Source organism: Herbinix hemicellulosilytica (assembly GCF_002904165.1).
Taxonomy (GTDB): Bacteria; Bacillota; Clostridia; order Lachnospirales; family Lachnospiraceae; genus Mobilitalea; species Mobilitalea hemicellulosilytica.
Map to the genome: position 1 here is coordinate 230,686 of NZ_CVTD020000008.1, position 115,343 is coordinate 346,028.

The following is a 115,343-nucleotide window of genomic DNA, read 5'->3' on the forward strand; positions in this document are numbered from 1 at the left end:
AATACCCGTTTATAATACTTCAGTTAATTTTGTATATTTCTTTCCTTTACCTGGATATTACGGGCGGAAATATTTTATTATCCAATTATATAAAGTTTACGGTAGTCGCCTTATGCTTTTTGTATGTCTTACTAATAAGAGCCAAAGACAATTCTAAAAAAACGCTGCTTTTTCTTCGGCTGGCTCTTTTTTTTACTTTAATATCCGATATGCTTATATTACTGTTAGACCTGTATTTTTATGGAGTTTTGACTTTTATAATAGCTCAACAGATGCACGGTATTCGCATATCACTTCTGGGAAAGAGAAACCATCTATTCAATGAATTGTTAAGAAGATTCTCATATCAAATCTTGTTCACTTTTGCTGTTTGCCTATTTTTATGGAAGCTTAACGTTTCAATAAACGCTCTTTTGACCGTAAGTATCTTTTACTTTATATGTATATTATCAAATACAATCAGAAGTTTACACCTGGCGGCAAATTTTCGTGAGAGAGGATTTATATATTTAGCTGCAGGCTTAGTTTTATTTTTGCTGTGTGATATAAACGTCGGATTATTTAATATGTCCGATTTTCTTTTGGTAGGTCCGGTCTACGGCAAAATATATCTTATTTCGTCAGTACTTATGTGGACATTTTATGCCCCTTCACAGATTTTGATAGCTTTAAGCGAGGATAAAATGTAGAATGAAGATATTCAGATATTAAAAATGTAAATAGATGTAAATATATGCTTGATTTTGGTAAATTTCTTTGTTATAATATGTCTACAAACAATTCATTATCTGCTAATGGCATGTTCGTTTTATCACATCAAACTATTTCTGGGAAAAAATCATCCGAAATCCAAGTGTTTGAAAATTAAATAAGGAGGTATATTTATGTTTAAGGCAGTAAAGGAAGAACTGCTGGATTATGAATCATTTGTTAGTTATATTAAAAATACTATTTCAAAGACCATGGGAAAAGATTATGATGTAGGGATTAATCATGATAATTTACCGGATACGGATATTCTGACAGTCCTTAAAGAAGGCAGAAATATCGCACCCAATATATGTTTAAATGCTTACTATGAATCATATATGGCCGGGACGCCCATGACAGAAATTTTAAAAAGGCTTTTAATGATATATAGACATTGCTCAATACCGGCAATTTACGATAACTATAATTATACTCTTGATACCATAAAATCTCATATATTCTTTCGTATTGTTAATTATAATAGAAATATGAAAATTCTAACACAGATTCCGCATATTAAATTTTTTGATATGGCCATTACTTTTTATTGCTTGGTACGCAGTTATGACGATAGTATCTGTATGGACAAAATAACAAACGAGCATTTAAGACGTTGGGGTACAACAGTTGATGAGTTGCAAAAACTGGCATATGACAATACCAGAAAACTTTTTCCACCGTCATTAAAAACCTTGGATGAAGTTTTGGATGAATATTCAAGCAACAACGATAAAGATGATGAAAGCAGGGACAACTGTCATTTGTACATACTTTCAAATGAAAAAGGTGTCTATGGAGCTTTCTATATACTTTATAAAGATATAATCCGAGATTTTGCACGTCTGATTAACTCAAATCTTTATATTTTACCCAGTAGTATTCATGAATTAATATTGATACCTGTAAAAAACAGTCCGGAAAAAGAGTATTTAAACCGGCTGATTATGGAGATAAATGAAACAATGATATCTGACGATGAGATTCTGTCGGATAAGGTATATATTTATTCCATTGAAAAGGACGAAATAACCGTTTAATTATGATATAGATAATTGAAATCTTATAAGCATAAAAGACTTAATTTATTGTTAAACGGTAAGTATAATTGCTGATGCCGTATAGGCTTCAGCAATTTTTAGGTTCGGTAATTTGTCAATAAAGACGAATCAGAGATTTTTATATGTTCAGTTTTGACAAAACTATTAAAAAAGGGAAATAAAGGAATTAGAGTTTTGTGACAGAAATATATTTTTTTTCAAATATTATCGACAAACATGTAATAAATATATATATTTTTCAATTATAGGAAATAATTTTATTTTTGTTAAAAATCCTACTTTAAATATTTTATTATTTTTTGTAATGTGATATAATAATGAATTGACGAATAAAAACAATAATTGAGTGCAATGCACAGCCTCAATTTTTGTTTGTATTAAATATAAGGAGGACATTTCAATGGCAAGGAAAATGAAGACAATGGATGGAAATACTGCAGCTGCCCATGTGTCATATGCATTCACTGAAGTTGCAGCTATCTATCCGATTACCCCTAGCTCTGTTATGGCCGAAGTGACTGACGTATGGTCAGCACAAGGAAGAAAGAATATTTTCGGGCAAGAGGTTAAAGTTGTTGAGATGCAGTCTGAAGCAGGTGCGGCAGGTACCGTTCACGGTTCATTGGCAGCCGGAGCATTAACCACTACCTTTACCGCATCACAGGGTTTATTATTGATGATACCTAATCTTTATAAAATCGCCGGTGAGTTGCTTCCGGGTGTATTTCATGTTTCTGCAAGGGCTGTAGCCAGCCATGCATTATCCATATTTGGTGATCATTCCGACGTATATGCATGCCGCCAGACCGGTGTTGCTATGCTTTGCAGCAGCAATCCTCAGGAAGTTATGGATCTGGGTGCGGTTGCACATATGTCCGCTATTAAAGGAAGAGTTCCTTTCCTGCATTTCTTTGACGGCTTCAGAACATCTCACGAAATTCAAAAGATTGAAGTATGGGATTATGAAGACCTTAAAGAAATGGTTGATATGGATGCTGTAGACGAATTCCGTCGCAGAGCATTAAATCCTGAACGTCCTGTACTTCGCGGTTCTGCTCAGAACCCTGATGTATTCTTCCAGGCAAGAGAAGCCTGCAATACATACTATCAGGCAGTTCCTGCAATTGTTGAAGAGTACATGAATAAGGTTAACGCCAAGATTGGCACAAATTATAAACTCTTTAATTACTATGGTGCAGAAGATGCTGAGCATGTTATCATTGCAATGGGTTCAGTAACCGATACCATTGAGGAAACCATTGATTACCTGACAGCTCAGGGACAAAAGGTAGGTCTTATAAAAGTTCGTTTATACAGACCTTTTAGTGCTGAACATCTTCTTGCTGCAATTCCTTCAACAGTTAAGAAGATTACCGTACTTGACAGAACAAAAGAGCCCGGTTCTATTGGAGAGCCTTTATACCTGGATGTTGTTACTGCTCTTAAGGGCTCAAAATTTGAAAATGTTCCCGTATTTAACGGACGTTACGGTCTGGGATCAAAGGATACAACTCCTGCTCAGATTATTGCTGTTTATAACAATACCGAGAAGAAGACATTCACAATCGGTATTAAGGACGATGTTACCAATCTGTCCCTTGACTATGAGAATATTTCCTACACATCACCTGAAGGGACAATCAGCTGCAAATTCTGGGGTCTTGGTTCTGACGGTACCGTTGGTGCCAACAAGAACACCATTAAAATTATCGGTGACCATACCGATATGTATGCCCAGGGTTATTTTGAATATGACTCCAAGAAATCCGGCGGCGTAACCATATCTCACTTAAGATTTGGTAAGAAACTTATTAAGTCTACATATTTAGTATCAAAGGCCGACTTTGTTGCATGCCATAACCCTTCATATGTAAGAAAATACAATATGGTTCAGGAACTTAAAGACGGCGGCACATTCTTGTTAAACTGCGGCTGGGATATGGAGGGACTTGAAAAACACCTTCCCGGTCAGGTTAAACGTTATCTTGCCGAGCATAATATTAAGTTCTATACCATAGACGGTATAAAAATCGGTAAAGAAATCGGTCTTGGCGGCCGCATAAATACAATTTTACAGGCAGCATTCTTCAAGCTGGCAAATATTATTCCTGTTGAAGATGCCGTAAAATACATGAAAGATGCTGCTACAGCTACTTACGGCAAGAAAGGTGAAGCAGTAGTAGCCATGAACCATGCCGCAATTGACCGCGGTATTACCGATGTTAAGGAAGTTAAGGTTCCTGAGCACTGGAAGAATGCCGTTGATGAAGAGCTTCATACCAAGGTTACGGAAGGCCGCAAAGATGTGGTAGATTTCGTAAACGATATTCTGATCCCTGTAAATGCTCAACGCGGTAATGAGCTTCCTGTTTCCAAGTTCGTAGAACGTGCAGACGGAACACTGCCTCAGGGTACTTCAGCATATGAAAAACGCGGTATAGCAGTAGATGTTCCTACCTGGATTCCTGAAAATTGTATCCAGTGTAACTTCTGTTCATACGTATGTCCTCATGCCGTAATCCGTCCTGTAGCTATGACCAAGGATGAAGCTGCAAATGCTCCCGAAGGCATGAAGAAGACCGCTATGACAGGTATGCCTGATATGGAATTTGCCATAACCGTATCCGTACTTGACTGTACCGGCTGCGGCTCCTGTGCTAACGTATGTCCGGGCAGAAAGGGCGAAAAGGCACTGGTTATGAAGCCGTTGGAAGAAAATCTGCATGAGCAGAAGAGCTTCGACTACGGATTCTCACTTCCTGCAAAACCTGAAGTTAACGAGAAATTCAAAGAAAATACGGTTAAAGGCAGCCAGTTTAAACAACCTCTCCTTGAGTTCTCAGGCGCTTGCGCAGGCTGCGGTGAAACTCCGTATGCTAAGCTGGTAACTCAGTTGTTCGGTGAGAGAATGTTTATTGCCAATGCAACCGGATGTTCTTCAATCTGGGGCGGCTCCATGCCTTCCACACCGTATACCGTTTCCAAGAACGGAAGAGGTCCTGTTTGGGCTAACTCCCTGTTCGAGGACAATGCAGAATACGGTTATGGTATGATGCTTGCTCAAAAGACTATAAGAGAAAGATTAAAAGGTAAAATAGAAGCTCTGCTTGCCAATACAGACAATGAAGAATTAAAGGCAGCAGCTCAAAGATACCTTGATACATACAATAACGGTAAAGAAAACTCCCAGGCTACATCTGCTCTTATCAGAGCTATGGAAGCTTGCGGATGCGAAGCTTGTCAGGAAATCTTAAAAGATAAAGAGTACCTGTCCAAGAAATCCCACTGGATATTCGGCGGTGACGGTTGGGCTTACGATATCGGATTTGGCGGACTGGATCATGTTCTGGCAAGCGGAGAAGATGTCAACATCCTGGTATTCGATACTGAAGTATATTCCAATACCGGCGGACAATCTTCAAAGGCTACTCCTACCGGCGCAATCGCTCAATTTGCTGCAGCAGGTAAGGAAGTAAGAAAGAAAGATCTGGCTCAGATAGCTATGAGCTACGGTTATGTATATGTGGCTCAGGTATCTATGGGTGCAGATTTCAATCAGACTCTTAAAGCATTTATCGAGGCTGAAAGCTACAACGGACCTTCATTGATTATCGCATATGCTCCTTGTATCAACCATGGTATCAAGGGCGGTATGGGTACTTCTCAGACAGTTGAAAAGAATGCCGTACTTTCAGGTTACTGGAATATCTTCCGCTACGATCCTCGCTTGATCGCAGAAGGCAAGAATCCGTTCATGCTGGATTGCAAGGCTCCTTCACAGAGCTATCAGGAATTCTTAAAGAACGAGGTACGCTTCAGTGCCCTTATGCGTCAGAATCCTGAAAGAGCAGAAGAGCTGTTTGCTGCAGCTGAAAAACAAGCCATGAATAAGTACGAGCATCTTAAAAAGCTTGAGGCTTTGTACTCCGTAAATCAGGGTGAATAATATTAAAAAATAATATTATAATACCTAATAGATAGAATAAAAGGCAGTTTCAGACAGTTGAAACTGCCTTTTATTATTCAGGTAATTCTTATACAAATTTTTAAGCCAATCAGAAAATGCCCCGAATATTAATTTATAATACATTGTTACAGATAATAATCCGTGATAAAATCTATTTATTGATACCCGGACCATAGACCAGAGAAAGGAAATGCAATATGACAGACAGACAAACAGAAATACTGATTATGACTGACCTTTACTTTAACATAAATGAAGAACAGATAAATCTGGTAAAAGATATAGCAAATAAGGCGGCAGTTACGGTTGTACCGAATAAAAATGCGACGGATGAAATGATCGCAAGAGCTGAAATTATATTCGGATCACCGAAACCTTCTAAGCTAATACTTGCTCAAAACTTGAAATGGCTTCAGTTACCCAGTGCCGGAGCTGACAGGTATGTCAATAAAAACTTATACTTTAATAGGAATGTGATTTTGACCAACAGCAGCGGTGTGTATGGAATTCCCATAGCCGAACACGTATTTGCTATGATTTTATCCTTTAACCGTAACCTGCCGGAGTATACCCTGCAAAAGAATGAAAAAAAATGGCATATAATATCCGAAACCAGGGAATTTTACGGTTCTACTCTGGGTGTAATCGGCCTTGGAGATATTGGCCATGAGGTGGCTAAAAGAGCAAAAGCATGGGGAGCAAAAGTACTTGCGGTAAAGAAAAATATTTCAAATAAACCGGATTATGTTGATGAACTTTATACTACCGAAAATTTAGATGAGGTGTTAAAGCAATCGGATTATATTGTTTTAACTCTGCCGTCTACGGAAAAAACCAGGGGGATTATATCGGAAGACAGACTAAAAATGATGAAACCCAATGCATTTTTGGTAAATGTAGGCCGAGGTGACTTAATAGATCAGGAAGCCTTGGTAAAGGCTCTAAATAATAATTGGATTGCGGGAGCCGGGCTGGATGTAATGACTCCCGAACCCTTACCGCAGGACAGCCCTTTATGGGAACTTTCAAATGTTTTAATAACCCAGCACAGCTCCGGTTTGTCAAAGGTAAATGACGTAAGACGGTTGAAAATATTTATTGAGAATTTGAAAAGATACTTAAATAACGAAAAACTGCTCAACACGGTAGATTTTAATGAGGGGTATTGATTTACTGATATTTATTACCCGATAAGTTTAAATACTTTTTGAAACGGTGTCAGGTTATATCTCGTCTAATAACCAGGAAAACATATTAATAACAATAGGATGTTTAAATATTTATAATATCCAGCTAAATAAAAGGAGGATTAATATGAGAAAAATAACATTTGTTATTTTCCTGGCAATTATGTTTGGCATCGTTTTAGGCGGGTGTTCAAAGAGTGCAACTTTAGATATTGATAAAGACGAAAGCGGTAATGAATATCAGATTTTTGAAGCGAATGTCATAGATTCGGGAGAAAGATTGCTGGTATATCCCGATGAAGAAAGTACGGAATTTAAGTCTGCCGATAAAATATCCGTAGGACTGTCTAAGGTCAAAGAAATGCCGGAGGCAGTTAAACCGGGTGACAGGATTAAAATATTCTATGACGGCATTATTGCAGAATCTTATCCTGCCCAAATAACCGCAGACAAAATTGAATCAATAGGACATAATCATATTATTGACGGGTTCTTTTTAATGATAGACGACATCTATAAAGAGGACCCAGGTTTAAATAGCAATATTACAATGATAGCTTTTGATTTCGGAAATACAGAACTTTTGTCAAAAGCCGAAATCGAAACTCTCTTGGCTATGGCAAAAAAGGAATATGGACTTGAAATTATTCAGGGGACATTTGATGAATTAGCCGAGCAGGGATTGATTGACAAGAAAAATCTGTATTTTGAAACCGGAGTTTTGATTGGACTTAAAGATATTGAAATTGACAGGGATAAAAATAAAATCACCTGTTCCATCGAAAAATGGCGAAGCGGACTGGGAGCAGTCGGATGGGAAGTTAATGCCGAAATGGACAACGGCAAGTGGAATATTGAGAGAGAGAATTATTGGATAAGCTGAGGTAATAAGATGGAGAGTTTCAATTGCATAATCGTTTTAAATAAGGAAAGAGACCGTGTATTGTTTTGCAAAAGAATGAACGATCCTTATAAAGGCCTTTATAATTTCGTAGGCGGCAAATTAGAAGAAGGGGAAGACTCCCTTCATGCCGCCTATCGCGAATTATATGAGGAAACCGGTATATCAAAAAATGATATAACATTGTATCCTTTTATGGACTATATTTGGCATTTTCAGCAAATAAGGATGGAAGTGTATGTCGGAGTACTTAAAAAAGAGGTAGAACTTCGTAGCGAAAAGCATCCTCTTTACTGGCTGGATATGTCTCATGATTTCTTTGATATGAATGTATTTGCCGGTGAGGGCAATATAGGCCATATGATTGAAATTCTTAAAATGACTAAAATTCCTGAGTAAAGTTAATCATTTGAATTATTATAATTATTATCCATTTCCCAAAACTGTCCGGTTTTGCCCATATGGTAGGCAAGCCGGATAATTTCTTTTTCTTCGTCTGTCATTTCTCTTTTAAACATTTTTTCAAACTGGGCAATTAATTTCGGAAAATTCAAAACCATCCTGGGTTGACTTTTCGGTTTTTCCTCCACGGATTTTTCTGTTGAAGGTAAATACAGATCCGGTTTTATTGTGGAATTAAATATCTTCCTAAAAATTTCTGCAGTATACATCGCATCATGCAGGGCATCATGGAAAGTGGAATTAATTTCAATACCCAAAGCTTCTGCGCAGTATTTTAAGTTAAGCGGCCTTTTCTTTGACTGTCCGAGATAAACCGAAGTATAGGGCTGAATGTTAATGTATTTTTTCGGTAATAAATTTTCATCAAGATTATGGTATTTTACATTCTTATAAAGAGTCTTAATGTCAATAATCCCCCATACGCATAGGATGTTTTCTTTATCTTCCATAAATTCTGTAAATTCATCATATACTTTTTCGAATGTCTCTTCCGTTTCAAGCCTTTCTAAAGTAATACCGGTAAGGTCGGTGATATGAGGAGTGATAGACCCATAAATAGTAGGTTTTACATAGCGGTTAAAAGTAGTTTCCGGTCGCAAATTCTCATCAAGCTTTACCGCACCGATTTGGATGATTTCATAAGGATACCTGATTTTTGGGGAAGGATTATTCAAATCGGAATCCGTTCTTTTTATAATTTCCGAATTAATTAACGAATCAGGGTCTTGATTGAATTCGAGGTCAATAACTATATATTTCATGGTATACCTGCTTTCTTTAGCAAATTGTGTCTAAAATAAAACGGTATAATTATTATAGTACATTGTATCATTTTATTGCGTTTTACGAAATAGTTTAATAGTTAATTATTACTAATATACAGTTAGTTCATTAAGCAGTTTTAAAACCTGTTCTTTATATGTATAATGATAAAAAGCAGATAATGTTGCCGAAAATTTGGATTTTACCGATCCAACAGCAACAGATATCATCAATGACTGGTCTTATAATCAATGATGATGTTACTGATACAATTCTTTTTATAGGTAAAGTCATCAGTATCAGAGAATAATTAAAGAGACTATTTAATCCTATATATTGGTATTGGAACATGAAGTGTGTTATAATTATCAGGCAAAATTTGTACAGGAGGATAAAATATGCCAAATTACAGGCTGACTATACAATATGACGGCGGACGCTATAAGGGCTGGCAAAAGCTTGGGAATGATGAAAATACCATACAGGGGAAATTGGAAAAGGTTATTACTCAGCTTGTAGGAAAGGATACAGAGATAACCGGATGCAGCAGGACCGATGCTGGTGTGCATGCTTTGCATCAGGTGGCAAATTTTAAGACCGACAAGTATTTTACTGAAAAAGAAATCAAGGATTACTTTATACGGTATTTACCTAAAGATATAAGCGTAACAAACGTGGAAATAGTTCATGACAGGTTTCATGCCCGTTATAATGCTAAATCAAAGACTTATTTATATAAGATTTGGAACAGGGAATATCCCAACCCATTCATGAGAAAGTACAGCATGCATGTGGAGAAAAAATTAAATCTGGAAGAGATGAGAAATGCTGGCAGGTTCTTTTTGGGTGAACACGATTTTACGGCATATTCCAATGCCAAATCCAAAAAGAAGTCAATGGTAAGAAAAATATTTTCCGTTGAAATTAATGAAGAGGACGGCTTTGTCAATATCCGTATATGCGGCGACGGATTTTTATATAACATGGTGCGAAAGATGGTCGGAACACTGATTGAAGTAGGATTAGGTTTAAAAAAGGCGGAAGATATACCAGCTATCATAGAATCCAAGGAAAGAAAAGAAACAGGTTTAATGGCTGAAGCCTGTGGATTATATTTGGAACAGATTGAATATTGAAAGTAAATTAGCTTTTAAAATTTGCCTAAACAGCCTGATTGGATATAGATATTAATTCTAAAAGCAATTTCATGATTATTTAACACAGCTATACGGCAGAAATTAAATCGCAAATAAAAAATGCACCTGACTGGATTCGAACCAGCGGCCTTTCGCTCCGGAGGCGAACGCTCTATCCACTGAGCCACAGGTGCATGTTTTAATGTTTAACCAAAAGTTATTTATATTGCTCATGGAGATTATACGCTTAGCATACATATATATTGTAACGCAAAAACAAGCTTAGTAAACTTAAATTTGTCTTGAGGTTATATCTCCATGACTGATATAATATATTCATTTGATCAATATTTATTGCCTGATTTAAGGAAAGACTTAACGTGAACATTATATACTAGAAAGAATATAATGTAAAGTTTTAAATCAATCAAAATTGTTACAAATATGTTAAATGTATTACATAAAAGTTAAATAAAGCTTGACTTTATGTAATCGTTTTGCTAAAATACCAGTAGCAATAAGTATATAAATAATTTATCGGGCTATAAAAATGACTTAGACTATGAGGAGAAGCCATGAAACTAAAATATAAGAAAATAATTTTGTTAACATCTTTAAGCACAATGGGTATTGGGTTGTTAACATTATCGATAAGTCAAAACGGTCCCAAAACTGAGGGACAATTAAATAATACGGCAAGAATTGAAGCCGATAATTTTGAAAATGAAAATCCTGATGAGGTAAGAATTAACGGTGAAATATCGGATAATAACAGCGAAACGATGACAATGGCTGCTATAGAAGGAACAGAAGAAGCCGGTATTTCTGCAATGTCAGCGCTTCTATCACCTTCTCCTACACCTACTCCGGTACCTGTATACCCCCTGGAAGAGGTTGAAGGTATGGATGAATTTATTGAAGAATTTTACGTTGCAAAAACAGCCTGCGACGTAGATAAACTTAAAACCCTTTATGCAGATCCCTCCAAGGTAGAAACAAGAGAGCAGCTTCAGTCAATGGTACAATATATTGAAGAATATAAAAATATAAAAACCTATACGAAGAAAAGTATAGAAGACGGAGCTTATATTGTATATGCATACCATGAAATAAAATTTTCAAGCATTAATACTTTGGCTCCCGGTCTGTCTAAGTTTTATGTAATAACCGATGCAAACGGTAATTTTAAAATAGCCAGTGAAATGGAGCCGGATGTTGAAGAATATTTCAATGCCAGAAATGATGATGAGGATGTTCTGGAATTAATAGATATGACTAATAAACGAAGTGAAGAAGCAAAAGCAAAAGACGAAGACCTGATGCTGTTTTGGAATGCTCTTGATGAGCTGGCAAAAAAAACTGATAATAATCAGGGACAGAGCAATTAAGTAAATTATATTAATTAATAATAAGCTGTTTCAAAATTTGAAGGGATAGTCTTCTTCCTTAAAAATTTTGAAACAGCTTTTTATATGGATAGTTTATTCATTAATTGAAGTAGACTAATAATATAAAATAATATATAATTACTTTCGAACCATATATAGGAAGTTAGTTATAGGAATTATAATTATTTTCATATATTTTAAAATACTCATATGCAAATCTGTTATATACTGATTATCGGAAAGAGCAGGTAATATGGACAGAAGCAAAATTGAATCCGAAGGAATTAGAATAAACAAATTTTTAAGCGATGCCGGAGTTTGTTCAAGAAGGGAAGCGGACAGGCTTATTGCCGAAGGTAAAGTAACGATTGACGGAAAGCCTGCAACGTTAGGCTCAAAAGTATATCCTAACAGTAAAGTCACCTTTTGCGGCAAACCGGTAGGTATTACGGAAAATAAGATTTTAATAGCCTTTAACAAACCTAGGGGCATTGTATGCACTACCGATTCGAGGGAGCCGAATAATATTGTAGATTACTTAAATTTTCCTATTAGAATTTATCCTGTCGGCAGGCTTGACAAAGACTCCGAAGGTTTGATACTACTTACAAATGACGGGAGTATAGTAAACGGGATATTGAGGTCCAGATATGGCCATGAAAAAGAATATATTGTTACGGTAAATAAGGAAATAACAAAGGAGTTTGTTACCAGCATGTCTGAAGGAGTTCCTATACTTAATACGGTAACAAAACCCTGCAAAGTTACAGTTATTAATAAAAACACATTTCGGATTATCCTTACTCAAGGCCTAAACAGACAGATAAGGCGAATGTGTGAATACCTGGGATATAGGGTAACAAAGCTGGTAAGAGTACGAATAATGAACATTACACTGGGAAATCTTAAGACAGGTGCCTGGAGATACGTAACCGGAGAAGAACTTAAAGAATTAAAACGCATAATAAAGAAAGGTGAATAAGCTATGTCTGACATTAAGAAAGAGATTGAAGAGTTAAGAAAACTTATAGAATATCATAATGACCGGTATTATAACCAGGATGATCCGGAGATATCGGACTTTGAATATGATCAATTGACTTTAAGACTTAGAAAACTGGAAGAAGAATACCCTGAGTATAAAAGTGCTGATTCACCGACACAGAAAGTAGGAGGAACTGCTAAAAGGGAAGCCGGGGTCTTGGTTAAACACAATGTTCCTATGCTTAGTTTGCAGGACGTTTTTTCAAAAGAAGAGGTATACAGTTTTGTTGATAGAATTTTAAAAGACAGGAAGGATACGGAATTTGTTGTAGAAAGAAAAATTGACGGTTTGTCGGTATCCTTAAGATACCAGGACGGAAAATTTGTTCAGGGAATAACAAGAGGTGACGGAATAAATTACGGTGAAGATGTTACAGAGAATATAAGAATGATAAAAGATGCAGTATTTACCTTGAAAGATCCCGTACCTTATCTGGAGGTCCGTGGAGAAGTTTACATGAAAACCGAAGACTTCGAAGCGGTAAATGAAAAACTGGAAGCTGAAGGAAAAAAGTTGTTTGCTAATCCGAGAAACTGTGCAGCAGGTACTTTAAGGCAACTGGACCCCCAGGTGGTAAAGGAGCGCAAGCTCTCTTTGTTTGTATTCAATGTCCAGGATGTTCGGGGAATTGAATTTGCAAATCATTCCGAAAGTTTGGAATGGCTAAAGAAGCAGGGATTTAAAGTTATAGAGGACTATAAGGTTTGCAAAACGGCGGATGAAGTATGGGAAGCTATTTGTCAAATCGGCGATTCCAGGGGGAAATTTGCCTATGAAATTGACGGTGCGGTTGTAAAGGTAAATAACCTGGCTGACAGGGAGTATTTCGGAGCTACTTCAAAAGTACCAAGATGGGCGGTAGCATACAAATATCCGCCCGAAGAGAAAGAAACAGTAGTTAAGGAAATCCGCCTTTCCGTAGGAAGGACAGGAAGAATAACGCCGACTGCTATCTTTGACCCGATCCGTTTGTGCGGAACTACTGTTGAAAGGGCAACCCTTCATAATCAGGACAGGATAGATGAACTTGATGTAAGAATAGGAGATACCATTATTGTAAGAAAAGCAGGCGAAATTATACCTGAGGTAGTTTCCGTAGTAAAAGAAAAACGTCCGGAAAATGCAGTACCTTTTAAAATACCCATGATATGCCCTTCCTGCGGCGGACCCGCAAGCAGAGAGGAAAATACTGCTGATATAAGGTGCAACAATTTAAATTGTCCGGCCCAGCTTACTCAGCGAATCCTTCATTTTGTAGGCAGGAACGCTATGGATATAAAAGGGTTTGGTGAAGCATATGTTGAAGCGCTTATCAGGGAAGGGTATGTTAAGGATATTGCAGATATTTACTATATTTATAAGTACAGAGATGAGATGATTGAAAAAGGCCTTATAGGCAAAGAAAAAAATACCGATAAGCTGCTTAAAGCTATTGAAGACAGCAAAAATAATTCAATAGACCGTCTTATTACGGGGCTTGGCATCAGAAATATCGGACCGCAGGCAGCGATTTCGCTTATGAACCATTTTAAATCAATCCATAAGCTTAAAGAGGCTACTTATGATGAACTGATAGCCGTAAAAGACATGGGTGATATAAGCGCTAAAGCTGTAATAGAATTTTTCGCCAATCCTGTAAATATAGATATTTTATCTAGGCTTGAGCAGGCCGGGGTGAATTTTGAAGCAGCAGATGATATGGCTGATACTGACGGCAAATTATCCGGCTTGACTTTTGTTATAACAGGAACCTTACCGTCTATGGGAAGAAGCCAGATGGAAGAGCAGATCAGAAAACACGGAGGAAAAGTTTCCGGCAGTGTATCCAAAAAGACGGATTATGTTATTGCCGGTGAAAATGCCGGAAGCAAATTAACAAAAGCACAAGAGCTGGGAGTAAAAGTTATTACGGAAGATGAATTTTTTAAATTGGTTGAATAAAGAATTTCCGTTATTATATGTACCTTTAAAATAGATATTATTGACGATTATTGGATCGAAAATTAAAGAATATTCAGAAAATATTTATATTTTGATAAAAAAAGAAAAACATGAATCCTAAACTGTTGATTTATTCTAATAATCATGTTATTATTTGTTTTGTTATTTTAAATTTGTATAAAGTTGGTGATTAATCATGCCTATCAAAGTACAAAGCGATTTACCCGCAAAAAGGATTTTAGAAGAAGAAAATATATTTATTATGGACGAATACAGGGCATTGCATCAGGATATTCGTCCGCTTCAGATTGCTATATTGAATTTAATGCCTAACAAACAGGAAACAGAAGTTCAGTTGCTGCGCAGTCTTTCCAATACACCTTTGCAAGTGGATATTACATTTCTGACAACGGGTACATACGTTGGTAAAAATACCCCCACCAGTCATCTGGATCAGTTTTATCTGACATATAAGGATGTATGTAATCGCAAATTTGACGGACTTATTATCACAGGAGCCCCTGTTGAGTTAATGGAATTTGAAGAAGTGACATATTGGGATGAACTGGTAGATATAATGGAATGGTCAAAAACAAATGTAACATCTACTTTTCATATTTGCTGGGGTGCGCAGGCAGGATTGTATCACCATTATGGCATTCAGAAAAGAAAGTTAGACAGGAAAATGTTTGGCATATTTAAACACCGGGTTTTAAAACGCAGGGAACCTTTGGTCCGGGGCTTTGACGATATTTTCTATGCACCACATTCCAGGCATACAACAGTTGATAAGGAAGATATTCTAAAATATGAAGATTTGGAGATATTGGCTGAATCGGAGGAGGCCGGAGTATTTATTGTAATGGCTCAGGACGGAAAGCAGATTTATGTTATGGGACATCCTGAATACGACAGGTTTTCTTTGGATAAAGAGTACAGAAGGGATATTGACAGGGGACTTGATATAGATTTGCCGGTCAATTATTATCCCGAAAATTGTCCGGATAATCGTCCTGATTTGGTTTGGAGAGCCCATTCCAATGCTTTGTATACAAATTGGTTAAACTATTATGTATATCAGGTTACTCCATACGAATTAAATTAAATATGCCGATGACAGAACATTATTTGCATAACAATTTGGGGGAAGTATAACTTGTAATTCAACACATTTTCAACTATGATGGGGGAAATATGATGGGATTATTTAAAATATTACAAAGCAATTTTAATTTATTCATGGTATCTGTAATTGCATCGGCGTGTTGTTGTACTCTACTTTATCTTATTTTTAAATATAGGTTTGAGAGAAAGATTGCAAAATCGGCAAATGAACTTAAGAATATAGCAAACAACATACGTGCCGGCCTGGTTCAATTTATTCCCGGTGATTCGTGTAATATTCAATACGCAAGCAAGGGATTTTATGAGCTTTTAGGTTATTCAAAGAAAGAGGACAAGATTGAAAATAATACCGGTCTTATAGATTTTGTTTATTCAAAAGACAGAGATGTCTTTGTAAATAAAATAAATAATAATGAAAGCTCCTCCATTAATTCGGAAGTGCGTTTAGTTAAGAAAGACGGGTTTGTAATTTACTGCCTTATGAACGGAAACTGCGGTGTTGCCAAAGACGGCAGACCGTCTATTTCGGCTGTTTTTGTTGATATAACCGAGCAGAAAAAAATGCAGGAAATGCTTAGAATGGACAGGGAACGCTACAGAATTGCTGCAGAACTTTCAAATGATATTCTATTTGAATATTTTATAGATACCGATATGATGGTTTATTCTGACAGGTACAAGTATTTATTCGGAAGGGACCCTGTAATTCATAATTTTGCTAAGGATTGTTTTAAACGCAATGATTATGTCCATCCCGATGATTTCGGATTATTTATAGATTTTTGTACGAAGCTGGCCAAAGGCCAAGAGTTTGTATCGGCAGAATTACGCATAAAGAGATATCATAACGATTATATATGGTGCCAGATAATGGGTAAAACCATTTATGATGAAGATAAAAAACCCAATATGGTTATAGGGAAGCTGGTTAATGTTGATTATCAAAAGCGGGAACTGGATGCATTGGAATATAAAGCTACCAGAGACCCTTTGACCGGAGTCTATAACAGGGAAATTACAATTAAGAAGATTGAAAAATATATTAAAGGCAATAAGAACGGCAGGCATGCCCTTTTATTCATAGACTTTGATGATTTTAAGAAAGTCAATGATACTTACGGACATTTATTAGGCGACAGGGTGCTTACATATGTTATAGGTAAAATTAAAAATGCATTTACAGAAGGCGAAATAATAGGCAGGATAGGTGGAGATGAATTCGTAATATTTATTGGCTATGTAGAAAGCGACGATGAGATTGTCCGTAAGGTTAATACTATAATCAACGTTCTTAATACAACCTATACTGACGATGAATTTACCATTAGTATATCAGGAAGTATAGGTATTGCAATGTATCCCGATGACGGACTTCATTATGAACAACTTATACAGAGTGCCGATAAAGCATTGTATTATGTAAAAAACAAAGGAAAGAACAGTTATATGTTCCATAAAGCGATTACCTGAAATCTGTTTTAGAAATTGTTCTTGTTATAACGAATAATATGGTACAGATGACGCAGAACATCAGGCAGAAAGAAAGCAGGAATACTGTCTGATGGATCTGCGTTATTTTATAAAAATATTCATAAATACTTTTTATCAAAAATCCTGCCATAGCTACAATTATACCAGGTTTAAGCAAACTGTTTACCGCATCAAACTGCAGGCGGACATTACGGATTATAAAATAAGAATCCATAAAGGTTACTATCAGCTGGCCTAATAGCAAAGCAATCAGGTAGCCGTTGATACCTTGTTTTGGTACCAAAATTACGGTTAAAGCTATTTTTATTAAGGTTCCGGTTACGGAATTAATAAATGTAATATGGGCTTTGCCAAGACCGTTAATTATACTTCCCAGTGTGGTTGTAAGATAGATTAACGGGCAAAGCCAGGCTAGTGTAATCAGATATCTTCCGGATTCTTTGTTGTTAAATACGCTTAGTCCCAGGTTTTCACCGAAAATAAGGAAAACGCCGGTACTTAATATGCCGATGAGAAAACTGTATTTTATAGATACGGAAGATGTTTTACCGATAAGATATTCATTTTCCATAGCCTGTGCTTCGGATACCGTAGGAAGAAGAAGAACGGCAAGAGCATTAATCAAGGCAGTTGGAAACATTATAAAAGGCATTGACATTCCGGTCAAAGTACCATATGTACTTAAGGCCTGTTCGGTACTTAACCCGGATCTTCTTAACATAGCAGGTATAAGTACTGATTCTATGCTGTGAAGGATATTGATAAGCAGGCGGTTTGTCGATAAAGGGATGCTTAGTACCAGTAAATTTTTTAGTATTGTCTTACTCTTATCAGCCTTTGCATATCTGTCCGGCTCCGGATACAGCATTTTTTTCGGGGGTTTTGTAATAAATAACGAAACAAAATTATAAAGGCCCGAAATCATTTCTCCTATTACGAGACCCAAAACCGCCATTTCGCAAGTGACTTTTTGATTCTCATTTCCGATAGTATAAGCAGCAATATATACAACTATAACTCTGATTATTTGCTCAACCAGTTGTGTAGAAGCCGGAACTCCGGCTTTTTTTAAACCGTAATAATAACCGTTTATTGAAGAGGTTACAGCGCAAAACGGAAAAACAGCCGACAAAATTCTTAGGGATGATGCACTGCGCGGCTCCAGAAGGAAATGATAAGCAACTGCATCAGAAAATTTATATAAAAGAAGGGACAAAAAAGATGCAATCGATACGGAAAGCAGCATACCGATTTTTAATATTTTACTGATATTTTTATGGTTTCTTTTTCCCATTTCGGCCGCAACCAGTCTGGATATGGAGGTCTGAATGCCTGTAGCATATATGGTAAATGCAATTCCGTAAACGGGAAATACCAATTGATAAATGCCCAGCCATTCCGCACCCATTATTTTAGATAAAAATATTTTATAAAAAAATCCTATAACTCTGGTTATAAAGCCTGCCAGGGTAAGAATTAAAGTTCCCATCAGAATATTTCTTTTTCCGATTTTTTTGATACTGTTTATTGATATCCTATTTTTCGACATTAGGTACTCCTGTCAGTCAAGTTCTTTATAAATATATTTGAATGATTAACAACTTATGTATAAATAGAAGGAATCTTAGTAACATAAAATAACCTAATTTAAAAAAGGAATTTTTTGTGAAGTTTTCTTATTGACAAATTAATTATCAAGTGATATATTAAATCCGAGTATTTTAATAGGAATTAATTTAGTAGGAATTAAATATTATTTTTATGTGAATATATTTTATAAGAATATTTGCAGATTATTTAATCTGCCTATTATCATAGTTAAATGTAAGCGCAGTGACTGACTGCGGCACATGCTTAGCAGGAGGTTATATTATGAAATTAACTACCAGGGGAAGATACGGATTAAGGGCAGTACTTGACTTGGCTGTCAATACCGGCAATGAGGCAGTTTCACTTAGCGAAATTGCCGAAAGGCAGGGTATTTCCATGAACTATCTGGAGCAATTGATAGCAAAACTAAAAAAATCTGGTATTGTTCAGGGAATCCGTGGAGCACAGGGTGGTTATGTACTGGCAATGCCTCCGGAAGAAATATCGGTAGGAGATATATTGAGGGCTTTGGAAGGAGACTTAATTCCGGTGGATTGTTCCGAATTAAATAGTGGGGATACACCATGTATTAATTCGGATACCTGTGTAACAAAATATGTTTGGAAGCGTATAACTGATAGTATAAATGACGCTGTTGACGGTATTAAGCTCTCCGATTTGGTTGAAAAAAGTAAAGAAATTCAAAAAGAGGCTGGTATTGCTGAAGCAAATAAAACTAAACAGACATGCTGAATATTTCGATAAGCGGATTTAGATATATTCGTTTATCTTATAAAAATCTTATATTTAGGAGATGACCACATGGAAAAGAAGATATACCTTGATAATGCGGCTACTACAAGAACCAGACCTGAAGTTGTTGAAGCTATGCTACCTTATTTTAGTGAAATGTTTGGCAATCCTTCCAGTATTTATGAATTTGCCATGCAAAATAAAAAGGCAATAGATGATGCAAGGTCGATTATCGCAAAAGCTATCGGTGCCGAAACCAACGAGATATATTTCACCGGCAGCGGTACAGAAGCCGATAACTGGGCTCTTATAGCTACAGCAGAAGCTTTTGAAAATAAAGGAAAACATATTATAACTTCTAAAATTGAACATCATGCGGTATTGCATACCTGTGAGTATTTGCAGAAAAAAAGAGGTTTTGAGGTAACTTATATAGACGTTGATGAATTTGGATGCGTTAAATTGGATCAGTTGGAAAAAGCCATCAGGCCTGATACAATTTTAATTTCTATAATGTTTGCAAATAATGAGATAGGGACAATCCAGCCGATTAAAGAGATCGGCCAAATTGCCAAAAAACATAACATTATTTTCCATACGGATGCGGTACAGGCATTCTGTCAGGTTGATATAGACGTAAATGAACTGGGTGTAGACTTACTTAGTGCCAGTGCTCACAAAGTTAACGGTCCGAAAGGAATCGGATTTTTGTATATCAGAAAAGGGGTAAGAATCGGTTCCTTTATTCATGGAGGAGCTCAGGAACGCGGCAGAAGAGCAGGTACCGAAAATGTACCTTATATAGTCGGATTTGGCAAGGCTGTTGAAATTGCCATGGCCAATATGAAGGAAAGAACAAAAAAGGAAACGGAACTTAGAGATTATCTTATCAAACGGATTCTTGCCGAGGTTCCGTATACCAGGCTTAATGGGCACAGAACAAAGAGGTTACCCAATAATGCCAATTTCAGTTTTCAGTTTATTGAGGGTGAATCACTACTGATTATGCTGGATATGAACAATATCTGTGCTTCCAGCGGATCGGCATGCACATCCGGATCATTGGATCCTTCCCATGTCCTTTTGGCGATAGGGCTGCCTCATGAAATTGCCCACGGTTCACTTCGATTGACTTTAAATGATGAGATTACTTATGAAGATATCGACTATACGGTAGAAAAAATAAAAGAAATTGTCTATAAGCTGCGACAGATGTCTCCTCTTTATGAAGATTTTATCCGCAGCAGTGCAAGATAATATAATTAAAATATTTCTTAGGAAAAAATAAAATCCGGTGTGAAAAAATATAAACCGGAATTAATAAATTAAGATACAAATTTATTTCAGACAAAGAAATAATAGAAAGCATATTATATTGCATGATTTAACATTTATAAAATAAGCGTTGATAACTGGAGTAATTGTCATTGAATGCTTAATTAAATAACGGAGGAAAAGCTATGTATACGAAAAAAGTTATGGATCATTTTACAAATCCCAGAAATATGGGCGAAATAGAAAATCCCAGCGGTGTAGGAACCGTTGGAAACGCCAAGTGCGGTGATATAATGAGAATGTATCTTGATATAGATGATAACGGTGTTATCCGTGACGTTAAATTTAAAACTTTCGGCTGCGGGGCAGCTGTAGCCACCAGCAGTATGGCAACCGAACTGATAAAGGGAAAGACCATTGAAGAAGCCTTGAAGGTTACAAATAAGGCGGTTATGGAGGCACTGGATGGGCTGCCGCCGGTAAAAGTTCATTGCTCACTGCTGGCTGAGGAAGCAATTCATGCCGCTTTGTGGGATTATGCCGAGAAAAAAGGCATTAAGATTGAAGGTTTAAGAAAACCTAAAAGTGATATCCATGAAGATGAGGAAGAGGACAAGCAGGATTATTAAACATAAGTTAGATTGGAGTTACTAATGCAGAAAGTAGTTGTTGGGATGTCCGGAGGGGTAGATTCCTCCGTGGCAGCATACCTTTTAAAAAAACAGGGATATGATGTCATAGGTGTTACAATGCAGATATGGCAGGACGAAGATGTCTGCACCATATCTGAAAGCGGCGGCTGCTGTGGCTTAAGTGCGGTTGAAGATGCAAGAAGAGTGGCTTCGGTCCTTAATATTCCGCACTATGTAATGAATTTCAGAAAAGAATTTAAGGAAGCGGTAATAGATTATTTTGTGTCGGAATATGTTATGGCAAGGACACCTAACCCTTGTATCGCATGTAACAGATTTGTCAAATGGGAAGCACTGCTTACCCGATCTTTGTCAATCGGTGCGGATTATATTGCTACGGGTCATTATGCGACCATAGAAAAGCTTAAAAACGGCAGATTTGCCGTAAAGAAATCCGTGACCGCAGCCAAGGATCAAACTTATGCTTTATACAATCTGACTCAATTTCAGCTTGAACACACCCTTATGCCTGTCGGAGCGTATACCAAAGATGAAATACGGGCTATAGCCGCTGAATTAAATCTTCCCGTTGCAAATAAGCCGGACAGCCAGGAAATCTGTTTTGTTGCCAATAACGATTATGCCCAGTTTATAAAAGAGTATCTGGACGATGAAGAAAACAGAAAAATAATAGAGGAAAAAAGAAGACAATATTTAAGTGAAATGGATAAAGCCGGATATGGTTTTACGCCCGGTAACTTTGTAGATACCAAAGGAAATATACTGGGACAGCATAAAGGACTTGCCCATTATACGATCGGGCAAAGAAAAGGATTGAATCTAGCCTTGGGAAGGCCTGTATTTGTAATGGAACTAAGGCCAGAGACCAATGAGGTTGTTATTGGAGATGCCGGTGATGTATTTACCGATCGTTTTTATGTCAATAACCTCAACTTTATGGCCATAGAAGATTTGGAAGATGAGATGGTGGTAACGGCAAAAATCCGCTACAGCCATCAGGGAGCAAAATGTACCATAAAAAGAACAGGCAAAGATGAGGTGTTATGTATTTTTGAAGAACCTCAAAGGGCGGTAACCCCCGGCCAGGCAGCAGTCTTTTATGACGGAGATTATGTGGTTGGCGGAGGAACCATCCTGGGTAAAAGATAGGAATGAAAGTCAGAATTTGGTACAGAAATAGATAAAGGCTGTCGCAAACATTGTTTGCGGCAGCCTTATATAATTTGATATTATTTCATTAGCAGGCTAAATTTATATTTTTTGAAGTATATTACTCAAATTACAATTATGAAAACGAAGCAAATATTTATTACAGATAAAAGATGGCAAAGAATAATAAAACATATTAAATTTATTAAGAACAGGATTGTTTTAATTATAGTCGTATCGAATAAAAGGCGGCTTTTATGTTTAATGAGCAGATTATAAAGAAAATGGTTTTTACTTTTACAGTTTAACCATTACGGGCTTGCCTTCTTTAAATACGGTATAATATTTATATCCTAACTCTTTTAAAAGAGCTTCAGCCCTGTCAAAATCATAGCAAAGGTGTTCTGGCTTGTGGGCATCGGAACCAATGGTAATTATTTCACCGCCCAGCTCTTTATATCTTTTTAAGATCTCGGTTTTGGGGTGCGGATGTCCAAGACCGTATTTATATCCGGAAGTATTTAATTCTATTCCTTTTTGATGTTTTAAGAGTGTCTTTAATATCTCATCTATAATATCCGCATAATCGGAATAAGAATATTCCGTATAGTTTACTTTGCTGCTTGGGGCATAACGGATGATATAATCGATATGACCGCAGACATGAAAACCCTGATACATTTCGCAGCTTTCTTTAATAGCTTTAAAACATTTATATATACCTTCTTTTTCACTTATTTTTTCCCAGTAATGTGGATAAAAAGGGTCCATATGGTCCACCACGTGGATAGATCCGATTATGAAATCAAAGGGATAAGCGTTTATGAGCTTTGTCATCGAGTCGGTTACCTGGGGTTGCAATCCCAGTTCAACTCCGAATAGAATCTCTATTTGCGATTTATATTTTTCTTTTAAATATTCCAGTGTTTTAAAATAATCTTCAGGGTCAAATTCAAATTTAAAACCATACATTTCTGGATAATCATAATCCATATGGTCGGTAAAGCATATGGTTTTTAGGCCTGATTTTATTGCTTGCGTTATCATATCTTCCATCCGGGCTTTTCCGTCAGCGGAAAAATCGGAATGGACATGAAAATCGGCTGTTATCATATGGTTCTCCTTTCTTGGTGTGTCTGTTTTTCCGGCTATTCACCGATACTTTGTATTCCTGATATATCGGTATCCGCTATCATGGAGTAATTGGTATAATATATGACAAAACCGGGCTTTGAGCCTTTAGGTTTTTTTATATTTTTTACCTGAGTATAATCGACTTCCACTTTTTTGGCATCCTTTAAAGAACTGTAGTAGGCAGCTAGTTTTGCAGCTTCTTCAAAGGTCCTGTCCGGAAGTTCGTCCCCGCCGCTTTTAACAATCACATGGGAACCGGGCTGATTTTTGGCATGGAACCACCAATCGTTTTTGTCCGCCAATTTAAATGTCAGTTCCTCGTTTTGATAATTGTTCTTGCCTACATAAATATGATATCCGTCCGATGAGATATAATGAAATGGCTTACTTTTGCCGTTCTTTGAAGAACTCTTTGATGCCTGTTTCTTATCGGCGCTTTTCTTTTTAATATACCCGTATTCCATAAGCTCATGTTTAACATCGGCTAAATCATCTTCGCTTGTAGCAATTTCCAGGGCATTTTGAATTGATTTTAAGTGATCGATTTCATCTTTGGTTTCCTGTATAAGTTCGGACAGGGCTTCGTAAGTCCGCTTCATCTTATTGTATTTTTCAAAATAGCGTTTGGCATTATCCATAGGTGACATGGTGGGGTCCAAAGGAATACGAATTTCTTCATTATTATTATAATAATTTTGAGCAATCAGTTCTTTTGCGCCGGGTTCCAGATTATACCCGTAAGCTGTTATAAGTTCCCCGTATATTTTATATTTGTCCCTGTCTTCGGTATCTTTCAGTTGTTTTAGCTGTAAGTCATATTTTTTTATGCTTCTTTCTATTGCATTGGCGACTAATTTTCTTAATTCTGCGGATTTCTGTTTCATAACGGAAACCGCATTTTTTGAGGCATAATAAGCCTCCAGCATTTCGGAAACGGTTGTGAATTTTCGTATTTCATATTTCGGATCAGAATAAGTAGTTAGTGGAATGCTTGAAAATTCCACAGGACCGTCTTCACCGACAATTATATGAGGAAAGAATTCCTTATCCTTAACCAATTGAATGATTCTTTCAAAGTTTTTAAATAAATGCAAACCCATATCTTCATTGAGAGCAGAAGTTGAAGATCCGGAATCAAGGGAAGCCCGATGGCATATTTCATTGGCTATCAAAGGGCTAATACCTGTTATGCCGCTGTAGATGGCTTTTCCGATTGGTTGAGCTTTTGATAAAACATTTTCTCTAAAAGATGCAAAATCTATGTTAAACGGGTCTAATTTATCGGCGGTTTGAGGAATGAAATATTCCCTGCCCGGAAGAACTTCACGGATTGAACTCATAAACTGGTTAACTCTCTTGATACTGTCTATTATAACCATTTGGTCATCGCAAAGAATTATATTGCTGTGTTTGCCCATAAGCTCAATTATCAGATATTTAACCTTCAGATCTCCGAGTTCATCCAGGTGTTCCAGTTTTATCATTACAATCCGTTCCAAACCAGGCTGGACTATATCAAGTATTTTTCCGTTATTCAGATATTTGCGAAGAAGCATGCAAAAATTAGGTGCCGTTAAAGGATTTGGCTTGGTATTTTCGGTCAGGTATATTAACGGCATACCAGCAGCAGCCGAAAGAAAGAGCTTATACACATTTCTGTCCTGGCCTTTTATTGTAATGATAAGTTCATCTTTTTCGGGCTGGGAAATTTTGTTTATCCTTCCGCCAATAAGGGTATTTTGCAATTCATAGACTATATTTGCAATTACAATTCCGTCTAATGCCATAATAACCTCCGTTAATGTAAGGTAGTACGATGTTTATGCAGCCGACATTAAATCGTCCGTTTATCCCGGATATTATAGCATATACTAACGAAAAATTATATAGTTATCATGATAATTATATAAGACTTTATTATTTAAAAGGGATTGAAGCTCGCCTGAAGGGTTGATACCATTACCCCTTCTGCCACTTTATGGAAATGATGAAGAAATTTCCAGGTGTATTTAATGCGGGTTTATTGTATAATATTTTTGTAACAATTTTGTAATAATTTATACGTACTAAAAACTAATTCCCTATGGAGGTTTAATATGACCAGAAAAGTACATAAGATTGCTGCTTACTGTATGATAGGTTCATTGACATTTATGAGAGGAGTAAATACTGCATATGCATCAACAGAACCGGTTGCAGGTATAACGGTATTATTGGACGATATCAGTACAAACGCAAAAATACAGGATCAGGAAATAGGAGATATTCTTAATCCTATCATTAAATATAAAGATTTGGCAATAGCAAATGTAAGTAATTACGTAAATATCAGGAGCGAAGCAAGTACAGACAGTAAGATATTGGGGAAGCTTTATAATAACGGTACTGCTACAATTCTTGGCATTGAAGGAGAATGGCTTAAAATAAAATCGGGTGATGTAACCGGGTACATAAAATCAGAATATTTGATAACAGGTTTACAAGCATGTGAACTGGCTGATGAGGTTAAAACTAAACTGGCTACCGTAAAAGCAAGAACATTAAATGTCAGATCGAAGGCAGATATAAATTCTTCTGTGGTGACACAGGTTCCCCAGGGTGATAGGTTTGAAGTTTTAGCAGAGTATGAAGATTGGATAAAAATATCCTTAGGAGATAAGATAGGTTATGTGTCTTCCGATTATGTGGATATAAAGACGGATTTTAAAAAAGCTGTTTCTATCGAACAGGAGCAGGAAAGGCTTAAACTGGAAAAAGCACTGAAAGAAAAAAATAATTCCACAAGTTCCAATGCCACAAGTTCCTTAAGGCAAAGGATAGTTAATTTTGCTTTGAAATTTAAAGGGAATCCTTATGTTTGGGGAGGAACAAGCCTGACTAAAGGAGCGGATTGCTCAGGCTTTACCCAATCCGTATTTAAAAATTTCGGTATTTCAATTCCCAGGACTTCAAGAGCACAGGCAAACTCAGGCAAGAGAGTTTCAATGGATAAAATTCAACCGGGTGATTTAATTTTTTATACAAAGAACGGAAGGATCAATCATGTGGCGCTTTATATAGGTAACGGTAAAGTAATAGGTGCTGCCAGCAGAAAAGAAGGTATAACAATAAAGGCATATAATTATAGAACACCCTATAAGGCGGTAAGCTACATAAATAATTAGTTTACAGTTTGTTTACACTTTGTTAACAATTTGTTCATGGTGTCAGGCACCCTTAAAAGGTAACATAATACTGAAAGGAGGGTATTTATGGAACCTAAAAAATTATATCGTTCAGCCACTAATAAGATGATTTGCGGTGTTTGTCAGGGTATTGCGGAGTATATAAATTTGGATCCTACTATAGTCAGGTTACTGTGGGTACTATTTTCATTGGCCGGAGGTGCCGGCATCATTTTTTACATTGCCGCTGCAATAATTATGCCGGTTAAGCAGGAGTATTAAGATGTGAATAATGATTCATTTAAATGGGGTATACCGATAGGTTTTAAAGTTGTTACGGTATACCCTTATAATTTACCCAAGTGCACTTGATTAGTGTACCCGGTTTATTATCTCTATTATTTGTTCTGCTTCAAAAGGTTTGGTAAGAAATTCTGCGGCTCCGTATTTTAGTGCATCTACCATTTTGGATTTTTGGCCTGCTGCTGTTACCATTATTACTTTGGCATCCTTATCAATTTCTCTTATTTCTCTTAAGGCCTCCAATCCGTCCATAACGGGCATTGTAATATCCATTGTTGTAATGTCGGGTTGCAATTCTTTGAATTTGCTAACGGCATCTTTACCGTTTATGGCTTCACCAATAACTTCATGGCCGTTTTCTATAAGAATATTTTTCAGAATTTTTCTGGAAGTAATGGAATCATCAACGATAAGTATTTTTGCCATCTTTAATACCCTCCTAACATATTTCAACCTTTTTATCTACAACGACCAATAAGTCAGTTTGCTTTCCGTTAATTATTATAGGAATCACGTAAATATCACCGTCAGACTTTATGGTTTTGTTTTTATCGAACTGAGGAGGTGTCATATCAATATGTATGTCGTCTGTAATTATTTTGGAGGCGTATAATCCGTTGCTGACATTTAAGAATTCGCAAACCGAGTCGAAGGCTTCCTCATTCATAACCTTAAATTCTTCTTTAGCGAAAGGACTTGCAATATTAATCAGTGCTTCATCTTCACCTGCCAAACCGACAAATAAATCATGGCTTCCTACAAGCTGTTGATAAGCTACGGATGGGAAGGTATATTTTTTTACCGTATAATATTTTTTCAACATGATATTATTATTTATAAAGCGGATAATATTACGAATCACCAAAGCTATGCAATCAGCGAAAGGAATATTACTATCTATAAACACAGGGATTATCTGGTCAATATCACCTGATTTTAAGGCATTAAGTTCCAAATCGGTTAGGCCGTAATCCTTTTTAAATTCCTCTATACATTCTTCAATTTCATTTAGATTCATTATATTCATGTCTATAAGAGACTGTATAAATTTCAAATAAGGGTTCCCTTGAAGCGTAAGCAAATAATTTACTTCTTCTGCCAGCAAATAACCTTTTTCAATAGCTATATCACCAAAACGGCTGTCTTTTTTCTTTTGAAGCTCATTGAGTTCTTCAGCTTGTTTGGGCGTCAACAGTTTTTCTGCTACAGCTATAACCCCAAGTTTAGCACGAGAAGTATGTTCTTTCATTATTGCTTCCAGTTGTGAATGAGAAATCTTATTTTTCTCCAACAGGTATTCCCCAAAGTAAAGCCCGAACATGATGTTTCTCCTTTCGTTCATTGATTGTTCTCAGATTTGGTATAATAGGTTATATATCAGAACTGGAGTATGATTACACCTATTACATTAAAAATCCATATATGTATAATATACAACAATTTTTATAAAAAAAATAGTCTTTATTTGAAAATATTCTTTTTTTAATTATAAAAATAAGACAAAATAATTAATTTGCTCAAAAAGCTTTGTTTAAGTATGCAAATATATACAATTTACCCTTGTAAAGTATAGCGGATTTTTATATAAAAAATAAGATGACAATTGGTATTTCCTATGTTAAAGTATTGTTTAAGCTAAAATAGTTGGAGGTTGCTATGAAGAAAATAGTCGACTTAATATCAGAAGACGTAAAGCAGGCGTTTGCTTCGAAAGGATATGAGGAGAAATATGGATTTGTTACTCTGTCAAACAGGCCTGATTTGTGCCAATTCCAGTGTAACGGGGCATTACAGGCAGCAAAGGCATACAAAAAAGCACCGATTATAATTGCTCAGGAAATTGCAGATATTCTTAAAGAAAATGCCCGTTATAAAGAAATAACTGCTATTGCACCTGGATTTATAAATATAACATTAAGCGATGAGTTTCTTGCCGGATATTTGAACGGGATGCGCAAAGAAAAGGATTTCGGATGCGAAAAAGAGCCCAATCCGATGAAAATTATTATTGATTACGGCGGCCCGAATATTGCAAAACCCCTTCATGTAGGGCATATGCGTTCTGCGGTAATCGGTGAAAGCTTAAAGCGCATTTTCAGGTTTATGGGAAATGAGGTTATCGGAGATGTTCACCTGGGAGACTGGGGAACCCAGATGGGACTGGTAATTGCAGAATTAAAAAGAAGGAAACCGGACTTGGTTTACTTTGACGATAACTATACCGGCGAATATCCTGATGAAGCTCCTTTTACCCTTTCGGAACTGGAGGAAATATATCCTGCGGCCAGCGCTTATTCCAAAGAAAATCCCGAGTTTCGCGAGGAAGCCAAGAAAATTACCTATCTTATGCAAAACGGACACAGAGGGTACATGGCTTTATGGAAGCATATGCAGGATGTATCCGTAACCGATTTAAAAAGGATATATGAAAGGCTTAATGTTTCCTTTGAACTTTGGAAAAAGGAAAGCGATGCCCAGCCTTATATTCCTGATATGGTTAAGTATTTAAAAGAAAACGGTTATGCAAGAATAAGCGACGGAGCTTTGGTTGTTGATGTAAAAGAAGAAACAGATACCAAAGAAATACCGCCTTGTATGATATTAAAATCCGACGGAGCCACCTTGTATAATACGACCGATTTGGCAACCATTGTAGAACGGATGGAGCTATTTAACCCCGATCAGATTATATATATTACAGATAAAAGGCAGGATTTATATTTTGAAACCATATTCCGCTGTGCAAGAAAGACCAAGCTGGTAAATGAGAATACAAAGCTTAAATTTATAGGCTTTGGAACTATGAACGGCAAAGACGGCAAACCATTCAAGACCAGGGACGGCGGGGTTCTTCGTCTTGAATATTTAATTGATATGGTTACCGATGAGGTATACCGCAAAATCATGGAAAACAGAACCATGGATGAAGAAGAAGCCAGAAAAGTTGCAGAAAAGGTAGGACTTGCAGCCCTTAAGTATGGGGATTTGTCCAACCAGATTTCCAAGGATTATATCTTTGATGTGGACAGGTTTACTTCTTTTGAAGGTAATACCGGCCCTTACATTTTATATACAATAGTAAGAATAAAATCCATACTTGAGAAATTTAAAGAAACAGGTAAAACGGTAAATCCCGGTCTTGAGATACTGGAAGCCCAGTCAGATACAGAAAGGGATCTGATGCTGCAAATTACGAAGTTTAGTGACACGATTCAGGGGGCATATGAAGAAATGGCACCCCACAGGATTTGTCAGTATATATATGAATTATCGGATAAATTCAGCAGTTTTTATCATGAAACCAAGATCATATCCGACGAATACGACGAGAAAAGACAGGCATCCTTAATACTTTTAATTACGCTTGTACAGGGAATATTACTGACATGTATTGATCTTCTGGGATTTACAGCACCTGACCGTATGTAAAAAAGAAAAAGCGAGGTATCCAAAATTCCCTATTAAGCGAAAGGGGAGAGGATGTCCTCGCTTTAATGGCATAGGAGGGGATAATATGTATAATTTGATTTCCAAACTGGTAGTATATAAAAATCTCGGTGATAACTGTCTGCTGGTAAAACTGGCTGATGTAATCAAGGAATTTGATTACCTGTCTGAAAGCAGAGAAAAGATAAACCATATTGATAAGGAAAATATCATATCCAGGATTTACACTCTTATAAATGAACTTTTGGATATAGCCACCGTATATGGTTTTGATAATAACCTGTGGCAAAATTATCTGGCCTATCTGCTTATAAGTACAGAAAATCCTTTCAGCATTATCTGTGAAAAATCGGGGTCAAAAGAAGGAACTGTAAATATATTTGCAAAATCGGACTTTAAAATATTTAAGGACTTGTTTCATTATGACTTTACCGGGCTTGAAGAAAAACTCGGTATTAACTGTTTTTCTATAATTACCAACTATAAAGCCATAGAGAAGAACAGCACCAGATACAATAAAAATGTCAGTGACAAAGTAAAAATGATATGTGACAAAATAGCTGCTGCAAAAGACGAGGATGAAATTTTTAAGATTGTCACCGATTTTTACAGGGATTATGGTGTGGGCAAATTTGGCCTTAATAAAGCTTTCCGTATATCAAAAGAAAAAGGAGATTTGGAAATAATACCGATAATTAACACCCGGGATGTACGGCTTTCGGATCTGGTAGGTTATGAGATGCAAAAACAGAAACTTGTTGAAAATACAAAAGCTTTTGTGGAAGGGAAAAAGGCCAACAATGTCCTATTATACGGTGACAGCGGTACGGGAAAATCCACATCGGTAAAAGCTATCCTGAACGAATTCTACGACAGGGGCCTTAGAATGATAGAAATTTATAAGCATCAGATTAAGGAACTTCCCGAAGTTATTTCTCAGATAAAAAACAGGAATTATAAATTTATTTTATACATGGACGATTTGTCCTTTGAAGAATTTGAAACAGAATACAAGTATCTTAAGGCGGTAATAGAAGGAGGTCTGGAAAACAAGCCGGACAACATACTTATTTATGCCACATCCAACCGCAGGCATTTAATTAAGGAAACCTGGAAAGACCGGTCAGATATGGAATACAATGAAGACATCCACCGGTCCGATACTATAGAAGAAAAATTGTCATTGGTACAACGTTTCGGAATTACCATAAATTATTCGGCTCCCTCCAGGGACGAATACATAAAGATTGTAAAAGAATTGGCGGCAAGAGAAGGTATAAGCTACCTTTCTGAGGACGAACTTATCGCCCAGGCTAACAGATGGGAATTATACAACGGCGGTTTATCGGGAAGGACTGCCCAGCAGTTTATAAATTACCTGGCCGGTAAGGAAATCTAATATTTTCAGTCATGTAAATTATGTAAATATAAAGTATTATAAAGTTTTATTTATAATAGCTGAAAGGAGAATACTCCTTGAATATTTTAATAAAAAACGGATATGTGATAGATCCTAAATCTAACTTGGAAGGTTATTATGATATCCTAATAAAGGACGGCATGATATGGAAAGTATCAAAAAACCTAGCTACGGAGAATGTTCATTATATTACCGCAAACAGGGTTATTGACGCATCCGGAAAATATGTTATGCCGGGCTTTATTGATCTTCATGTGCACCTTAGAGAACCGGGATATGAATATAAGGAAGATATATTAAGCGGTTCCAGGGCTGCTGCAGCAGGAGGTTTTACTACTATATGTGCCATGCCAAATACCAATCCGCCTATGGACTGTGAAGAAATAATAAAAGCGGTTATTGATAAGGCAAAGGATGCTTTTGTAAATGTCCTTCCGGTTGGAGCCATAACCTTAGGGCAGGAAGGTAAGGAGATTAGCGATATACCTGCACTGGTTAAAGCCGGTGCCATAGCCATAAGTGAGGACGGCAAGTCGGTTATGAATTCGGATCTTTATGCCGTGGCTTTAAAACAGGCAGCAAGATTAGGTATCCCAGTCTTTGCCCATTGTGAGGACAAGGCATTGTCAAAAGACGGAGTTATCAATGAAGGAGATAAAGCGAAGAAGCTGGGGCTTCCGGGGATATCAAACAGTGTAGAGGATATTATCGTAGCCAGAGATATAATCCTTGCAAAAGAAACCGGAGCAAAGCTCCATCTTTGCCATTGTTCGACCGAGGGAAGCACATATATGCTTAAAATAGCCAAAGAACTTGGCATAAATGTTACCGGTGAAACCTGCCCTCATTATTTTACTTTGTCTGACAGTGACATACCGGGAGATGATTCCAACTATAAGATGAATCCGCCTTTACGTTCACGTAAAGATGTGGAAGCAATAAAAAATGCCCTTAAAAATGATATATTGGATATCATTGCTACGGACCATGCTCCTCATTCCGAGGAAGAAAAGAGCAGGCCTATGAAAAATGCTCCCTTCGGTATTGTCGGACTTGAGACTGCATTTTCGGTAACATGGACTGAACTTGTAACAACGGGAATTATTAGCTGCAGGCAACTGGTGGAAAAAATGAGCGTAAATCCCGCAAAAATCCTAGGCATTGAAAAAGGCTGCATTGGTGAAGGGCTTACAGCCGATGTTGTGATTGTTGATCCCGAAACTGAATATGTAATTGATAAAAACAAATTTTTGTCCAAGGGCAAAAATACTCCCTTCCATGGGAAAAAAGTAAAAGGTAGGGTTTTATATACTATCGTATCCGGATACATAAAATATGAACTAAATTGATAAATCCCGATTTATAAGTGAATTAAGATACGTGAGCAAACGTAAAATATCGCAGTATAAGCATTCTATGATATTGAATTAGATCCATTTACCTTTTAACCTTATTGATTTTTATATTTATAAATCGAGCCGAGTTAAACATTTTTCTAATGGAATGTGTAGATAAGAACTGATTTAAAAGACTATGGAATGTGATTTTACCTTAAACTTCACTGATATGGAGGGATACCATGATAAATAAACTTATAAACAGAATAGGGGAACTTGAAGCACCTATTGTGGTAGGGCTTGACCCCATGATGTCTTATGTTCCGAACCATTTAATTGAGCAGGGATATAAGGATAAAGGCGAAAACCTTGAGGGAGTTACGGAAGCCATATGGTTATATAATAAAGGAATTATAGATGCCGTCTATGATCTGGTCCCTGCCGTTAAGCCCCAGATAGCCATGTATGAGCAGTTTGGCCTTGAAGGAATGAAAGTTTATGTAAAAACACTTGAGTATGCCAGGCAAAAAGGTTTAATTGTAATAGGGGATGTAAAACGGGGAGATATCGGCTCGACATCCGAAGCTTATGCAACCGGTCATCTGGGGAAAATAAACATAGGCGGCAAAGATTACAGGGGTTTTGACGAAGATTTTATAACAGTAAACCCATATCTGGGCTCCGACGGTATTCTTCCCTTTATTGAAGTTTGTAAGCAAGAAAAAAAAGGTTTGTTCATACTTGTAAAAACATCAAACCCGTCCAGCGGAGAATTTCAGGATCAGCTTGTGGACGGAAGGCCTTTGTATGAGCTGGTAGGAAAGAAAGTAGCTGAGTGGGGAGAACTGTTCATGGGGGAATCCTACAGTTATATCGGAGCCGTAGTAGGGGCTACATATCCGGAAGTAGGAAAAGAATTAAGAAAGCTTATGCCAAAAACCTTTATCCTTGTACCGGGCTACGGGGCCCAGGGAGGCAAAGCAGAAGATTTAAAATTTTATTTTGACAATAACGGAATGGGAGCCATAGTCAATTCTTCAAGGGGAATTATAGCGGCATACAGGTTGCCCCAGTACGCATCATACGGTGAGAAAAATTATGCAGATGCGGCAAGACAGGCTGTTATCGATATGAAGGAAGACCTTAAAAAGGCCTGGGTTAAAAAGAGTGTTTAATTATCATAATATATAAAAATTCAAAAATAATAAAGCGAAGTATAAGCAGATAAAAAGTTAAGAATATGAATAAGTGATAAACTAAAAAACGAACAAAGGTTGTCACCCTTTGTTCGTTTTTTAGCTAAAATACGCATTCAATACTTTGCAGTAGAAAAATATTTTGCTGTTTTAGGTATTTTAAATTCTTTAATTGATTATACGATATGTCGGTTAAGCAAGTTCTTGTTTCTTACATATTAAATTACAACAGCTTTTTACATAATTTTTTCAGGTTCGGGATATTCTTTTCCGAATGTTTCAACGGTAACTTTCGTCATTATTTGAGGTTCAAGAGGTTTATCGTTGTAATCTGTTTTTGTCTCGGCTATTTTATTAACCACGTCCATACCTTCAATTACTTTTCCGAATGCAGCATAAGAACCGTCAAGATGAGGGGCATCTTTATGCATTATAAAGAACTGAGAACCGGCCGAGTCCGGTCTTTGGGTTCTGGCCATAGATATGACTCCTGCTTTGTGCTTCAGATTGTTTTCAAAATTATTGTAAGTAAATTCACCTTTAATGGTATAACCGGGCCCGCCTGTCCCGTTTCCCAGAGGATCTCCGCCCTGAATCATAAATCCGCGGATAACTCTGTGAAATGTAAGTCCGTTATAAAAACCTTTGTTAATCAGAGAGATAAAGTTGTTGACTGTGTTGGGGGCAACATCGGGATAAAGCTCAATTTTAATGACATCTCCGTTTTGCATTTCGATAGTCACAATTGGATTCATGCGCCTTGTATATCCTTTCTTATTGGAATATGGTTTGTCCGTCGCTGGTAAATATAACACAGGCAAAAGTTTTTTGTCAAGGGACATTCCTAATTAAGGGATTTTATGTTGCTAACAGGGCATGGTTTTGTTACTTAATCCAACTTGCATTTTTATATATGTTATTTTATTATTAGTTTATTATTGCAAAAATGGTAATATGAGGGAGATTATATGGAAGACATTATTAAAGTCGAACATCTGGTAAAGCATTTTAAAAATGTAAAAGCTGTGGATGATATTAGCTTTTCGGTAAAAAAGGGGGAACTGTTCGGTTTTCTGGGAGTTAACGGAGCCGGTAAATCTACGACCATAAATATGCTCTGTACCTTGTTTGCCCCGGATCAGGGAAAGGTAACGATATGCGGATATGAACTGGGAAAAGATAATAATGCTATCCGCTTAAGGCTGGGAGTGGTTTTTCAGCACAATACACTGGATGACAGACTTGCCATAAGGCAAAATTTATTAAGCAGAGCCTATTTATACGAAAAAGATAAAAGTATTATAAAGAAAAATCTGGACATGGTATGTGATACTCTGGACATAGGACCGCTGCTTGACAGGCAGTACAGGCATTTATCAGGCGGTCAGAAAAGGCGTTGCGAAACCTGTGAATATATCATAACAGCTCAGCTGCCCATAAGAAAAAGTCAGTTATTTTGGATGTTTTAATACGTAAATTTTACAACCAAAAAAAATATGTAATCTTAAAAAAGAATACGCTGAATTTGCGACAGGTAAAATATGCCCGTTAACAAGCAAATTCAGCGGTTTGTATGGTTAAATAACGCCATATTTTTGACACATATGAATTGAGCAAAATAAAATACGCGAATTTTAAATTAGAATTTTCTACGGACGATACCTGACCTTGCTCATAATAAAACGGCTTTTTGGTATGGCAGGCATTCTTCGCAAACTAATACTTAAATCCTGGGGCGGAACTACATATGATAAATGCTTTGCTATAAACTCCATACCGGTTTTTAAAAGGGTAATTACAATCCATTCTCCCGGACAACGATGGCCTTTTGCGGGATCACCGCCCCCTTGAGGGATGAAATCATAGGGATTGCCGTCCATAAAGGTAAAACGTTCCGGAAAAAATGTGTTGGGGATTTCCCATATCCGGCTGTCATGATTGGTACCATAAACGTCCAGGAAAACAAGGGTGCCTTTTTTGAAAAAGTAATTATTAAATATAAAATTATCTCTTACCTTAGCACCCAAAAAAGGTGCAAAAGGATAAAACCTTCTGATTTCCTGGGCAAACATATGAGAGTAATTCAGTTCGCCTTTAATTAACTTCTCTTTACAGTCCGGATATCGTAAAAGGGCCAGGGCACCGAAAGTAATATAAGTTGCTATGGCAGTAATAGGTCTTAAGATATTAATTAATTCTATACCGGCAGTTTTTGAATCCAGTAATCTGCCGTTTGGGTCTTTGTAATAGGCTATCTTATATATGGCGGAATCTTCGGGAACATATTTTTTTCCGTTTCTTAGTTCCGTTATCAGTTTTTCCATTTTACATTCGGTTCTGATTCTGGCAAGCCTGCCTTTTAAATACCGGGGTCCTATTGCACCGAAGGCATCTATCATGGCAGAAAGGTCCTTTGCCAATATTTTTGCGTCTTCTTTTGATATAGGTATGCCAGCCCAGATGCATGCGGCCCGGCAATGGAGGGCGGCAGCTTCATCAAAAAGAACTATGCTTTTATTTTCCCATTCTTTAGCGTAGGCTTCCCACAATTTTTTGACGATATCATTCAACTCATCGATTTTGTCCGGTTTAGTTATAGAAAGGAAAAGTTTTTTTCTGTGCCTGTGATTTTTACCGTCCATGGATTGAATTGCATTCATACCAAATAAGGTTTTTTGAATCCTTTTTGGCAAGGCTTTCTTTCTTGTAAAAAGCCTGTTGTTGTAAAATAGTTCGGCACAGTCTTCGCCGGTCATGCATATAATCTTTTTGCCCATCATACGAGTGATAAAAACATCGGAATTATATTTGCGGCATCGGTTTGATATAAACAAATATCCTTCCATAAGAAGGTTAAGAGTGCTGTCAAGACATTTGTCGCTGGGTATCTTTAAATGTCCGGTCATAAGCATCTCTCCTGATGGCTCAATAGTAAAATTTACGGATTAATAAAATGATTAAATCCATGTATTACTTATTTATTTTATTATTATTCCAATATAATTCAGCGATTATTATGCCTTTCCCAATATAATTTGATAAATTGCTGTTTAGTAAATTTTATACCTCATATATGCATGTTCGGATTCATAGGGAACAAACCCCAGTTTTTGGTATAATCGGTATTGGGGTAGTGTATAAACATTCATTATAGTTCCGGTTATACCGGTTATAAAGGATGGGTTTGCGGGTTTTTCCTGTATCAGCAGAAAAACCGTTGAAACTATAATGGCATTATCTTCACATACATATACAAATAAGTCCCGGTTTAGATGTTTCGAAAAATAGTCCTTAAGTTGAGACCTTATTGTCTTTATCTGCTCATCCGACAGTTTGCCGTAATCCTCGGCAAAATAAGCTAAATGCATATTTATAAGCTGTAAAATATCCGATTCTTTAGCCTGCCTGTAAATCATATCAGTCTTTCCTCTCTGTAAAAATAATTGTTTGTAATTGTATAATCTAAATTATAACTTACCAATAACGCAGAAGACATATACATAAAACATAACACAAAAAGCTAAGTATGACCAAACAAGGTATTTTATAATTATAAAATATTTTATATTATATTTGAATAAATATACATTTTCAAGAATAAGTTTACACAACTTTTATAGGAACAATACATGGTAAATAACGGGGTTATATTGATGAATATCTTAGACAGGCAATGTTAAGCATATTTTTATGTTATTTTGAAACAGATGTATTCTTATACTTGTATTTTACATGATGCTTGATTATAATTAATTGAAAAAAGAAAAGGAACAATAAACCAATGAAAGGATAATCGGCCGTGGATAAGTTTTATACTTTTAATGTTAAGACTTCACAAACAACCGAAATGATAAATATTACATCAAAAGTTCAGGAAGCAGTATCAAACAGCAAGGTAAAGGACGGATTATGTATAGTTTTTATTCCCCATACCACTGCGGCAGTTACCATTAACGAGAATGCCGATCCCGATGTGGTACGGGACTTTTTGATGGAAATAAACAAGGTAATACCTTTTTCCGACGGGTATCATCATATTGAGGGAAATTCTGCAGCTCACATAAAATCAAGCCTGATGGGCTTTTCTGAAACCGTAATAATTAAAGATTCCAGACTTGTTCTTGGAACCTGGCAGAGCATTTATCTGACTGAATTTGACGGGCCCAGAGTCAGAAAAGTCCATGTAAAAATAATTGAAGGGTAAATTTAAATATACACTGAATTTACATGAACTATTATCGGGGAGAATACCATGACACTTGCTGTAAAAAGAACCAACAAAGTATTGAAAAATGAAAAAATAGCAGAGGGAATATATGATATGTGGCTGGAAGCAAAAGATATGGCATCTTTTGCAAAACCGGGCCAGTTTGTATCCCTCTACTGTAATGACGGCAGCAGGCTGCTTCCGAGACCCATAAGCATATGTGAAACAGATCAAAGCACAGAAAGCCTGCGACTTTTATACAGGGTTGTGGGGAAAGGAACGGAAGAATTCTCAAAACTTAGACCCGGTGATATGATTGACTGTATGGGCCCTTTGGGTAACGGATTTACTTTTGAAGGGACCAGGGCTTTAATTATAGGCGGAGGAATAGGAATTCCTCCCTTGCTTGAACTGGCAAAGAGGCTGTCTTGTGAGAAAACTATTGTACTGGGATTTAGGGACGAAACCTTTCTGGTTAAAGATTTTGAGAAATACGGCAGTACATATGTGGCTACAGAAAACGGCAATTTAGGCACCAAAGGGAATGTCCTTGACGCTATAAGGAAACATAGGCTTACGGGAGATATTATATATGCATGCGGACCTGCCCCGATGCTAAGAGGCATAAAAGAGTTTGCCATGGAAAGTAAAATTAAGGCACAGCTTTCCTTGGAGGAGAGGATGGCATGTGGTATCGGCGCATGCCTTGCTTGTGTATGCAAGTCTGTTAAAACAGATCCTCACACCAATGTAAACAACAAAAGAATATGCAAAGAAGGCCCGGTATTTTATGCCGAAGAAGTCATATTATGAGGTTTAGTTTCTTAGTTTCGTTTTGAATAATATCAGTATTGGAAAGAATGTCTATACTTTTGAACAATGAAATTAAAAAGTTAATTTAAGCTAAAGTCAAAGATAGAAAACTAAAATAAAAGATATAAGGAAAGAAACTCAAAGATAAAGCTTAAGATATCACGATAGATATAACGATAGATATAACGATAGATATAACAGATATAACAATAGATATACGGTATATGGAGTGTTCGGATAAAATCATGAAGAATGCAGATATAAATTTGAAAGTAAATATCGCAGGTATAACATTTCAAAATCCGGTTACCACTGCCTCAGGAACTTTCGGTTCGGGCATGGAGTACAGCGATTTTGTGGATCTATCAAGGCTTGGAGCCTTAACAACAAAGGGGGTATCCCTTGACCCCTGGCCGGGCAACCCCACACCCAGAGTCGCTGAAACTTACGGTGGAATGCTTAATGCCATTGGCCTGCAAAATCCCGGTATAGATGTTTTTATAAAACGGGACTTGCCGTTTTTAAAATCTTATAATACCAGGATAATCGTAAATGTGGTAGGAAAGACCGAAGAAGAATACTGTGCGGTTGTTGAGCGGCTTTCGGACTGTGATGTGGATATGCTGGAGGTTAACATATCCTGCCCTAACGTAAAAGAAGGCGGTATAGCCTTCGGCCAGGACCCAAAAAGAGTTGAGGCCATAACAAAACAGGTAAAGAAGTACTCCAAAAAACCGCTTATAATTAAGCTTAGTCCCAATGTTACGGATATAGGGGAAAATGCAAAAGCGGCAGAGGCAGGAGGAGCCGATGCAATATCACTGATAAATACCCTGACCGGAATGAAGATAGATGTGGAAAGAAGGGCTTTTGTTCTTGCCAATAAGACAGGAGGGCTTTCAGGGCCTGCCATAAAACCTATAGCCGTCCGTATGGTTTATCAGGCGGCATGTGCGGTTCAAATACCTATTATAGGAATGGGAGGAATCATGAACGGTGAGGATGCCCTTGAATTTATAATGGCAGGCGCTACCATGGTGGCTGTAGGAACGGCAAATTTTATAAATCCGAAAGCCACAATGGAGGTAATTGATGGAATAGAGGCTTATCTGAAAAGGAATAATATAAAGGATATTAATGAATTAATCGGTTGTGTACGATAACGGAAGTGTTTTATAGATGATATGAATATTTTAGTTAATGGCGTGTCTAAAATTCGGTTCAAATGATGCATTAAAACAGCATCAGCAATTGAGTTATAATTAAATAGTTATTTTGATTAATAAGGGAAATTACGCGGGAGGATAATGATGGAGCAGTATAAAAAGGAATTTATAGAATTTATGGTTGATTGTGGTGTATTAAGATTTGGGGATTTTGTTACAAAAAGCGGAAGAAAAACGCCGTTTTTTATAAATACCGGATTTTATCAGACAGGAATGCAGCTTCGCAAATTAGGAGAATACTACGCCAAAGCCATAAAAGAAAAATTCGGCCTTGACTTTGATGTACTCTTCGGGCCTGCATATAAGGGTATCCCTTTAAGCGTGGCAGCATCTATGGCTATCAGTGAACATTATCAAAAGGAAGTAAGATACTGCTCTAACCGTAAAGAGATAAAAGACCACGGGGATAAAGGAATACTTCTTGGGTCTCCTATTAAAGACGGTGACAGGGTTATAATAATTGAAGATGTGACAACGGCCGGTACATCCATAAACGAAACCATGCCTATACTTATGGCTCAGGGAGACATAAAAGTGTTGGGCCTTGTGGTATCTGTAGACAGGATGGAAAGGGGTCAGGGTATGTTAAGTGCTCTAAAGGAAATAGAGAATACGTACGGAATAAAGACAACAGCCATAGTTACCATGGCAGAAGTTGTGGAACATCTTTATAACAAGCCTTATAAAGGCCAAATAGTAATAGACGACAATTTAAAAGAAGCGATAGATGAATATTATCGGCAGTACGGTGTTAATAAATCTTAAATCAGGAGGCGAGGAATATGATGGAAAAAATCTATAACACAATGAAGTCGGTAGGGGTTTGGAATCTCGTGCTTGGTATAGTTTTGATTTTATCAAGCCTGACAGCAGGTATCTTTCTGATTATAAACGGGGTAAAATTACTGAGGAAGAAATCTGATCTGTTGTTTTAGTGAATTTTTCAACTCTGACTCTGATTTGCAGCTGTGCCCGGTTTCCGGTGTGGCAGCTGTAAATTTTGCTTAAAGATAAAATTTTTAATTAAATATAAGTGGCAGCTGTATTTGGGTTTATAAATAAACTAAATCAGGCTAAAGTTTTAAATATAAAATAGGCAAAAAAGCAGCCTGACCATAGTTAATTACTTATGCAGTAAATTCTCTTAAAACAAATAAAGCAGATTTTTATAAAAATAAATTGAAAAGAAGGAATAATTATGAAAACAAGTGACTTTTACTATGATTTACCGCAGGAATTAATAGCCCAGGATCCCCTGGAGGACAGGTCCTCTTCAAGGCTTATGGTCCTTGATAAGAACACGGGTAAATATGAGCACAGGATTTTTAAGGATATTACCGAATATTTAAGGAAGGGAGACTGTCTGGTACTTAATAATACCAAAGTAATTCCCGCCCGTTTAATCGGTGAGAAAATAAACATGACAGGCGAAAATTCCGGTGAGCCCGGCCGTGGCGCCCGTATAGAGCTTTTATTATTAAAGAGAAAAGAAAACGATATATGGGAAACATTAGTTAAACCGGGAAAGAAAGCAAAACCGGGAACAAAGATTTCTTTCGGTGACGGCATACTTTTTGGAGAAATACTGGATGTTGTCGAAGAAGGCAACCGTTTGGTAAAGTTCTATTATCAGGGCATATTTGAAGAGATTTTGGACAGGCTTGGCCAAATGCCCCTGCCCCCCTATATTACCCGGGAGCTGAAAGACAAAAACCGTTATCAGACGGTTTATGCAAAGTACGAAGGGTCAGCGGCAGCCCCGACGGCAGGTTTGCATTTTACAAACGAACTTTTGGAAGAAATAAAAAGTATGGGTGTCAATATAGCTTACGTTACACTGCATGTGGGACTGGGGACATTCCGTCCGGTTAAAGTGGATGATGTGAGCAAGCATCATATGCATTCGGAATATTATCAGGTCCTTAAGGAAGAAGCAGACAAGGTAAACGAAGCCAAGAAAAACGGGGGCAGGATTATATGTGTGGGAACCACAAGCTGCAGGACTATCGAATCTTCCTGTGATGAAAACGGCTATTTAAAAGCAGGAAGCGGAGAAACTTCCATCTTTATTTATCCGGGCTACCGCTTTAAAATAATGGACGGGTTAATTACGAATTTCCATTTGCCCGAATCAACTCTTTTAATGCTGGTATCTGCTTTTGCAGGAAGAGAGAATATACTTAATGCCTATAAAGAAGCGGTAGATAAACGTTATCGTTTTTTCAGTTTCGGAGATGCTATGTTAATAATATGAATAATTAAGATGCATTATATATAAAACTTTTCCCGTTTCCAATATACATTTAATATATAAACGTAAAATTTTAATCAAAACGTATTATTCTAAAGTAAACCCGCAATATGTCTAAACAGAATGGTATTGACATTTTTTAATATGTCATTTAAGATATGTTAAATAAGAAGATTATACGCTAAAAACTGTGAAGGTGAGTCAGTAGGGTATTTCTTCCCCACAGAGAGGATGTGTCACCGGCTGAAAGCACATCCGGGGTTCAGACTTATCCCGAATTTCGGCACCGGAGTTGCCTTTAAGATATCTGATTTTTGTCAGGTAGAAGAAAGGCCGGATAAGCTCCGTTAAAGCTACAGAGGAGTCTTTACATGCATTTGTAAGGGCTTGAATTTGGGTGGTACCACGATACTCTCGTCCCATGGGAACGAGAGTTTTTTTATTATTCTTAAAGTTATTGGCAATATTAGCCATAAAGCGTTTATATCAATACACTAGGGCAGCTTATGATTTATTGCGAAATCTTATTATTAAATTCTGATTACAAATATAAATTGAGATATTAAGGAGGAAGAGTAATGTTAGAGAACCTGGAAAAAATAAGGCAGCAGTTTCAAGAGGAATTGAAGGCGGTAAATTCTAAGGATGAACTTGAAAAAATCAGGGTTGCATATCTCGGTAAGAAGGGGTTGGTTACGGAAGCTCTTAAAAATTTGCGTAATCTGTCCAATGAAGAGAAGAAGACTGCTGGTATGCAGGTCAACAGCCTGAAAAATGAGATTGAGGCTGCAATAGTTGAGCATCAAAAAGTCATTGAAGAGAAGGAATACCAGCGGGAGATTGAAAATGCAGAAAAATATGATTTTACTATCCCAAGTAACAGGGAACCAGGAACCTTACATCCCATAACGATTGTTCAAAAAAAGATTGAAGATATATTTAAGACTATGGGCTTTATAATCGAGGACGGACTTGAAATTCAAACCGAATACAACAACTTTGAGGCTGTTAATATTCCCAAGAACCATCCCGCAAGAGATATGCAGGATACTTATTATCTTGAAAACGGACAGCTGCTTAAAACCCATACATCAGCGGCCCAAAATACCATCATGAGAAAATACGGACCGCCGAAGAAGGGAGAACCTTTGAAGGTACTCTTCCCCGGCAGGTGTTTCAGAAACGAAAATATAGATGCCAGTCATGAAAATACCTTCTTCCAGCTGGAAGGAATGATGATAGGTGAAGATATTTCCATATCCAACCTGATCTATTTCATGAAGGTATTGCTTTCCGAAGTATTTGAAAGAGACGTTAAAGTGCGTTTAAGGCCGGGCTTCTTTCCTTTTGTGGAGCCGGGATTTGAACTGGATATTAACTGTGCCATATGCGGCGGAAGCGGATGCCCTACCTGTAAAAATTCCGGATGGCTGGAGCTTCTGCCTTGCGGAATGATACATCCGAATGTACTTGCCATGGGTGGAATAGATCCGGACCGTTATATAGGTTTTGCTTTCGGACTTGGACTTACAAGACTTGCCATGATGAAATACAACATCAAGGATATTCGTCTGTTTAACAGCGGTAACCTTAAGCTGTTAAAGCAATTTACAAGATAAACATTTTTGATAAACATTAAATTGACTAGTTATAATGGCAAAATTAAATTGTTATAACGGTAATCCGGTTATAGCGACTGGCAAATTTCTTATGAAAGATAAGGAGGATAATGATGTTAATATCAATGAATTGGATTTCCGAATTTGTGGATCTTAGCGGAGTAGATATAAAAGATCTTATCAACCGTTTTACCTTGTCCACTGCGGAAGTTGAAGATATATATGAAAAAGGAAAAGACATAAAAGACGTTGTTGTAGGTAAGATTGTGGAAGTAAACGACCATCCCAACTCCAAAAAACTTCATCTGGTAAAGGTGGATATAGGATCGGAAGTCGTGGAATGCGTATGCGGAGCACCCAATGTATATGTCGGAGCCGTAGTACCTTTTGCAAAACTCGGAGGCCGGGTGGGAGACCTGGAAATTAAAGAAGTACCCATAGCTGGTGTCATAAGCCGGGGAATGTGCTGCTCTGAAAAAGAGCTGGGCATAAGTGATGACAATTCAGGGCTTATGATAATAGAAGAAGATTATCCTTTGGGAACAGATATAAAAAAGTTCATGCAGCTTGAGGATATTGTATTTGAAGTGGATAACAAATCTCTGACAAACCGTCCCGACCTGTGGGGCCATTACGGGATTGCCAGAGAAATAGCTGCTATCCTTAAAAGACCTTTAAAACCTCTGGAACTTGCAGACACCAGTGTATATAAAGATTTACCTTCTGTTGATGTTAAAGTGGAGGATACCGACAAGGTATACAGGTTCAGCTGCATAACCATGGATAACATTACTAAAAAGAAATCCCCCGTTAATATGAGAATCCGCCTGACATACTGCGGTATGCGCCCGATTAATCTTTTGGCGGACTTAACCAACTATCTTATGATGGAAATCGGTCAGCCCATGCATGCATATGACAACAGAAAAGTTAAGGAAATCAGGGTAAAGACATTTAATGAACCGGTTGAATTTTTAACTTTGGACGGGGTGCTTAGAAAAATTGATACAGAAACCCTTATGATTTGCAATGCAAAAGAACCTATTGGTATTGCCGGAATTATGGGTGGTGAACTGTCCTCGATTGCGGACGATACCACATCCCTGCTTCTTGAATCGGCCAATTTTGACGCAACCAGTGTACGTAAATCTGCAATGAGGCTGGGACTTAGAACCGATGCCAGCTCAAGGTATGAAAAGACTTTAGACCCGGAAATGACCGTAACTGCTATAGAACGTTTTATGAAGCTCCTTATGGACATTGATCCCGGAGTTAAGGTTACTTCAAGCCTGACAGATAATTATGTAAAACATTATGACAAGATAACGATAGACTTTGACAAAGCATATATTGACAAGTATACCGGAATAGACATTTCTTCCGATATGATGGAAGAAACTCTGAGAAATTTGGGATTTGAGGTTAACCGTCAGGGAGATAATTTCAGTGTAGTAGTACCATCCTGGAGGGCAACAAAGGATGTTACCATAAAAGCCGATATTGTTGAAGAAATAACCCGTATATATGGCTATGACAATTTTGAAATCAGATCGACCAAGAGCCTGCTTACTCCGGTCCGCCACAGCGTTGAAAGGGACAATGAATACAGGATTAAACAGTTATTGTCCACAAAATATGATATGAATGAGGTCCACAGCTATATTTGGTATGAAACCAAATTAAATAAGGAGTTAGGAATTGTAACTGAACCCAACATCCGTATTATCAACTCCGTAACGGCAGAAAATGATACCATAAGGGCTACCATGATTCCTACCCTGCTTGGCTTTGTTTATAAAAATGTAGATACCTATCCGGAAATGGGTATGTATGAGATAGGCCGTGTAGCAGACGGACTTAAGGAGGACGGTCTTTGCAACGAAAGGAAACGTCTGGGTATTGTACTTGCCAGCAAAAAAATGAGCGAAAAGGATGTATTCTTTAAATTAAAAGAAGCAATTGAACAAGTAATGATTGACATAAAAAATATAACTCCGGTTTTTGTTGAGAACAACGAAATTAACAAATATAATTATGTTCATCCCGTAAATTCAGCAGGTATACTTCTTAAAGAACAGGAAATCGGTTATATTTCAGTCCTGAATCCTAAGATCAGAAACAATATTGATAAAAAACTGAATGTTGTTTTTGCTGAAATTGATATCGATGATATGGAAAAAGTAAGTGCGGTTCCTCTTAAATTCAAAGAAGTTTCCAAGTATCCCGGAGTAACCGTGGATTTAAGCCTGCTTGTGGATAAATCCATGCGTTATGAAACTCTGGCAGGATATATTAATGAATATCCTTGCGAATATTTGAGCAAATATTACTTAATTGATATTTTCGAGGATGAAAAGCTGCTTCCCGGAAAGAAGAGTATGACAGTCCGCTTTGAATTTGTTTCCATGGAGAGAACTCTGGAAGGCAACGAAATTCAAAGCATGGTAGACGGGCTTTTGGCTTCACTGAAAGATAAGAATATAGAACTAAGATAGTTAATAAAAATAGCAGATCCAAAATACTCAGGATCTTATTAAGCCGGCAAGTTTTGAAAAGACAGAATCCTTATAACCTTAATAATCTGCCAATTTAAACTTAATAAAAGGAATAATAAAGCAGGTCCCTGTATAATCATTTCCTGAAAGGGTGAGGAAATGAATTATATAGGGACCAATTCTATTGAAACGCTTCGTTTAGTACTCAGAAGATTTACACCCGATGACTGTTATGATATGTTCAAAAACTGGGCAAGTGACGTAGAAACATTAAAATATCTACCCTGGGGGCCCCACATGGACATAAACGTAACAAAAAAACGGATTCAAAACTGGGTTGAAAGTTATAAGAATCCCCGCGTTTATAATTGGGCTATATACCTTAAGGCAGAGGGAAAGGTAATCGGGTCTATAAGTGTGGAAATATCCAATGATAAGGAAGAAACCTGTGAGGTAGGATATTGTATAGGAAAAGCTTTTTGGGGAAGGGGAATTATGCCTGAAGCATTAAGGGCTGTTATGCATTATTTGTTTTATGAAGTTGGTTATAAAAAAATAATTGCCAGGCATGATGTGCAAAACTACGCATCAGGCAGGGTCATGCAGAAAGCCGGAATGAGGTTTGATAAAATAATATATAATGCCGGCATAAGACGGGACGGAAGCATATATGATGTTGCCGTATATGTGAAATACAGGGATGACGAATATTAGGATTTTTTTCTTTTGTCTTAAGTTCGGTAGTGATATAATATACTTAATACTTAAAAAATGTTTTATCCGCTAATAATCTGTAAAATATCAAAGTTTTATCTTTTATAAGTATTACTTTTTGTTGACATCTTTTATCTTGTTATATCGGCTGTTTTGTAAACTTAAAGTATTTATTGACAAACAAGAATGGGATGATAGGAAATGAATCATAATAAAAAGGAACTAAAGATAATTAAAAATCAGGAAAAAATCCTGAAAAAGAATATGAGAGAAGGTATCAGTATGCTAAAGGAATTTAAAAAGTTTGCCCTTCGGGGGAACATGATTGATTTGGCAGTAGGTATAATTGTGGGTGGTGCTTTCAACTCTATCGTAAATTCTCTGGTAAATGATATCATTATGCCTCTTTTGGGAGTATTTACAAAAAATATTAATTTCAGCGATTGGTTTGTAGCCCTTGACGGCAAGGATTATGCAACCCTGCAGGCAGCCGAAGCAGAAGGGGCAGCTGTTGTAAAATACGGTCTGTTTCTTTCGAACATATTGAATTTTATTATAATGGCTTTTGTTGTATTCCTTATAGTAAGGTGGATAAATAAGCTGAAAAAACACACAGAACAGGCGGCTCCGGCAACAAAAAAATGCCGGTATTGCTATTCCGATATTCATAAAGATGCCACCAAATGCCCTCATTGTACTGCGGATTTGGACAAGTAACTGTTTTAATCGGAATTCGGACAATCTATAAGATACTGCATGATATATACTGTTTGCTCCATTGATATCATAACGGAAAAATACTAATATAAAACAGGAAATTCTGTGAATTTTCTGTTTTTATTTTTTAAGCAAAAGTATTAATAAATTTAAATGTACGTTTATTTAAAACAGGACTAAAGTAATTTTGTTTAAAACAAAGCTGCGGTATTTTAACATAAACAGTCTCTAAGTGCTATAAAAAATAAGAAAAGTCTATTATTCCGATATTTTATAATGTATAAGAAAAGAGGTTTACTTATGAAAAAATTTGATGGATTTTTAGCAGGTGTTAATCTAGGGGGATGGATTTCTCAGTATCGCATAGCAAGCAAAGAACACTTTGATTCTTTTATAACTGAAGCGGATATTGCTCAGATTGCATCCTGGGGCATGGATCACGTAAGGCTTCCTATAGACTATATGGTCCTTGAAGATGATGATAAACCCTTTGAATATAAGGAAGATGGCTTTGCTTATGTGGACAGTTGCATCAGATGGTGTGAAAAATATAATCTGAATATTATATTGGATTTGCACAGGGCACCGGGATATGCTTTCCATACATTGAATGAGAATAAATTATTTGAAGACGAACTAATGCAGAAAAGGTATATCGGATTATGGAAAGCTTTTGCCGATCGTTATAAAAATTACGGCAAAAATTTAGTTTTTGAGCTTCTTAACGAAATAGTCGAACCGGACAGTACCAGATGGAACAAGTTAAGCAAAAGAGCCGTTGAAGAAATTCGCAGCATCGATAAAGATAGGGTTATTATTATCGGTGGCAATAATTATAACAGCGTACATACCATGCATGAACTGGATATTATAGATGACAGTAACCTGGTATATACTTTCCATTTTTATGAGCCTCACATTTTTACCCACCAAAAAGCGAGCTGGGAGCCGTTACTTAAGGATCTGGAATTTGAAGTTCCTTATCCGTCGGGCAAGGAGGTATATGAAGCATATCTTGCCAAAAACGAAGAGTTCAGAAATAAATATCCTTACAGCGGGATCATAGACAAAGAATATATAAGAAGCAGACTTAAACCCGCTTTAAAATTTGCTAAAGAGCGAAATGCCATCCTATATTGCGGAGAATACGGAGTAATAGAAAATGCACCCGCAGAAAGCAAGCTAAAATGGCACAAAGACTTAAGTGACCTGCTTATTGAATACGGAATCGGCCGGGCGGTATGGTCTTATAAACTTATGAATTTTCCTATGGTTGATAAGAATTCCGTAGTTGTTAATAAGGATCTAATAGAAATTGTAAGTAAAAAAAATAATTAATAGACGAAAGCTACCGTATTACTGACGAAAGACTTATATGTTTTAAAGTCAGGTTTTACGGTAGTTTTTGTTTTAGTGGATCTTAAAAATGAACAAGATAATTAAGGCGGTATCGAATTAACCGTAGAACTGCATTTGATTGTGAAGAAAACCGGCATTATCATCCTTTAAGGGAATTTAGATTTTAATATTGTTATAAATACGGAAAAATGCTATATTGGTGAAAAATACATATAATAATATTATATATTTTTACAGTTTGGAGAGATGATATGTTAAGAATATTCTACCCGAAAAGGATAGCAGATTCTGCCTATGATATTGATTATGTAAGCTTGTATAAAGAGGGGTACAGGGGGATTATTTTTGATATAGACAATACTTTGGTAGAACACGGGGCTGATGCCAGTCCCAGAGCAGTTGAACTTATAAATATACTTAAGGCAATAGGATTTGAGGTATGTTTAATTTCAAATAATAAAGAAGAAAGGGTAAAAAGATTTAACAGGGAGATTAACGTAAAATATATATACAAGGCCAATAAACCTGCCAAAAGCAGTTTTATTAAGGCAACAAGGCTGATGGGTACCACGATAGACAATACGGTTTTTGTAGGAGATCAGTTATTTACCGATATATTTGGAGCAAACAGGATTGGGATGATGTCTTATTTTGTAAAACCGATAGGGGAAGATTATGAGATACAGATATTGCTGAAGCGTAAACTGGAAAGAATCGTTCTGAAATTTTACCGAAGGGATTTAAAAAAAGGGAAAATTAGGCAGGTATAATATTTTTAGTGTAAAATAATTTAGAAAGCTTATTGTATAAAATATGTCGGGTATAAAACAAAATGTCAGTCCAAAAGATAAATAATTGATATAAGTGGTGAGATACAAGATGAAAGGGAAGAACATCATATTGATAGGCTTTATGGGATCGGGAAAGACCAGTGTAGGAAAGATTTTATCCGAGAAATTAAACTATGATTTTAAAGATACGGATGAAATGATTGAAACTTTGGAAGATACAACAATTAATAATATTTTTCGGCTGCATGGGGAAGAGTTTTTTCGTGACTTAGAGACAACTCTCCTGCTATCTTTAAAAGATACCATGAGAAATACAGTGCTTTCCACCGGGGGCGGTATGCCCGTCAGGGAAAGTAACCGTAAGATTCTTAAAGAAATGGGACAAGTTGTATTTCTGCGGGCATCGGCAGATTCAATTTTAAAAAGGCTTTCAGGTGATACTACAAGGCCTCTTCTAAAGAACAAAAATCCCAAAGAAACAGCAGAAAGACTTCTTGCACAAAGAACACCTTACTATGAAGAGGCTGCCGATGTAATTATAGATACGGATAATAAAGCGATAGATGATATAGTCGGAGAAATTTTAAATGCTATTAAGTAAGGAGGAATTTTATGAAGATTTTGGTTGTTAACGGGCCGAATTTGAACTTTCTTGGAATAAGAGAAAAAGGAATATACGGCAGCAGGGACTATGCCTCATTGGTTGATATGATTGAGAAAAAGGCAAAGGAAATGGGTATAGATGTTGAAGTTTTTCAAAGCAATAATGAGGGAGAAATAATTGATGCCCTCCAAAGGGCTTACAATGAAAAGGCTGACGGAATAATTATAAACCCCGGAGCTTATACCCATTACAGTTATGCCATAAGGGATGCTTTAGCAAGCCTTACGGTACCGAAAATTGAGGTACATATTTCAAACATTTATCAAAGGGAAGAATTCAGGCATACATCCGTAACCGCTCCCGTCTGTAACGGTCAGATAAGCGGGCTTGGTTTTGATGGATATATACTTGCGATGGAAGCCATATTTAGTATATATAATAAGGCTTCTGAAGTCTAAAGTTATCAGTTAAACTTATTATCTGTTAGTGATTTTAAAATTAATTATAAAATAATGATGATAACTATTTCTATTTAAATTTTGCTTCCTGACAGACAGAATTTCTTTTTTAATATCTGATATGTTGCAATATTATTTAATATAGTTAAATGTTAAAATAAGATATTTTTAAATTTATTTGTAATTGATAGAATAATGAAATTTGCTTATAATAATTGATGTGCTGATAAAAGCCATATTATAAATTTGGGATCAGAAAATTTTAAGTGTTTGAACCTTTTGTTAACATGCATTAATGCAAATACATACGGACAGGAAGGTATGATATGGATAATTTTAAAAGAGTTCAGGAAATTAACAGTAAATTAAATATTGATGCGGTTTTGATATCCAACGGTAACAATATGCGTTATATAAGCGGATTTGCAGGAGAAACAGGATATGTATATATCTCCGGTAATCGCCATGCGGTAATCACTGATTTTCGTTATACCTATCAGGCTGAAGCCGAAGCAGAAGGTTATGAAATAGTAACCATAGGGTCAGGCGGTTATGAAGAGGCCATTGGCAATCTGATAAAATCAGATAATGTAAAACGCCTTGGGTTTGAATCCGAAGATATGCTTTTTTCTGATTATGAAAAGTTAAAGAATGCTTTGGATTTTGCAGAATTGGTTCCTATAAAGGATGAAATAACAAGGTTAAGGAGAATTAAAACACCTAAGGAACTTGAACGCATACGAATTGCCGAAAGTATAGGAGATAAGGTTTTTTCTGAGATACTAAACTTTATAAAACCCGGTGTTACCGAACTGGAAGTAGCCGCAAGGATTGAGTATTTGCTTAAACTTTACGGAGGAGAGAAAACCAGTTTTCCTGCCATTGTGGCATCAGGTGTAAATTCATCCATGCCTCATGCGGTTCCCACGTCTAAGAAAATTGAAAAAGGGGACTTTGTCACAATGGATTTCGGTTGCGTATATGAAGGATACTGTTCGGATATGACAAGAACCATAGTAGTCGGAAAGGCAACCGATAAGCAAAAAGAGATATATAATATTGTGCTTGAAGCCCAGCTTGCGGCCCTTGATACTCTAAGAGCCGGGCTTAAGGGTAAAGATGTTGACAAAGTGGCAAGAGATATCATATACAATGCCGGATATGAAGGATGCTTCGGGCACGGGCTTGGTCATAGTGTAGGTCTGTTTATACATGAGAATCCGAGACTTTCAGCTACGGAAGAAGATATAATAGAAGCAGGAATGGTAGAAACCGTAGAACCCGGTATATATATCAGGGGCTTTGGCGGAGTCAGGATTGAGGACCTGGTAGAGGTAACTGAAAACGGTATTGTTAATTATACCCATTCGGATAAGTCCTTAATTGAATTATAATTGTCATATAAAAAATTGTTGCAAATAATGTCGGTTTATTATACACTTATGTGTAGTCAATTGTTAAGGAGGAATAAATTGCATGATTTCAGCAGGCGATTTCAGAAATGGGCTGACAGTTGAAATAGATGGTGTTGTTTATCAGGTAGTCGAGTTTCAGCATGTTAAGCCTGGAAAAGGAGCTGCTTTCGTAAGAACAAAACTTAAAGATATTATGAACGGTGGTATTACGGAGCGTTCATTCCGTCCTACCGAGAAATTTGAACAGGCTCATATCGAGAGAAGCGATATGCAATATTTATATAATGACGGTGAGATGTATCACTTTATGAATACAGAAACCTATGATCAAATCGCTTTGGATCAGGAGACTGTAGGAGATTCACTTAAGTTTGTTAAAGAAAATGATATGGTTAAAATTCTTTCATATAAGGGTGTTGTATTCGCTATCGAACCTCCTTTGTTTGTAGAGTTGGAGGTTACTCATACAGAACCCGGATTTAAAGGAGATACCGCAACAGGTGCTTCAAAACCTGCAACTGTTGAGACCGGTGCTGTCGTACAGGTTCCTTTGTTTGTAAACATTGGTGACAGAATCAGTATCGATACAAGAACCGGTGAATACATGAAGAGAGTATAATAAGATGAAAAAATGTAGTCCGAATAAAATTTCCGGACTACTTTTTTTATATAAATTAATATGTAATAAGTATATTTTTCCAGTTATCAGGGAATCCCATTACATCTAAAACATCATTGACTGAAATTGTTTTAAGTTGTTTACTTAATTTCTTTATTTCTAATTCAAGAGCGGATATAAACTCATTTAAATCTTGCTTACTAAGTAACTGACGGAAAATAATTACTATTGCATATAAATCGCATAAACCTTTAGTATAAGAGCCACTAGCGTTTCTAGGGAGATTAAGGCTTGAGAAATAAGGAATACTTCTTGTGTGTATGAGTTGCTTAAATCTTATATCAAAAAAACGTTCATCATGGGCACATTTATTTCTTGCAAATCCAAGTATACTCATGTATTTATGTAGTTCTATGTAGTTAATATGAAATTGCCTAGCGATTTCTATTTTGTCATCGTCTTTCATGTAAAGATAAAAGGTAGTCACTTTACCAAACGTGAGAACATTTACTAAAACCCATAAAGGTATATAACCATGTTTTATCATGTAATGAGTGACCATAGGATGATGTTTATTAAGTTGACGAGCGATTTCTTGATGTATATCACCAATTAGACGAGTTATGTTAGCAACATTTTCTTCTTGACTAATTCTTTTTATTTCAGAAATGTCATTAATAAGATCTAAATTATATCTTTTTGCGATCTTCTTTAATTCAGACACAGAATTTGATGCTGTACAATGGAAATTATCAATTTTAAGATAATTATCGTATCCATATTTTTTTGAAAAATGATGTGATACTATAGACTTAAAATGATTTTCAAGCTTAAGTATATACTTAAGATATATTATACGTATTTCACGGTCAAATGTATATAGAGCATATATTTCATCAAATTTTGTTCCGGGTTTATAGACCTCTTGATTGAAATTTGAAGCAGAACGGTCAATAAAGAGCTCTTTGTAACCATTTATAACATTATAGTAGTTCTCTTTTTCTAATATACGAATAACTCGTGATCCTGCAGAGCCCTTTTTAATATTTATACCTCTATTTCTTAAAAGAGAAATTAACTGTTTATAGGATTTAAAAACTTTCTTTTCCATTGGTTAATATCTCCTTATTATAACAAGCCCCCGGGCCCGAGGGACACCGGAGGACAAACTGGCACATCTTCTGCAATCTGATTGTACCATTTACAGTATATTTTGTCAACAAAAAATGGTTATACAGACTGCTTTAGACGTCCTTATATATTATATGCAGTCGAAAAAATTGTAGTCATTATAATTCGAAAATATTATTAAATTAATTTCACATATTATACGTTTTCATAACCTAAATGTTTAAGCAGTTCTTCGGTAATGGTTTCTATTATATCATCATCAAGTTTTATTCCCCTGAAATGTTCCTGGGCCTGCTTTGCCTGGGCTACCAGCATAACAAGGCCTGTAACTGCTTTAATGCCAAGACTTTCTGCTTGTTGTGCAAGTTTAGTTTTTAAAGGGTTAAAGATTACGTCAACTACAGCAATACATGATTTAAAAGGGGTTAAATCAAGGGGAGATGCATCCATGTTGGGGTACATTCCTACCGGTGTAGTATTAACTATAATCTCGGCATCCGTATGATTTTGCCGGCAGTCTTCATAAGAAATTACACCACCCGCAGGGTTTCTGCTGACTGTAAGTATTTCTTTGGCACCCAAGGTTTCCAAAACTGTGCGGGCTGTTTGAGATGTGCCTCCGTTACCTAAAATCAGGCATTTTTTTTGATTTACACTAATATTATTGCGGTTAAATAGATACTTAAGCCCATAAAAATCGGTATTATATCCGGTAAGCCGGCCGTTTTTGTTGACGACGGTATTGACGGCTCCTATTTTTTTTGCCAAAGGATCAAGTTCGTCAAGATAAGCTATCACTTTCTGCTTATAGGGAATAGTCACATTTATTCCGGCAAATTCTTTCTTTCTCATAAACTTATCAAACTCTTCATTGTCTAAAGGAATCAAGTCATAAGGTTCGTTTATTATTCTTTCATGAATGATTTTTGAATAACTGTGGCCAAGCTTTTCTCCGATTAAACCGTATCTCATCTTTATCCCCTTTTTATTTGATTATTTTTATGAAATATACATTCTTATGTATGAATATCACATAAGAAACTATATATGCTTTTTAGTTATTGCTTTTATTATAGTAAATTTTACATATAATGCAATATATTTGTTCTTCTGTCTTAATTTCCTGATTCTTATCATTAAGAAATATTATAATCAACGTCATATTTTCATAAGGCAGGAATATATTGTTTTAGAAGAAAATGGATAAGCCATATTGGTACGGGTACCGGTAAGGGGGTGGCGTTTATGGAAGAAAAAGACGAGCTTCTTAAGATTTTCTCAATGAAGCTAAGGATGACACTCGGCAATATGCGGATTAATTTTGATGATTTGCAGGAAATACGGCTTAGGATTAATTGCCCTCTTATAATAAATTACAAAAACAAGGAATATTTTGTATCGGAAGACGGATCTTTGGTAACTGATCCTCTTAAGGGAGTTTTGGTTTCGAAAAATGAAATAAAAGAAACTATGGAATATATCAGCAATTATTCTTTATATGCATTTGAAGAAGAAATAAGACAAGGGTTTATAACCATAAGCGGAGGTCACAGGATAGGTATTGCGGGAAAAACTATCATACAGGGGAATCATATTAAAGGAATGAAGTACATATCCTTTATAAATATAAGACTTGCCCACCAGGTGAAAGGCTGTGCCGATAAAGTGATGCCTTATCTGATTGACGAAAAAAACCGTAGTATTTATCATACATTGATTATCTCACCGCCCAAATGCGGCAAAACAACTTTGCTTAGGGATATTATCAGGCAGGTTTCCGACGGGGGGCCTAATTTTCAGGGTATGAATGTCGGAGTAGTGGACGAGCGTTCGGAAATCGGGGCCTGCTATATGGGAGTACCGCAAAACGAACTTGGTATAAGAACCGATGTGCTGGACTGTTGTCCGAAAGCAAAGGGAATGATGATGTTAATAAGGTCCATGTCGCCACAGGTTATAGCTGTTGACGAAATCGGGTCCAAAGAGGATCTTGAAGCAATAAATCATGTAATTAACTGCGGATGCAAACTGATAGCTACCGTACACGGCAGTTCCCTTGAAGATGTAAAAAGTAAGCCGGTATTGGGAGAGCTAATGCAAAATAAGATATTTGAGCGCTATATAATACTGAATAATATTAAAAGCATCGGAAATATCGAAAAAATCTGTGATGCTGCCGGAAATAAAATATGGGGATAATTTCAGACTGATGCGAAGGAGGAAATAAGGTGATTTTTAAGATAGTCGGATGCATTCTTATTATTCTTTCCTCGACCTTAATGGGCTTTTATTGTAGCTGCGAACTTAAATCAAGAATTGATGATTTAAAAGAACTTAGAAAAATTATTATGCTGCTTAGGGGAGATATCCGTTACGGCAATACACCCTTGCCTGAAGCGATAAATGCTATTGCCAAAAGACATGACGGAAATTTTAAAAATTTTTTAGTCAAAGTTTCGGACAGCCTAAGGGAACGTTTGGGCAATACATTTTCCCAGATATGGGCGCAAGCCGTAGAAAAGGAATTACATATAACCTCCTTAAATAAAAGGGACAAGTACCAAATGATTCAATTCGGTGAACATCTCGGGTATCTCGATAAGGAAATGCAGCTTAATACACTGGATCTTTATATTGCACAGCTTGACGAGGAAATACGGGAACTTTCGGAGACCGTAAAGGAAAAAACTTACCTGTATAACAGTCTTGGAATTATGGCCGGCATATTTATAGCCATTATACTGGCATAATATTTAATTTTAAATAAGAAGCTGATAAGGCTTATATATCAATAAATTATGAACATTGAGGTTAACAAAGGAATGCATGGGGGTTAGGGATGGAAATTTATTTGATTTTTCGGATTGCAGTAGTTGGAATATTGGTTTCCTTATTAAATCAGATTTTAAAGCAATCAAACCGGGATGAACTTGCCTTTTTGACAAGCCTGGCCGGTCTGCTTTTGGTTATGTTCTGGCTTCTTCCGTATATTAATAAGTTATTTTCCACAATTAAAGATCTTTTTGCCATGATATAAAAAGACTTAAAAGAAGGTGCTAAAAATTTATGATTACTGTGGCTGTTATCAGTATAATCGCGGTTTTACTTGCCATTATTTTTAAAAAGGGAAAAGAAGAATATTCTTTATATATAAGTATTGCTGCCTGTTTTATTATTCTGATGCTGGGAATAGAAAAGCTTGATGTTATCCTTGATGCCATAAACCGCCTGCAGGGGTATATAAGGATAAATAAGGCGTATATAAGCATACTTGTCAAAATAATAGGCATAACTTATGTAACGGAATTTGCCGCATCCCTATGCAAGGACAGCGGTTATAATGCCATAGGTGAGCAGGTTGAACTGGTGGGGAAGCTTTCTATACTGGCAATCAGTATGCCTATTTTACTTGCGCTTCTTGATACCATAAATAACTTCCTGAACGTAAGGTAAAAAGAAGATGTTAAGGCTGGGGAGGCCGGATGTGTGATATGACAAAAAGAAAGGGCAAAGTATTTGATAGTAAAAAAATAATCAGATTAAATTGCTTATATAAATTGGTTTTTGCCTTTATATTTTTTTTATTTATATCTGCAGCTTTATCTGGTACAGCATATGCCGCAGATAATTATTATGAAGATATAAGCTATGAAGAAATTCAGGAAGTAATAGATAACATTTTGGAACGCAATAAAGAAGTAAATTTTGAAGATTATGTAAAAAAGCTGATGTCCGGAGAAGAATCATTTTCTTTGGCAGCCATAGGAGATAAATTGATTAAAGCCTTAAGTGAAGAAATTAAGGCTCACATAAGTACCTTTACACAGTTAATATCTATTGCCCTGATAGCCGCTATTTTTACCAATCTGGCCAAAGCATTTAAATATCAGCAGGTATCTGAAACCGGATATTATGTTACATATCTGCTTTTATTCGGACTCTTAATTAGTTCTTTTATAGGCGCATCAGCCATAGCATCCAAAGTGATCGGGCAAATTCTCGATTTTATGAAAGCCTTGGTACCTGCCTATTTTATGGCCGTATCATTTTCAACCGGAAGTATGTCTTCACTGGTGTTTTACAAGGCGGCTCTTATGGTAATAACGTTGGTAGATTTTATAATAATAAAATTTATAATACCTATGGCAAACTTCTATCTGATTATAATGCTTGCCAATAATCTGTCTAAAGAGGACATGCTGTCAAAGCTGGCGGGACTTATAGAAACTTTAATTCAGTGGCTGCTTAGAAGCCTTTTAGCAGCCGTCATAGGCTTTCAGACTATCCAGGGCCTGGTAGTACCCGTGGCAGATCAGGTGAAGCGCTCTATAATTTTTAAAGCATCTTCTGCTATTCCCGGAATCGGTAATGCCATAGAAGGTGTTACGGAAACAGTTATAGGTTCCGGGATTTTACTGAAAAATGCAATTGGAGCAGCCGGTTTAATTGTAATATTAATTATTTGTTCGGTTCCGATTATACAACTTACCGCTATAACATTAATCTATAAAATAAGCTGTGCAGCTTTGCAGCCTATATCCGACAAGAGGATTATTGAATGTATTAATGCTTCCGCCAAATCTGCTCAAATGCTTCTTAAATCGGTAATGGCAGGTGCAGTCTTATTTCTTTTGTCCATAACAATTGTTGCTATATCGACAGGGAAAGGAATTTAAGAGCAAAACGCTGGAGGGATTTCATGGGGGAAATTTATGAATGGGTGCGCAATATTGTTATTTATCTTATCCTTAATACCATAATCATGAACTTACTTGGAAATAGCAATTATAAAAAGTATATCAGTATTGTATCCGGGATGATTCTGCTGATTATAGTTACAACCCCTTTTATCAAGCTCTTAAAACTTGGAGATATTATGGACTATTATCTTAATGCAAACATATACAGAACCGATATTTCGGATTATAAGAATAAACTGATTCTCATGGAGGAAAAGCAAAAAGAGGCTGTAATCAATGAATTAAAGAACAGGATAAAGGATCATGTATCAGAATTACTGGCTGAAGAAGGTCTTTATTTATACGATTTTGATATTGCAATAAACCGGGATGAAAACAGCAGAAATTACGGAGAGATTGAAGCCATGTATATTACGGCGGGATATGAGGAAAGTGAAAACATACCTGTGCAAAAAATCAATATAGAAAGAATTGTTATTTCTGATCTAAAGAAAGATTCAAAATCAGCAAAAGAGGACAGGCAAAAAATACCATCTCCTGAGGAAATTCATTTAAAAAATAGGTTATCGGACTTCTATAACCTAAAGAAAGATAATATAAATATTAGTATACAGGGAGGATAATATGGAAAAAAAGAAAATATCCCTGAAAGATATCGGAATGCCAAAGCTTATATTTATGTTTGCGGCAGGAGTTCTGCTGATTCTTCTATCATTTCCTGGATTAATAGGAGGGGATAAAGAAAGCAAGGATAAAGAAATTAACACGGAATCTTCGGATTATAAAAATGATATGAATACGACAAGCTATGATTTGAATACCTATATATCAGAATTAGAAAGCAAGCTTAAAAACATCCTGCGTAAAGTACAAGGTATCGGAGATGTTGAGGTTATGATTACCTTAAAAACTACCGGAGAAAAAGTTCCACTAAAAGATGTACCGTATATACAGGAAGAACTTGACGAAGCTGACGGAGAGGGTGGTAGCAGAACAAGCAACCGTATTCAAAAGGAAGAAAGTACGGTTATGATTACCGATGAAGAGGGAAACACAGAGCCTTACATATTACAAGAACGTATACCTGAGATAGAGGGGGTTGTGGTAATTGCCGAAGGCGGCGACAATGTCTTTGTAATAAAGGATGTTATTGAAGCTTGCGAGGTATTATTTAATATTCCAGCGCATAAAGTAAAGGTGATGAAGATGGGTGATGGTATCAAATGATCAGGAGGTTTAATATGAAAAATATATTTAAGAAAAATCAAATCATAATCACCGCACTGGCGATTATGATTGTGATTGCCGGTTATTTAAGCTTTACCAGCAAGGATAAACCGGACGAGGAAGATTCGCTTGTTACTGCGAATCCGGATTATGAGGTAATTTCTGGTATGGACGGGGAATTGTTCGCCCAGGATGTAGGTACTGATGATACAACCACCGACGATACCAATGATACAACAGACGACACAACAGACGATACTGCCGATACAACGGACACAGATCAGGATGTTACCGCTACCGAAGAAGATGACGATACACCCGTTGATGTTGACGAAGATACTGATAATCAGGAATTGGGAGATATATCGGATGAGGATTTATTGGCTAGCGCCAATGATGTAAAAGACACAGGAGAACTTGATATCAAAGAACAAGGCGTACCCGGAGAAGCTGTTCTTGCAAGCACAACTTTGGACGGAAATTTCTTTATAAGCAAGAAACTTGAAAGAGAACAGGATAGGGCAAGAAGTAAAGCTGATCTTCAGGCTATGATTGAAAGCAACAGTATTTCGGAAGATGCCAAACAGCCTATTATAGAAAGAATGATTGAGCTTACAAGGATTGCTGAAATTGAAAATAATACGGAAATAATGCTGGAAGCAAAAGGTTTTGCTGACGCTATGGTGACAATGAATGCCGACGGAGATGTTAACGTGGTTATCAACGCGCCATCGCTTTCAGACCAGCAACTGGCTATTATAGAAGAGATAGTAATGAAGGAAACCAATGCACCTATCGAAAAAATAACAATTAACCCTGTTGTGGTTGCAGAATAGCATTACATATTCAGTATAAAGATTAATGAGATTTTTGATCCGATAAAGAAACGTAAAAAAAGAATACTTATGTTTAAAAGGCTGTCACATAAATATCTGTGACAGCTTATTAGTTTTTACGATATATTTTTATAAAGTGTAAAACTTAAAAAATACCTAAAAAGATACTAGGAACATAAAAAATATTATTAATAATTGCAAAAGATGATAAGTTTGGTATAATACTATATAATATGTTATATTGTAATCTATAAATAAGTATATAGGTTATGCCAAACCTAAATGGAACATAGGAGGTATCTACCGTGAATAAAGAACAAGAAATCAGGAACACATATAAAATACACGAAAACGGAAGAGTAGGAGAAGTACAGATTGCCGATGAAGTTGTAGCGGTTATAGCCGGGCTGGCTGCAACTGAGGTTGAAGGGGTTGCTTCCACCGGCGGAAATGTTACCAATGATTTGGCAGGCAAATTCGGAAAGAAAAACATATCAAAAGGAGTAAAAGTTTCCGTGAGTCCTGATTCGGTATCGGTGGATATGGCTCTCACCTTGAATTATGGATACGGAGTTTTGGAAACTGCCAAACAGGTACAGGAGAAAGTTAAATTAGCTATAGAGAATATGACCGGACTTCATGTAAATTCGGTGAATGTCCGGATAGCCGGAGTTAATATAGTTAAAGAGTAAGTTGTACCAAACCAGGGGGATGTTGCAGACTAATCATGTACTGTCAAAGCAGGCAGTATTTGCAGCAACCCCTTTTATTCTGGACGCTCATAGGAGGAAATAAAGAGTGACAAGAAGAGAACTTAGAGAGCATGTATTTTTGATGATGTTTCGTAAAGAGTTTCATGACAAGAATGAATTGCCTGAACAGATAAAGTTATATTTATCTGATTTAGAAAACATTTCACCGGAAGAATATGATTATTTGATAAAACGGGTTAATGCAATAATGGAAAAAGTGGAAGAAATAGATGACATATTGTCAAAAACGACAAGCGGCTGGTCAATAAAGCGGCTAGGCAAAGTTGAGCTTACAATTCTTAGGATAGCCGTATATGAGATGCGCTATGACGATGAAATTCCGGTTAAGGTAGCCATTAACGAGGCTGTTGAACTGGCTAAAACGTTCGGAGGAGACGAAACGCCGGCATTTATTAACGGAGTACTGGCAAAATTGGTTTAATACCAAAAGAGAGGTAAATATGAGGCAGGCTTTTACAGTTACCGAAGTAAACAGATACATTAAAAATATGTTTATAAAGGACCCGTACCTGAATAATATTTATGTAAAAGGAGAAGTATCCAACTGTAAATATCATACATCCGGCCATATCTATTTTACCCTCAAAGATGCAGAGGGCCAGTTGGCATGCGTGATGTTTGCAGGCCAAAGAAGAGGCTTGACCTTTCGGCTGGAAGAAGGCCAAAGTGTTATAGTTTTAGGAAGTATCAATGTATATGAAAGGGACGGAAAATATCAGTTATACGCAAATCAGATAATTCTTGACGGACTGGGCAGATTGTATGAGCAGTTCGAAAAACTTAAAAAAACTTTGGAAGCAGAAGGACTGTTTGACAAAGCCCATAAAAAGCCGATACCTCCTTATCCGAAAAGGGTTGGCATTGTTACGGCAGCCACCGGAGCCGCTATACAAGATATAAGGAATATATCAAGACGCAGGAATCCTTATGTTCAGCTTGTTTTGTATCCTGCCCAGGTTCAGGGGGAAGGAGCGGCAGAAAGTATTGTACGGGGCATAAAAATTCTGGATAAGTTAAAACTGGATGTAATAATAGTAGGAAGAGGCGGAGGCTCTATCGAGGATTTGTGGGCTTTTAACGAAGAAATTGTTGCCCGGGCCATTTATGCCTGCAATACTCCCATAATATCAGCGGTGGGGCATGAAACAGATTTTACCATAGCCGATTATGTGGCAGACCTTCGGGCACCGACTCCTTCGGCAGCGGCTGAGCTGGCTGTAAATGATTACATAGCTTTCAGCAATAAGATAGAAGACTATAAAAGAAAAATGCAAAAAGCCGTAATGCATAATGTGGCACTACATAGGTCAAAACTGCGGGAATATAAGCTTAAGCTTTTTTATGCCAGCCCCTCATATCAAATCAGGCAGAAAAAGCAAAGGCTTGCGGATATAGAAGAAAAGATGGCATATCATATGGAACGTAAGTTAAAAGAAGTACGCCATAAGATGGAAATATATATTACAAAACTGGAGGGGTTATCACCCCTGTCCAAGTTAAAGAAAGGATATGCCTTAGTTTCAGGTAAGGAAGGAAAACCTATACAAAGCATCCGTGAAGTTGAAAAAAACGATTTGCTTCGTATCTCGCTTTTGGACGGTGACATAATATCCCGCGCTGAAGAAATTACAGAAATTAAAAGATAAAGTATATGGTATGGATTCTTTATAGAGAATGTAATAATCGCAACGGAGGTTAATATGGCGGAAAAAGACTTTAAATTAGAAGAAGCCTTTGAAAAACTGGATAAAATTATAGAAGAACTGGAAAAACCGGATATAAGCCTTGAAAATTCATTTGCCCTTTATCAGGAAGGAATGAAGCTATTAAAGGCCTGTAATGATTCCATAGACAAGGTGGAGAAAGAACTTATTATATTAAGTGAAAGCGGAGAAAATGATGAACTTTGATGCTGAGTTAAAGCAAAAAACCGGTGAAATCGAAAATATAATTCTTAAATTTCTTCCGAAAGAAGAAGGTATATACAAAAATCTTATGGAAGCCATGAACTACAGTGTTTTGGCAGGAGGAAAAAGGCTTCGTCCGATGCTTATGCTGGAAACCTTCCGTTTGTTCGGCGGTAAAAATGAAAGCATCCTTCATCCTTTTATGGCAGCTATAGAAATGATTCATACCTATTCCCTTGTTCATGATGATCTGCCGGCCCTGGATAACGATGAACTTCGCAGGGGCAGAAAAACCACCCATGTGGTATACGGAGAGGCTCTTGCCATCCTTGCCGGTGATGGCCTTCTTACCTATGCCTTTGAAACCGTATCAAAGGCATTTGAAGCAGTAGACGATAACGATGACAAAGCTCATACGGTTTATAAAAGAATTTTAAAAGCAATTAATATATTGGCAGAAAAAGCCGGTATTCACGGAATGATCGGTGGACAGGTAATAGATATCGAATCTGAAGGTCGCCGGATTGAAAAAGATACACTGGATTTAATGTATCGGTTAAAGACCGGAGCTTTGATACAGGCTTCCATGATGATAGGCGGGGTTATAGCAGGGGCTAAAGATGAGGAAATCAGGACTATAGAAGCTATTGCAAAAGACATTGGCCTGGCTTTTCAGATCAGGGATGATATTCTTGATGTTATCAGTGATGACAAAACCCTCGGAAAGCCCGTTCACAGTGACGAAAAAAACGAAAAATGCACCTATGTTTCGCTAATGAATATTGAACAGGCAAAAGAAGAAGTGGCAAAGGTTACCGAACGGGCAATTAAAGCCTATAAATCTTTGCCTTATAAGAACGAATTTTTGGAAGAACTGATTATTAAGCTTATTAACAGGGATAAGTAGAAAAATTTATCTGTTTATATGTTGAACGTTCGGACGAAAATAAAAGTCCGGAAATGAGGTGTGCGAAATTGCCCAATTTATTGGATAAAATAAATAAAGCCAACGACATCAAAAATATAAACCCGCAGGACTATAAGAAGCTGGCTGATGAAATCAGGTATTTTCTTATATCAAATGTCAGCAAGACAGGAGGACACCTGGCTTCCAATCTTGGGGTTGTGGAGCTTACCATGGCCCTGCACCTGTTTTTGGATTTACCCAAGGATAAACTTATATGGGATGTGGGACACCAATCATATACTCATAAGATTTTAACCGGCAGAAAAGAAGGGTTTGCAAAACTTCGTCAAATGGGCGGAATAAGCGGCTTTCCGAAAAGAAAAGAAAGCGAGTGCGATTCATTCGATACGGGGCACAGCTCAACCGCCATATCTGCGGCTTTGGGTATGGTTAAAGCCAGGGATTTAAAAGGAGAAAACAATAAAATCGTTGCCGTAATAGGTGATGGGGCTTTAACAGGCGGCCTGGCGTATGAAGCCCTGAACAATGCGGGAAGGTTAAAATCAAATCTTATTATAATTCTTAACGACAATAAAATGTCCATATCAAAAAATGTGGGCGGTATGGCCAATTACCTGGCAAAACTAAGAACCAATACCAAATATACGGATTTTAAAGAAAATATGGAGAATATTTTAACTTCGAAGCTGCCCGGCGGAAAGGATATAGTAAGCCGTCTGAAACGGTCCAAGGATGCAATTAAGCACTTTATGCTTCCGAATATGTTGTTTGAAGATATGGGGCTTACCTATATAGGGCCTATAGACGGCCATAATATAAACAGCATATTATCTGCTCTTAATACAGCTAGCAGAGCTAATAAAGCGGTGGTTATCCATGTAATAACCAAGAAGGGCAAAGGTTATGTTCCTGCCGAAAAGCATCCGAGCAAATACCATGGTATTGATCCGTTTTATATAAATAACGGAAAGACAAAGGGAAAGGCAAAAGCAGAAACCTATACCAAGGTTTTTTCATCCGCCCTGATAAAAGCAGCAGAAAAGAACGAAAAAGTGGTGGCTATAACGGCTGCCATGCCTTACGGTACGGGATTACATGCGTTTAAAAAAGTTTTTCCGAACCGCTTTTTTGACGTAGGAATAGCTGAAGAACATGCGGTTACCTTTGCGGCAGGCCTGGCGACGGAAGGACTTAGGCCTGTGGTTGCCATATATTCTACATTTTTACAACGATCATATGATCAGATAATCCATGATGTATGTATAAATAATCTTCCGGTTGTATTTGCCATAGACCGGGCAGGAATTTGCGGTAAAGACGGTGAAACTCACCAGGGAATTTTTGACTTGTCTTTCTTAAGCCATATACCGAATATGGTGGTTATGGCGCCAAAAAACAAATGGGAACTGGAAGATATGCTGGAGTTTGCCCTGGCTTATGACGGCCCTGTGGCTATAAGATACCCCAAAGGGGAAGCTTATCAGGGCTTTGCTGAATACAGGGAGCCGGTAATATTAGGCAAGAGTGAGATTCTAAGTAAGGCAGAAAAAATCGCCATTCTTGCGGTGGGAAGCATGGTTAAGACTGCGGAAGCAGTATTAGAAAAGCTTAAAGAACATGATTTAGATGCCACTTTGGTTAATGTACGTTTTGTATCTCCTATAGATTATGAGATGATAGATGAACTTTCAAAAGATCACCATATTTTTATTACTATGGAGGATAATGTAAGAACCGGAGGCTTCGGCCAGATGGTATCCGACTATATTTGCAGAAATAATATACAAAATATCAGGCATATAAATTTCTCTATACCTGATATGTTTATAGAACATGGAGAAGTAGATGAGTTGTTCAGAAAGTATGGGCTTGATGCTGACAGCATATCAAGAAAGATACTTGATGAACTTGAAAATGAGTAAATAGACGAAATGATAAATAAAGCGGAAAGTGTGATTTTATGAAGGAACGGTTAGATGTACTTTTGGTGAATCGAAATCTGGCTCCTTCCAGGGAAAAAGCTAAAGCTATAATTATGGCCGGAAATGTATATGTGGACGGACAAAAGGAAGATAAAGCCGGAAGTACATTTCCCGTGGATGTAAAGATAGAAATAAAAGGAGAAAAACTTAAATATGTAAGCCGCGGAGGCATAAAGCTAGAGAAGGCATTAGAAGTTTTTCCCATAAGTCTTAGCGGAAAAATCTGCATGGATGTAGGGGCGTCCACCGGCGGGTTTACCGATTGTATGCTGCAAAACGGTGCCAAAAAGGTATATGCTGTTGATGTAGGTACCAATCAGCTGGCATGGAGCCTAAGACAGGACGAACGGGTCATATCCATGGAAAAAACAAATATACGATATCTGACCCGTGACCAAATTCAGGATGATATTGCTTTTTCATCAATTGATGTATCGTTTATCTCGTTAACGAAAGTCCTTTTGCCTGTAAAGGAATTATTGGCTAAAGACGGGGAAATTGTGTGCTTAATTAAGCCCCAGTTTGAAGCAGGCCGGGAAAAGGTAGGCAAAAAAGGGGTTGTTAGGGATAAAAAAGTGCATATGGAAGTAATCAGGACAGTTTCTTCATTTGCAAATGAAATAGGATTTGACTGCCTTGGGATTACGTATTCACCTATTAAAGGGCCGGAAGGTAATATAGAATATTTATTACACCTGAAAACGGCAAAAAACTCGGATGGTTTATCGCAGCAGGATTCAAGAATAGAATTACAAGATGAGGCAATTGAGGAAATTGTTCTAAATGCTCATGAACAGCTTCAATAATTAATGTGAATGAGTGTATGTAAAATTATGTTTAAATATACTCAAAATATGATTAATAATACTAAAAATAGTAAGGTTTGCTTGAATTTCATTATATAATATGATAAACTTTTATCGATAATCAGGGGAGCAAGCTTATATGGACAGATTTTTAATTATCACAAATGAGGACAAAGATAAAGATAATATTATTACGGAACATATATCCCGGTATATTAAAGAATCGGGGAAAAAAGCTGTTCTTGCCAATGTCCGGTCTCTGGAGGAAAGCAAAGAGGCGTACGATAGTCTTGATGTTGAATGCGCCATAGTATTGGGAGGAGACGGGACTATAATTCGGTGTGCAACCCATCTGATGAACATGAATATCCCTATTCTTGGCATTAATCTGGGGACGGTAGGTTTTCTTGCAGAAATAGAAAAAAATCATACTATCGATGCTTTAAATAAGTTATTTGCTGATGATTATGTGGTAGAAAACAGAATAATGCTTAGAGGGGAACTTTATAAAGGGAACTGTCATATAAGCTCGGATGATAAGTATTTTTATGAAGGTTATGCACTAAATGACATAGTTATAACAAGGATGGGTTTATCAAGAATTATAAGTATGCAAATATTCGTAAATGACCAATTGATTGACGATTATAGGGGAGACGGGGTTATTATATCGACACCGACCGGCTCGACAGCTTACAATTTATCCGCAGGAGGCCCGATTATAGCTTCAAAAGCGGATGTCATGGTTATTACTCCGATCTGTCCTCACTCCCTGAGTCCAAGAAGCGTGGTTGTATCGGCTGAAGATAATATTATGATTGTAATAAGGGAAAGCAAAAAGACCCAGCCGGATGAAGCCATCGCAACTTTTGACGGGCAAAATGTGATTGAACTAGGCACAAATGACAAAATAATAATTAGGAAGGCAGAACATGTCACAAAACTGATTCGGTTGAACAATACCAGTTTGTTTGAGGTTTTGCGTTCAAAGCTTAATAAATGAAAAACTATGATAGAAAGGCATTGATAAACAATGAAACTGAGCAGACAAAGCAAAATATTGGAGCTGATTAACAAATATGATATTGAAACCCAGGAAGAACTGGCAGAATGGTTAATGAAAGAAGGATATAATGTGACCCAGGCCACAGTGTCCAGGGACATCAGAGAATTAAAACTGACCAAGGTGGCTGTTGACGGCGGCAGACAAAAATATATTGCCATACAAAAGACAGAACCGGGACTTAGCGAAAAGTATACCCGGGTACTTAGGGAAGGATTTTTGTCCATGGATATGGCTCAAAATATCCTTGTGATTAAAACCGTATCAGGTATGGCTATGGCTGTAGCTGCCGCTTTGGATGCTCTGCAGATGAACAGTATAGTAGGCTGTATTGCAGGAGACGACACTATTATGTGCGCTATAAGAACAGCCGAAGAAACTGTATCTGTTATGGAAAAGCTAAGAAAAATTATTGACAACGTGGAATAGCAAAAAACTATTCCACCTGCTACATATGATCTTTTTTTGAGTATGGGCAGAATATAAAGTGTAACGGGACATATTTTTCATTAAGACAATTGATATTTAAGATTAACAGACTTTAACAGGTAAGGAGAGTTTTTATGGCTGGACATTCAAAGTTTGCTAATATTAAACATAAAAAAGAAAAAAATGATGCAGCAAAAGGTAAAATATTTACGAAACTTGGGCGTGAAATAGCTGTAGCGGTAAAAGAAGGCGGACCGGATCCTAATACCAACAGCCGTTTAAGAGATGTTATCGCAAAAGCAAAGTCCAATAATATGCCCAATGATACAATAGAGCGCAGTATAAAGAAGGCAGCAGGAGATATAAATGCCGTTAACTACGAGCCTATTACATATGAAGGATATGGGCCTAACGGAACGGCAATAATAGTTGAAGCCTTAACCGACAATAAGAACAGGACTGCGGCCAATGTCAGGGCAGCCTTTTCAAAAGGAAACGGTAATGTCGGCACAACAGGCTGTGTATCCTTTATGTTCGACCGCAAAGGCCAAATTATAATAGACAAGGAAGAATGCAGTTTAAATTCTGATGATCTGATGATGATTGCTCTGGATGCAGGAGCTGAAGATTTCATAGAAGAGGAAGACAGCTACGAAATTTTAACCGATCCGGATTCTTTCAGCGCAGTTAGAGAAAAGCTTGAAAGCGAAGGTATACCTATGGTACAGGCCGAAGTCACCATGATTCCTCAGACCTGGGTACAGCTTACCGACGAGCAGGATATTAAGAATATGAGAAGAATCCTTGACCTGCTCGAAGAAGATGATGACGTACAGGAAGTGTACCATAATTGGGATGAGTAATCGAGACGGTAAAATAAACTTTAAATTAGGATTTTCACGATAAAATATAATAAAGATCACCAATAAGATTACTGGTTTAATTATTTTAAAATATAGGGCAATTAAAATCCTTCTTTTATCACTACTGAACGGAAGTGGTAAATGAAGGATTTTTTTATAAAAATAGGTTCTATAATAAATGTTGGGGTAAGTGAATCATTTAGTTCACAACCCCAGCATTTTAGTTTATAATAAAAAAACCTCCCAGTGCCAGTCAATAAGTAGACCACCAGGAGGTAAATAAATATGCTTAATAAGCATATCACATCTTTATTAAATTTGGAAGGTATTTTTGTAAAAAAAATCAACCACGCAGATAATTATTTAAAAATTTATATTGAAACAAAAGCCACAACACAGATTTGCCCTTGTTGTCATCAACAAACTAAACAGATACATGATTACCGTTATCAAAAAATTAAAGATTTACCTTTACAGTTCAAAGACTGCTATCTAATTCTTAAAAAAAGGCGGTATCGTTGTAAGTGTGGAAAACGTTTTTATGAAAAATATCCCTTTTTAGCTAGATATCAGCAACGAACCACTCGTCTTACTCAATACATAGCTAATGAATTACGAAATTCGGTTTCTATAAAAGCTGTTGCTGAAAAATCTAATGTATCTCATTCAACGGTCACTAGAATTCTGGATACTATTCATTATTCTAGTTTCCCTTTGAAAGATGCTATTGCTATTGATGAATTTAAAGGTAACGCTGAAACAGGTAAATATCAATGTATTATTGTTAATCCTAAAAAGAATTACATTATGGACATCCTACCTGACAGAACTCAATCTCATCTTTCTGCTTATTTTAGAGAAATGAATCGTAATGAAAGGCATCGGGTAAAATTCTTTGTTTGTGATATGTGGCAGCCATATGTTGATTTAGCTTATAGTTATTTTCCTAATGCTGTAGTAATTATTGATAAATATCATTTCATAAGGCATGTAACCTGGGCAATAGAAAATGTACGTAAAAGAATACAAAAATCCATGTCTCCTACTTTGAGAAAATACTACAAAAGAAGCCGTAAATTAATTCTTACCAGGTATTATAAGTTAAAGGATGAAGATAAAAAAGCCTGTGATCTTATGCTGCTTTATAACGATGATTTAAGGAAAGCTCATATGCTTAAAGAATGGTTTTATGATATTTGTCATAATGAAAAGTATTCTATTCAAAGAAAAGAATTATTTGAATGGATAAAGAATGCAGAAAACTCAGGCATTAAAGAGTTTAAAAAATGTGCAGCAACTTTCCGACATTGGTCAAAAGAAATACTAAATGCATTTAAATATGGCTTAACCAATGGTGTAACAGAGGGATTTAATAATAAAATAAAGGTACTTAAGCGTATATCATATGGTATAAAAAACTTTGAAAGATTTCGTACACGTATCTTACATTCTTGCAATTAAATAAAAATAAATATGACTGGCACGAGGTTTATTTGTCATGCCCAAAAACAGGTATTGGTGAGTCAATCATAAAAATAGGCTCTAAGCCTAGTGTTTTAGCATGATTCAAACATATCATACCCCAACACTTGACAAAGAGCCTAAAAATAATTAGTTTGGACATGTAGCTTGTCATATATTTTCTATAATGCTTAACTTTTTTCAGGTTAATGAATTTTAACTTGATAAAAGATTGAAAAAAATAAAATCATGATATATAATGTCAAAAAAATATATAGGGGGAAAATATGGTACTACTCTCTAATATTATATCAGTTAATAAATTCATTCTAAAAAAGTATAAGAAGCTTAAGTTAGAAAAAGATTTAATGTGTCTAAAATTAGAATTTAATAATAATAGGTTAAGAAAAAAAGATAAAAAGAATATAAAAAAATATGTTAAATGTAATTATAATTTAAAACGTGCGAAAAGTGTTGAAGAAATTAAGGCAATATATAAAAAATTTTTAAAAGGTTTAGTAGAAAATGATTTAGTAAAAAAAGATTTAGGAGAAAAAGATTTAGAAAAAAAAGATTTAAAAGTATTAGATATAATGGAGAATATTTTAAAAAGATATAAAGATTATTTGGACACATATAATATCGATAAAACTATAACCTTAGCTTTGGCAATACTTAGTATAGGCTTGTCGATTATATCAATTCAATTTGATAATCAAAATAAAAATCATAATCAAAATAATATTCAAATTCAAACTATTTACCAAGATCAATTTAATTATCAATATCAATTAGATAACCATAAAAAGTTAGATAATCAAAGTCAATGGCGTTCTTCAGGCTAATATACAGCTTTCTAAAGTAAGTGATTTTGTTACTGAAATATCAAATGAAGGTTCAAGTGTCTATGTTTTATCCAGACAAAAGACTGTACTAGCTAATCCTAACATCGATTATGTGCAGAACCAGGAGGATTTCAGTGTTCTGGAATTTGTCCAAAAAGAACATGACGGTCAAAATTCAAGTATGCGCACAGAAAATATCAGCGGTGAAAAAGTTATTGTCAGTTCCTGTTTGGATGATTTAACAGGCTGGTTAATAGTTGTGGAAACTCCTGTTTCAACCGCAATGAAATCTGCCTATAGTTTAATTGGCTTATCTGTAATTATGTTTATAATTGCAATAATAGTAGTTATTTTTCTTGGAGGTATTTTTTCAAATAGTTTTACAAAACCCCTTGTCAATTTATCATCTGTTATCAAAACCATATCTGACGGAGAACTGAAAGATTTTGATATCAGCATAAATAGGGATGATGAAATCGGTCAATTATATAATAGCTTTAAGACTATGACCAAAAATTTAAGGGACCTGGTAGGCAGTATACAGACGGTTTCTACATCTTTGGCAGCCCAATCACAGCAATTATTCAGGGCAACTGATGAAAGTACTCAAACCCTGACACAAGTAGTTACAACTATAAATGAAATGGCTCAGGGTAACAGCGACCAGGCTATGATGCTACAAGGGACAACAGATGCTATTAAGGAAGTTAATAATATTGTTTCAAATGCTACTGAAAAGACTGTTATTGCGGCGGATAAGGCTAAAGAATCAATAAATTTAGCTATGGCAGGTCAAAAAGCTCTGGAGCGTCAAAGTCAAAAAATTGAAGAAAACAACAAGTATACGAATTCTGTCGGAGATTCTATACAGGAACTGGCTGCAATGGCAGATGAGATACATAATATTATAGGAGTAATAAATTTCAGGTCAAACAAACCTTCTTTCCTTAAATGCATCAATTGAAGCTGCCCGCGCAGGAGAGGCAGGACGCGGTTTTGCTGTTGTTGCGGATGAAATACGAAAGCTGGCAGAACAATCGAGCAATTCTACAAAAAAGATAGAGGAAATAGTCAATAATATAAACAGTAAAATTGAAGAAACCGTTAAGAATATGAACAAAGTTAAGGACAGTGTTCAGGTAATGGAGACATCAGCAGCCGACACTAATGAGAGTTTTGACAAGATTTTTGCTTCTATTACCGAACTTGCCCAAATTGTACGTGATGTTAACGAAGCATTTGAGGAAATCAGTAACCAGACACAAGAGGTAACAGATCAGGCGGCAAATATTTCCGCTGTAGTTGAACAGGCATCAGACAGCATGGAAGAAATTGCAGCTTCATCGGAAGAACAGCTGGCATCTATGGAAACGATTTCTCAGTCTACGGGCCAGTTGGAAAATATGGCTAAAGAACTCCTTGATTATGTAAAGAAATTCAAATTAAAATAATTAAAAATGAAGTTTCAAATTGTAAGATCCTGCATTTATTTTAAATTGATAAATGCAGGATTTTATCATAAAAAAGAAACTTTAAAAAAACAACAAGATAAAAATAAAAAGGAATAGCTAGTATCAAAGGTGAGATGTTTCAGCTAAATAATAAAATATTGTTGATATTTTAATTGACACATTCGAACATTTGTTTTATCATGAAATAAAATATATAAATGAGGTGGATATAGTGATAGAGATACCGGAGAGTTATACAATTGCCAAACAATTAAATCAGACAGTTAAGGGGAAGACAATCAGTTATGTTAAAGCAAACCAATCGCCCCATGCTTTTGCATGGTATTTTGGAAATCCGGAAGATTATAATGATTTACTGTCAGGAAAAACCGTAGGCTTATCATCTCCGGTCTCTGGATTGATAGAAATAGAAATAGAGGACTGCCGTTTGGTTTTTGGCGACGGTGCTGCAGTCCGCTACTATGATGATTTAAAAAAGGTACCTAAAAAACATCAATTATACGTTGAATTTGATGATTCTACTGCTATAGTTTGTACGGTTCAGATGTATGGCGGTATGTGGGCATTCCGGGATGGTGAGTTTAAAAACTTGTATTATCTTGGAGCCAAAGAAAAACCATCACCGCTTTCTGAAAAATTTGATAAGGAATATTTCCGGTCATTAAGGACCGAAGATACAAAGAAGTTATCAGCCAAAGCTTTTCTGGCAACCCAGCAGCGTATACCCGGATTGGGAAACGGAGTATTGCAGGACATTCTATATCTGTCAGGAATACATCCCAAGAGAAAAATGTTTGATATTTCTGATGAGGAATACGACAGGCTATTTGAATCTATTAAAGATACCCTGAGAAAAATGGCTGACCTTGGTGGAAGGGATACAGAGAAAGATTTATTCGGCAATCCGGGTGGTTATAAAACCTATCTGAGCAAGAAGACTTTAATGACTCCCTGTGTGAAATGTGGACATGAATTGCACAAGGAAAGTTTTATGGGTGGAACCATTTATTATTGCGAATATTGTCAGGTATTATAACAGATATTTATATCCTCCAAAAGTCACAACATAAGAGTGATAATTGGAGGATTTTTAGATCTTATTTATAAAATTAAATACATTTTAATATTTATCTTGATTTTTTTTAAAATAAGTCATAGAATATAGAACAATATAGTACACAAAATGTGAATTTATGGGACATTGCGACAAAGGCAAACTTAGCGAAAGCTAGGGACGCAAAGCTATGGGCCTTCCAGATTATGCTGATGGCTGCCAGGCTGCCCAATTCCGCTATAACTATGTCGCATAAGCGACTTTTTTTATTTTATTAACTATGCAATTACTGTTGGGGTTACAGTTACATAAATATCTTTTTTATGTATTGTGACATCTTGCAGACAGTTGGGCTAAATTTATTAAAGGAGGGATATAATTGAAGCTCAGGACGAAGCTTTTATCATTTTTCTTGGCTATTAGTCTTATTCCGTTACTGATACTGTCTACAGTATCACTTTCTTCTTTTGTTTCAAAATCACAAAAAGATACATACGAGAAAAATGAGTACAAATTGAAAATAGCAGAAGCTGAAATTAACTGGATGCTGGAGGAGAGCTTCAATATACTTTATACTATTTCAAATCAGCCGTCAGTCCGGAATTTTGATGTTACAAATGTGAAAAAGATTCTTAGAGAAGTTATTGCAATAAATCCCAATATTGTAATTGCTCTTGACAATATCAAAGGAGATCAGGTTGTAAAAAGCAATGATGATGAACTGACGAATGTAAGTGACAGGGATTTCTTTCAGCAGGCTATAAATGGAACAGAGAAATATATATCGGATGTAATACAGGCAAGAACTACGGGACAATCGATGATTGTTATATCAACCCCTGTCCGCGACTTGGGTGATAAAATAGTAGGAGTCCTTCAGGCAAATATTTATCTTTCTGTAATTAATGATCTTATTACGGAGCTATCACAGGACGGTTCAAGTGTTTACGTTCTTTCGAAAGAGGGTAAAGTCCTTGCCCATCCTGTAACCGAATATGTTCAAAATCAGGAAGATTTCAGCGGTTTGGATTTTGTTAAGGCAGGGCTTGAAGGACAGACAGCAACTTCGAATACAAAAAATATTACCGGAGAAAAAGTAATTGTAAGCTATAACTTAAATGAAACAACCGGGTGGCTAATTGTTGTTGAAACACCGGTTAAGACTGCGATGCAGACAGCTTACAGGCTTCTTAATTTATTTATTGTTATGTTTGTTGTTGCGGTCATAGTTGTTACTATTTTAAGCAGGTTCATTTCGAAAACTTTATCCAAGCCATTGGTTGAATTATCAGCTGTAGTTAAATCAATCGCTGACGGAGACTTAAAAGATTATGATATAAAAATTAAATCAAAAGATGAAATAGGACAATTATATCATGGTTTTAAAACTATGACTCAGAATTTAAGAAATCTTGTAGGAAATATCCAAAATGTTTCCACATCGTTAGCAGCCCAGTCACAGCAATTATTCAGGGCTACCGATGAATCCACCCAAACCTTGACTCAAGTCGTTACAACCATAAACGAAATGGCTCAGGGCAACAGCGACCAGGCTTTGATGGTTCAGGGGACGACAGATGCAATTAAGGCCGTTAATGATATAGTTTCAAAAGCTACGGTTAAGACGTCAGTTGCGGCAGACAAGGCTTCAGAATCCATAGATTTGGCTGTGGCAGGACAGAAGGCATTGGAGCGTCAAAGTCAAAAGATAGAAGAAAACAATAAATATACCAGTTCTGTCGGAGAATCGATACAGGAACTTGCGGCTATGGCAGATGAAATTCGCAATATTGTGGGTGTGATTGACCAGATTACAGGTCAGACCAACCTACTCTCCTTAAATGCATCTATTGAAGCAGCCCGTGCTGGGGAAGCAGGGCGCGGATTTGCGGTTGTTGCGGAAGAAATAAGAAAGCTTGCGGAGCAATCCAGTAATTCTACTAAGAAGATAGAGAATATAGTAAATAATATAAACAGCAAAATTGAAGAAACAGTCCATAATATGAACAAGGTTAAAGAAAGTGTTCAGGTTATGGAAATGTCGGCAGCAGATACAAATGATAGCTTTGACAAGATATTTTCTTCAATTACCGAACTGGCTCAAATTGTACGTGATGTAAACGATGCGTTTGAAGAAATCAATAACAAGACTCAGGAAGTGGCAGATCAGGCGACGAATATTTCAGCTGTGGTTGAAGAAGCTGCTGCAAGTATGGAGGAAATTTCAGCTTCTTCAGAAGAACAGTTGGCCTCAATGGAAACAATTGCTCAATCATCCGGACAATTAGAAAATATGGCTAAAGAACTCCTTTCACAGGTAAAAAGATTTAAGATACAATAAATGATTTTAACTTATGATTATATTTAATATCTATTTGTAATAAGTCTAATACCGATAAAATATAAAAGATTAAAAGTACCTCTCGGTGCTAAATATTAACTGTCACCGGGAGGTATTGTTTTTATGAACAAAAATATCAAGGCTTTGAATAAATTGGATTAACACAGCCTGATATATCGACAAATTTTACATAAATAAAATTATATAAATATAAATGTCTAAACAATGCGAGAAGGAAATTGAAAGACTTTGATTATGGCACAATTGCAAAATTATATAACTAAACAGTCGAATTAAAATGACGATGAAACATTTTAAAGAAAGAAGGTAAAGTATAAATGGTACGTTTAGAAATTGTCTCTGAAAATACTTTTTTTCCTGTTTTAAAGCTGAAAGTTAGAACAGAGCAGGAAGAATTTGTGTCATCTAATTTAATATCCCTTGCACAAGCCTGGCTGTATTATGATAAAGCTAAGCCCTATGCCATAATGGATGATGATACTGTTGTCGGTTTTCTGATGTTTGATTGGGATGAAGAAGAACGGACGGTTGGTATTTGGAGGTTTATGATAGGTGCGGATTATCAAGGAAAAGGATATGGCCGTGCGGCTCTTACTCAAGCTATAAATATGATTCGTGATACCGGAAAATTTGATACGGTCTATTTGGGGTATGTACCCGGTAATGAAGTTGCCGAAAAATTATATTATTCACTAGGATTTAAAGACAGCAATGAGAGAGATGGAGATGAAATTATATTAAAATTATCATTAACGGATTAGCCACAGGCAGCAATGACAAATAAAAAAATATAAAATGGGGCTTTTAAAAGCCCCATATAATTTTAATACTAAACGATTTGGAAAATATAAAATTTTAAATAATTGGTCTCAGGGACATTCCATAAAATTGGATGGTCCTTGCTTTGCTGCCGTGCCTCGATTTGAAGTAAGCCGACACCGGCTTCTTTGGCAGCTTTATTTAAGGTATGCTTAAATAATTCCTCGTTCATAAAATGGGAACAGGAACAGGTTGCCAGATATCCTCCTCGTGGCAGCAGTCTCATGGCCGTTTTATTGATTTCAAGATACCCCTTGGCGGCATTTTTGATGGTATCTCTTGATTTGGTAAAAGCCGGCGGGTCCAGGATAATAAAATCATAAACCCTTGGTTTTTCCAGTAACTCTTTGAGATAATCAAAGACATCCGCAGTCACAAATTCTATATTTTCAATATTATTGTTTTTGGCGTTTAAAGCAGCCATGTCAATAGCAGTTTGGGAGATATCAACCGCAGTTACTTTCTTTGCACCGCCTTTGGCGGCATTTAAGGCAAAGGACCCGGTATGGGTAAAACAGTCCAGTACGGTTTTTCCTTTTGCTATATCCTGTATGGCTTTGCGGTTATATTTCTGGTCCAGGAAAAAACCTGTTTTTTGTCCGTTTTCAATATCTACATTATAAGTAATACCGTTTTCTGTGATGGTAGTCAAACATGATTCGATATGTGGCAGGCCTTCATACCAGCCTTTAAATTGCTGCAGTCCTTCCAATTCCCTTATTTTTACGTCATTTCTGAAATAATAACCGTCAATAACCTGCCCGTCTTCTCTTAAAATCTCATCCAGCAGGTGAATCAGCATATCTATTCTTTTTTCAATTCCTAATGACAACACCTGAATTACAATCAGATTGTTGAAACGATCAACGGTCAGACCGGGAAAACGGTCGGCTTCACCGAAAATCAGTCTGCAGTTGTTGATATCTTCCTGCATAACCGTTTTTCTATAACTATAGGCATGCTGCAATCTTCTTTTGAAAAAAGCTTCATCAAATTTGTCGTTAGCATTTGTTGAAATTATTCTGACTCCGATTTTAGAAAAGGTATTTATAAAGCCTGTCCCCAAATAAGAACCTTTTGGAGAGAATACATCGACCAGATCTCCGTTTTCAAAACTGCCGTTATATTCTGTAATTTCTTCAGTATAGACCCATGGGTGGCCGCTCTGCAGTGAAAGTGCAGCTTTCTTTGTGACGCGCACCGACGGGAAATTTCGTTGTATTTTCATCCTTAATCACCATTTACTATTTAATCAAAAACAGTGAAAAAAGGCAACAAAAATTAAAGTTATTTCCCGTTTTTGAAATAATACAGAAAATTATAAAAAGTTTTATTGCGAAATCAATATAATTTTCGGATATTATAAAGAAAGTATTGGTAATAAAAAATTTTTTAAACGTTTTCCCCAATTTTTTTTATTGAAAATATTCTAAATTGATATAAAATATACTTAAAACAAGTTGTTATTTTGGAGCAAAGTTATAAAATTTAATATTTTGTTGAATTTTTTTTATTTTAATTTATAATGAAATATGAACTGGAATCATTTTCTAGTTAAATAGTATTAATATCAAGGATGACTTAAAGGATATTGAATATTAAATTGCGGCTGAAATATTAAAATCTGAATATTAAGAGCAATTAGATTAAATCTGATTGCTTTTATACTTTTTATAATTATTTAACCTGGGAGGAAGCGAAATGAGATTTTTATTTTGCAATATTGTATGGCTTGATTATTACAAAGGTATTTATGAAGGGGTAGATGTGCCTGTCGGCGGCGGTGATATATATAAACAGACAGGAGATGTCCATGAGAAGTATAATTTTGAGGCTGTTGAAATATATGGAGAAACAGAACGATATTGTCTGGGTTATGTTGCAACAAAAGCTACAAAAACTCAAAATCAGTTACATATAGAAAAAATAAGCGGATGTGAAGAATATCATAATCATGACTATGTAGATGATGTAACTGTCATTTACTGCGCAAAACACCCTGCGCATAATTTTATTACAGTAGTAGGGTGGTATAAGCATGCAACTGTTTACAGATACTATCAGCAGATGGAATTTCCTTCTAATGTCCCCGGTGATGACAGCGTATATATACAATACTATAATGCTATAGCAAGAGCAAATGATTGTGTCTTACTTCCGCGGAGGGAAAGAAGCCTGTATAACAAATGGAACGTTCCAAAAAGAACGTCCGGTGCGGCTTTCGGGTTCGGACAGTCAAATATTTGGTTTGCCACAGAAGAAAATGACCTGTTAAAAAAATATCTTGAAAAATTAAAAAATCAGATAGAAGAATATGACGGTGAAAATTGGCTCTATAAATATCCGGAGATATAATAGATATAAAATTTGAAGATCCTACACTGCCAACAGCACTTGTAGGGTCTTTTTTATAAGTACATTAAGTATTAACATGCAAAATTAAAGACACAGTATAAATTATATGTTTTTAAATGCGACTTTTTTATATTTGATATTAAAATTTTTATTTATTGTTTAGGTGAGAATCGGCGTATTATTTATAGATACAATAGAAGAAAGTGTGAAAGGATATTATATACTTGACGGATTATAAGTCCAAGCCCAATTTCTATTTTCTTAAGAAGGGGTATTGAAATACATATATTCTAATGATATACTACCATTCATCTATGATTAATATGACAAAGAAGGATGTTTTTAGATACATATGAAGAATATTTTGGCCTACATAATTAAAGTACGGATACCCCATGCGGTTAATTCGCTTACATCTTCTGAAAACCGGGTTTTAAGGCTGTTTACTTTTGAAGGTATTCTTATTACTATGATTAACAATCTAGTCGGCAGTCACAATAATTTGTTTGCTACAAGACTGGGGGCCAGTGATTATGAACTCGGACTTGTTACAATGCTTCCGCAGCTAGTGGGAATGGTTGTGTTAATTCCTGGTGGAATACTGACCGACAGTATGAAAAATAAGCGTGACATGGTAACTTCTGCCTTATGTGCCGTGGCGTTTATATATACTCTTATAGGGTTTGTTCCGGCTTTCGGTTCGTACAAGCTGGGGGTTTTTTTATTTTTGCTGGCTTTGTCATCGGCACCTATGACTGTTTATAATGTATCCTGGCAGGCATATTTTTCTGATGTGGTTCATCCCAACGGAAGAAACAGTATTTTGGCTGTAAGATCGGCTATCGGTTTTTTGGTGGGTGTAACCATAACCATGACAAGCGGAGCTCTTTTGTCCCGGGCAGATTTAAACAGTGATAAAATCCGACTGCATCAGATATTTTTATGGATTGGGGCTTTGCTTTTGCTTATCCAGATTTTTGTTTTAAGAAAGATACCCGGAGAAAGTGCCAAAAAGACCAACAGGATAAGTATTTATGAAATAAAAAAAGCATTTTCAGAACTACTTCATAATCGCAGGTTTTTAGGATTTGCAGGTGTTGCCTTATTTTTTTATATGACATGGCACAGTGACTGGACTCTTTATTTTATCGGAGAAACACAGTATCTTGGCATGAATGAGGCATGGTTAAGTTATGTGAATATAGGGAATGCAGTTATACAGTTTTTAACCATGGGAATTTGGAGCAAAATAAATTCAAAGCATGGGGTAAGATTTGCCATTATATTTGGAAGCTTAGGCATAGCCTTATGTCCTGTTGCAATGATATTTACAACAGGACTTAATATGGCAAATGCAAAACTAATTTTCCTTATCTTAAACATACTTTTTAATATAACTTTGGCTACTACAAATTTAAATATTATACAGTGTTTGCTTGAGGTTATACCTGAAAGCAATAAAACATTAAATATTTCCGTATATACGACGCTGGTTACCTTGTCTAACGGTATTATGCCCATGTTGGGTGTTGCCTTATATCAAGCTTTAGGTGGGGATTTAAAGGCATTGCAAACAGTTTTTTGGATAATATTTGTGCTTAGGATAATTGCCACCGGCCTTTGGGCTTTAAGATGGTGGATACTTAGAAAAGCAAATGAAGTGTAATACAATTTTATTGTGCTTGATTAATTGATATCATATGTTAAAATAAAGTATAAGCATTTTGATTCTTTTATATGGATCCATTGTTTATTTGATAAGGTTAAAACAGTGTTTTAGCTTCTGAGAGGTGATTGAATGAAAAAATCAGGTATATTTTTAGCCTTTATATCCTTGATGATTTTAATAATGATTATATTTGTTTTTCCGACAAAAGCCTATGCAGACGGGACAGAGGATAGGATATGTAACGGAGTTTTTATAGATACGGTTGATGTTAGCGGAATGACAGCCCAGGAAGCCAAAGAGGCATTAAAAAGACATATTGATGAACTTCGAAAAAAAAGCTTTGCCCTGGTTGTCGAAGGCAAAACAATTATTGTAACAATGGAGGATTTGGACTATTCATTTGAACCAAACAATTATATTAAACAGGCCTTAGGCCTTGGTAAGTCAGGCAATCTGATCAAACGATATAAGGACAGTAAAGATATTGAACATGGCAAAAAAGTTTATCCATTGACGTTTACATACGATGAAAATAAGCTCAGAAAGATTGTAGAAGTTGATGCAAGAAGTTATGAAAAAGCACCCAAAAATGCATCTTTCAGCAGAAAGAACGGTGAATTTGTTTATACCGACCATGTTTTAGGCTTTAAAATAGAAGTTGAGCCTACTATCGAAGCTATAAAGGAAAAACTGGATAACTGGAATCGTATGGATTTTGTGGTTCATGCGGTTACCAGCGAAGTAGAGCCCGAGTTTACAAGAGAAGAACTTGAAAAATGTAATTCTATTCTCGGCGAATTTACCACTGAATTTACCAGTTCCAGTGAAGACAGGGCTGCCAATCTTGCAAACGGTGCAAGATTAATTAACAACGCAATACTCTATCCCGGGGATATATTTTCCAGTCTCAGTTACCTGCTTCCTTTCTCGTTGGAAAACGGGTATTATATGGCAGGTTCATATAATGCGGGAAGAGTCGAGCAGACAATCGGCGGAGGAGCCTGTCAGGTTACTACAACTTTATATAATGCAGCTTTATTGGCAGAACTTGAAATAGTTGAACGGTACAATCACTCCATGACGGTATCTTATGTGGATTTGGCTTTCGATGCTGCAGTATCGGAAAGTGCGGGAAAAGATTTTCGTATAAAAAATAACACCGATATGCCTATTTTAATCGAAGCATTCAGCGAAAACAAAAAAATCACCTTCAGAATTTGGGGACATGAAACCAGAGACACTAAAAACAGAAAAGTTAAATTTGAAAACAAGATTATAAAAGAAATTAATCCTTCTTCAAAAGAGAAGATAACTTATGATCCTACCAAACCGTCAACATACAGAGTTGTAACTCAGCAAGCCAAGAAAGGATATTATGCCGAGCTTTACAAGGTTGTATATGAAAACGGAACGGAAGTAAGCAGAGAGCTTATTAATAAGAGTTACTACAATGCCGAACCGGCGCATGTAACAATAGGATCAAAGAAGAACTAATTCTAAAATTGGAAACTATGCTCGTTTAATATATCCGATAACAGGGGCAGCCATATTTAGAAAAGGCAGCCCCTCTTTATAATTAGCCGAACAGGAAATAATAGGTTTTACTAATGATAATTTCTATAGGAGATACACTAGGGAGAGATAAGATGTTTTCAAACAGAGATTTGCTGAAGCTAATAATACCCTTGATTATTGAGCAGATTTTGGCTGTCACCGTTGGAATGGCGGACGGTGTTATGGTGGCAAGAGTCGGAGAGGCAGCGGTATCAGGAGTTTCCATTGTAGACAGCATAAATACCCTTCTTATAGGCCTGTTTAGTGCAGTGGCGACAGGAGGAGCGGTTGTTTCTTCCCAGTATTTGGGACAAAAGAAGGAAGACAAAGCTTCAATGGCAGGTGAACAGCTTATTGTATCGATTTTGGCTCTGTCTTCGGCTTTTATGATTGTTGTTTTAATCGGTCGTAATTTTTTACTGAATTTGCTTTTTGGCGGTGTCGAAGCTGATGTTATGACGAATGCCAGAATATACTTTTTTTATACGGCTCTGTCATATCCGTTTTTGGGAGTATATAATGCCAGTGCAGCCCTTTTCCGTTCCATGGGTAACTCAAAAGTTTCCATGAAGACTTCGATTATTGCAAACTTAATTAATATTGTCGGAAACGCCATATTGATTTTTGGATTAAAAATGGGTGTAGCCGGTGCTGCTATTCCGACGCTGATTTCAAGAATCTTTTCATGTGTGGTTATGTTTATATTGCTTCTTAATAAAAGCAGGCCGATTAATATCGGAAATATATTAAAATATAAATTCGATATCAAAATGGTTAAAAGGATACTAAAAATAGGTATACCAAACGGTATGGAAAACAGCGTTTTTCAAATCGGAAAAATTTTAGTTCAGGGCATTGTGGCAGGATTAGGAACGGCATCTATTACGGCAAATTCAATCTCTACAAATATAGGAGGTTTTGGTGTCTTGCCGGGTTCTGCCGTTGGATTGGCATTGATTACCGTAGTCGGTCAGTGTGTAGGAGCAAAAGATTATGACGGAGTTAAAACTTATACCAAAAAATTGATGAAAATAACCCATCTTAGTATGGCAGTAATTAATGCTGTTATCATATTGCTTATACCGTCTATTTTAAGAATATATCAAGTCAGCGATGAGACCTCGAAAATAGCATCATCACTAATGCTATATCACTGTATTCTATCCACTTTTTTCTGGCCGCCGTCATTTACACTACCAAACGCCTTGCGAGCAGCCGGCGACGTAAAATACACTATGTGGATTTCAATTTCATCAATGTGGGTTTGGAGAATCGGCTTAAGCTATTTGCTTGCTATACCAATGAAAATGGGAGTTTTAGGTGTTTGGATTGCCATGACTGTTGACTGGGTATTCAGGGCAAGCTGTTTTATATACCGTTTTGAAAAAGAAAAGTACCGAACAGTTTCATCATTATAAAGAATAAAGATTTGTGGGATTGGCAAACTTTAATTAATTATAACGGGTATACTGATAAGCCGTGTAGAGAAGAAAAATATAGGCTTATCAGATGTATCCCGATTTTTTTATTTAGAATTATATGCTGAGGATAAAATATGTTATTTTATCAGGTAAAATGACACATAAGTGCCAAAAAATTCATTTAAAATTAAGTCAAACAGAGCTAATTTATTATTTATTTTAGCCGATATATTTCATAGGACGTACCTTATTTATACATAGGAGGTTAAATATGAGAAATAAAGTAAAAACAGGGTCTTATCTTATTACATGCATATTGATAATGTTTGCTATATATATATTTTCGGGAAACAGTGTCCATGCTACGGGAGTAGTTAGCCCGGATCAATTTTATTTTGGTGTGGACAGTCAGGATACAAAACCCGGATCTGAAATTGAGTTGACGAGAGAACAGGCGTTGATATATATAAAAATGAAAAACTCTTCAACAGGAAAAGACGGACTTCCTGACGATGCAACAGTTGAATGGATTACTTCAGAACCTAAAGTCGTTTCTTTAACTCCTCATACCGAAAACGGTTTTATTTGGCTTAATCGTAAAGGACCCGGCTACTCGACTATTACTGCCATAGTCAGGTATGGCAATTTTAATTATACCCTTAGTATTTTGGTTAAAGTAAATATGGAAATTAATCATGCCCAAACCGGTACAGAAATAGTCACCACAACCAATGACAGAATTCTGAAAATGTATGTTGGAGATACAAAACAGATTTATCTCAAATATGTGGATTATAAGAAAGAAGCAGAAACCGTAAGTGGTGAAGCCATTACCGCAGCTGCAGTTACATGGGAAAGCAGCAATGAAAGTGTTGTCACTGTCGATGAAGAAGGTAAAGTTAAAGCAGAAGGGAGCGGTAGTGCCACTATTACTATAACCAGCAATACCATGTCGTCTAAGGACAGAGTTCTTAAAGAAACCTTAACGGTTGTCGTTGTGCCTACTTTTTACTACAGCAACGGCAGTGATGTCTGGTATTCAAGTGAAAGCAATAATAATTTTGTTCCGGTTGAGATTCCGCTTCGTGAATTCTTTATAACTTCACAAGCGACTTTTGCCACAAATTTAAAATGGGAAGTATATGATGCCAGTTCGAATAAAAAACTTACTCCAGACAGCAAAAAACTTAATTATTATGTAAGTGAAAACAGCGGAACTGTTTACTTTACCAATGTAAAAGCAGGTACTTATGAAATATATGCATTTGCTAATGAAAAATATAATGTCAATACAAGAGTCCCTTATGCATATATGAAAATTATTGTACCTATAGACTTAGGCAATGAAGACATTGTTATGAACGTTAACGATACATACGACTTAACAGAGAATTCCAATATACCTGATTTTAGTATATTTAATGTTTGGTATGAAAAAGAATCAGACAAGCAAATAGCTGTTGTAAATTCAAAAGGCGTTATAACGGCAAAAAGCAAAGGACAAATAACAATTCACCTTAAGTATATAGAAGATTCAAATTTATATGATCCTGGTTCCGAATATGCAGAGGAAAAAACCATAAAAGTTACGGTTATAGACAGTATTGCCTTGAGTGCTACAGAGGCCGTGCTTTATACTCAGGGGACTTTGTATTTGCATGCCGTTGTTACCGACCGTACCGTACCTATAGTCTGGAGCAGCAGCAACCCCAGTGTAGCAAAAGTTGAAGACGGTTTGGTAACAGCTTTGAAGCCTGGTGTGGCTATAATTACAGCACAACAGACCATAAACGGTGTTGTTAAGTCAGCAACCTGTGAAATTACGGTACGGCAATCAGTGACCAGCATTAAATTAGATCCTGCCAATATTAATATAGCCATAGGGGAATATAAAACACTTAAGGCTACGCTTACACCTAAGATCAACGGCATTAAACTGGTTTGGAGAACATCAAACGATAAGGTAGTAAAAATAGTTGAAACCAGCGACCTTACCGTGACCATACAGGGTGTATCCGGCGGTACAGCAGTTATTTCTGCAATTAATGAAGAAAATATTGTGGTAGGTTACTGTCATGTGGTTGTAAGGCAACCGGTAACAAGCATTAAATTATCGGATACCTCTGTAAATATTAATTTGGGAGCAAGAAGCATCCAGCTTAGAGCCATTGTGTACCCCGAAAATGCAACGAACAAAGAAGTAAAATGGACATCGTCCAATACTTCTATCGCCAGGGTTAATGATAACGGTCTGGTGACCCTGATAAGACCGGGTGAAGTTACAATAATAGCTACATCCGTAGATAATCCTGATGCAATGGCTTTATGTAATATCACAATTGAAATACCTGTGACTAGCGTGGCATTGGATGATAAAGAAGTTACCATGTATGTTGGGGAGACCAAACGGTTAACGTATACCGTGCTTCCTGTTAATGCCAGCAAGAATCAGGTTACCTGGACATCTACCAACCCCAGCGTTGCTACGGTAGACGCGGCCGGAAGAGTAACGGCAAGGCAGGTTGGAACCGCTGTTATTATGGTTAAAACTCTGGACGGCGGGCATACCGCTTACTGCACGGTAAATGTTAAGCAAATTGCACAAGGCGTTAAATTTGCCGAATCTGAGATAGAAATGTATACCGGACAGGTCCATGAACTTGAATATGCATTAGTTCCTGTAAATGCGACCGATGCTGAATTGTTCTGGGAGTCCAGTGATACCAAGGTTGCTGTAGTTGATGAGACAGGAAAAGTAACCGCAAAGGGAGCCGGTGTAACATTTATAATTGCCAGAACCAAAGCAGGCGGAATGTCTTATGTTAAAGTAACCGTAAAAGAGCCTGTAAAAGGATTAATCCTTAACTTTACTGAAAAAACCATATACGTAAGGGATACGTTTGAACTTAAGGTATCCTTAACGCCCAGTGAGGCATCTAACCAGCAAGTAGAATGGAAGAGTTCAAATACCAATGTTGCTACCGTATCCGAAAACGGTATAGTAACAGGTGTAGCATCCGGTACTGCTATTATTACCTGTACCACAAAAGAGGGAGGTTTTACCGCCAGCTGCTTTGTTGTTGTAAGAGAACGGCTTACCGATATGAAATTAAATTATGACGAATATAGGCTTAGTTTAGGTAAAACATTTACTCTAACGGTTATGGTTGACGGTAAACCGATTACGGACCAGCAATTCAAATGGACATCCAGCAATTCGGACGTAGCATCCGTTAATAAGAACGGAAAGGTTACGGGTAATAAATTAGGCAAGGCTGTTATAACTGCTTACGCTTTAGACGGAAGCGGTGGGTACGCAAGCTGTGAAGTAGAAGTAGTAAGACCTGTAACAAGAATTACCTTGAATAAAAATTATCTTACTATGACTATCGGACAGACGGTACAGTTAAAAGCCAAGGTAGAACCCAGCAATGCCACATACAAAACACCTTACTGGACTGTAGAAGGAGCAGGAGATGTAGTTTATGTAGACGATGACGGATATGTAACTGCATTAAAAGAAGGCACAGTAAATGTAATAGCCAGGGCTCGGGATGACAGTGAAAAATTTGCAATATGCCAGGTTGTAGTTTTAAAACCGGTACCCGCTACATCTGTAATTCTTTCAGATAAAACAATAACAATGGTTGAGGGAGAATCAAAAACTATTAATTATAGATTAAGTCCTGTCAATTCTACCGATAATGTGACCTGGAGTACCGATAATTCTTCCGTTGCCACCGTATCAAACAGCGGAAAGGTTACCGCAAAATCAACAGGAACAGCCTATATTACGGCAATGACAGATTCGGGAAAAACAGCAACTACACAGGTTAATGTGGTAGGGCTTAATGTTAAGAAATTGACCCTTGAGCAATATGACCGTTATACATTATATGTTGAAGGAGCAACTTCAAGAGTAAACTGGCATTCGACCAATCCTGATGTAGCCACAGTCCAAAACGGTAATATCATTGCAAGGGCAATAGGAACAACCACTATTGTGGCAAGAGTAAACGGAAGAGAGCTTACCTGTAAGGTAACCGTTGTTAAGATTAAATAGTGATTAATAAGAATTTAAAAAAGCTGTCTTAGGATCTAATAAATCCTAAGGCAGCTGTTTTATATTATAGAAAATCAGACCCTACGGGTTTAATCTTGTAAAAAATGTAATTGATATATAAAAAATGTCTAATTTATTGTCTATAAAAACGAAAATTCCTTATCAAATCAAATGACAATTGATTAAAAACGCATAGTATGTTACAATTTAGCTGAACATACGTTTTGCTTAATTAATCCGTAAAGATTTCATGCTTTGGGAGGGTGCAATTTGCTTATCAGTCTTCATGTTAAGAATTTTGCCATTATTAATGATGTAGAAATTAATTTCAAGAATCATTTGAATATAATGACCGGAGAAACAGGAGCAGGTAAATCCATAATAATAGATGCCATTAATTGCGCCTTGGGAGCAAAAGTATCGGCAGATATTCTTAGAACCGGAGCAGATTATGCCCTTATCGAACTTGTTTTTGAATCAAAAGACCCTGCGGTTCATGAGATTATGATGATGCATGATATACCGATTGAGGATAATCTGATTATTATATCAAGAAAAATAATGCAAGGTAAGAATATTTACAAGATAAACGGTGAAAATGTAACAAGAAATGTGATTTCTTCGGTAGCCGGTCTTTTAATTGATATTCACGGGCAATATGAACATCAATCTTTGCTTAACAAGGCTAATCATCTTGAAATAGTTGACCGGTTTGCCAAAGATGAGATAGGTACTTTGAAGCAGGAGCTTGAAAGCTGCTACAAATCTTATATAAAGCTGAAGCATGAATATGATAATGCGGGTATGGATAACGAAAAAAGGCTTCGGGAAATATCATTTCTTGAATATGAAATAAATGAAATAAAAAGTGCCGCTTTAGTACCCGGTGAAGACGAAGAGCTTGCGGTTTTATATAAAAAATATGCCAATGCCCAGGCTATTTCGGAAGGATTGAAGGCTGTTTACGGTTTAACCGGATATAATATGAATGAAGCAGGAGATTTAGTAGGCAGGGCTGTCCGTCAGCTTGCCAAAATAGCAGAATATGACGAGAAACTGGGAGACTTGTTGTCCCAGCTTACCGATGTGGAAGAGCTACTTAATGATTTTAACCGTGATTTATCAGCTTATATGGCTGATATGGATAACTTCGAGGAAGAATTGACAGAAACAACGAAACGGCTTGATCTGATAAATCATTTAAAACAGAAATATGGAGCAACTATAGAGCAGATAAAAAATTACTGCGAAGAATGTGAAATGAAATTACAGAAATACAAAGATTACGATGAATATATGGAAAATTTGAAAAAATCTCTGATAGAAGAAGAAAGAAAACTTAACGAACTTTCTTCTAAATTATCGGATATCAGGAAACGCAAAGCCAAAGAACTTACTTCAAAAATTAAAGAGGCTTTAATTGACTTAAACTTTTTGGACGTAAAATTTGATATGGTTTTTGAAAAAAGTAATACATATTCCGCTAACGGATATGATGATGCGGAGTTTATTATTTCAACTAATCCCGGTGAAGAAATGAGGTCTTTATCAAAAATTGCATCCGGTGGCGAACTTTCCAGAATTATGTTGGGTATAAAATCTGTGCTGGCAGATAGGGATGAAATTGAAACTTTGATATTTGATGAAATTGATACGGGAATAAGCGGAAGAACCGCACAAAAAGTTTCCGAAAAATTATCTGAAATAGCAAATCATCATCAGATTATATGTATAACTCATCTGGCACAAATAGCAGCCATGGCGGACACACATTTTGTTATTGAAAAAAAGACGGATGGAAAGACAACCGAAACAATAATAAGAGAATTGAATGATGACGAAATTGTTGATGAATTGGCAAGAATTTTAGGCGGAGCAGTCATAACCGACAGAGTTATCGAAAATGCAAGAGAAATGAAAGAGTTAGCGACTTCTTCTAAAAAATACAAACAGTAAAAACATAAAAAACGAATATCAAATTGAAGGATATACAATACTATGTATATCCTTTTTTTTATGTTTAATATTTTCCCTTTAAAATAAAGGCAATAATTTAAAATGGTCTTTACAGTACGATTAAGTACTGTACATATGACATTAAAAAAAGGGATTATGACAAAAAGTTTGGCTTGGGGTGTGGGACAATGAGGAAAAAGAAAATTTACAGAAGGGTATTATTTTCCCTTTTTTTGATTAATGTTGCTGCTATTATTTTTTTGGGTATTTACTATATCGAAAAAAATATACCCGATGAAATAAAAATTTTAAAAGACAGGCAAGAAATTTTTGATTTCAATATGCCCCTTAAAGGGAACATTGAAACTGAACATATCGGTGTTATCAGTGTAAATGATACCAGAGTACCTTCTAATCAGATTCATATTGATTTAAGTGAACCATTTACATTGCAATCCTCACAGACCGGAAGATTCAACATAAATTTAAAACTATTCGGCATTTTTAATTTTAAGAAAATCTCCCTGGATGTAATTGATACGGTAGAATTAATACCCTGCGGTATTCCTATTGGAATTTCTGTAGAAACAGACGGAATTTTAGTATTAGGTAATAATAGAATTACAGGTGCAGACGGACTTAATTATGAACCGGCTCACAATAAGCTTAAATCAGGAGATTATATTATATCAATTAATGATAAAAAAGTAATGCATAAAGAAGAGCTAATTGAAGAAATCCAAAACTCACAGGGTAAAGATATAAAACTTCAGGTACGTCGAAACGGCGAAATTATATCTGTAAGCGTTACTCCAGTAAAAACTATTAACGGCGATTATAAAATAGGGACATGGATCAGGGATGATACACAAGGTATTGGTACTTTGACCTTTATTTCAACCAACGGTTATTTCGGGGCACTGGGTCATGGAATTACGGATATAGATACAGGTGTTCTTATGGAAATAAATAATGGTCTAATTTATGATGCAGATATAATCTCTATTGTTAAAGGTAAAGAAGGAGAACCCGGTGAACTGATAGGAATGATAAAACAAGGAGAAAGGCATAAAATTGGATATATTACCGACAACACTCATCAGGGAATTTTCGGAACAGTAAATCGAAAGTATAAGTTCGATAAAGATTTTCAACCGCTAAAAATCGGCCTTAAGCAAGAAATTAAGGTGGGCAAAGCATATATAAGATGCATGGTCGAGGGCGAAATAAAAGATTATGAAATCGAAATTCAGAAAGTAGATATGAGCAACTCTAATCACAGTAAAGGATTGGTTATAAAAATAACCGATCAAAGACTTTTAAATGCAACAGGAGGAATTGTTCAGGGGATGAGCGGAAGCCCGATTATCCAAAATAATAAAATAATCGGGGCTGTCACCCATGTATTTATACAGGATTCAACCAAAGGTTACGGAACTTTTATTGAAAACATGGTAAATAAATTAGAATAAAAAGATGTTTTGTTAAAAAAAGAAGTCGACGAAAAAATATATTAAAATTTTAAGTTTTTAATATTATAACAGCATATTTATATAATTTATTTTACTGTTATACAATATATTGTATTTTATTAATAATTAATACTTTTTAACAATTTCTAACTGTCGAATGGTGCGATAAGAAAGAATTGAAATTTTATATGTTACTGGCTATAATTCATGTATGGTAATAATTTACATTTTTTATATATTATTACCTTATTACATTATAACGTAATTTGTAGAATCAATGCATAATATGGCTAAATATGTAATTTTTTAATAAAAAATGGCGCCATGTAATAGGTACAATTTAGCAATATTGCTATTGGAAAATTTTTAACAAAGTTATATAATAATTAATCCTGAATTATTCATGAGGGTAAAAAATCATAGATTTACCCATGGAATTATTACGACAGTTCATTTCCGAGGATAAATTTTTATGAAAGTTATTCACAAAAGGGTATAATATCCCCTTGGTTTATCCACATTTTAAATTTCTTGAACTGTCAAGGTACATTTTATATATCATTCAAGCTTTGGCAGAAGCCGTATGTTTTTCAATGTCTCATAAAACTCATTTTTATAAGGACAGCTACTGCATAGCTTGAATGTTATATACCTCGCTGAATGCACTATTTTGGCGGCAACCTTCAACAACTTCAGGCGAATGGTATCAACTTGCAGCTTTCTCATTCTTGCCGGAAGTACCAAACGCCTAAACCAGTTAAATATATTATATGCCAATACGGATATCTGCAGCCGGTTTTCATTTATCACCATACTGTAGCTTGGCATGGTGTCCATATCAAATCCTCTTTTGGATTCTTTTATGAAGTTCTCCATCTTGCCACGGTTACAGTAAAAATGAATGATATCCTCAGCTTTCATATACATATTGGTTACAATAAAGGTATGCATATATACAAGCTGGCCTGCCGGTTTTTCTGCCTTTACAACAACTCTTCTCGGATAGGACCAGCTGGATGCTGCATAATGGATTTCACCATATACTACTGCATAGTCAACTTTATTATTAGCAGTAAGTTCGTCAAGCTCCTTATCCAGATATGCAGCCATCTCCTTTAAGATGGCATTTTCCTTCAGCCTGATTGCATAGGATGTACCGTTGCTTTCCAACTGTTCAAACAGCTCAGGTTTTGCAAATCCGCTGTCAGCACGAAGAAAAAGCTTTACATCAGGATAATCCTCCTGATATTCGGTAAGTAAAGGCTGAAGAAATTCGCAGCAATCCGTAGAGGAATATACATTTCCCGGCCTTAAGGCAGCTTTTAGCAGGTCGCCGGTAAGCCCGTCATAACACATTAGTGCATGGTAACCATAATTGGAATAATGATAATTATATCCACTGCCTTCCTGTTTACCGAAGGTATCAAAAAGAGTGGAATCAATATCCAACAAAACCATCTCAGGCCTTTTGATGGAATAAATCCTTTGTCTAAGAAGGTAAAGTATCCAGTCAAGCTGCATCAAAGTAACATCATCCATGCGGTTAAAGAACCGGGACATGGTAGGCTGGGAGGCCAATGCTTGTTTGCCAAGTATATTTGTAAAAACCGGGTCATCAGTCAGCTCATCCGAGTCATCATCAGAAAAGTAACCGGATATCTGCTGGTAAATTTTTTGCAACAGGTTATCAGCATCCGTATGGATACGAATTGTTTTGTCCTTGGTCTGAAAATGTTGCTTAACAAGCGGCTTAAGACCAATTTTGTGAATGAATTCATTAAGTAACAGCAAACCTGCATCGGAAGATAAATCGCCGCCGTGAAAATTTATTTTAAATTTACTATTGCTTTCTAAGTGAAGTGCATTTAAACTAGACATAAGGGTTTCTCCTTTGCTGATTTGTATGTTTGGTAAACTTCATTTTAGCAAAGCTGAGACCCTTTTTCTATAGTTCAGTTTCACTTTTTAAGTGAAAGCAATAAGAAGATAAAAACATAGTAATTATGCAGTGCCAGGCACTGTTGTATATGTTACGATGAATAATTCAGGTTAATATAACTGTAAATTTTTGAAATACTATAGTGATCAAATTATTAAAGTCGGAAAATTAATATTCGAAAATTGATGTATCAGGCAAAATTACGTAATGATAAATAAAGATGAAATTACTTAAAGATATAAACGATATATATAAAGGAAGGGGATTTAAAAAGTAACATCAGGAGAGTAAATAAATAATTAATGGAGGTAGGGAAAAAATATGGGCAAAATCAATGTAGCAATTGTTGACGACAACGAAAGGATGGTGAGCTTACTAGAGGACATTTTAAAAACAGATGACGAAATTGAGGTCGTAGGAAAATCGGAGAATGGTATTGACGCTGTAGAAATGATCAAAGAAAAAAAACCGGATGTTGTGTTGCTTGACTTGATTATGCCAAAGTTGGACGGGCTGGGAGTAATGGAAAAAATAAGAAGAGATACAGAATTTAAAAAGTATCCGGCATTCATTGTAATAACTGCGATAGGACAAGAGGGAGTTACAGAAAGTGCATTTGAACTGGGAGCAAATTATTATATTATGAAGCCTTTTGACAGTAATGTGGTATTGCAAAGAATAAAACAACTTAAAGGAGATTATCACAGTAAGTTAGTCGACAGCCATAAAGTAAGCGCTTTTGAAAATAAGAGCAATTATCTGGAAAGAAATTTAGAGGCCGATGTAACAAATATTATACATGAAATCGGAGTACCTGCACATATTAAAGGTTATCAGTACTTACGTGATGCGATAATGATGTCTGTCAAAGATGTTGAAATGTTGAATTCTATAACGAAACTGCTCTATCCTTCAATTGCTAAACGTCATAAAACAACACCTAGCAGGGTAGAAAGAGCAATACGTCATGCTATTGAAGTAGCATGGAGCAGAGGTAAGATGGACACAATAGATGAGTTATTTGGATACACTGTAAGCAACGGTAAAGGAAAACCTACAAACTCTGAATTTGTAGCTTTGATTGCGGATAAAATAAGACTGGAGTATAAATTAAGGTCACAAAGCTGATAAATTATAATCTATATGAGTAGTTTTGCCTTTATAATTTTATCATATTATATATCGGATGATAAAAAATCGCTGTGATTCATGTCGTCATAGGCAAGCTGTTATGACGGCAGATCACAGCTTTTTTGTGTTTATGGGATTTTTGCTTTATAAATCAGTTCAGTTTTGCCTGCTAAAGTAATGTAAAGTTTATGTAAAATAAATGTTATATTTGATAAAACCGATTTACCGGATTTCTAGATTATGATATCCTAATTGCGTATGTGCAAATTTAAATTTAAATGAATATTAGGAGGAAACATGAAGACAATAGAACTGTTGGAAGTGATATTTGTATTTGCCGGAGGCCTTGGAATGTTCTTGTACGGCATGAACATGATGGGTGACGGACTTCAAAAATCAGCAGGAAATAAACTAAAACGACTTTTAGGTTATCTGACAAACAACAGGTTGATGGCAGTCCTGGTAGGACTGATAGTGACAGGTATCATTCAAAGTTCTTCGGCTACAACAGTCATGGTCGTGGGTTTCGTAAATGCCGGAATAATGAATCTTATGCAGGCAACCGGTGTTATAATGGGTGCTAATATCGGAACTACAGTAACGGCATGGCTTGTTTCCATGAGTGAATGGAGTGTTCTTTTAAAGCCTGATTTTTTTGCCCCCATTTTGATAGCAGGAGGAGTATTTGCAACCTTATTATGCAAGAACAAAAAAAAGAAAGATTTGGCCGAAATAGTAATCGGACTGGGATTATTGTTTATCGGATTAAAATTTATGTCTGATGTAATTAAACCTTATGCTCAGGCTGAGGATTCAATATTTAGGAATGCATTTGTTGTTTTGGGAAGGCGTCCGTTTCTCGGATTGCTGACCGGTGCGGTGGTAACAGCCATAATCCAAAGCTCATCCGCATCAGTGGGTATTTTACAGACATTGGCCATGACAGGAGTTGTGAACTGGCAATCGGCCGTATTTATTACGTTGGGTCAGAATATAGGAACCTGTATTACGGCAATACTATCTGGTATAGGTGCCAGCAAAACTGCAAAAAGGGCAGCCGTTATACACCTGTCCTTTAATATGATAGGTGCAGTAATTTTCGGCATAGTTATGTATATTATATTTAATATTAATCCGGGATTTGCCGCCTCAGGAATCAACAGTACACAAATTTCGTTATTTCATACGGTTTTTAATTTAATTAATACAATTATACTTTTCCCTTTTGCCAACGGGCTTGTTAAGCTTTCGGGAATATTTATAGATGATTCGAAACCCGAAGCAAATATGGATGAAATTCAGATTACTCTACGCCATTTGGATGACAGAATTTTGGAAACCCCTTCTTTTGCGGTACAGAATGCCATTAAAGAAGTGGTTCATATGGGTGAGATTACCCTAAACAATGTAAGGGAAGCTATCGATTCTTTATTAAATAATGATGAAGAAAAAGCCAATAAAGTATTTGAAACAGAAAAGGTAATTGATGCCCATCAAAAAGTTATTAATGATTATTTGGTTAAAATAAATAACCTTTCATTGACCGAAAGACAACATAAGATTGTCAATAACCTGTTTCACACGGTTTCCAATATTGAAAGAGTCGGGGATCATGCAGATAACCTGGCTGAACTGGCGGTAGAAAAGGTTAATAACAATATTTACCTTTCAGATGAAGCTTACGCTGAGTTAAAAGAAATATGCAATGTTGCTATGGAATCTTTTGAGTATGCTGTTAAAGCCAGGGCCAGCGAGAAGAAAGAGTATATAAACAAAGTAGTTGAAATGGAGAAAGTAGTTGACAGACTAAAGGACGAACTGCGACAAAAACATATAGAACGGCTTTCCAAGGGTATATGTACTTCGGAAAACGGTGTTATATTCATAGATGCCCTTATAAACCTGGAAAGAATATCAGACCATTCGCTTAATATTGTCAATTATGTAAACGATGAAATAAAAGGATAATTTTATCAATAAAATGCACAAAAAATTTTCTATATAACTAAAAAATATAACTTTTATTATAATATTCCATAAAATACGTAGCTGACTCTTGATATTTTTATTTTGATTGTGTAAAATTATGATTGATGAAAAATTGACAATCAGTAATTCCTTACTTGTGTTTTCATCGCAATAGGAAATTCTTCAGAATTTTCTGTTGTTCAAAATGTGTTAAAATTAAGTTTATCTACTGTCTATGACAGTAATAATATATTAAACATTTAGGAGGAATAGTAATGGCAGTAAAAGTAGCAATTAATGGTTTTGGACGCATCGGCCGCCTTGCATTCAGGCAGATGTTCGGAACAGAAGGTTATGAAATTGTAGCTATTAACGATTTAACAGATGCTAAGATGTTAGCACACTTATTAAAATACGATTCTGCACAAGGAAAATATTCAAAGGCTGATACCGTTGTAGCAAAGGAAAACTCCATTGTTGTAGACGGCAAAGAGATCAGAATCTACAGCGAAGCAGATCCTTCCAAGTTACCTTGGAAAGAACTTGATGTAGACGTTGTTCTTGAATGCACAGGCTTCTTTGCATCCAAGGCTAAATCTCAGGCTCATATTGATGCCGGTGCCAAGAAAGTAGTTATCTCCGCACCTGCAGGCAATGATCTGCCTACAATCGTATTCGGTGTTAATGAGAATACTCTGAAAGCAACCGATACAATTATTTCCGCAGCTTCTTGTACAACAAACTGCCTTGCTCCTATGGCTAAGGCTTTAAATGATTTAGCTCCTATCGATAAAGGTTACATGGTTACCATCCATGCTTACACCGGTGATCAGATGACTCTTGATGCTCCTCACAGAAAAGGAGATTTAAGAAGAGCTCGTGCCGCAGCCGTTAACATCGTTCCTAACTCTACCGGTGCTGCTAAGGCTATCGGCCTTGTTATTCCTGAACTGGCAGGTAAGTTAGACGGTGCTGCACAAAGAGTACCTGTTCCTACCGGTTCAACAACAATTCTTACCGCTGTTTGCAATAAGACTGTAACAGCAGAAGAAGTTAATGCAGCAATGAAGGCTGCTTCCAACGAAGTATTTGGATATACCGAAGACGAAATCGTTTCTTCCGACATTATCGGAAGCACATATGCTTCAATCTTCGATGCAACCCAGACTAAGGTTATGGCACTCGAAGGCGGCAAGAGCTTGGTTAAGGTTGTTTCCTGGTATGACAACGAGAATTCATACACCAGCAACATGGTAAGAACAATCAAGTATTTTGCTGAGTTAAAGTAATTTAATATCAAGCTTATAGATCCATGAAGGGTCCGGTCTTTAAGGGCCGGACCTTTTGTGCATATCCTTATGTACAAAAATATACAGGAAAGGAGCATATACCATGTTAAATAAGAAATCTGTTGATGATATAAATGTAAAGGGTAAGCGGGTACTTGTAAGATGCGATTTTAATGTTCCCCTGCAGGACGGCAAAATTACCGATGATACCCGTATTGTTGAGGCACTTCCTACAATTAAGAAGCTGATCAATGACGGTGGAAAAGTTATTCTTTGCTCCCATATGGGTAAACCCAAGGGAGTTCCCAAGCCTGAACTGTCACTGGCACCTGTTGCCGCAAGACTGTCCGAACTTTTAGGAAAAGAAGTAGTATTCGCTAAAGATGACAACGTAGTCGGCGAGAATGCCAAAGCTGCTGTAGCTGCCATGAAAGAAGGAGACGTTGTACTTCTTGAGAATACCAGATTCAGAGAAGAAGAAACCAAGAATATTGATACATTCAGCGAGGAACTGGCGTCCCTTTGTGATGTATTTGTAAATGATGCGTTCGGTACCGCACACAGAGCCCACTGCTCCAACGTAGGTGTTACAAAATTTGTTGATACCGCTGTTGTAGGATACTTAATGCAGAAGGAAATCGAGTTCTTAGGAAATGCCGTTAACAATCCCAAGAGACCTTTTGTTGCAATTCTTGGAGGTTCCAAGGTATCCAGCAAGATTTCCGTTATTAACAACTTACTGGATAAAGTTGATAAATTACTTATCGGTGGCGGTATGGCATATACCTTCATGAAGGCAATGGGAGAAGAGGTAGGTAACTCCTTACTGGAAGAAGATTATCTTGATTATGCAAAAGATATGATTAAGAAAGCTGAAGAAAAAGGCGTTCAATTACTTCTTCCTGTAGATACTGTTGTTGCAAAAGAATTCTCAAATGATTCTGAATTTAAGACCGTTAAACGCGGAGAAATTGAAGCAGGCTGGCAAGGTCTTGATATCGGTGAAGAAACCCGTAAGCTTTTTGCTGATGCGGTTAAGGATGCTAAGACTGTTGTTTGGAACGGACCTATGGGTGTATTCGAGATGCCCAATTTTGCCAAAGGTACATTTGCCGTTGCTCAGGCTCTGGCAGAGATAGATGCAATCACTATTATCGGTGGAGGAGATTCTGCCGCTGCTGTAAATCAGCTTGGATTTAAGGATAAGATGACTCATATTTCAACCGGTGGCGGAGCTTCCCTGGAATTCCTTGAAGGAAAAGAACTTCCCGGTGTTGCTGCAGCTAATGATAAATAATAATATTTTTATAGAATACGTAGCTTAATTTTGTAGCAAGCTATTTCGGAATAAGTCTTGTAATTTCCGGAAAAGCTTGCTACAATATATTAATCGGTGTAAATTAGAAAAGACAGTTTAGCAAAAGCAATATATTTACAAAAATTAATTTATATACATAATGTAAAAGTAAAGCCTAAACATTATGTATAGCAGGCTTTAACCAAAAAGCAAAGAATAAAAAGACAGCATTGCCGCTAAAAACGGCATAATTATAGAATTTTAGGAGGATATCATGCGCAGAAAAATTATAGCAGGCAACTGGAAAATGAATAAAACACCCAGTGAAGCGATTGCATTGATAAATGAATTAAAACCGTTGGTGGCAACGGACGAAGCTGATGTCGTATTTTGTGTACCTTTCGTAAGTTTAATTCCTGCCATAGAAGCTGTTAAGGGATCAAACATTGAAATCGGTGCGCAAAATATGCATTTTGAAGAAAGCGGAGCATATACCGGAGAAATAGCTCCTAAGATGCTTACCGAAATCGGTGTTAAGTATGTTATAATCGGTCATTCCGAGAGAAGGGAATATTTCGGTGAAACCGATGAGACAGTAAATAAGAAAGTATTGAAAGCATTTGAACATGGACTTACACCTATCATATGCTGCGGAGAAACATTAAAACAGAGAGAACAGGGTATTACAATAGATTTTGTACGTCAGCAGATAAAGATTGCTTTCCTTGGTGTAACCAAAGAGCAGGCTAAGAAGGCTGTTATTGCTTATGAGCCTATCTGGGCTATCGGAACAGGAAAGGTAGCTACTCCCGAGCAGGCAGAAGAAGTTTGCAAAGCTATTCGTGAATGCATCGAAGAAATTTATGATAAAGAAGTGGCAGATGCTATCCGTATCCAGTATGGCGGAAGCGTAACCGCTGCCAGCGCATATGAGCTGTTTAGCCAGCCTAACATAGACGGCGGCCTGGTTGGTGGAGCAAGCCTGAAGGCTGATTTCGGAAAAATTGTTAATTATAAATAAGTTTTATCTTTTGACTCGGTATAAAGAGTTTAGTAAAGGAGACCAACATGAGAAAGAAACCAACAGTTTTATTGGTATTAGACGGTTACGGACTTAATGAAAAAACAGAGGGAAATGCAATTGCACAGGCAAAGACTCCTGTAATGGACCGTTTAATGAATGAATATCCTTTTGTCAAAGGAAATGCCAGCGGCATGGCTGTAGGCCTTCCGGAAGGGCAGATGGGTAATTCGGAAGTAGGACATATCAATATCGGTGCAGGAAGAATTGTATATCAGGAACTGACCAGAATAACAAAAGAAATCCAGGACGGAACCTTTTTTGAGAATCCTGCCCTTTTGGCTGCAGTTGAAAACTGCAAAAAGAATAATTCTGACCTTCATTTATACGGTCTTCTTTCCGACGGAGGTGTCCACAGTCATAATACCCACTTATATGGTTTGCTGGAGTTGGCAAAGCGTAACGGACTTAAAAATGTATATGTCCATGCATTCTTAGACGGCAGGGATACACCTCCCGCATCCGGCAAAGGCTATATTGAAGAACTTATGGAACAGATGAGGATTATCGGTGTGGGCAAGATAGCAACGGTTATGGGGCGCTACTATGCTATGGACAGAGATAACCGTTGGGACCGTATCGAAAAGGCTTACAGAGCTATGGTATACGGTGAAGGGGAGACCGCCGAAAATCCTGTCGTTGCGGTCCAGGATTCATATAACAAGGAAGTCTACGATGAATTTGTTGTACCGACCGTTGTTTTGGAAAACGGAAAACCTGTTGCAACCATAAAAGATAATGATACGATTATCTTCTATAATTTCAGGCCTGACAGGGCAAGAGAAATAACCAGAGTATTCTGCGAAGATGATTTTACGGCATTTAACCGCGGCGAAAAGAGATTAAATGTTACTTATGTATGCTTCTCTGAGTATGATATAACCATACCCAATAAGCTGGTAGCTTTCCATAAGATATCTATTGATAATACTTTCGGACAATTTTTGGCACAGCATAAAATGACACAGTTAAGACTTGCAGAAACAGAAAAATATGCCCATGTAACGTTTTTCTTCAATGCCGGTGTAGAAGTGCCGAATGAAGGAGAAGACAGAATACTGGTAAATTCTCCGAAGGTTGCTACTTATGATCTGAAGCCTGAGATGAGTGTATATGAGGTAACAGATCATTTGGTAGAGGCTATAAAATCAGGTAAATATGATGTGATAGTTGCCAACTTTGCAAATCCGGATATGGTTGGACATACCGGTATATTGGAAGCTGCAATTAAGGCAATCGAAGCAGTGGACGAATGTTTGGGAAGAGTTGTGGATGCACTTCTTAGTGTAGACGGTGTAATGTTTGTATGTGCAGACCATGGCAATGCAGAGCAATTGATTGACTATAATACCAATGAGCCGTTTACTGCCCATACCACAAATCCGGTACCTTTTATACTTGTAAACTATGATAAAGATTACACCTTGGCAGAAGGCGGATGCCTGGCTGATATAGTTCCTACCCTTATTGAAATAATGGGTATGGAAAAGCCGAAAGAAATGACAGGCAGATCTCTCTTGATAAAGAAGTAGTCCGGATAGAAAAAAATGTTGAAATGAAGTACGTTCTGTGTTAGAATAGGCGTAGTTTTAGGAGGTGTAACCGTGGACATTTTAAAAACGATTGTTCAAATCGTGTATATCGCGATTTGCATTGTGTTAACAGTAATAGTATTAAAACAGGAAGGAAAATCCTCCGGTTTATCCGGTGCATTGACAGGCGCTTCTGAAACATTTTGGAGCAAAAACAAGGGACGTTCTGTCGAGGGTATACTTGAAAAATTAACAAAAATTTTAGCCGCTGTATTTGTTATACTCTCGGTAGTGTTAAATCTGGATTGGTAATAGGTTTTCAAGAGGCAGATTAATAATATAAAAATTCTTAATATGCACCGTTAACAGCACACCTGCTGTGATTTGAGTTGTCATAGGATGGCATGTATGTCTATAATGACACATAAATCACAGCAGGTGTACTTGTTCATGGACATTTATATTTTAGGATTAGATATGATAAGGTTTAAAGTGCAATAATTTATTAAATTGTGTCAAACAATATCAAATGTTTTTCAGGTGCCGGATATAGATTAATAGTTTATTCTTTTTGTATAACAGCCGGGGGATTTTTTATAATAATATTAAAAAAGTATAATACATTAATGCAATATATGGTATACTATGAATAGTTTTTCTGATTTGTACATTAAATGTAAATAAATCATATTGCTTAAAACTATAATAACTTTAGAAATAATAAAAATATAAAAGAAAAATTGAAATAGGAGCCATATATGACAGACAGCAAAAGATTTGAAAAAAAAAGAAAAATGCTTATGGAATTTTTCACGGACAAAGAATACAGACCTATGAGGTTTAGGGATATTGTTGCCTTATTGCAGGTTCCGAAAGACTCAAAAAATGAGTTAAAGGAAATACTGGATTCCTTGGTATCACAGGGAAGCATTGTTGTGGATGATAAAGGAAGATATCTGGTTCCGGGAGATAATATTAAGACAGGTATTTTTTCCGGAACTCAGAGAGGGTTTGGATTCGTAACCTTGGAAGGAGAACCGGAAGACATATTTATACCCGAATCGTCCACCAACGGAGCCATGCATGGGGACAAGGTAGCTGTTATGCTGACCAATGAAAAGTCAGGAAAAAGACGGGAAGGTATCATAGTCCGAATAGTAGAACGGGGTATGACAGAGATTGTCGGTACCTTTGAGAAAAATAAAAACTTCGGTTTTGTTGTTCCGGATAACAATAAATTCCATGATATTTATATTCCCAAGGAGCATACCAAGGGGGCTGTAACAGGTCATAAAGTAGTCGTTAAAATAACGGACTACGGAGACGAAAATCACAGTCCCGAGGGCGAAGTTGTGGAAATCATAGGTCATATTAATGACCCTGGTGTGGATATAATGTCGGTCATAAAAGCATACGGACTTCCGGTGGAATTCCCGAAAGACGTGCTTCGTATAGTCGACTTTATTCCTGACGAGATAAGTCCGGAAGAAATAAAAAACAGAAGAGATATCAGGGACCTGCCGACGGTAACAATTGACGGTGAAGATGCCAAGGACCTGGATGATGCCATATCCTTAACCAAGGAGGGGGATATTTATCATCTGGGAGTACACATTGCCGATGTCAGCCATTATGTTAAGGAAGGATCTCTCCTTGATAAGGAAGCACTAAAAAGGGGTACAAGCGTGTATTTGGTAGACCGGGTAATACCTATGTTGCCCCATAAGCTTTCTAACGGAATATGTTCCTTAAATCCGGGAGAAGACCGGCTGGCATTAAGCTGCTTCATGGACATTGACTCAAAAGGCAATGTAATAAACCATGAAATAGTCGAAACCGTAATCAGGTCCGACAGACGCATGACCTATACCGATGTTAATAAAATTGTTGAGGAACAGGACGAAGAATTAATTGAGAAATACAAGGATTTTGTCCCCATGTTTATGCTGATGCTTGAACTGTCGGAAATTTTAAAGAAGAGAAGGCATAAACGGGGAGCAATAAACTTTGATTTCCCTGAAAGCAAGATTATTGTAGACAAAAACGGTAAGCCAATTGAAATCAAGCCTTATGAAAGAAATAAGGCAACAAAGATTATTGAAGAATTTATGCTTATTGCCAATGAAACCATAGCAGAAGATTTCTTTTGGCAGGAAATTCCCTTTATATATCGTACCCATGAAAATCCGGATGAAGAAAAAATAAAGGCTTTAGCAATATTCATCAATAACTTCGGCTACAGCCTTAAACTGGGAAATGATGATATACACCCGAAGGAAATTCAAAAACTTCTTATAAAGGTTGAAGATACTCCCGAAGAGGCCTTAATCAGCCGGCTTACGTTAAGATCCATGAAACAGGCAAAATACACTGTTGCAAATACCGGACACTTCGGCTTATCAACAAAATATTATTGTCATTTTACATCGCCGATACGCCGTTATCCTGACCTTCAGATTCACCGTATTATCAAAGAAAATCTGAGAGGAAAACTGACCGAAAGCAGAAGAAGCCATTATGAAAAGATTTTGAATGAAGTAGCCAATCATTCAAGTAAGACGGAACGCAGGGCTGATGAAGCCGAACGGGAAGTAGAAAAGATGAAAAAAGTTGAATATATGACGGAGCATATAGGCGAAGTATTTGAAGGCGTAATCTCCGGCATAACATCATGGGGCATCTATGTCGAGCTTCCCAACACGATTGAAGGTATGGTCCGTGTAAGTGACATGGATGATGATTTTTACATTTATGATGAAGAACGTTACCAGATGATAGGGGAGCATACGAAAAAAACCTACAAACTGGGTCAAAAAGTTAAGGTTGAGGTAATAAGTGCCGATAAACTTCTTCGGACAATTGATTTTGCATTTGTGGAGGATGAAGAATAAAATGGGGGAAAATATAAAGCTGATTGCCAATAACAAAAAGGCATACCATGATTATTTCATAGAGGATAAGTATGAAGCAGGAATAGTGCTTCACGGTACCGAAGTTAAATCCTTAAGGATGGGAAAATGCAGTATAAAAGAATCGTTTATTCGTGTTGAAAACGGCGAACTTTTTATTTACGGAATGCATATTAGTCCTTATGAAAAGGGGAATATCTTTAACAGGGACCCCTTACGTGTAAGGAAGCTTTTGCTTCACAAATACCAGATAAATAAGCTGGCAGGAAGACTGTCACAAAAAGGGTATACTTTGGTACCGTTACAGGTTTACTTTAAAGGGCATTTGGTAAAGCTTGAAATTGGGCTTGCAAAAGGTAAAAAACTTTATGACAAGCGAGAAGACATTGCCAAGAAAGATATGAGACGTGAAGTTGAAAGAGACTTTAAAGTAAGAAATCTGTAATTAGTTTTTTAATTATGTTAAATATTTAAATTTATAAATTGTAATTTTAAAATAACTTAAAGTATAATTTGGAACAAGAAACATGATTTCTCATTTTAATTTATTAATTATCTCTTTATTTTCTAATGATTTTATGATAAAATAAATCACACAAAATAAACAAGGGGTTGTACTGGTTTCGACGAGGGTTTTGAAATTGCAGTAGCCATTCGCAGTTCCGGGACTGCGTCACCAACCTGGACCTAAATATAAACGCAAACGATAATTACGAATTAGCTGCTGCGTAATAGCAGCTTGTCGGCCTTAAGCGGCCCGCGGCTTAAGAAACCGGCATCAAATTAGCGGGGACCTTTATCTCCAAAGCTTTGAGGAGATAAAAGATTTATGAAGCTACCAAGACCGAAAGCCTGTCTATCGGCGTTCGGTTGAGGGAATGATAAAAGATAGACTGTAATGGGAGAAGCTGCAATGGATGGACTTTCGGACGCGGGTTCAATTCCCGCCAGCTCCATCGTTAAAACCACATCTAGTTTTAGATGTGGTTTTTTGCGTAATATGAGACTTTTTTACATAATAATTCGTATTTAGTGCACATAAAAATAATCTTTTTAAACTTCATAAAGTCAACATGATTTAGGGGCTAAGGGATAGCAGAATAAATTTAACTTTTTATCACATTTTAAAAAGTGTAAGTCCGAAGGTTTTATGGATAAAAAATATGATTAATGATACGAAAAAAAGCTATTATAATTTTTAGAAAATACATTATAAAAAGGAAGGCGGAAGATCCAGTGAATGTATTTGATATAATGGGACCGGTTATGGTCGGACCGTCCAGTTCTCATACCGCCGGAGCGGTAAAAATCGGTTATATAGCAAGAAAACTTTTACGGGATGATGTCAAAAAGGCAAAGATATTTCTTCATGGCTCATTTTTGATGACCGGAAAAGGCCATGGAACGGATAAAGCTTTGATAGCAGGCCTTATGGGGATGAAGCCGGATGATGAACGAATCCCGAACAGTTTTCAATACGCAAACGAACGTGGCTTGGAATATGAATTTTCAGGCATAGAGTTGAAAGATGCCCATCCCAATTCCGTTTTACTTAATCTAGTTGGAGTAAACGGCAGCAAATTGGAAATAGTGGCTTCTTCTATCGGGGGAGGGGCTGTTGTTATCAATCAGATTGACGGCGTTGAGGCTGATATAACAGCCGCTTATCCTACTTTAATAGTAAAAAATATTGACAAGCCCGGATATGTGGCTAAAGTAACCTCATTATTAAGCAATCATGACATTAATATTGCAACTATGAGGATTCGCAGAGATAAAAGAGGAGGTACTGCCGTTATGATAATAGAATGTGATCAGGAAGTACCTGCCGATGTGACAGAATTATTGGCCGCATCAGAGGGAGTAAAGAAGGTAACATATTTAAAACCGGTAGATGATTAAGTCTAATATATATGGAGGTAGAAGATGGGCTTTCGGGCTTTAGATGAGATACTAACAATATCAAAGGAAAGTAACAAACCTTTCTGGAGAGTGATTCTTGAGAATGATATGGAAGAAAGGCTTGTCAGTGAAGAAGAATCCCTTAAAAAGATGCAGCAGTTGTATTTGACTATGAAAGAGGCCGATAAGGCTTATGATGAAAAATTAATATCTTCCAGCGGCCTGGTAGGCGGGGACGGCGCAAAGATGGAGCAGGCTGTAATAGAAGGAAAAGTTTTGGGCGGAAATTTCATAGGAGTGGTAATTGCAAAGGCATTAAAGATGGGTGAATCCAATGCATGCATGAAAAAAATTGTTGCAGCACCTACGGCTGGCTCCTGCGGTGTCATACCTGCTGTACTGATAAGTTATGAAGAACAATATGGAATTTCCATTCAAAAGATGATAAAGGCAATGTATGTAGCTTCAGGTATAGGGGAAGTAATTGCGGCCAGAGCTTTTTTATCGGGAGCGGCAGGAGGATGTCAGGCGGAAATCGGTTCGGCCAGTGCCATGGCTGCCGGTGCTTTGGCGTATCTTAACGGAGGGGATGAAGATAGTATTGCCCATGCCGCAGCAATGGCTTTAAAAAACCTTATGGGGCTGGTGTGTGATACAGTAGGCGGTCTTGTAGAAGTGCCTTGCGTTAAAAGAAATGTGGTCGGAGCGGTCAATGCCATAGCCAGTGCCGATATGGCTGTTGCCGGAATACGAAGCCAAATTCCGCCTGATGAGGTAATTGATGCCATGAGGGAAGTAGGAGAATCTCTGCCAAAAACCCTTAGGGAAACCGGAGAGGGAGGTTTGGCAGCAACCCCTACAGGGCGGGAAATCAAGAAAAAGATTTTCGGTTATTCATAATTTGATTTTGATTTATTTGTAAAGATTAAAAAGTAATATAACTATATATGGGAAAGGCCTTCTAAGATAAAGAATAAATATCTTTATAAGGCCTAGTATTACAATCAGTTTTGCTTTCTAAGCAAATTTACTATCTCTTTTATTTTTTCCGGATCTTTTTTTCCGTCGGTTTCTACGCCGCTGCTGACATCAATGCAATAGGGTTTTGCAGACAGGGCAAAAGAAAGATTATCCCGGTTTATGCCCCCGGCAAGAAAAAACGGTTTTTTTCTTTCGCTTATTTTTGGTATAAGTGACCAGTCGAATGTTTTTCCGGTTCCGCCGTATGCATTATCCTTGTACGAATCAAGCAGAAGATAGTCGCAGGGCAGGTCTTCGGCAGCCTTTATATCTTGCCGGGACCTGACCCTTATAGCTTTTATAATGGGATTTTTGATGCTATTTTTTAGTTCAAGGATATATGACTCATTTTCGTCACCGTGCAGCTGTACCAAATCAATTACTTTTAAATCGCATAATTCAATAATCGTATTTACACTCTCATTAACAAAGACCCCTACAGTTTTAACGGCCGGATTGAGCAACTTTTTTAAGATAACAGCTTCATTTAAAGAAATCCTTCTTTTGCTTTCAGCAAATACAAACCCTATAAAGTCGGGAAGAACCTGATTAATGGCATTAATATCTTCTATACGTTTTATACCGCATATCTTGATTTTTGCCATATTTAGTCCCCTTTCAAAGACTTAAGTTTTTCTTTTTTATTTGTGCTTCTCATAAGGCTCTCCCCGATAAGAACGCCGTCAACACCGCAATCCTGTAAACGCAGTATATCCTCGTGATTTTGAATTCCGCTTTCCGAAACGAAGCAAATACTTTTGGGGACCAATTTTCTTAGTCTGATTGAATTACTTACATCAACTCTGAAAGTTTTTAAATCCCTGTTGTTTACACCAACTATTCTTGCTCCGGCTCGGACTGCCATCTTAATTTCTTCTTCCGTATGGGCTTCCACGAGGGCTGATAAGCCGAGTTTATCGCAAATTGATATGTATTTTTTTATAATTTCTTCATCCAACAAGGCACAGATAAGTAGCACAGCATCCGCTCCCAGGTATTTTGCTTCATATATTTGATATTCATCAACAGTAAAATCTTTGCGGAGAATAGGAAGGGAGATATTTTTACGGATATCTTGCAAATGTTCATTTTCTCCCTTGAAAAATTCCGGTTCCGTTAATACTGATACGGCATCCGCTCCGGCTTCTTCATATTCTTTGGCTATCTGAACAAAAGGATATACAGGATCAATTATTCCTTTTGACGGGGAGGCTTTCTTTACTTCACAGATAAATGAAATGCCGGGCTTTTTTAATGTTTTTTCAAAAGGAAAGGCTTCCTGTGTTGAGTTGTCATAAAGACAGTAGGATTCATATATTTTTTCTATTAATCGGTTTAAGGGAAGCCTTTCCTTTGCATTTTCTACCCTTAATTTTGTAGCCTTTGCTATGGTATTTAATATATTGTCCATAACCCATTGCCTTTCTGATCTTTATTTAATTACTGCTAAGTACGTATTACTTTTAATACAATATATTTATTCATTGGATAATTGAATAAACTCTTCAAGCTGTTTTAAGGCTTTTCCGCTGTCTATAATTTCTGCCGCCATCCTGATGCATTCCCTGAGAGTAATATTGTTATAAGCCATATAAAGGCACAGGCCGGAATTTAGAAGAACAATGTCTCTCTTAGGGCCTTTTTCTTCTCCTTTAAGTATCCGAAGGGCAATTTCGGCGTTTGCTTTCGGATCACCGCCTACCAGATCTTCTTTTTGGCAGTAGGAAAATCCAAAATGCCTTGGATCAATAAAGAAGCTGTTGATTTTGCCGTGATCCACCTCACAAACGGTAGTCTTGGTTGTCAAGGTGACTTCATCAAGCCCGTCATGGCCGCATACAACCATAGCTCTTTTTACTCCCAGATTGGCAAGGACTTTTGCCATCGGAGCAACTAAATTTTCATCGTAAACTCCCAATAAGATATATTCGGCTTTTGCCGGACTGGCAAGAGGACCTAAAATATTAAAGATTGTGCGGACTGAAAGCTCTTTTCTTACCGGTGCAGCATATTTCATGGAAGAGTGATAAAGGGGTGCAAACATGAAGCATATACCGATTTTATCCAGTATTTCTTCGCTTTTTTCCACAGGAATATCTATTTTTACACCCAGAGCTTCAAGTACGTCGGCACTGCCGCATTTGCTTGAGACACTTCTGTTTCCGTGTTTAGCCACCGGAATTCCCGCGGCTGAGATAATAAAGGTGGATACCGTAGAAATGTTAAAGGTATTGGCTTCGTCTCCGCCGGTTCCCACAATGTCCATAACGTCTTTCTTGTGACTTATGGTTTTTCCGTGTTCTCTCATAACGGTGGCACACGCCGTTATTTCTTCAATAGTTTCTCCCTTCATACGGATGGATGTCAAAAATGCGGCTATTTGAGCATTGGTAGCCTTTCCTTCCATAATTTCATTCATTACGGCTTTTGTCATATCAAAACTTAAATCATTTTTATTTATAAGCTGATAAATAGCTTCCTGTATCATTTAGACGCACCACCAATCATTAAGAAGTTTTCAATTATTTTCTTTCCCGCAGGGGTAAGGATAGATTCGGGATTAAACTGCAGCCCGTAGATATCATAATCTCTGTGTTTTATAGCCATTATTTCTTCACGTTCGTTTTCACCTATGATAAGCAGTTCATCGGGCAGAAGTTCCCTTTTAAGGATTTTTGAATAATAAGCACCTACCTGAATAACAGGAGAAAGACCGAAGAACAAACCGTTTCCGCTGGCTATATGAATGCTGATTGCCTTACCGTGCATCAATGGATTTGCAAGGGTAGTTTCTGCGCCAAATATTTCTCCGATTATATGATGACCTAATCCAATTCCAATGATAGGGATCTTATCTTTATACTCCATAATTAATTTTTCATATATTTTTGGCTGATTTAAATTAGCCGGCCCGGAGGATATAATTATATGACTGGGTGACATTTTTTTTATTTCCTTTAAGTTGCATTCATCTCTGTTTAAAACCAGGACATCTAATGAAACAGTACCTATAAGATCGACCAGATTATAAGTAAAACTGTCATAATTGTCGATAAGCAGAATCATTCCTCCACCTCCTTAGCCCTTTTAAGTGCTTCAATCATAGCCAGAGCCTTGTTTTGTGTTTCCTCATATTCTTTTTCCGGGTCGCTTTCGGCAACTATTCCGCAACCGGCCTGGATATACACTCTGTTTTTTCGCTTAATTGCCATCCTTATGGCTATACAGGTATCCATATTTCCGGAAAAATCTATATAACCTATAGCTCCTCCGTAGATGCCTCTGGGTTCTTTTTCAACTTCTTCGATAATTTCACAGGCTCTTATTTTTGGTGCTCCGGAAAGGGTACCTGCCGGAAGAATAGCCCTAATGGCATCAAGGGCATCTTTATCTTTACGAATTTGACCCTGAAGTTCAGTCGTTATATGCATTATCTTAGAATAACGGCGAAGTTTCATATAATCGGATACCCTTACACTGGATACTTCAGATACTTTTACCAGATCGTTTTTGGCAAGATCAATCAGCATGACATGTTCCGAAATTTCTTTTTCGTCCTTAAGAAGTTCTGAAGCTATATTTTCATCTTCCTGCAAATCTTTTCCTCTTGGCCTTGACCCACCTATAGGCATAGTGGATAATAAACCGTCACGTAATCTTACCATGGTCTCCGGTGAGGTGCTTATAATCTGTAGTTCTTCATTTTGAAGAAAGACCATATAGGGAGAGGGATTTATAGTCCTAAGAACCCGGTAAGCATTAAGAAGGGAATCATGGTATTCCGCTTCAAACCTTCTTGATATAACTGCCTGGTATATATCTCCTTCGTAAATGTATTTTTTTACTTTTTCGACCATATTGATAAACTTTTCTTTTGAAACATTGCAGGTAAATTCCGGCTTACTCAATGTGGGACGAGGATTTAATGGCATTGGGTTTTGTATGATGTTTTTTATTTTTTCAATAGTGGCAAGGGCGTTGCCGTAGTTTTCCAGAATTTTGTCGGTTTTCATGTTCACAATTATAAAGAGTTTCTGTTTAAGATGATCAAAAGCTATGACCTTATCAAAGAGCATTAAATCAAAATCGTTATATACTGAGTTTTTTAATTTTAAATGAGGTACATCATATGTAATCATTCCGTATGAAAAGTATCCGACAAAGCCACCGGTAAATGGGGGCATATCCGCAAGTTTAGGAGCTTTATATTGCTTTAAAAGGTTTCTTAGAAATTCATAAGGATCAGAAACAGGAACTGTGTTTTTTTCATCTCCTTCAACGGTTACATGGCCGTTTTTACAGTATATTCTCATAACGGGCTGATAACCGAGGAAGGAATATCTTCCCCATGCTTCTCCGCCTTCAACACTTTCAAGGAGAAAGAAGTTTTTGCTGTAGGCAGACAACTTTCTAAGTAAAGTAATTGGGGTAATAAAATCCGCATAAATTTCTTTACAGACTGGAATTATGTCGTATTCTTTTGATAACTGCTCAATCTCATCTGCACTGGGTCTTATCTTATTCATAACCATATTTATCACCTAAGGTCAGTCTCCTTTCTTTTTATTTCTAAAAGGAAAATTATAAAAGGGTGGAAGGGCAATTAATTTAAACATTTTATTTTATGTTAAGAGTTACATTTTTAAATTTAAGTATTAAAAAAACTCCTGTCCCTTAAAAAGGGACAAGAGTTATAACTCCTGCGGTACCACCCTAATTGGCGCATAATGCGCCCACTCTTAATGCATACTATCATATGCACCCCTATGATAACGGACGGGGCTCCCGTAAGCGCCTACTTTATCAATTTCGGGCTTCCCTCGCAAGGCCATTCGGTAAGGACTTTGTAACCGCACTCGCACCGACGGCGGCTCTCTGTATACAAAGATTCCAAACTTACTATTCTTGCTCAACGGTTTATCGTATTAAGCGAATTATATCAATGGACAATATAAATTGTCAATATATAACTGTAATTTTATTATAATAAATTGAAAATATAAACTATGGCTTTTAATAAAATCTTAATTTTCAGTTTCAAAACATTTTGTTTAAAATACGGAATATTAGGTATTGTTGGCAATTCAAACATTATTCAATAAAAGAAAATACCGTACGGGATATGATATGAAGATAAAACTTTATGTGTGCTTTGCCTTCGGGCAATAAAGAAAATAATTGGGTATAATATACAAAAAACCAAAAAAATTTTGTTGACTATAATTTTATTACACATATTTACAAATTTCGCGTTTTGTATTAATATATATCTACCTTCTTCTGATGAATATCTTTTATTTTTCTGTTCCATTTCTTTTCCTTTCTGATATTTACCGGCTTTTACAAAACTAAATAGGGGTGATTTTGGTTGAATATTGCTTTTTGGAGTAATGCTTACGATAAGTCATGGGCTTTTTTAAATTTTGCGGGTGTAAGCATAGCCAGTGTTATGCGGTATCCTTACAGAATAACATTGCTGGAAAATTATCTGGATAAAACTAATCTGGGAAAAGCTTTTTTCTTAGATAATATATCCTATAACAGGGATGGCATAGTCAGTTTTTATGAAGGAAAAGGCATAGAGGGACTGCTTAGAAGAATATACCGGGGAGATAAAGACCCAAGTTTATTAAAATACTATAGGCGGGCTGTTATACCAAAACACTTATATTATATACCGCAAAACGGAGTTATTAACAGTAATCTGTTTGACTATGAATTATATCATAACTTTCATGACCTTAACCGCATAATTCAATGCAATACAGACTTATGTTTTATCAATGTCAATCAGCAAAATCATCTTAGCTCAAAAATTATACTTCAGTTAGCAGATCTGGTTGTTATAAATCTTTATCAAGATTCTGATTATCTTAGAAATTTCTTTTCAAATTACTCTTCACTTATATCAAAAGCTGTATTTATTGTCGGGAATTATTCTATGAAATCCCCACTAAGCTGCAAAAGAATTGCAAAGTTATATGAAATTCCTTTAGAGGATATTGCTCCTATTCCTTATAATGAGAATTTTCATATTGCTTGCAAACAGGGAAGCGCAATTGAGTTTATCAACAGCAACTATTTCTGTGACAAAGAAAGTCCAAATTATCTTTTTATTCACGGTATCAGGAAGGCAGCTTATATTATTTTGCAGAAAGCAGAAAAAAATCTTGCCTTGGCAAAAAGGGGATAGAAAATTGGGGTA

At 36.6% G+C, this 115,343-nt stretch carries 101 protein-coding genes, 1 tRNA gene, 1 other RNA gene, 1 riboswitch and 2 other annotated features (1 of these 106 running past the window's edge); of the genes, 84 read left to right on the top strand and 19 right to left on the bottom strand.

Annotated elements, in window-relative coordinates; genetic code table 11:
* The 6 genes from HHT355_RS02070 to HHT355_RS02095 all read left to right on the top strand — a co-directional run.
* Positions 1-689: the 3' portion of a lysoplasmalogenase family protein gene (locus HHT355_RS02070; protein WP_103201793.1), read on the top strand. Its footprint begins 22 nt before the window's first position; the window shows 689 of its 711 coding nt (coding positions 23-711); the start codon falls outside the window, past its left edge; it ends in the stop codon at positions 687-689.
* A gap of 195 nt (positions 690-884) precedes the next feature.
* Entirely contained in the window at positions 885-1,787 is a 903-nt protein-coding gene (locus tag HHT355_RS02075; RefSeq protein WP_103201794.1) for a DUF5688 family protein, read from the top strand.
* Positions 1,788-2,208: 421 nt separating this feature from the next.
* A complete protein-coding gene (gene nifJ / locus HHT355_RS02080) occupies positions 2,209-5,754 on the top strand; it encodes a pyruvate:ferredoxin (flavodoxin) oxidoreductase (protein WP_103201795.1) in 3,546 nt (1,181 codons plus the stop codon).
* 218 nt (positions 5,755-5,972) lie between these two features.
* Positions 5,973-6,944 (top strand): D-2-hydroxyacid dehydrogenase, encoded by a 972-nt coding sequence (locus HHT355_RS02085; RefSeq protein WP_103201796.1) that lies wholly within the window; start codon positions 5,973-5,975, stop codon positions 6,942-6,944.
* Positions 6,945-7,089: 145 nt separating this feature from the next.
* Positions 7,090-7,845: a DUF3221 domain-containing protein gene (locus HHT355_RS02090; RefSeq protein ID WP_103201797.1), complete on the top strand. Its 756-nt coding sequence runs from the start codon at positions 7,090-7,092 to the stop codon at positions 7,843-7,845.
* A gap of 9 nt (positions 7,846-7,854) precedes the next feature.
* Entirely contained in the window at positions 7,855-8,262 is a 408-nt protein-coding gene (locus tag HHT355_RS02095; protein ID WP_103201798.1) for an NUDIX hydrolase, read from the top strand.
* Between the two features lie 2 nt (positions 8,263-8,264).
* Here the strand turns inward: HHT355_RS02095 and HHT355_RS02100 are convergent, their stop codons facing one another.
* Positions 8,265-9,086, bottom strand: coding sequence for a 3'-5' exonuclease (locus HHT355_RS02100; RefSeq protein WP_103201799.1), 822 nt, complete (start codon positions 9,084-9,086; stop codon positions 8,265-8,267).
* A 399-nt stretch (positions 9,087-9,485) separates the two neighbouring features.
* On the opposite strand from HHT355_RS02100, the gene truA reads away from it, so the two are divergent.
* Positions 9,486-10,223: a tRNA pseudouridine(38-40) synthase TruA gene (truA, locus tag HHT355_RS02105; RefSeq protein WP_103201800.1), complete on the top strand. Its 738-nt coding sequence runs from the start codon at positions 9,486-9,488 to the stop codon at positions 10,221-10,223.
* A 121-nt stretch (positions 10,224-10,344) separates the two neighbouring features.
* Here the strand turns inward: truA and HHT355_RS02110 are convergent.
* Positions 10,345-10,417 (bottom strand) — tRNA-Arg (locus HHT355_RS02110).
* A gap of 381 nt (positions 10,418-10,798) precedes the next feature.
* Between HHT355_RS02110 and HHT355_RS02115 the strand changes: the two genes are divergently transcribed.
* The 5 genes from HHT355_RS02115 (at position 10,799) to HHT355_RS02135 (ending at position 17,192) form a co-directional block, all read left to right on the top strand.
* On the top strand, positions 10,799-11,611 hold the full coding sequence (locus tag HHT355_RS02115) for a hypothetical protein (protein WP_103201801.1): 813 nt from the start codon (positions 10,799-10,801) through the stop codon (positions 11,609-11,611).
* Between the two features lie 253 nt (positions 11,612-11,864).
* Positions 11,865-12,593 carry a pseudouridine synthase gene (locus HHT355_RS02120; protein ID WP_103201802.1) on the top strand — a complete coding sequence of 243 codons (729 nt, stop codon included), beginning with the start codon at positions 11,865-11,867 and terminating at the stop codon, positions 12,591-12,593.
* A 3-nt stretch (positions 12,594-12,596) separates the two neighbouring features.
* The gene (gene ligA / locus HHT355_RS02125) at positions 12,597-14,597 is read left to right on the top strand and encodes an NAD-dependent DNA ligase LigA (RefSeq protein ID WP_103201803.1); all 2,001 of its coding nucleotides are present in this window, start codon (positions 12,597-12,599) and stop codon (positions 14,595-14,597) included.
* 196 nt (positions 14,598-14,793) lie between these two features.
* Positions 14,794-15,702, top strand: a complete 909-nt coding sequence (gene metA, locus HHT355_RS02130; RefSeq protein ID WP_103201804.1) for a homoserine O-acetyltransferase MetA — start codon at positions 14,794-14,796, stop codon at positions 15,700-15,702.
* Positions 15,703-15,794: 92 nt separating this feature from the next.
* Positions 15,795-17,192: a sensor domain-containing diguanylate cyclase gene (locus tag HHT355_RS02135; RefSeq protein ID WP_158245863.1), complete on the top strand. Its 1,398-nt coding sequence runs from the start codon at positions 15,795-15,797 to the stop codon at positions 17,190-17,192.
* On the opposite strand, the gene HHT355_RS02140 is transcribed toward HHT355_RS02135, so the two are convergent.
* A complete protein-coding gene (locus HHT355_RS02140) occupies positions 17,185-18,762 on the bottom strand; it encodes a putative polysaccharide biosynthesis protein (RefSeq protein ID WP_103201806.1) in 1,578 nt (525 codons plus the stop codon). The genes HHT355_RS02135 and HHT355_RS02140 overlap by 8 nt on opposite strands.
* Before the next feature lie 323 nt (positions 18,763-19,085).
* Between HHT355_RS02140 and HHT355_RS02145 the strand changes: the two genes are divergently transcribed.
* From HHT355_RS02145 to mnmA, 4 genes are all read left to right on the top strand, one after another.
* Positions 19,086-19,556 carry an RrF2 family transcriptional regulator gene (locus HHT355_RS02145; protein ID WP_103201807.1) on the top strand — a complete coding sequence of 157 codons (471 nt, stop codon included), beginning with the start codon at positions 19,086-19,088 and terminating at the stop codon, positions 19,554-19,556.
* A 69-nt stretch (positions 19,557-19,625) separates the two neighbouring features.
* Positions 19,626-20,813 carry a cysteine desulfurase NifS gene (gene nifS, locus HHT355_RS02150; protein WP_103201808.1) on the top strand — a complete coding sequence of 396 codons (1,188 nt, stop codon included), beginning with the start codon at positions 19,626-19,628 and terminating at the stop codon, positions 20,811-20,813.
* Between the two features lie 203 nt (positions 20,814-21,016).
* Positions 21,017-21,460 carry a Fe-S cluster assembly scaffold protein NifU gene (nifU, locus tag HHT355_RS02155; protein WP_103201809.1) on the top strand — a complete coding sequence of 148 codons (444 nt, stop codon included), beginning with the start codon at positions 21,017-21,019 and terminating at the stop codon, positions 21,458-21,460.
* Between the two features lie 24 nt (positions 21,461-21,484).
* On the top strand, positions 21,485-22,633 hold the full coding sequence (mnmA, locus tag HHT355_RS02160; protein ID WP_103201810.1) for a tRNA 2-thiouridine(34) synthase MnmA: 1,149 nt from the start codon (positions 21,485-21,487) through the stop codon (positions 22,631-22,633).
* A 297-nt stretch (positions 22,634-22,930) separates the two neighbouring features.
* On the opposite strand, the gene HHT355_RS02165 is transcribed toward mnmA, so the two are convergent.
* Complete coding sequence (locus HHT355_RS02165; protein WP_330403349.1) at positions 22,931-23,746, bottom strand: histidinol-phosphatase HisJ family protein; 816 nt, start codon at positions 23,744-23,746, stop codon at positions 22,931-22,933.
* A 35-nt stretch (positions 23,747-23,781) separates the two neighbouring features.
* On the bottom strand, positions 23,782-25,554 hold the full coding sequence (locus tag HHT355_RS02170; RefSeq protein WP_103201811.1) for an Rqc2 family fibronectin-binding protein: 1,773 nt from the start codon (positions 25,552-25,554) through the stop codon (positions 23,782-23,784).
* Positions 25,555-25,863: 309 nt separating this feature from the next.
* Here HHT355_RS02170 and HHT355_RS02175 point away from each other — a divergent pair, with 309 nt between their 5' ends.
* Both HHT355_RS02175 and HHT355_RS02180 read left to right on the top strand, forming a co-directional pair.
* Positions 25,864-26,931 (top strand): C40 family peptidase, encoded by a 1,068-nt coding sequence (locus HHT355_RS02175; RefSeq protein WP_103201812.1) that lies wholly within the window; start codon positions 25,864-25,866, stop codon positions 26,929-26,931.
* A gap of 87 nt (positions 26,932-27,018) precedes the next feature.
* Positions 27,019-27,213, top strand: a complete 195-nt coding sequence (locus tag HHT355_RS02180; RefSeq protein WP_103201813.1) for a PspC domain-containing protein — start codon at positions 27,019-27,021, stop codon at positions 27,211-27,213.
* Between the two features lie 90 nt (positions 27,214-27,303).
* On the opposite strand, the gene HHT355_RS02185 is transcribed toward HHT355_RS02180, so the two are convergent.
* Both HHT355_RS02185 and HHT355_RS02190 read right to left on the bottom strand, forming a co-directional pair.
* Positions 27,304-27,660 (bottom strand): response regulator, encoded by a 357-nt coding sequence (locus HHT355_RS02185; protein ID WP_103201814.1) that lies wholly within the window; start codon positions 27,658-27,660, stop codon positions 27,304-27,306.
* 13 nt (positions 27,661-27,673) lie between these two features.
* Positions 27,674-28,576, bottom strand: coding sequence for a chemotaxis protein CheX (locus tag HHT355_RS02190; RefSeq protein ID WP_103201815.1), 903 nt, complete (start codon positions 28,574-28,576; stop codon positions 27,674-27,676).
* A 314-nt stretch (positions 28,577-28,890) separates the two neighbouring features.
* On the opposite strand from HHT355_RS02190, the gene argS reads away from it, so the two are divergent.
* The 4 genes from argS (at position 28,891) to pyrF (ending at position 34,613) form a co-directional block, all read left to right on the top strand.
* Positions 28,891-30,663, top strand: a complete 1,773-nt coding sequence (gene argS, locus HHT355_RS02195; protein ID WP_103201816.1) for an arginine--tRNA ligase — start codon at positions 28,891-28,893, stop codon at positions 30,661-30,663.
* Between the two features lie 85 nt (positions 30,664-30,748).
* Positions 30,749-32,080, top strand: a complete 1,332-nt coding sequence (locus HHT355_RS02200; protein WP_103201817.1) for an ATP-binding protein — start codon at positions 30,749-30,751, stop codon at positions 32,078-32,080.
* A 77-nt stretch (positions 32,081-32,157) separates the two neighbouring features.
* Positions 32,158-33,450, top strand: a complete 1,293-nt coding sequence (locus HHT355_RS02205) for a dihydroorotase (protein ID WP_103201818.1) — start codon at positions 32,158-32,160, stop codon at positions 33,448-33,450.
* Positions 33,451-33,680: 230 nt separating this feature from the next.
* Positions 33,681-34,613 (top strand): orotidine-5'-phosphate decarboxylase, encoded by a 933-nt coding sequence (pyrF, locus tag HHT355_RS02210; RefSeq protein ID WP_103201819.1) that lies wholly within the window; start codon positions 33,681-33,683, stop codon positions 34,611-34,613.
* Between the two features lie 257 nt (positions 34,614-34,870).
* On the opposite strand, the gene HHT355_RS02215 is transcribed toward pyrF, so the two are convergent.
* Positions 34,871-35,389 carry a peptidylprolyl isomerase gene (locus HHT355_RS02215; RefSeq protein WP_103201820.1) on the bottom strand — a complete coding sequence of 173 codons (519 nt, stop codon included), beginning with the start codon at positions 35,387-35,389 and terminating at the stop codon, positions 34,871-34,873.
* 213 nt (positions 35,390-35,602) lie between these two features.
* Between HHT355_RS02215 and HHT355_RS02220 the strand changes: the two genes are divergently transcribed.
* Positions 35,603-36,103, top strand: coding sequence for an ATP-binding cassette domain-containing protein (locus HHT355_RS02220; protein ID WP_103201821.1), 501 nt, complete (start codon positions 35,603-35,605; stop codon positions 36,101-36,103).
* Positions 36,104-36,283: 180 nt separating this feature from the next.
* On the opposite strand, the gene HHT355_RS02225 is transcribed toward HHT355_RS02220, so the two are convergent.
* Positions 36,284-37,540, bottom strand: coding sequence for a cytochrome P450 (locus HHT355_RS02225; protein WP_103201822.1), 1,257 nt, complete (start codon positions 37,538-37,540; stop codon positions 36,284-36,286).
* Between the two features lie 144 nt (positions 37,541-37,684).
* Positions 37,685-38,050, bottom strand: coding sequence for a hypothetical protein (locus HHT355_RS02230; protein ID WP_103201823.1), 366 nt, complete (start codon positions 38,048-38,050; stop codon positions 37,685-37,687).
* A gap of 383 nt (positions 38,051-38,433) precedes the next feature.
* On the opposite strand from HHT355_RS02230, the gene HHT355_RS02235 reads away from it, so the two are divergent.
* The 16 genes from HHT355_RS02235 to efp all read left to right on the top strand — a co-directional run bounded on the left by HHT355_RS02235 (position 38,434) and on the right by efp (position 53,922).
* Positions 38,434-38,838, top strand: a complete 405-nt coding sequence (locus tag HHT355_RS02235; protein ID WP_278320028.1) for a secondary thiamine-phosphate synthase enzyme YjbQ — start codon at positions 38,434-38,436, stop codon at positions 38,836-38,838.
* A 48-nt stretch (positions 38,839-38,886) separates the two neighbouring features.
* Positions 38,887-39,654, top strand: a complete 768-nt coding sequence (locus HHT355_RS02240; protein ID WP_103201824.1) for a dihydroorotate dehydrogenase electron transfer subunit — start codon at positions 38,887-38,889, stop codon at positions 39,652-39,654.
* A 260-nt stretch (positions 39,655-39,914) separates the two neighbouring features.
* Positions 39,915-40,817: a dihydroorotate dehydrogenase gene (locus HHT355_RS02250; RefSeq protein ID WP_103202023.1), complete on the top strand. Its 903-nt coding sequence runs from the start codon at positions 39,915-39,917 to the stop codon at positions 40,815-40,817.
* Between the two features lie 147 nt (positions 40,818-40,964).
* Positions 40,965-41,645 carry an orotate phosphoribosyltransferase gene (gene pyrE, locus HHT355_RS02255; protein WP_103201826.1) on the top strand — a complete coding sequence of 227 codons (681 nt, stop codon included), beginning with the start codon at positions 40,965-40,967 and terminating at the stop codon, positions 41,643-41,645.
* A 17-nt stretch (positions 41,646-41,662) separates the two neighbouring features.
* Positions 41,663-41,815, top strand: coding sequence for a hypothetical protein (locus HHT355_RS13695; RefSeq protein ID WP_170124947.1), 153 nt, complete (start codon positions 41,663-41,665; stop codon positions 41,813-41,815).
* Positions 41,816-42,078: 263 nt separating this feature from the next.
* Positions 42,079-43,134, top strand: coding sequence for a tRNA preQ1(34) S-adenosylmethionine ribosyltransferase-isomerase QueA (queA, locus tag HHT355_RS02260; protein WP_103201827.1), 1,056 nt, complete (start codon positions 42,079-42,081; stop codon positions 43,132-43,134).
* Between the two features lie 178 nt (positions 43,135-43,312).
* Positions 43,313-43,556 (top strand) — a binding site (T-box leader).
* 153 nt (positions 43,557-43,709) lie between these two features.
* Positions 43,710-44,750: a phenylalanine--tRNA ligase subunit alpha gene (gene pheS / locus HHT355_RS02265; protein ID WP_103201828.1), complete on the top strand. Its 1,041-nt coding sequence runs from the start codon at positions 43,710-43,712 to the stop codon at positions 44,748-44,750.
* Between the two features lie 113 nt (positions 44,751-44,863).
* The gene (gene pheT / locus HHT355_RS02270; RefSeq protein WP_103201829.1) at positions 44,864-47,245 is read left to right on the top strand and encodes a phenylalanine--tRNA ligase subunit beta; all 2,382 of its coding nucleotides are present in this window, start codon (positions 44,864-44,866) and stop codon (positions 47,243-47,245) included.
* A gap of 159 nt (positions 47,246-47,404) precedes the next feature.
* A complete protein-coding gene (locus HHT355_RS02275) occupies positions 47,405-47,959 on the top strand; it encodes a GNAT family N-acetyltransferase (RefSeq protein WP_103201830.1) in 555 nt (184 codons plus the stop codon).
* A gap of 201 nt (positions 47,960-48,160) precedes the next feature.
* Positions 48,161-48,676 (top strand): large conductance mechanosensitive channel protein MscL, encoded by a 516-nt coding sequence (gene mscL, locus HHT355_RS02280; protein ID WP_330403351.1) that lies wholly within the window; start codon positions 48,161-48,163, stop codon positions 48,674-48,676.
* Between the two features lie 300 nt (positions 48,677-48,976).
* A complete protein-coding gene (locus HHT355_RS02285; RefSeq protein WP_103201831.1) occupies positions 48,977-50,014 on the top strand; it encodes a glycoside hydrolase family 5 protein in 1,038 nt (345 codons plus the stop codon).
* A gap of 272 nt (positions 50,015-50,286) precedes the next feature.
* Entirely contained in the window at positions 50,287-50,805 is a 519-nt protein-coding gene (locus HHT355_RS02290) for a YqeG family HAD IIIA-type phosphatase (protein WP_103201832.1), read from the top strand.
* A gap of 109 nt (positions 50,806-50,914) precedes the next feature.
* Positions 50,915-51,427: a shikimate kinase gene (locus tag HHT355_RS02295; RefSeq protein ID WP_103201833.1), complete on the top strand. Its 513-nt coding sequence runs from the start codon at positions 50,915-50,917 to the stop codon at positions 51,425-51,427.
* An 11-nt stretch (positions 51,428-51,438) separates the two neighbouring features.
* Positions 51,439-51,888 carry a type II 3-dehydroquinate dehydratase gene (gene aroQ / locus HHT355_RS02300; protein ID WP_103201834.1) on the top strand — a complete coding sequence of 150 codons (450 nt, stop codon included), beginning with the start codon at positions 51,439-51,441 and terminating at the stop codon, positions 51,886-51,888.
* 326 nt (positions 51,889-52,214) lie between these two features.
* A complete protein-coding gene (locus HHT355_RS02305) occupies positions 52,215-53,282 on the top strand; it encodes a M24 family metallopeptidase (RefSeq protein WP_103201835.1) in 1,068 nt (355 codons plus the stop codon).
* A gap of 82 nt (positions 53,283-53,364) precedes the next feature.
* Complete coding sequence (gene efp / locus HHT355_RS02310; protein ID WP_103201836.1) at positions 53,365-53,922, top strand: elongation factor P; 558 nt, start codon at positions 53,365-53,367, stop codon at positions 53,920-53,922.
* A gap of 55 nt (positions 53,923-53,977) precedes the next feature.
* On the opposite strand, the gene HHT355_RS02315 is transcribed toward efp, so the two are convergent.
* Positions 53,978-55,033, bottom strand: coding sequence for an Abi family protein (locus HHT355_RS02315; RefSeq protein WP_103201837.1), 1,056 nt, complete (start codon positions 55,031-55,033; stop codon positions 53,978-53,980).
* Between the two features lie 215 nt (positions 55,034-55,248).
* Positions 55,249-56,025, bottom strand: coding sequence for a shikimate dehydrogenase family protein (locus HHT355_RS02320; protein WP_103201838.1), 777 nt, complete (start codon positions 56,023-56,025; stop codon positions 55,249-55,251).
* Between the two features lie 273 nt (positions 56,026-56,298).
* Between HHT355_RS02320 and spoIIIAA the strand changes: the two genes are divergently transcribed.
* The 25 genes from spoIIIAA (at position 56,299) to HHT355_RS02440 (ending at position 78,522) form a co-directional block, all read left to right on the top strand.
* Entirely contained in the window at positions 56,299-57,252 is a 954-nt protein-coding gene (gene spoIIIAA, locus HHT355_RS02325) for a stage III sporulation protein AA (protein ID WP_103201839.1), read from the top strand.
* A gap of 29 nt (positions 57,253-57,281) precedes the next feature.
* On the top strand, positions 57,282-57,803 hold the full coding sequence (locus HHT355_RS02330) for a stage III sporulation protein AB (protein ID WP_103201840.1): 522 nt from the start codon (positions 57,282-57,284) through the stop codon (positions 57,801-57,803).
* Between the two features lie 89 nt (positions 57,804-57,892).
* The gene (spoIIIAC, locus tag HHT355_RS02335) at positions 57,893-58,090 is read left to right on the top strand and encodes a stage III sporulation protein AC (RefSeq protein WP_103201841.1); all 198 of its coding nucleotides are present in this window, start codon (positions 57,893-57,895) and stop codon (positions 58,088-58,090) included.
* Between the two features lie 29 nt (positions 58,091-58,119).
* Complete coding sequence (locus HHT355_RS02340; RefSeq protein ID WP_103201842.1) at positions 58,120-58,506, top strand: stage III sporulation AC/AD family protein; 387 nt, start codon at positions 58,120-58,122, stop codon at positions 58,504-58,506.
* Positions 58,507-58,544: 38 nt separating this feature from the next.
* Complete coding sequence (locus HHT355_RS02345) at positions 58,545-59,729, top strand: stage III sporulation protein AE (RefSeq protein ID WP_158245864.1); 1,185 nt, start codon at positions 58,545-58,547, stop codon at positions 59,727-59,729.
* Positions 59,730-59,752: 23 nt separating this feature from the next.
* Positions 59,753-60,376: a stage III sporulation protein AF gene (locus HHT355_RS02350; RefSeq protein WP_103201844.1), complete on the top strand. Its 624-nt coding sequence runs from the start codon at positions 59,753-59,755 to the stop codon at positions 60,374-60,376.
* A gap of 1 nt (position 60,377) precedes the next feature.
* A complete protein-coding gene (locus HHT355_RS02355) occupies positions 60,378-60,980 on the top strand; it encodes a hypothetical protein (protein ID WP_103201845.1) in 603 nt (200 codons plus the stop codon).
* Between the two features lie 14 nt (positions 60,981-60,994).
* Positions 60,995-61,816 carry a SpoIIIAH-like family protein gene (locus HHT355_RS02360; RefSeq protein WP_158245865.1) on the top strand — a complete coding sequence of 274 codons (822 nt, stop codon included), beginning with the start codon at positions 60,995-60,997 and terminating at the stop codon, positions 61,814-61,816.
* A gap of 305 nt (positions 61,817-62,121) precedes the next feature.
* Positions 62,122-62,508 carry an Asp23/Gls24 family envelope stress response protein gene (locus HHT355_RS02365; protein ID WP_103201847.1) on the top strand — a complete coding sequence of 129 codons (387 nt, stop codon included), beginning with the start codon at positions 62,122-62,124 and terminating at the stop codon, positions 62,506-62,508.
* A 106-nt stretch (positions 62,509-62,614) separates the two neighbouring features.
* Complete coding sequence (gene nusB, locus HHT355_RS02370; protein WP_103201848.1) at positions 62,615-63,010, top strand: transcription antitermination factor NusB; 396 nt, start codon at positions 62,615-62,617, stop codon at positions 63,008-63,010.
* Positions 63,011-63,029: 19 nt separating this feature from the next.
* Positions 63,030-64,235, top strand: coding sequence for an exodeoxyribonuclease VII large subunit (xseA, locus tag HHT355_RS02375; RefSeq protein ID WP_103201849.1), 1,206 nt, complete (start codon positions 63,030-63,032; stop codon positions 64,233-64,235).
* 54 nt (positions 64,236-64,289) lie between these two features.
* Positions 64,290-64,499: an exodeoxyribonuclease VII small subunit gene (xseB, locus tag HHT355_RS02380; protein ID WP_103201850.1), complete on the top strand. Its 210-nt coding sequence runs from the start codon at positions 64,290-64,292 to the stop codon at positions 64,497-64,499.
* The gene (locus HHT355_RS02385) at positions 64,489-65,403 is read left to right on the top strand and encodes a polyprenyl synthetase family protein (RefSeq protein ID WP_103201851.1); all 915 of its coding nucleotides are present in this window, start codon (positions 64,489-64,491) and stop codon (positions 65,401-65,403) included. The genes xseB and HHT355_RS02385 overlap by 11 nt, the downstream gene beginning before the upstream one ends.
* Before the next feature lie 68 nt (positions 65,404-65,471).
* Positions 65,472-67,346 (top strand): 1-deoxy-D-xylulose-5-phosphate synthase, encoded by a 1,875-nt coding sequence (dxs, locus tag HHT355_RS02390; protein WP_242967495.1) that lies wholly within the window; start codon positions 65,472-65,474, stop codon positions 67,344-67,346.
* A 38-nt stretch (positions 67,347-67,384) separates the two neighbouring features.
* Positions 67,385-68,212, top strand: a complete 828-nt coding sequence (locus HHT355_RS02395) for a TlyA family RNA methyltransferase (RefSeq protein ID WP_103201853.1) — start codon at positions 67,385-67,387, stop codon at positions 68,210-68,212.
* Positions 68,213-68,351: 139 nt separating this feature from the next.
* Positions 68,352-69,215 carry an NAD(+)/NADH kinase gene (locus HHT355_RS02400; protein ID WP_103201854.1) on the top strand — a complete coding sequence of 288 codons (864 nt, stop codon included), beginning with the start codon at positions 68,352-68,354 and terminating at the stop codon, positions 69,213-69,215.
* Between the two features lie 30 nt (positions 69,216-69,245).
* Positions 69,246-69,704, top strand: a complete 459-nt coding sequence (argR, locus tag HHT355_RS02405) for an arginine repressor (RefSeq protein ID WP_103201855.1) — start codon at positions 69,246-69,248, stop codon at positions 69,702-69,704.
* 134 nt (positions 69,705-69,838) lie between these two features.
* The gene (locus HHT355_RS02410; protein ID WP_103201856.1) at positions 69,839-70,567 is read left to right on the top strand and encodes a YebC/PmpR family DNA-binding transcriptional regulator; all 729 of its coding nucleotides are present in this window, start codon (positions 69,839-69,841) and stop codon (positions 70,565-70,567) included.
* Positions 70,568-70,852: 285 nt separating this feature from the next.
* Entirely contained in the window at positions 70,853-72,028 is a 1,176-nt protein-coding gene (locus HHT355_RS02415; protein ID WP_103201453.1) for an ISL3 family transposase, read from the top strand.
* Between the two features lie 287 nt (positions 72,029-72,315).
* The gene (locus tag HHT355_RS02420; protein WP_103201857.1) at positions 72,316-72,873 is read left to right on the top strand and encodes a hypothetical protein; all 558 of its coding nucleotides are present in this window, start codon (positions 72,316-72,318) and stop codon (positions 72,871-72,873) included.
* 112 nt (positions 72,874-72,985) lie between these two features.
* Positions 72,986-73,837, top strand: a complete 852-nt coding sequence (locus HHT355_RS13700; protein ID WP_199179141.1) for a methyl-accepting chemotaxis protein — start codon at positions 72,986-72,988, stop codon at positions 73,835-73,837.
* On the top strand, positions 73,833-74,324 hold the full coding sequence (locus tag HHT355_RS13705; protein WP_242967512.1) for a methyl-accepting chemotaxis protein: 492 nt from the start codon (positions 73,833-73,835) through the stop codon (positions 74,322-74,324). The genes HHT355_RS13700 and HHT355_RS13705 overlap by 5 nt, the downstream gene beginning before the upstream one ends.
* Before the next feature lie 232 nt (positions 74,325-74,556).
* Positions 74,557-75,381, top strand: a complete 825-nt coding sequence (locus tag HHT355_RS02430) for an endonuclease VIII (RefSeq protein WP_103201858.1) — start codon at positions 74,557-74,559, stop codon at positions 75,379-75,381.
* A 165-nt stretch (positions 75,382-75,546) separates the two neighbouring features.
* Positions 75,547-75,631, top strand: a riboswitch (cyclic di-GMP riboswitch).
* Between the two features lie 147 nt (positions 75,632-75,778).
* Complete coding sequence (locus HHT355_RS02435; protein WP_103201859.1) at positions 75,779-77,740, top strand: methyl-accepting chemotaxis protein; 1,962 nt, start codon at positions 75,779-75,781, stop codon at positions 77,738-77,740.
* A gap of 338 nt (positions 77,741-78,078) precedes the next feature.
* On the top strand, positions 78,079-78,522 hold the full coding sequence (locus HHT355_RS02440) for a GNAT family N-acetyltransferase (RefSeq protein ID WP_103201860.1): 444 nt from the start codon (positions 78,079-78,081) through the stop codon (positions 78,520-78,522).
* A gap of 68 nt (positions 78,523-78,590) precedes the next feature.
* Here the strand turns inward: HHT355_RS02440 and HHT355_RS02445 are convergent, their stop codons facing one another.
* Positions 78,591-79,808: a class I SAM-dependent rRNA methyltransferase gene (locus tag HHT355_RS02445; RefSeq protein WP_103201861.1), complete on the bottom strand. Its 1,218-nt coding sequence runs from the start codon at positions 79,806-79,808 to the stop codon at positions 78,591-78,593.
* A 473-nt stretch (positions 79,809-80,281) separates the two neighbouring features.
* Here HHT355_RS02445 and HHT355_RS02450 point away from each other — a divergent pair, with 473 nt between their 5' ends.
* The 7 genes from HHT355_RS02450 (at position 80,282) to spoIVB (ending at position 93,070) form a co-directional block, all read left to right on the top strand.
* Entirely contained in the window at positions 80,282-80,935 is a 654-nt protein-coding gene (locus tag HHT355_RS02450) for a hypothetical protein (protein WP_103201862.1), read from the top strand.
* Between the two features lie 352 nt (positions 80,936-81,287).
* Positions 81,288-82,601 (top strand): MFS transporter, encoded by a 1,314-nt coding sequence (locus tag HHT355_RS02455; RefSeq protein ID WP_103201863.1) that lies wholly within the window; start codon positions 81,288-81,290, stop codon positions 82,599-82,601.
* Between the two features lie 132 nt (positions 82,602-82,733).
* Positions 82,734-84,098, top strand: coding sequence for a VanW family protein (locus HHT355_RS02460; protein WP_103201864.1), 1,365 nt, complete (start codon positions 82,734-82,736; stop codon positions 84,096-84,098).
* 152 nt (positions 84,099-84,250) lie between these two features.
* Entirely contained in the window at positions 84,251-85,576 is a 1,326-nt protein-coding gene (locus tag HHT355_RS02465) for an MATE family efflux transporter (protein ID WP_103201865.1), read from the top strand.
* A gap of 274 nt (positions 85,577-85,850) precedes the next feature.
* A complete protein-coding gene (locus tag HHT355_RS02470; RefSeq protein WP_103201866.1) occupies positions 85,851-89,642 on the top strand; it encodes an Ig-like domain-containing protein in 3,792 nt (1,263 codons plus the stop codon).
* A gap of 270 nt (positions 89,643-89,912) precedes the next feature.
* The gene (gene recN, locus HHT355_RS02475) at positions 89,913-91,598 is read left to right on the top strand and encodes a DNA repair protein RecN (RefSeq protein ID WP_103201867.1); all 1,686 of its coding nucleotides are present in this window, start codon (positions 89,913-89,915) and stop codon (positions 91,596-91,598) included.
* Positions 91,599-91,786: 188 nt separating this feature from the next.
* A complete protein-coding gene (gene spoIVB / locus HHT355_RS02480; RefSeq protein ID WP_103201868.1) occupies positions 91,787-93,070 on the top strand; it encodes a SpoIVB peptidase in 1,284 nt (427 codons plus the stop codon).
* Positions 93,071-93,628: 558 nt separating this feature from the next.
* Here the strand turns inward: spoIVB and HHT355_RS02485 are convergent.
* Positions 93,629-94,948, bottom strand: a complete 1,320-nt coding sequence (locus tag HHT355_RS02485) for an IS1380 family transposase (RefSeq protein WP_103201687.1) — start codon at positions 94,946-94,948, stop codon at positions 93,629-93,631.
* 382 nt (positions 94,949-95,330) lie between these two features.
* Between HHT355_RS02485 and spo0A the strand changes: the two genes are divergently transcribed.
* From spo0A to sdaAA, 12 genes are all read left to right on the top strand, one after another.
* Entirely contained in the window at positions 95,331-96,137 is an 807-nt protein-coding gene (gene spo0A, locus HHT355_RS02490) for a sporulation transcription factor Spo0A (protein ID WP_103201869.1), read from the top strand.
* A 300-nt stretch (positions 96,138-96,437) separates the two neighbouring features.
* The gene (locus HHT355_RS02495) at positions 96,438-98,108 is read left to right on the top strand and encodes a Na/Pi cotransporter family protein (RefSeq protein ID WP_103201870.1); all 1,671 of its coding nucleotides are present in this window, start codon (positions 96,438-96,440) and stop codon (positions 98,106-98,108) included.
* Positions 98,109-98,383: 275 nt separating this feature from the next.
* Positions 98,384-99,397 (top strand): type I glyceraldehyde-3-phosphate dehydrogenase, encoded by a 1,014-nt coding sequence (gene gap / locus HHT355_RS02500; protein ID WP_103201871.1) that lies wholly within the window; start codon positions 98,384-98,386, stop codon positions 99,395-99,397.
* A 103-nt stretch (positions 99,398-99,500) separates the two neighbouring features.
* Positions 99,501-100,694 (top strand): phosphoglycerate kinase, encoded by a 1,194-nt coding sequence (locus HHT355_RS02505; RefSeq protein WP_103201872.1) that lies wholly within the window; start codon positions 99,501-99,503, stop codon positions 100,692-100,694.
* Between the two features lie 271 nt (positions 100,695-100,965).
* The gene (tpiA, locus tag HHT355_RS02510) at positions 100,966-101,715 is read left to right on the top strand and encodes a triose-phosphate isomerase (protein ID WP_103201873.1); all 750 of its coding nucleotides are present in this window, start codon (positions 100,966-100,968) and stop codon (positions 101,713-101,715) included.
* A gap of 47 nt (positions 101,716-101,762) precedes the next feature.
* The gene (gene gpmI / locus HHT355_RS02515; protein ID WP_103201874.1) at positions 101,763-103,307 is read left to right on the top strand and encodes a 2,3-bisphosphoglycerate-independent phosphoglycerate mutase; all 1,545 of its coding nucleotides are present in this window, start codon (positions 101,763-101,765) and stop codon (positions 103,305-103,307) included.
* Positions 103,308-103,379: 72 nt separating this feature from the next.
* Positions 103,380-103,619 carry a preprotein translocase subunit SecG gene (secG, locus tag HHT355_RS02520; RefSeq protein WP_103201875.1) on the top strand — a complete coding sequence of 80 codons (240 nt, stop codon included), beginning with the start codon at positions 103,380-103,382 and terminating at the stop codon, positions 103,617-103,619.
* Positions 103,620-104,065: 446 nt separating this feature from the next.
* The gene (rnr, locus tag HHT355_RS02525) at positions 104,066-106,198 is read left to right on the top strand and encodes a ribonuclease R (RefSeq protein WP_103201876.1); all 2,133 of its coding nucleotides are present in this window, start codon (positions 104,066-104,068) and stop codon (positions 106,196-106,198) included.
* On the top strand, positions 106,188-106,661 hold the full coding sequence (gene smpB, locus HHT355_RS02530) for an SsrA-binding protein SmpB (RefSeq protein ID WP_330403353.1): 474 nt from the start codon (positions 106,188-106,190) through the stop codon (positions 106,659-106,661). Before rnr ends, smpB begins: the two co-directional genes overlap by 11 nt.
* A gap of 163 nt (positions 106,662-106,824) precedes the next feature.
* Positions 106,825-107,175, top strand: a transfer-messenger RNA (tmRNA) gene (ssrA, locus tag HHT355_RS02535).
* 277 nt (positions 107,176-107,452) lie between these two features.
* On the top strand, positions 107,453-108,118 hold the full coding sequence (sdaAB, locus tag HHT355_RS02540; RefSeq protein ID WP_103202025.1) for an L-serine ammonia-lyase, iron-sulfur-dependent subunit beta: 666 nt from the start codon (positions 107,453-107,455) through the stop codon (positions 108,116-108,118).
* A 24-nt stretch (positions 108,119-108,142) separates the two neighbouring features.
* Positions 108,143-109,018, top strand: a complete 876-nt coding sequence (gene sdaAA, locus HHT355_RS02545; protein WP_103201878.1) for an L-serine ammonia-lyase, iron-sulfur-dependent, subunit alpha — start codon at positions 108,143-108,145, stop codon at positions 109,016-109,018.
* Between the two features lie 104 nt (positions 109,019-109,122).
* On the opposite strand, the gene HHT355_RS02550 is transcribed toward sdaAA, so the two are convergent.
* The 5 genes from HHT355_RS02550 to HHT355_RS02570 all read right to left on the bottom strand — a co-directional run bounded on the left by HHT355_RS02550 (position 109,123) and on the right by HHT355_RS02570 (position 113,664).
* Entirely contained in the window at positions 109,123-109,743 is a 621-nt protein-coding gene (locus tag HHT355_RS02550; RefSeq protein ID WP_103201879.1) for a phosphoribosylanthranilate isomerase, read from the bottom strand.
* A 2-nt stretch (positions 109,744-109,745) separates the two neighbouring features.
* Positions 109,746-110,549: an indole-3-glycerol phosphate synthase TrpC gene (gene trpC / locus HHT355_RS02555; protein WP_103201880.1), complete on the bottom strand. Its 804-nt coding sequence runs from the start codon at positions 110,547-110,549 to the stop codon at positions 109,746-109,748.
* Between the two features lie 66 nt (positions 110,550-110,615).
* Entirely contained in the window at positions 110,616-111,626 is a 1,011-nt protein-coding gene (gene trpD / locus HHT355_RS02560) for an anthranilate phosphoribosyltransferase (RefSeq protein WP_103201881.1), read from the bottom strand.
* On the bottom strand, positions 111,623-112,204 hold the full coding sequence (locus HHT355_RS02565) for an anthranilate synthase component II (protein ID WP_103201882.1): 582 nt from the start codon (positions 112,202-112,204) through the stop codon (positions 111,623-111,625). The genes trpD and HHT355_RS02565 overlap by 4 nt, the downstream gene beginning before the upstream one ends.
* Positions 112,201-113,664, bottom strand: coding sequence for an anthranilate synthase component I family protein (locus HHT355_RS02570; protein WP_103202026.1), 1,464 nt, complete (start codon positions 113,662-113,664; stop codon positions 112,201-112,203). The genes HHT355_RS02565 and HHT355_RS02570 overlap by 4 nt, the downstream gene beginning before the upstream one ends.
* A gap of 151 nt (positions 113,665-113,815) precedes the next feature.
* Positions 113,816-114,060: a binding site (T-box leader), on the bottom strand.
* Between the two features lie 446 nt (positions 114,061-114,506).
* Here HHT355_RS02570 and HHT355_RS02575 point away from each other — a divergent pair.
* Positions 114,507-115,331 carry a hypothetical protein gene (locus HHT355_RS02575; RefSeq protein ID WP_103201883.1) on the top strand — a complete coding sequence of 275 codons (825 nt, stop codon included), beginning with the start codon at positions 114,507-114,509 and terminating at the stop codon, positions 115,329-115,331.
* Positions 115,332-115,343: the final 12 nt, after the last annotated feature.

Coding starts and splice junctions, on each gene's coding strand:
- HHT355_RS02075 (WP_103201794.1), top strand. CDS start 885: ATGTTTAAGGCAGTAAAGGAAGAACTGCTGGATTATGAATCATTTGTT.
- nifJ (WP_103201795.1), top strand. CDS start 2,209: ATGGCAAGGAAAATGAAGACAATGGATGGAAATACTGCAGCTGCCCAT.
- HHT355_RS02085 (WP_103201796.1), top strand. CDS start 5,973: ATGACAGACAGACAAACAGAAATACTGATTATGACTGACCTTTACTTT.
- HHT355_RS02090 (WP_103201797.1), top strand. CDS start 7,090: ATGAGAAAAATAACATTTGTTATTTTCCTGGCAATTATGTTTGGCATC.
- HHT355_RS02095 (WP_103201798.1), top strand. CDS start 7,855: ATGGAGAGTTTCAATTGCATAATCGTTTTAAATAAGGAAAGAGACCGT.
- HHT355_RS02100 (WP_103201799.1), bottom strand. CDS start 9,086: ATGAAATATATAGTTATTGACCTCGAATTCAATCAAGACCCTGATTCG.
- truA (WP_103201800.1), top strand. CDS start 9,486: ATGCCAAATTACAGGCTGACTATACAATATGACGGCGGACGCTATAAG.
- HHT355_RS02115 (WP_103201801.1), top strand. CDS start 10,799: ATGAAACTAAAATATAAGAAAATAATTTTGTTAACATCTTTAAGCACA.
- HHT355_RS02120 (WP_103201802.1), top strand. CDS start 11,865: ATGGACAGAAGCAAAATTGAATCCGAAGGAATTAGAATAAACAAATTT.
- ligA (WP_103201803.1), top strand. CDS start 12,597: ATGTCTGACATTAAGAAAGAGATTGAAGAGTTAAGAAAACTTATAGAA.
- metA (WP_103201804.1), top strand. CDS start 14,794: ATGCCTATCAAAGTACAAAGCGATTTACCCGCAAAAAGGATTTTAGAA.
- HHT355_RS02135 (WP_158245863.1), top strand. CDS start 15,795: ATGGGATTATTTAAAATATTACAAAGCAATTTTAATTTATTCATGGTA.
- HHT355_RS02140 (WP_103201806.1), bottom strand. CDS start 18,762: ATGTCGAAAAATAGGATATCAATAAACAGTATCAAAAAAATCGGAAAA.
- HHT355_RS02145 (WP_103201807.1), top strand. CDS start 19,086: ATGAAATTAACTACCAGGGGAAGATACGGATTAAGGGCAGTACTTGAC.
- nifS (WP_103201808.1), top strand. CDS start 19,626: ATGGAAAAGAAGATATACCTTGATAATGCGGCTACTACAAGAACCAGA.
- nifU (WP_103201809.1), top strand. CDS start 21,017: ATGTATACGAAAAAAGTTATGGATCATTTTACAAATCCCAGAAATATG.
- mnmA (WP_103201810.1), top strand. CDS start 21,485: ATGCAGAAAGTAGTTGTTGGGATGTCCGGAGGGGTAGATTCCTCCGTG.
- HHT355_RS02165 (WP_330403349.1), bottom strand. CDS start 23,746: ATGATAACAGCCGATTTTCATGTCCATTCCGATTTTTCCGCTGACGGA.
- HHT355_RS02170 (WP_103201811.1), bottom strand. CDS start 25,554: ATGGCATTAGACGGAATTGTAATTGCAAATATAGTCTATGAATTGCAA.
- HHT355_RS02175 (WP_103201812.1), top strand. CDS start 25,864: ATGACCAGAAAAGTACATAAGATTGCTGCTTACTGTATGATAGGTTCA.
- HHT355_RS02180 (WP_103201813.1), top strand. CDS start 27,019: ATGGAACCTAAAAAATTATATCGTTCAGCCACTAATAAGATGATTTGC.
- HHT355_RS02185 (WP_103201814.1), bottom strand. CDS start 27,660: ATGGCAAAAATACTTATCGTTGATGATTCCATTACTTCCAGAAAAATT.
- HHT355_RS02190 (WP_103201815.1), bottom strand. CDS start 28,576: ATGAACGAAAGGAGAAACATCATGTTCGGGCTTTACTTTGGGGAATAC.
- argS (WP_103201816.1), top strand. CDS start 28,891: ATGAAGAAAATAGTCGACTTAATATCAGAAGACGTAAAGCAGGCGTTT.
- HHT355_RS02200 (WP_103201817.1), top strand. CDS start 30,749: ATGTATAATTTGATTTCCAAACTGGTAGTATATAAAAATCTCGGTGAT.
- pyrF (WP_103201819.1), top strand. CDS start 33,681: ATGATAAATAAACTTATAAACAGAATAGGGGAACTTGAAGCACCTATT.
- HHT355_RS02215 (WP_103201820.1), bottom strand. CDS start 35,389: ATGAATCCAATTGTGACTATCGAAATGCAAAACGGAGATGTCATTAAA.
- HHT355_RS02220 (WP_103201821.1), top strand. CDS start 35,603: ATGGAAGACATTATTAAAGTCGAACATCTGGTAAAGCATTTTAAAAAT.
- HHT355_RS02225 (WP_103201822.1), bottom strand. CDS start 37,540: ATGACCGGACATTTAAAGATACCCAGCGACAAATGTCTTGACAGCACT.
- HHT355_RS02230 (WP_103201823.1), bottom strand. CDS start 38,050: ATGATTTACAGGCAGGCTAAAGAATCGGATATTTTACAGCTTATAAAT.
- HHT355_RS02240 (WP_103201824.1), top strand. CDS start 38,887: ATGACACTTGCTGTAAAAAGAACCAACAAAGTATTGAAAAATGAAAAA.
- pyrE (WP_103201826.1), top strand. CDS start 40,965: ATGGAGCAGTATAAAAAGGAATTTATAGAATTTATGGTTGATTGTGGT.
- HHT355_RS13695 (WP_170124947.1), top strand. CDS start 41,663: ATGATGGAAAAAATCTATAACACAATGAAGTCGGTAGGGGTTTGGAAT.
- queA (WP_103201827.1), top strand. CDS start 42,079: ATGAAAACAAGTGACTTTTACTATGATTTACCGCAGGAATTAATAGCC.
- pheS (WP_103201828.1), top strand. CDS start 43,710: ATGTTAGAGAACCTGGAAAAAATAAGGCAGCAGTTTCAAGAGGAATTG.
- pheT (WP_103201829.1), top strand. CDS start 44,864: ATGTTAATATCAATGAATTGGATTTCCGAATTTGTGGATCTTAGCGGA.
- HHT355_RS02275 (WP_103201830.1), top strand. CDS start 47,405: ATGAATTATATAGGGACCAATTCTATTGAAACGCTTCGTTTAGTACTC.
- mscL (WP_330403351.1), top strand. CDS start 48,161: ATGAATCATAATAAAAAGGAACTAAAGATAATTAAAAATCAGGAAAAA.
- HHT355_RS02285 (WP_103201831.1), top strand. CDS start 48,977: ATGAAAAAATTTGATGGATTTTTAGCAGGTGTTAATCTAGGGGGATGG.
- HHT355_RS02290 (WP_103201832.1), top strand. CDS start 50,287: ATGTTAAGAATATTCTACCCGAAAAGGATAGCAGATTCTGCCTATGAT.
- HHT355_RS02295 (WP_103201833.1), top strand. CDS start 50,915: ATGAAAGGGAAGAACATCATATTGATAGGCTTTATGGGATCGGGAAAG.
- aroQ (WP_103201834.1), top strand. CDS start 51,439: ATGAAGATTTTGGTTGTTAACGGGCCGAATTTGAACTTTCTTGGAATA.
- HHT355_RS02305 (WP_103201835.1), top strand. CDS start 52,215: ATGGATAATTTTAAAAGAGTTCAGGAAATTAACAGTAAATTAAATATT.
- efp (WP_103201836.1), top strand. CDS start 53,365: ATGATTTCAGCAGGCGATTTCAGAAATGGGCTGACAGTTGAAATAGAT.
- HHT355_RS02315 (WP_103201837.1), bottom strand. CDS start 55,033: ATGGAAAAGAAAGTTTTTAAATCCTATAAACAGTTAATTTCTCTTTTA.
- HHT355_RS02320 (WP_103201838.1), bottom strand. CDS start 56,025: ATGAGATACGGTTTAATCGGAGAAAAGCTTGGCCACAGTTATTCAAAA.
- spoIIIAA (WP_103201839.1), top strand. CDS start 56,299: ATGGAAGAAAAAGACGAGCTTCTTAAGATTTTCTCAATGAAGCTAAGG.
- spoIIIAC (WP_103201841.1), top strand. CDS start 57,893: ATGGAAATTTATTTGATTTTTCGGATTGCAGTAGTTGGAATATTGGTT.
- HHT355_RS02340 (WP_103201842.1), top strand. CDS start 58,120: ATGATTACTGTGGCTGTTATCAGTATAATCGCGGTTTTACTTGCCATT.
- HHT355_RS02345 (WP_158245864.1), top strand. CDS start 58,545: ATGACAAAAAGAAAGGGCAAAGTATTTGATAGTAAAAAAATAATCAGA.
- HHT355_RS02350 (WP_103201844.1), top strand. CDS start 59,753: ATGGGGGAAATTTATGAATGGGTGCGCAATATTGTTATTTATCTTATC.
- HHT355_RS02355 (WP_103201845.1), top strand. CDS start 60,378: ATGGAAAAAAAGAAAATATCCCTGAAAGATATCGGAATGCCAAAGCTT.
- HHT355_RS02360 (WP_158245865.1), top strand. CDS start 60,995: ATGAAAAATATATTTAAGAAAAATCAAATCATAATCACCGCACTGGCG.
- xseA (WP_103201849.1), top strand. CDS start 63,030: ATGAGGCAGGCTTTTACAGTTACCGAAGTAAACAGATACATTAAAAAT.
- xseB (WP_103201850.1), top strand. CDS start 64,290: ATGGCGGAAAAAGACTTTAAATTAGAAGAAGCCTTTGAAAAACTGGAT.
- HHT355_RS02385 (WP_103201851.1), top strand. CDS start 64,489: ATGAACTTTGATGCTGAGTTAAAGCAAAAAACCGGTGAAATCGAAAAT.
- HHT355_RS02395 (WP_103201853.1), top strand. CDS start 67,385: ATGAAGGAACGGTTAGATGTACTTTTGGTGAATCGAAATCTGGCTCCT.
- HHT355_RS02400 (WP_103201854.1), top strand. CDS start 68,352: ATGGACAGATTTTTAATTATCACAAATGAGGACAAAGATAAAGATAAT.
- argR (WP_103201855.1), top strand. CDS start 69,246: ATGAAACTGAGCAGACAAAGCAAAATATTGGAGCTGATTAACAAATAT.
- HHT355_RS02410 (WP_103201856.1), top strand. CDS start 69,839: ATGGCTGGACATTCAAAGTTTGCTAATATTAAACATAAAAAAGAAAAA.
- HHT355_RS02415 (WP_103201453.1), top strand. CDS start 70,853: ATGCTTAATAAGCATATCACATCTTTATTAAATTTGGAAGGTATTTTT.
- HHT355_RS02420 (WP_103201857.1), top strand. CDS start 72,316: ATGGTACTACTCTCTAATATTATATCAGTTAATAAATTCATTCTAAAA.
- HHT355_RS02440 (WP_103201860.1), top strand. CDS start 78,079: ATGGTACGTTTAGAAATTGTCTCTGAAAATACTTTTTTTCCTGTTTTA.
- HHT355_RS02445 (WP_103201861.1), bottom strand. CDS start 79,808: ATGAAAATACAACGAAATTTCCCGTCGGTGCGCGTCACAAAGAAAGCT.
- HHT355_RS02450 (WP_103201862.1), top strand. CDS start 80,282: ATGAGATTTTTATTTTGCAATATTGTATGGCTTGATTATTACAAAGGT.
- HHT355_RS02455 (WP_103201863.1), top strand. CDS start 81,288: ATGAAGAATATTTTGGCCTACATAATTAAAGTACGGATACCCCATGCG.
- HHT355_RS02460 (WP_103201864.1), top strand. CDS start 82,734: ATGAAAAAATCAGGTATATTTTTAGCCTTTATATCCTTGATGATTTTA.
- HHT355_RS02465 (WP_103201865.1), top strand. CDS start 84,251: ATGTTTTCAAACAGAGATTTGCTGAAGCTAATAATACCCTTGATTATT.
- HHT355_RS02470 (WP_103201866.1), top strand. CDS start 85,851: ATGAGAAATAAAGTAAAAACAGGGTCTTATCTTATTACATGCATATTG.
- spoIVB (WP_103201868.1), top strand. CDS start 91,787: ATGAGGAAAAAGAAAATTTACAGAAGGGTATTATTTTCCCTTTTTTTG.
- HHT355_RS02485 (WP_103201687.1), bottom strand. CDS start 94,948: ATGTCTAGTTTAAATGCACTTCACTTAGAAAGCAATAGTAAATTTAAA.
- spo0A (WP_103201869.1), top strand. CDS start 95,331: ATGGGCAAAATCAATGTAGCAATTGTTGACGACAACGAAAGGATGGTG.
- HHT355_RS02495 (WP_103201870.1), top strand. CDS start 96,438: ATGAAGACAATAGAACTGTTGGAAGTGATATTTGTATTTGCCGGAGGC.
- gap (WP_103201871.1), top strand. CDS start 98,384: ATGGCAGTAAAAGTAGCAATTAATGGTTTTGGACGCATCGGCCGCCTT.
- HHT355_RS02505 (WP_103201872.1), top strand. CDS start 99,501: ATGTTAAATAAGAAATCTGTTGATGATATAAATGTAAAGGGTAAGCGG.
- gpmI (WP_103201874.1), top strand. CDS start 101,763: ATGAGAAAGAAACCAACAGTTTTATTGGTATTAGACGGTTACGGACTT.
- rnr (WP_103201876.1), top strand. CDS start 104,066: ATGACAGACAGCAAAAGATTTGAAAAAAAAAGAAAAATGCTTATGGAA.
- smpB (WP_330403353.1), top strand. CDS start 106,188: ATGAAGAATAAAATGGGGGAAAATATAAAGCTGATTGCCAATAACAAA.
- sdaAA (WP_103201878.1), top strand. CDS start 108,143: ATGGGCTTTCGGGCTTTAGATGAGATACTAACAATATCAAAGGAAAGT.
- HHT355_RS02550 (WP_103201879.1), bottom strand. CDS start 109,743: ATGGCAAAAATCAAGATATGCGGTATAAAACGTATAGAAGATATTAAT.
- trpC (WP_103201880.1), bottom strand. CDS start 110,549: ATGGACAATATATTAAATACCATAGCAAAGGCTACAAAATTAAGGGTA.
- trpD (WP_103201881.1), bottom strand. CDS start 111,626: ATGATACAGGAAGCTATTTATCAGCTTATAAATAAAAATGATTTAAGT.
- HHT355_RS02565 (WP_103201882.1), bottom strand. CDS start 112,204: ATGATTCTGCTTATCGACAATTATGACAGTTTTACTTATAATCTGGTC.
- HHT355_RS02570 (WP_103202026.1), bottom strand. CDS start 113,664: ATGAATAAGATAAGACCCAGTGCAGATGAGATTGAGCAGTTATCAAAA.